Genomic DNA, 113,014 nt, shown 5'->3' on the forward strand with positions numbered 1-113,014 from the left:
ATGCAGAGCGGCATCGAAAGGGAACTTACGGGCGACCTCCCATTTCCTGGAACTTTGATCGGAGCAAACGACATAGCGGTGTCCAGCGACGCGGAACAGAAATTCGACCGGGTCAAGACCCAGTTGAAGGCGCGCCTGGGAACCGAAGTCTATTCGAGCTGGTTTGGCCGCATGAAAGTCGCCGAGGCTTCCAAGGGCATTGTCCGCATCTCGGTGCCTACCGCCTTCCTGCGCTCATGGATCAACGGCCACTATCTCGACCTCATCTCCGAACTGTGGAAGCAGGAGGATCCCGATCTTCTCAAGATCGACATCGTCGTGCGCACGGCAACCCGTCAGGGACGCGCCCAGGCCGAGCCAGAGGTAACGCCGGCACGCAGCAAGGTGACACGGCAGACGCAGACGGCGCTTGCCGCAGGCACAGTCAGCCCCAGCCGGGTGGAGCGCGCATCGACTCCGCGTCCGGGCACACCCGTCGAGAGCGAATTCCGCCACAACGTTCTGGGGTCACCGCTCGATCCACGCTACACGTTCGGCTCTTTCATCGAGGGGCCGTCGAACCGGGTGGCCTTCGCCGCCGCCAAGGCAGTGGCGGAATCGCAATCGAGCGCGGTGCGCTTCAATCCGCTCTTCCTTCACGCAACCGTCGGGCTCGGCAAGACCCATTTGCTGCAGGCCATCGCCGCGGAATCGCTGAAGCAGAACCCCAAGTCGCGCGTCGTCTATCTCACGGCCGAGTATTTCATGTGGCGCTTTGCCACCGCGATCCGCGACAACAACGCTCTGACGCTCAAGGAGCAGCTGCGCGACATCGACCTGCTCATCATCGACGACATGCAGTTCCTGCAGGGCAAGTCGATCCAGCATGAATTCTGCCACCTGATCAACATGCTGCTCGACAGCGCCAAGCAGGTCGTCGTCGCTGCCGACCGGCCACCATCGGAACTGGAATCGCTCGAACCGCGGGTCCGTTCGCGCCTCAATGGCGGTGTCGCGCTTGAAATGTCGGCGCCCGATTTCGCCATGCGCCTCGGCATGCTCAAATTGCGCCTTGCCACGGCCAGGAGCGACGACGCATCCCTCGACATTTCGGAGGAGATCCTCAATCACGTCGCCCGCACCGTGACCGGCAGCGGACGCGAGCTGGAAGGCGCCTTCAATCAGCTTTTGTTCCGTCAATCCTTCGAGCCGCAGATCACCATCGACCGGATCGACGAAATCCTCGGCCACATCTATCGCACAGGCGAGCCGAAGCGTGTCCGTATCGAGGACATCCAGCGCATCGTGGCGCGTCACTACAATGTGTCGAAGACCGAATTGCTGTCCAACCGGCGCACGCGCACCATCGTCAAGCCGCGGCAGGTCGCCATGTACCTGTCGAAGGTGATGACGCCGCGCTCGCTACCCGAGATCGGACGGCGTTTCGGCGGCCGCGATCACACCACGGTGCTGCATGCCGTGCGCAAGATCGAGGACCTTTCCGGCAACGACAACACGCTGGCGCAGGAACTTGAGCTTCTGAGGCGGCTGATCAACGATCAGGCCTGACCCTCCGGGAGGGCCGAACCGAAACAACGCCGGAATTCAATGGCTTGCCAGTGCGGCGCCGGGCCTGCATCGGGCTCGTGGCATCGCCTGGAAGCGATCTGGATTTCGGTTTTTCGACACTGGCTCGCGGACTTCGGGCGCGTTATCCCCAGAAAGCCCGCGTAGCCGGCCTGAACCGGCGGCGCGGGCTTGCGTTTGCTGGTTTTTTCCTGTCAGTTTACGCAGATTCTGAGCCTATTCAGACCTTTCGCGGGACGCCGCTCACTGGTGACCCGTCATTCATTCAAGCGAGCCTGTTTCGTCATGCGTGTTATCCTGGAACGGTCAAATCTCCTGAAGTCGCTCAACCACGTCCATCGTGTGGTCGAGCGGCGAAACACCATACCGATCCTGTCCAACGTACTGCTCGGCGCCGAAGGCGCCAGCCTTGAAATGAAGGCAACCGATCTCGACCTCGAGGTGACCGAAGCGACGCCCGCCAAGGTGGAGCGCGGCGGGGCGACGACGGTCCCGGCACATCTGCTCTACGACATCGTGCGCAAGCTCGCCGATGGCGCCGAGGTGATGCTGAAGACGGACGAGGACGGCAACGCCATGACGGTGACGTCCGGCCGCTCGAGCTTCCGCCTTCAGTGCCTGCCGCAATCCGACTTCCCGGAGCTTTCGGCCGGATCCTTCTCGCATATCTTCCGTCTCGACTCGGTTGCCCTGAAAGGCCTGATCGAGAAGACCCAGTTCGCCATCTCCACCGAGGAGACACGCTATTACCTGAACGGCATCTACCTGCACACGCATGAGGTCGGCGGCAAGCTGAAGCTGCGCTCGGTGGCGACCGACGGCCATCGCCTGGCGCGCGCCGAGATCGACGCGCCGGCGGGTTCCGAGGGCATGCCGGGCATCATCATTCCGCGCAAGACGGTGAGCGAACTGCAGAAGCTTGTCGACGATCCGGATGTTGCGGTGACCACCGAACTGTCGGACACCAAGATCCGCTTCACCATCGGCAGCGTGGTTTTGACCTCGAAGCTGATCGACGGCACCTTCCCCGATTATCAGCGGGTCATTCCGACAGGCAACGACAAGAAGCTGATCATCGACCGCCAGAGCTTTGCCGCCGCCGTCGATCGTGTCTCGACCATCTCTTCCGAACGCGGTCGCGCGGTGAAGCTGTCGATCAGCGAGGGTCAGGTGACGCTTGCGGTCAACAATCCGGATTCAGGCAGCGCCACCGAAGAACTGTCCGCTGACTATTCATCCGATCCGATCGAGATCGGCTTCAACGCCAAGTACCTGCTCGACGTTGCCGCGCAGCTGACCGGCACGGAGGCCAAGTTCATGCTGGCGGATGCCGGTTCGCCGACGCTGATCCACGACATGGCCGACGAGACCGCACTCTATGTGCTGATGCCGATGCGCGTGTAGCGGCGCAGTGTCAGCACTTCGGTCCTGTTGTGGACCGGCGGCAAGCGCGATATTTACGGCGACTTCTATAGGCGGATAGCGGTTGCCGGCACAGAACCATATAAGTAAGCTAACACTTACTAATTTCCGCAACTATGCGGCGCTGACGATCGATCTGGCGCCAGGTGCCGTGGTTTTTTCCGGCGACAACGGCGCCGGCAAGACCAATCTCCTCGAAGCGATCTCCTTTTTGACACCGGGACGCGGCTTGCGCCGCGCGCCCTACGCCGATGTCGCGCGCGAGGGCGGCGACGGCGGCTTTGCGCTGCATGCCCGGCTCGACGGACCTGATGGCCAGGTCGAGATCGGAACAGGCATTTCCGGCGGTGACACCGCCGGCGAAGGCGGCAGGCGGGTACGCATCAACGGAGCTTCGGCGCGTTCGGCCGAGGACATGCTGGAATGGCTGCGCGTGGTTTGGCTGACGCCAGCCATGGACGCGTTATTCACCGGACCGGCCGCGGATCGCCGGCGCTTCCTCGACCGGCTGGTGCTGGCGATCGATCCCGGCCACGGGCAACGTGCGATCGACTACGAGAAGGCGATGCGCGGTCGTAACCGACTGCTTACCGAAAGCTCTCGGGACGACCGCTGGTTCGACGCTATCGAGACGCAGATGGCCGAAACCGGTGTGGCGATTGCCGCGGCGCGCGCCGAGATGGTGCGCCTGCTGGCCGCCATGATCGACAGGCTGCCCGACACGGGACCGTTTCCGCAGGCCGATATCGGCCTTTCAGGCGAGCTGGAAGCCGAGATTGCCGTGGCGCCGGCGGTCGATGTGGAGGAACGCTTCCGTCGGACGCTTGCCGAGGGCCGCGAGCGCGATCGCGCCGCCGGGCGCACGCTCGACGGCCCGCACCGTTCGGACCTGGTGGTTCGGCACCGCCCCAAGGCGATGCCGGCCGAGCTCTGCTCGACCGGCGAGCAGAAGGCGCTGCTGGTCGGCATCGTGCTGTCGCACGCGAGGCTGACCGGCGAAATGTCGGGCATGACGCCGATCCTGCTGCTCGACGAGATCGCTGCGCATCTCGACAGCGGGCGGCGCGCGGCGCTGTTTTCCATCCTGGAGGAACTGAACTGCCAGGCATTCATGACAGGAACCGATGCTGCGCTGTTTTCCAGTCTCCAGGGCCGCGCGCAATTCCTGACCGTCGACCATGGGACGGTTGGGCCAACCGAAGACCCCTGACAAGGTTTTTCCGTGCCTGTATGATCAGGCAATGACCACTGCCGCCCTGACCGCAGACGAGATCGAACGCTATGCCCGCCACATCGTGCTGCCGGAAATCGGCGGCGCCGGACAGCAGAGGCTGAAGCAGGCCCGGGTGCTGGTCATCGGCGCCGGCGGGCTGGGCGCCCCGGTGCTTGAATATCTTGCCGCCGCCGGCGTCGGCACACTCGGCGTGGTCGATGACGACACCGTTTCGCTCTCCAACCTGCAGCGTCAGGTCATTCACGGCACCGACACTGTCGGCCTGCTGAAAACCGACAGCGCCAAGGCGGCAATCGCCCGCATCAATCCCAATACCACAGTCGAACCGCATACGTTCCGGCTGACCACGGACAATGCGCCTGCCCTCGTCGCCCGCTATGACATCGTCGTCGACGGTTCCGATAATTTCGAAACGCGCTACGCCGTGGCCGATGCCTGCGCGAGCGCTGGGAAACCGCTGGTGCATGCCGCAGTCGGACGCTTCGATGGCTCGGTCACGGTGCTGAAGCCCTTCGAAGACGGCAAGGACGGCAAGCCCAACCCAGGCTATCGTGACCTGTTTCCCGAAGCGCCACCGCCGGGCCTGGTGCCGTCCTGCGCCGAAGTCGGCGTGCTTGGCGCGCTGACCGGCGTCATCGGCACGCTGCAGGCCATGGAGGCGGTCAAGCTGATCACCGGCGTGGGCGAACCGCTGGTCGGCCGGCTGCTGCTTTATGATGGGCTGGCGGCGCGCTTCGACACCATCCGTTACAAGAGAAGCTGAATTCTTGGGCCGGATCGAAGCAGTCTCCATCAGGCGGATCCCGACCGATTTCGACCGTTGGGACGATGTGCTCGCATTGATCATGCGTACCTTCGCCTCGATGGACGACGTCATCGACCCGCCCTCCTCGGCCCACCTTTTGACCGCAGACACTCTGCGGGACAAGGCAGGGCGGGAGACCGGCTTCGTGGCGCTCAGGGGCGATCGGATCGTCGGCTGCGTCTTTGCCCTTGAAAAGGTGGCAGAGTTCTATGTCGGCAAGCTCGCCGTGGCACCGGACTGCCAGGGACAAGGCATCGGCCGGCGGCTGATGCAGGCGGTCGAAGACCTTGCCCGCGGCCGCGGCAAGGCCGCCATCGAGCTTCAGACGCGGATCGAGTTGACCGCAAACCATGCGGCCTTTGCTCGCCTCGGCTTTCGCGAAACTGGACGGACGGCGCATGACGGCTATGCCAGGCCGACCTCGATCACCATGCGCAAAGCTCTCCCGTAAGTCTTATCTTACGGTTTGTGGGCCACGGATATCGCACCGCGACAGTGTCAGGTCCTGAGCGGCAGCACGCGGTCTGGTGGGCGGTGGCCGTCAACGAAGGCGCGGATGTTGATGATGACCTTTTCACCCATGTCGATACGGCCCTCGAGCGTCGCCGAGCCCATATGCGGCAAAAGCACGACCTTGTTCTTGGCCGCGAGCTTCAGCAGCTTGCCGTTCAAGGCTGGCTCGTGCTCGTAGACATCGAGGCCGGCGCCGGCGATCTTGCCGTCCTGGATCAGCTTGACCAGTGCTTCCTCGTCGATGATGTCGCCGCGCGCGGTGTTGACGACATAGGCGGTGGGCTGCAGTAGCGCCAGCCGCCGCGCCGAAAGCAGATGGAAGGTTGCCGGCGTCGAGGGACAGTTGACCGAGATGATATCCATGCGGGCCAGCATCTGGTCGAGGCTTTCCCAATAGGTCGCCTCCAGCCCGTCTTCCACGGCCGGCAGCACGCGGTGGCGGTTGTGATAGTGGATCGACAGTCCGAAGGCCTTGGCCCGCCTGGCTACGGCCGTGCCGATCCGCCCCATGCCGACAATGCCGAGCCGCTTGCCCCAGATGCGCCGGCCTAGCATCCAGGTCGGCGACCAGCCGGCCCATTTCTTGTCGCCGGTGAGCACATTGGCGCCTTCCGCGAGCCGCCGCGGCACCGCCAGCATCAGCGCCATCGTCATGTCGGCGGTGTCTTCGGTCAGGACATTCGGCGTGTTGGTGACGGTGATGCCCCTCTTGGCCGCAGCCGCGACATCGATCTTGTCGACGCCGTTGCCAAAATTGGCGATCAGCTTGAGGTTGTCGCCTGCCTGAGCGATCAGCGCCGCGTCGATATTGTCGGTAATGGTCGGCACCAGAACGTCGGCTTCCTTGACCGCCGCGACCAGTTCCGGCTGCGTCATCGGCCGGTCCTCGACATTCAGCCTTGCGTCGAACAGTTCGCGCATGCGGGTCTCGACCGGGTCGGGCAGCTTGCGCGTGATGACGACGAGAGGCCTTTTTTTGCCTGCCATTGTTTCCCTCTCGAGTATTTGCCGCAATTCCGAACGCAAAACCGCTTCACAGGTTTGCTGGAATTGCTCTAACCCGATCTCGTTGAGACCTCTTTAACCAAGACCGGCGAAACTGAAAGCCGGTCGCGGTGCCGATTACCCATGTAACAAGCGGTGCCGCCGAAGACAAAGAAAAAGGGGCGCCGAGGCAAGCGCCGAAAGGAATGAAAGTGTCTGGTTTCGCGTCGCTTCGCCTGGCCCTCAGTGCAGCATTTTTCGGCGCTCTGCTTTATTCTCCGCTTACGGCGGCACAGAGTGCGGCTGCACCTGCCCAGAGCGTCGTCACGCTCGGGCCGAGCGGCCTGCCGCTGCCGCGATTCGTCAGCCTGAAATCCGGCCGCGTCAACTCGCGCGTCGGCCCCGGCGCCAACTACTCGGTCGACTGGATGTACATGAAGGCCGGCCTGCCGATGGAGATCATCCAGGAATTCGACACATGGCGCCGCGTGCGCGATGCCGATGGTTCGGAAGGCTGGATCAACCAGTCGCTGCTTTCCGGCCGACGCACGGCAATCGTCGCACCATGGCAGCGTGGCAAGGGCACCCGGATCAACCTTCTCAACAGTCCCGACAAGGACGCAAGGGTGGTCGCGATGATCGAACCTGGCGTCATGGGTTCGATCAAATCCTGCGACGGCCAGTGGTGCGAAATGACGTTCGACGGCCACACCGGCTGGCTTGCCCAGTCGGTCGTCTGGGGCGCCTATCCCGGCGAACGGGTCAAGGACTGATTCTCTTTCGCGGTCCTGGCTTTATGCCCGATACGGCCGAGATGGGTGTCCTGGAAGCCGGTCGGCAGCTTCAGACCGTAGCCCAGCGCACGGTCGATGGCGATGTGGGCGATCCATATCAGCGCAACCGCCATCGCGGCCGTATTGCCCCACATGTGCCCGCCGAGCAGCAGCAGCACGGGCACTATCAGGATGTGCAAGGCGTTGTAGGCAAGGGCACCGACGCGCGGACCGGCCAGATAGCCCGACATCGATAGGTCAGGCGCCAGGATAAGCAAGCCGAAGAGCCACCAGGAGATGCCGGTCGAACCGTAGAAAAGTACGGCAGCCAGTGCCACGATCGCCCATTCGAGCCGGATTACGAGATCGAGGGGTTTCATCCCTGGCCGATAATTCTGGCTTGGCAGATGATTCCGGCCTCGCCAGTCATTCGCGGCGTTTGGGGCGCAGCCTCACGACGATGTCGACGTTGGCGATCTCCATCCCTTCCGGAGGCTCCGGCAGGTTGGCAACCGTCACCGGACCGCTGTCGATGTCGAATATACGGTTTTCGCCTTCGATGTAGAAATGGTGGTGGTCGGAGGTGTTGGTGTCGAAATAGGTTTTCGCGCCTTCGACGGCGAGGATGCGCAAAAGTCCCGCCTGGGTAAACTGGTGAAGGGCATTGTAGACGGTGGCCAGCGACACCGGCACGCCGGCGGCAACCGCCTCCTCGTGCAGTTCCTCGGCCGACAGATGCCGGTCGCCCTTGGCGAAAAGCAGATCGGCCAGCGCAATGCGCTGACGCGTCGGCCTCAGCCCGGCTTCACGGACCCGCTTGTCCACAGCGACATTTTCCTTCCGGCCGTCCAGGTCCATCTTCTCGTCGAACCCCACAGTTCCGCCCCAAGACACGCCCAGAATGGCAAAAAAATGAACGTCTGCCGAAACCGGACCTCTCAGGACATATATTCTGTCGTCCGAATGCGATCAATAGCGCGCATTGACCCAGGCAGACGAGCAGGCTAAGCGCAAACGCCGGTTTCCGGCCTGAAACAGATTGTGTTAGGAAACCAACGACAAGGGCACCCGATGGCCCGGAACGATATGGGATGAGATTGATGGCGGGTAAATCCAGCTACGAGTACGACGAATTGCTGGCCTGCGCCCGCGGCGAACTGTTCGGACCGGGCAACGCCCAGCTTCCCTATCCGCCAATGCTGATGTTCGACCGCATCACCGAGATCAGCGAGACCGGCGGTGCCTTCGAGAAGGGTTTTATCCGCGCGGAGTTCGACATCAAGCCGGACCTGTGGTTCTTTGCCTGCCATTTCATCGGCAATCCGATCATGCCGGGGTGCCTCGGCCTCGACGCCATGTGGCAATTGACGGGCTTCTATCTTGGCTGGCTTGGCGAACCCGGGAAGGGAATGGCGCTGTCGACCGGCGAAGTGAAATTCAAGGGCATGGTCACGCCTTCGGTGAAGAAGGTCGAATATGGCATCGACTTCAAGCGCGTGATGCGGGGCCGGCTGGTGCTCGGCATCGCCGATGGCTGGCTGAAGGCGGATGGCGAACCCATATACGCGGCAACGGATTTGAAAGTCGGTCTGTCCAAGCAGTCGGCGGTCGGCTGACCGGCACCCCTGGCCAGCCCCCTTGGCCAGCATCCCTGGAAGGAGTTGCGAATGAGACGTGTCGTAGTCACAGGCCTCGGCATCGTGTCGTCGATCGGCAACAATGCCAACGAGGTGCAAGCCTCGCTGCATGACGCCAGATCAGGCATCAGCTTCTCGGATTCCTTCGCCGAACACGGCTTCCGCTGCCAGGTCTGGGGAGCGCCGACGCTCGATCCATCGGCGATGATCGATCGCCGTGCGATGCGCTTCCTGAGCCAGGGTGCTGCATGGAACCACGTCGCCATGGACCAGGCGATCGCGGATGCGGGCCTCGGCGAGAGCGACATCACCAATGAGCGCACCGGCATCGTCATGGGATCGGGCGGACCATCCACCCGCACCATCGTCGAAGCTGCCGAAACGACGCTGAAGAACGGTAGTCCCAAGCGCATCGGTCCGTTCGCGGTGCCGAAGGCAATGTCGTCGACCGCATCGGCGACGCTTGCCACATGGTTCAAGATCCACGGCGTCAACTACTCGATCTCGTCGGCCTGTTCGACCTCGGCGCATTGCATCGGCAATGGCTATGAATTGATCCAATGGGGCAAGCAGGACATCGTCTTCGCTGGCGGCCACGAGGATCTCGACTGGACGATGTCGGACCTGTTCGACGCCATGGGCGCCATGTCGTCGAAATTCAACGACAAGGCATCGACCGCCTCTCGTGCCTATGACGCCAATCGCGACGGCTTCGTCATTGCCGGCGGCGCCGGTGTGCTGGTGCTGGAAGAGCTTGAGCATGCCAAGGCGCGCGGCGCCAAGATCTATGCCGAGATCGTCGGCTATGGCGCGACGTCGGATGGCTACGACATGGTTGCTCCTTCAGGCGAAGGCGCGGTCCGCTGCATGCGCCAGGCGCTGGCCACGGTTTCCACGCCGGTCGACTACATCAACACCCATGGCACCTCGACGCCGGTGGGAGATTCCAAGGAAATGGGCGCCATCCGCGAGGTGTTCGGCCCAGAGATGCCGTACATCACCTCGACGAAGTCGCTGACCGGCCATTCGCTGGGCGCGGCCGGCGTGCAGGAATCCATCTACTCGATCCTGATGATGCAGGGCGGTTTCATCGGCGAAAGCGCCCATATCGAGACCCTCGACCCCGAATTCGAGGGCATGCCGATCGTGCGAAAGCGCATCGACGACGCCAGGATCGACACTGTTTTGTCCAATTCGTTCGGCTTCGGTGGCACCAACGCCACGCTCGTTTTCCAGCGCTATTCCGCATAAGGATTTGCCGGCCATGGACGGATTGATGAAGGGCAAGCGCGGGCTTGTCATGGGTGTCGCCAACGATCATTCGATCGCCTGGGGCATCGCCCGGAAATTGTCCGAACACGGGGCGGAACTCGCCTTCACCTATCAGGGCGATGCCTTCGGACGCCGGGTCAAGCCGCTGGCCGACAAGCTCGGCGCCTCGCTGGTCGTGCCGTGCGACGTCGAGGACAGCGCTTCGGTCGCCGCCACGTTCGAGACCCTGGGCAACGAATGGGGCGGGCTGGATTTCATCGTCCACGCCATCGGCTTTTCCGACAAGAACGAGTTGAAAGGCCTCTACGCCGACACCAGCCGGGATAATTTCGTCCGCACCATGGTGATCTCCTGCTACTCCTTCACCGAGGTCGCCCGCCATGCGGCCACCTTGATGAAGGACGGCGGATCGATGATCACGCTGACCTATGCGGGCTCCGTCCGCGTCATGCCGAACTACAATGTCATGGGCGTCGCCAAGGCCGGACTGGAGGCCAGCGTGCGCTACCTCGCCAACGATTACGGTCCGCGCGGCATCAGGGTAAACGGCATATCGGCTGGGCCCGTGCGCACGCTCGCCGGCGCCGGCATTTCGGACGCCCGCCACATGTTCTCCTACCAGCAGCGAAACTCGCCACTGCGCCGCACGGTGACCATCGACGAGGTCGGTGGTTCGGCGCTTTATCTGTTGTCGGATCTGTCTTCCGGGGTTACCGGCGAAATCCACTATGTCGATTCCGGCTATCACATCGTTTCCATGCCGACGCTCGACGAATTGAAGCAGACCGACGGCGGGCGAGACTAACGCCTGTCGGCCAAAGGTGCGCGACGGTTTTGAAATGGCGGACATCTGAAAACACGAAGCTTAAAGCGCGCGGCTAAACCCCGTTTCAGCGCCAGTCGCATTGATCCGCTCAAGAAATACTTTCGGTCCAATAAAATTGGATTCATTCGCGGAAACTCATTTTAAGGAGATATCCGCTAGAAAGCCCCGTACTCAGGGGAACTTTCAATGCTCGCCGTCAGTAACCCGAAACGAACACCGGTGTTCCGACTGCTCACCATAGCGAGTTCGGGTCTCGGCAGTTTCGTCCTCGGGCTCTGGGGCCTGAAGCTCGGTCTCGGCGATGGCTTTGCCGGCATCTCCGCCGACATGATGGTCTCGGTGATGGCCGCTCTTTGCGCACTGGCGGCGTCGGTCGCCGCGATGTCCTTCTTCGCCGGCGTCGATGAATCGGCGGATTTCGTCTTCACGGAAACCCATTTCGACAAGCTGACCGGCCTGGTGGCACGTCCGGCGATGGTCGGCAAGATTGCCGAGGCGGCATGCGCGACCAGCCGGACCGGCGAGCCGATGTTCCTCATCGATATCGACATCGACCGGTTCAAGCAGATCAATGACGCCATCGGCTACAGCCAGGGCGACGAGCTGATCCGCGCCTTCACCAAGCGCTTGAAGATGTGCGTGCCGCCGCGCGCGCTGATCGGACGCATCGGCGCCGGTGAATTCGCGATCCTGCTCCCCGACAACCAAGTCGCAGGGTCCTTGGAAAGCACCATAGAGAGGCTCATCGACGAGATGATGGAGCCCTATGATCTCGGTACGCACCTGCAATCGGTCAGCCTGTCGGTCGGCATCGTGGCGATGCCAAAGGACGGTGTCGATCCCGTCCTCATCCTGCGCCGCTCCAATCTGGCGCTGCAGAACGCGCGCGCCAGCGGCGTCGGCAACTGGTCGGTCTTCCATGCCGAAATGGGCAGGGTCGCCGACCATCGCCAGTGGATCGAATCCGAGCTGCATACAGCCTTCGAGCGCGGTGACTTCGACCTTCATTACCAGCCGCAGCTCGATCTCCCGACCGGCCGCATCGTCGGCTACGAAGCGCTGATCCGCTGGCGGCATCCGGAACGCGGCATGATCCCGCCGATGGAGTTCATTCCGATCGCCGAGGAAACCGGCATGATCGGCCCGATCGGCGAATGGGTGCTGCGCAAAGCCTGCAGCGACGCCCGGCATCTGCCCGACGACTGCTTCGTCGCCGTCAACATCTCGCCCGTCCAGTTCATGACCAAGGACTTCGTCGGCATCGTGCGCGACACCATGACGAGCACCGGCATCAAGCCGTCACGGCTGGAACTGGAAGTGACCGAGACGGCGATGATGCAGGATCGCGACCGCGCCGCCGCCATCCTGAAGGAGCTTGCGGATATCGGCATTTCGGTCGCCGTCGATGATTTCGGCACCGGCTATTCCAATTTGAGCTACCTGATCGATTTCTCATTCGGCAAGCTGAAGATCGACCGGTCCTTCGTCAGCCGCCTCGACACGGATTCCAGCTCCGGCGCGGTCGTCTCGACCATCGTCGGGCTTTCGCGCGCGCTCGGCGTCAGCATCATTGCCGAAGGCGTCGAGACCGAAAGCCAGGCGACACTGCTCAGGGCAGCCGGCTGCGAGGTGGTGCAAGGCTACCTGTATGGCAGGCCCGCCCCCCTCAAGATCAGGGTCGGCGACGTGCATATCACCGATGAGGTCCGGCGCGTTGCCAATCTGCATTGAGTGCGACGCGATATCTGTTTTTGAGCATGATCTTTTCCGAAACCGGTATCCACTTTCGGGATCATGCTTCAACGACGAGCGGAAAGCACCTTGAACATGCCGTCACGAGCGAGTTCGGCATGGCTCGAAAAGACAGCCGCCAAGATCGGTTCGTAGGGAAGCTGACGGTTGGCGACCATGAACAGCCGCCCACCCGGCTTCAAGGCCTTGGCCGCCGCTCGGATCATGCCGGCGCCGATCTCCGGCTCGGCCGCCCGGCTGCGGTGAAAGGGCGGGTTCATGGCAATCGCGTCGTAGCGCTTCTCGACTGGTTCCTTCAGCAGATCGATCCAGAAGAAATTCCTGGCGGTCGGCTGGCTGACCGCTGCCAGATTGAGCTTCGCGGCTTCAAGCGCGGCGAAATCGGCCTCATAGAGGTCGAGCGCCTGAACGCCGGGGGAGCGGGCGGCGATCTCGGCCGCCACATAGCCCCAGCCGGCGCAGAGATCGGCAATGCTGCCACGCAGGTCATTGGGCAGGTTCTCGACCAGCAATTTCGATCCGGTATCGATCCGGTCGAACGAGAACATGCCGGGCGCGGTGTGGAACCGGCCTTCAACCAGCAGAGCGGGGTTGGCAGCGCGCAATTCTTCCGCGGCGGCCAGATCGGCGGGACGTCGCAGCCAGAAGGCAATGCCGTGATATTTGGGCAAATGGCCTTCAAGCGGCACAAGCTCGTCAACGCGCTTGCGCAGGCTGGCAATGCCATCGTCCTTGCCGCCGGCAATGACGACCAGGCCGCCCGGCGCCACGCACTCAAGCGCCTGCGCGATGCGCACTTCGTTCAAGCCGCGATGCCGGCCGGCAAGCACAAGTGCCATATCGAAGCCATCGCCTTCCACTTGCGCGGTGACGACGAAGCCGGAGGCTTGCAGCGCGCTAAAATGCGGCCGGAAACCCTGCACGAGGTGAAGTGTCGCCTCAAAGCCTTCAGGCAGGCGAAAACCCGGCTCAGCGCCGAGAAACAGGGCGCGCGTGCCCTTGGCCGGTAGAGGAACAGCCTCCGCCTCGAAGGGATAGAAAAGCGTCTTCAACGGCTCGGCGGACATTGTTCGATCTCGACTTGTCTAAGCGCTTTGAAACCCAGGCTGAAAATGAAAACGGGCGCGACATAAGCCGCGCCCGTTTCGATTCATGATCTCAGACCAATCAGGCGGCGTTTTCTTCGCCTTCGGTCTTCTTGTCGCGGGCGAGTTCCTTGCCGGTGGCCTGGTCGACGACCTTCATCGACAGGCGGACCTTGCCGCGCTCGTCGAAGCCCATCAGCTTGACCCAGACCTTGTCGCCTTCCTTGACCACGTCCGAGGTCTTGGCGACCCGGTCGTTGGCAAGCTGCGAGATGTGGACGAGGCCGTCACGCGGACCGAAGAAGTTGACGAAAGCGCCGAAGTCCGCGGTCTTGACGACCGTACCTTCGTAGATCTCGCCGACTTCCGGCTCGGCGACGATGGTGTGGATCCACTTCTTCGCCGCCTCGATCTCCTTGGCATTGGACGAAGCGATCTTGACCGTGCCGTCGTCCTCGATGTTGATCTTGGCGCCGGTCTTTTCGACGATCTCGCGGATCACCTTGCCGCCCGAGCCGATCACGTCACGGATCTTGTCGGTCGGGATGTGCATCACTTCGATGCGCGGGGCGAACTCACCGAGTTCCGAACGCGCGCCGGTCAGAGCATGCGCCATCTCGCCGAGGATGTGCTGGCGGCCATCCTTGGCCTGGTCCAGCGCGATCTTCATGATCTCCTCGGTGATGCCTTCGATCTTGATATCCATCTGCAGCGAGGTGATGCCGTTGGCGGTGCCGGCGACCTTGAAGTCCATGTCGCCGAGGTGATCCTCGTCACCGAGGATGTCGGATAGAACGGCGAAACGCTCGCCTTCCTTGATCAGGCCCATGGCGATACCGGCGACGGGCTTGGCCAGCGGCACGCCGGCATCCATAAGCGCCAGCGAGGTGCCGCAGACGGTGGCCATCGACGACGAACCGTTGGACTCGGTGATCTCCGAGACGACACGCAGCGTGTAGGGGAACTGGTCGGCGCTCGGCAGCATCGGGCGAATGGCGCGCCAGGCGAGCTTGCCATGGCCGATTTCGCGGCGACCCGGCGAACCCATGCGGCCGGTCTCGCCGACGGAATAGGGAGGGAAGTTGTAGTGAAGGAGGAACTTCTCCTTGTACATGCCGGTCAGCGAATCGACATACTGCTCGTCCTCGCCGGTGCCGAGCGTGGCAACGACCAGCGCCTGGGTCTCGCCGCGGGTGAACAGCGCCGAACCGTGGGTGCGCGGCAGGACGCCGACTTCGGAGACGATCTTGCGGACCGTCTTGAGGTCACGGCCATCGATGCGCGAACCGGTGTCGAGGATGTTCCAGCGCACGACCTTGGCCTGGAGTTCCTTGAATACCGAACCGATCTGCTCGGAAGTGTACTTGGCATCTTCGCCTTCGGCCGGGGCAAACGCTGCCTTGACCTTCGCCTTGACGGCGTCGACGGCGGCGTAACGCTTCTGCTTGTCGACGTTCTTGTAGGCATTGCTGAGTTCGTCGCCGACGATCTTCAGCATCTCGGCTTCAAGCGCGGAATAGTCCGGCGCGGTGAAGTCGCGCGGCTCCTTGGCGGCGACTTCGGCCAGCTTGATGATGGCGTCGATGACCGGCTGGAAGCCCTTGTGGCCGAACATGACGGCGCCGAGCATCAGCTCTTCGCCCAATTCCTTGGCTTCGGACTCAACCATCAGCACAGCGTCGGCGGTGCCGGCGACAACGAGGTCGAGCTTGGATTCCTGCATCTCGTCGACATGCGGGTTCAGAACGTATTCGCCGTTGATGTAGCCGACGCGGGCGCCGCCGACTGGGCCCATGAAGGGAACGCCGGAGAGCGTCAGGGCGGCCGAAGTGGCAACGATCGACAAGATGTCGGGATCGTTCTCGAGATCATGCTGGACGACGGTGACGACGATCTGGGTGTCGTTCTTGTAGCCGGAGGCGAAGAGCGGGCGGATCGGGCGGTCGATGAGGCGGGAAACCAGCGTTTCCTTCTCGCTCGGACGGCCTTCACGCTTGAAATAGCCACCCGGGATCTTGCCGGCGGCGTAGGTCTTTTCCTGGTAGTTGACGGTCAGCGGGAAGAAATCGAGGCCGGGCTTCGGCTCCTTCATCGAAACGACGGTGGCGAGGACCTTGGTCTCGCCGTAGGTGGCGAGCACCGCGCCATCAGCCTGGCGCGCGATCTTGCCGGTTTCGAGGATGAGCGGACGACCGCCCCATTCGATTTCCACTTTGTGGTGATTGAACATCTCTTGTCCTTAATATGAGGAAAGGGCCGCGCCGTTTCACGGTGCGCGGAGATGCCCTTTCCCTGGCTTCCTTTCTCGGGCAGCCACGGGCAAGACAACGGGAGGCTCGGGTGTTTCGGCGCGGTGCGCGCGAGCGTCCTGCAATCCTGCCCCATGACCGTCCATGGGCGGTTTCGAGTGCCCTCTGCACGATCGAAACCGGGTCTGGCCAGTCGATACGACTGGCAGAATGCGCGACCGGCGGGCTCTCCTTCGAAAGCCCGCCGGTCAATTCGTCAACGACGCAGACCGAGCTTCTCGATCAGCGTCTGGTAGCGCGCGTCGTCCTTGCGCTTGAGATAATCAAGCAGGCTGCGGCGCTGGGAGACGAGAGCAAGCAGACCACGGCGGGAATGGTTATCCTTCTTGTGGTCCTTGAAATGGTCGGTCAGGTTCTTGATGCGCTCGGAAAGGATGGCCACCTGGACTTCCGGAGACCCGGTATCGCCCTTGGCGGTTGCGAATTCACCCATCAATTCCTGTTTGCGCTCGGCAGTAATCGACATCGTGTTTTTCCTTATCTGTTTGAGGAAACGGGTCGCCCTCAGCCGGGATGTCGTCCAGCAGGGGCCGGTGCAAGCAAAGCGTCATAGCGCTAAGCTGCGGCGCATATAGTGCAATTCCCCGGAAAACACCAGCCCAATTCACAAGCCGGCTTTTCAGGCCAAAATGGCAGGTTTATCCCTGTCAAAGCCATTTCTTCCATTTGAAGAAGGCGATCAGCCCGAACGCGACAAGCGCCATGAACAGCAGCGACAAGGGATAGCCGTAGTAGGCCTTCAGTTCCGGCATGTTCCAGGGCGAAGACTCCGGATCGAAATTCATGCCCCAGATGCCGACCAGGAAGGTGAGCGGCATGAAGATGACCGAGACGATGGTGAGATAGCTGATAACGTCGTTGGTGCGCGCCTGGCTCAGCGACAGGTGCATCTCGATCAGGCCGGTCAGCATATCGCGCTGGGTCTCGACCAGCTCGATCAGCCTGAGCGCATGGTCGAGCGTGTCGTTGAGGAAGATCTTGGTCTCGGCCTTCACATAGGGCACATCGTTGCGGATCAGCGTCGCCAGCGCATCGCGCATCGGCCACAGCACGCCTTTCAGCACGTTGGCGTCACGCCGCAATTCATGTAGCTGCCGCATCTGGTGTTTGTGCGGCGAATGCAGCATCTGGTCCTCGATGCTGTCGACCATGTCACCGGCGGCCTCGATCGGCGGAAAATAGCTGTCGACGATGGCATCAATCAGCGCATAGGCAAGATAGTCGGCGCCGCGGGCGCGCAGCCGGTTGGGCGCCGAACTTTCGATGCGCTTGCGCACCGGATCGAATGGATCGCCTTCCCGCTCCTGGAAGGTAACGACGAAGTTGCTGCCGAAGAAGACGGCGATCTGCTCATAGCGGTGCGAGGTGACATCGTCGATCATCCTGACGACGACGAAGGCATGGTCCTCGAAGAAGTCGACCTTAGGCCGCTGGCCGGTGTTGACGACGTCCTCCAGCGCCAGCGGATGCAGGCTGAAAATGCGGCCGATCTCCTCGATCAGCGGGATGTTGGCGAGGCCGGTGCAGTCGAGCCAGAGGACCGGCCATTTGTGGCAATGGGTGTTGAGGTCGTCGATGCTGGCATTTTCGATAGTCTTGAATTTTTCGGGCGAGATCAGCGTCAGACGCAGTTCCGAGCGACGCGCCGACGGGTCGGCGATCAGCGTGCCGGGCGACGCACCGACCGGCGGCCGCCGCGTTTTCGCCGGTGCCCGCGTCTTCACGGTCTCAGTCTTTGCCATATTCCCCTCGTGCGAGTCCTCGCCTCGACATTAGACGACAGGAATCAACCGGCAAAGACCCGCTTGGGCTTGAACATGCCTTGCTCAATGGCACCGATGGCGACCAGCTTGCCGCGCGCCGTGGCGCAGGCTTCTTCGGCTTCCACCGGTGCGTCGCGGCCGCGGATGATGACCGGGTTGCCGAGGCGGATCTTGGTTGCCGCGTCATCGCTGATGGCGATCTGCGGCAGGCAATCGAGGGCAGCCGATGTGTCGACCAGAAGCGCATCGATGGCGTCGAAGTCGATTGACGCTTCCACCTTGTCGGCAGCCTCTGCCTTGTCAGCGGCTTCTGTCGTGTCCGAGCTGTCGACCTCCTCCACACCGAAACGGGCGGCTTCCAGTTCGGCGATGGTGACGAAGTCTTCCGAGGTGAACGGCTCGACCTCGACCCGGCGCAATTCGGAGATGTGACCGAAGCAGCCGATGTCGCGGCCCATGTCGCGGGCCAGCGAGCGCACATAGGTGCCCTTGCCGCACTCGACCTCGAAAACAGTATGGTCGGCGCCATGCTCGACAACGTCCAGACGGCCGATCTCGATCTCTCGCGCGGGTATGTCGACCGTCGCGCCGTCGCGGGCCAGATCATAGGCGCGCTCGCCTGCGATCTTGATCGCCGAGAATTGCGGCGGCGTCTGCATGATGACGCCGGTGTATTTCGGCAGCAGGGCGAGCACTTGGGCTTCCGACGGACGCAGGTCGGATTTTTTCGTCACCGGACCTTCGAGGTCATCGGTCGAACGCTCCTGTCCCCAGGCAACGGTGAAGCGATAGATTTTGGCGCCGTCCTGCACGTAAGGCACGGTCTTGGTAGCCTCGCCAAGCGCGATCGGCAGCATGCCGGACGCCAGCGGGTCGAGCGTGCCTGCATGGCCGGCCTTTTCCGCCTGGAACAGCCATTTGATCTTGGAGACGGCTTCGGTCGAGCCCATGCCGACCGGCTTGTCCAGGATCAGCCAGCCCGAGATCGGCCGGCCCTTCTTCTTGCCGCGACGCGCCACTATTCGGTGTCCTTGTTGTCGTCTTTGTCCTGGTCTGCGTTTTCCTGGTCCTCAGGACCCAGATCGCGCGCCACTTCCGGCGATTTCAAGAGGTCGTTGATCCTGGCAAAATTGTCGAAGGAGGTGTCGAGCTTGAAGCGGAACTCCGGCATGAACTTCATCTGCCGCAGCGCGCCGGAGACACGGCCACGGACGAATTTCGCATGCTTGTTCAGCGCCTCGACCACCGCATCGGTATCCTTGGCGCCGAGCGGCGAGACGAAAGCGGTAGCGACCTTCAAATCGGGCGACATGCGCACTTCCGAGACCGACACCACGGTGTTCTCGATCAGCGGATCGATGATCTCGCCGCGCTGCAGGGTTTCGGATAGCGCATGGCGCACCTGTTCGGCGACGCGCAGCATGCGCTGGGATGGGCTGGATGCGGTTGGACGGGGCATTTTTCTCAATCCTGAAAGCGTGAGGCGCGGGATGGAACCGTGCCGCATGTCTCATATGGGCATTCTCAATAGACTTGGGGCGGCGGCCTTTCGACCACCGCCCGGTATGGACAAGTCACTCGAACTCAGAGTGTCCGGGTCACCATCTCGACGCGGAAGCACTCGATGACGTCGCCGACGCGCATGTCCTCGTAGTTCTGGAAGGCCATGCCGCACTCCTGGCCGCCGGGGACTTCCGAAACTTCGTCCTTGAAGCGCTTCAGCGTCTTCAGCGTGCCTTCGTGGATGACGACGTTGTCGCGGATCAGGCGCACGCCCGCACCACGCTCGACCTTGCCTTCGGTGACACGGCAGCCGGCGATCTTGCCGACCTTGGTGATGTCGAAGATTTCGAGGATCTGCGCATTGCCGATGAAAGTCTCGCGACGCTCCGGCGACAACAGGCCCGACAGAGCCGCCTTCACGTCATCCACAAGGTTGTAGATGATCGAGTAGTAGCGGATCTCGATGCCAGCCGCCGCAGCAGCGGCACGTGCCTGGACGTTGGCGCGGACGTTGAAGCCGATGATCGCGGCACCCGAAGTCTCGGCCAGCGACACGTCGCTTTCGGTGATGGCGCCGGCACCGGCATGGACGATGCGTGCACGAACCTCGTCGGTGCCGAGCTTATCGAGTGCGGCATTGATCGCCTCGATCGAGCCCTGCACGTCGCCCTTGATGACCAACGGGAATTCCTTCAGCCCGCTTGTCTGCAATTGCGACATCATCTGCTCGAGCGAACCGCGCTGGCCGGCATGCTTGGCAACCGCCTTCTCGCGCGCCAGACGCTGGCGGTATTCGGTGATCTCGCGGGCACGGGCCTCGTTGTTGACCACGGCGAAGCGATCGCCGGCCTGCGGGGTGCCCTGCAAGCCAAGCACTTCCACCGGCATCGCCGGCGGCGCTTCCTTGATCTGCACGCCACGATCGTTGACCAGCGCACGCACCCGGCCCCATTCATTGCCGGCAACGAGGATGTCGCCCGGCATCAGCGTGCCGGTCTGCACCAGCACGGTGGCAACGGGACCACGGCCCTTGTCGAGCTGGGCCTCGATGACGACGCCTTCGGCGGTACGGTCCGGATTGGCTTTCAGGTCCAGAATTTCGGCCTGCAGCAGGATCGCCTCAAGCAGTTTGTCGAGATTGGTGCCCTTGGTCGCCGATACTTCGACGTCCAGAACTTCACCGCCCATGGATTCGACGAAAACCTCGTGGCGCAGCAGTTCGGAGCGCACCTTCTGCGGATCGGCATCATGCTTGTCGATCTTGTTGATCGCCACGATGATCGGAACGCCGGCCGCCTTGGCATGGCTGATCGATTCGATCGTCTGCGGCATGACGCTGTCATCGGCCGCAACCACCAGGATGGCAATATCGGTCGCCTGGGCGCCACGAGCACGCATCGCCGTGAAGGCGGCGTGGCCGGGCGTGTCGATGAAGGTGATCTTGTGACCATTCTTCTCGACCTGGTAGGCGCCGATATGCTGGGTGATGCCGCCGGCTTCGCCGGAGACGACATTGGCGTTGCGGATCGCGTCGAGCAGCGAGGTCTTGCCATGATCGACGTGACCCATGATCGTCACGACCGGCGGACGCGAAACCAGGTCCTCGGCATTGTCGGCGATGTTGAACAGGCCTTCCTCGATGTCGGACTCGGCGACGCGGCGGACCGTGTGGCCGAATTCGGTGGCGACCAGCTCGGCCGTGTCGGCGTCGATAACGTCGCCCGGCTTCAGGATCTGGCCCTGCTTCATGAAGAACTTGACCAGGTCGACCGCGCGCTCGGACATCCGTTGCGCCAGTTCCTGGATGGTGATGGTCTCTGGCAGGATCACTTCGCGCATGACTTTCTCGCGCGGCTCATTGTGCATCGCGCGCTTGAATTTTTCCTGGCGACGACGCATCGACGACAGCGAACGGGCTCGCGCATCTTCGTCGGACAATGCCGAATTCAGCGTCAGCTTGCCACGGCGGCGATCTTCCTCGCTCTTGGTCGGCTTGGCCGGACGCGCCACTTCAGGCGTGACCGGACGGCGCACCGGTGCGCCGGCGCCAACCCGCTTCGGCTTGGCCACTTCCTCGTCATCGACTGTTGCCAGTTCGGCAGCCAATGGCGCGCGGCGACGCGCCTCTTCCTCAGCCCGACGGCGGGATTCGGCCTCGGTCTGCAACCGTGCTTCTTCCTCGGCCTGGCGGCGTGCGGATTCATCGCGTTCGCGCTTGCGGCGCTCTTCGTCCTCGGCGCGACGCTTGGCATCCTCGGCGGCGCGCTGGCGGTCCTCGACCTCGCGAACCTTCGAGCCCTCGAGCGCCCTGCGGCGTGCTTCCATTTCACTGCGCGACAGTTCGTTCAGCACCATGCCGCTGCGCTCGACCGGGGCCGGTGGCGGCGGGGGTGGCGGCGCCTTCAGTGCTTCCGGCACGACGACGGGTGCGGCCACGACCGCCGGCTTCGGTGTGAAGACGGGGGCGGCAACAGGCTCCGGCTTGTCGCCGGGCATCGAGAACTTGCGCTTCTTGGTTTCGACGACGACCTGCTTGGTGCGGCCGTGCGAGAAGTTCTGGCGCACAGTGCCCTGTTCCATACCGGGGCGCTTCAGCGTCAAGGTCTTCTTCGGCGTCACACTCAGCGTATTGTCGTCACCCGATTTCGTATCGCTCATTCCATATCCTCTGCGGCATCATCTTCGTCAGCAACAGCCGCAAGCATTGCCAGATCGTCCGGGGAACCGCCCCGATACCGGTCGAGCGCAACCATGCGCTTCTGGACCGCCCTGCCCGCGTCTCCCGCGAGAACGGCAGCATGTATCACATTTGTACCCCCCAATGCCAAGCTCAACTCGGCCTCGGAGAAAAGTTTGTAGGCAAGGATAGCGGGCCCACCAAGATGGACCGTCGCCCGTCGCGCCTGGCTGATCTTGCGCACGCCGTCATCGGACGCCTCGGAAGCATGCAGCACGAAAAGCGCCAATCCGCCGCGCACCGCGCTCTCGACCTTGGTAGCACCAAGCGAAATTGCGCCTGCCTTGCGGGCAAGACCAAGCATGCCCAGAGCGTGCCTGGAAAGCAGCCCGTCGACCATGCCGCCAAGATCGGGCGGCACGACCACCTGTGCCTTGAAGGCGCGGGCAAAGAGGTTCTTCGCCGCAGCCTTGTCGATATGTAGGCGGTCGGCGCTCACCCAGCAACCGCGGCCGGGCAGATTTCTCTTGATGTCGGGAACGACGGCCGAATCCGGGCCGACGACGAACCGGATCAGATCATCCGGTTCGGCTTGTTTGCGCGTAACGATGCAGGTGCGATCGTTCATCTCGTCCAAGGGCGGGTTCGGTGCGATGCGGCTTCACCTCACGCACCAACGGCTTCGTCAGCCGAGACTTCTTCGGCTGCAAGCTCGTCTTCGGTGATCCAGCCGGCCTTGAGGCGGGCGGCCAGAACCATCTGTTCGGCGTCTGCGCGGGTCACGCCATGATTGGCCAGCACGCCCGGATAGACTTTTGTCTCGCCGTCCTTGCGTTCCTTCCAGCCGGTCAGGTCGTCGGCGGCATAGCCGGCGAAATCCTCGATCGTCTTCACGCCGTCCTCGCCAAGCGTCACCATCATGGCGGTGGTGACGCCGGGGATTTCGCGCAATTCGTCCGAAACGCCGAGCGCCTTGCGCTTGTCGTCGTGCTCGGCCTCGATCTTCTCCAGATATTCGCGGGCGCGGGTCTGGATTTCGGAAGCGGTGTCCTCGTCGAAACCGTCGATAGAGGCGATCTCGCCGGAATCGACATAAGCGACTTCCTCAACGCTGGTGAAGCCTTCGGAGGCCAGCACCTGGCCGACCATCTCGTCGACGTCGAGGGCTTCCATGAACAGCGACGAACGCTCGACGAATTCCTTCTGGCGGCGTTCGGATTCTTCGGCTTCGGTCAGGATGTCGATATCCCAACCGGTCAGCTGCGAAGCCAGACGCACATTCTGGCCGCGGCGACCGATGGCCAGCGACAGCTGGTCGTCGGGAACCACGACTTCGATGCGTTCGGCATCCTCGTCGAGCACGACCTTGGCGACTTCCGCCGGCTGCAGCGCATTGACGATGAAGGACGCCGCAGAAGGCGACCACGGAATGATGTCGATCTTCTCACCCTGCAATTCGCCGACGACGGCCTGGACGCGGCTGCCGCGCATGCCGACGCAGGCGCCGACCGGATCGATCGAAGAGTCCCGCGAGATGACGGCGATCTTGGCGCGCGAACCTGGGTCGCGGGCGACCGACTTGATCTCGATGATGCCGTCATAGATTTCCGGCACTTCCATGGTGAACAGCTTGGCCATGAACTGCGGATGGGTGCGCGACAGGAAGATCTGCGGGCCGCGCTGCTCGCGGCGCACATCGTAGACATAGGCGCGGACGCGGTCGCCATATTTGTAGTTCTCGCGCGGGATCAGCTCATCGCGACGGATGATCGCTTCGCCGCGGCCGAGATCGACGATGACATTGCCGTATTCGACGCGCTTGACGGTACCGTTGACGATCTCGCCGATGCGGTCCTTGTACTCGTCATACTGGCGGTCGCGTTCGGCCTCGCGGACCTTCTGGACGATGACCTGCTTGGCCGACTGGGCGGCGATGCGGCCGAAATCCATGGGCGGCAGCTGTTCGGCGATGAAGTCGCCGAGCTGGGCGTCGGGATTGCGCTCGCGAGCCGAGGAAATGGCGATCTGCGTGGCGTAGTCATCGACCTTCTCGACCACTTCCATCAGCCGCTGCAGTTTCATCTCACCGGTGTTCGGGTTGATGTCGGCGCGGATGTTGGTCTCCTGACCGTAACGCGAGCGCGCCGCCTTCTGGATCGCATCGGCCATGGCGGCGATGACGATCGACTTGTCGATCGACTTTTCACGCGCGACCGCGTCGGCGATCTGCAGCAATTCAAGTCTGTTGGCGCTTACAACCATCGTTTTTCTCCCGAGCTTGTTTGCCGGACCTTTGCGCCCGGCAGCTCAATCATAGTTCCTGTTCGTGTTCTTCCGTGGCGTCCGCTTCCGCACCCGACTCGTCGTCGTCCGGTTCGCCACGGCGCTTCTTGGCTTCCTTGCGCGCCCTGTTGTCCTTCGACAGGGCATCGCGGATGAGATCGTCGGTCAGGATCAGGCGCACATCGGCAATCGCGTCATAGGGGACGCGCACCGTCGGCTCCTCGCCATAGGCTGCCTTGTCGCGCTCGATCAGCACATCGTCTTCGCCGGCTTCGGCGATCTTGCCCTTGAAGCGCTTGCGGTCGGCGACGACGATCGATGTTTCCATTTTCACCAGATGACCCGTCCAGGTCGTGAAATCCGATTTGCGGACCAGCGGCCGGTCGATGCCGGGCGACGAGACTTCAAGATGGTAGGCCTTTTCGATCGGATCATCGACATCGAGCGCCGGCGACACCGCGCGGCTGACCTCTTCGCAATCCTCGACGGTCATGGTGCCGTCCTCGCGTTCGGCCATGATCTGCAGCGTCAGCCCGTTCTGGCCCGACAGATGCACCCGCACGAGGCGGAAGCCGATGCCGCGCAGAACCGGCTGGACGATCAGCGCGATGCGCGCATCGATGCCGCTTTCGCGGATGATGCGATCGTCGCCCTCGCTTGCCGTTGCAGTCATTGAAGCCCTGTCGTTCTCTACCAAGTTATCGGCAGGTAATAAAAAAGAGCGGGACCGGGTGGACCCACTCTTCGTCATACCGACCAAGAATTTGAGGCTGATATAGACGATCGCGGCCTGTGTTTCAAGCCCGCTATGCTGGTCGGGCAACGCTGCCATCGAGGTGGCCCCCGCCAGCGTTGCATGGAGCGCATGGCGCCCATGCGGCGGCCCCCATGGGATTGGCGCTGAAACGCACCTACTTACGCTGCGCTGCACAAAGGTGGCCGTGCGCCACACGTGCGCGAAAGGACATGATCATGAGCAATCGCAAGATATTTTCTGCAATAGGCGACTTCTTCACCGTATTCGGCAGCGCCGTGGCCGCTTCACGGGCCGTGGAAGCCGGTCGCAGGCCGCGCGCCGACGACCTGCGCAACCTCGGCGTCGAGCCTGCCGCCTTCGATCGCATCGGCCGCCGCTTCTAGCTTTGACGCAATTCCGGACGGAAAACCGTTTCACACTTTTTCTGGAATTGCTCTAAGACAGCGAGCCTATTTCCGAATGAAGGTAAGATAGGCCGGCCGCCGGCCTTCACGAATGGCCTTGGCCTCGTAACGGGTGCCCGGCCAACCATCATAGGGCCGGTGCCAGTCCGCCGCCTCGCAAGCCTGCCATGCGAACGCGCCATGCGCGCGGCAATGCAGCAAGGTCCAGTTGACATAGGTGTCGATGTCGGAGGCGAAGCGGAATTTTGAACCAGGCTTCAGCACGCGCGCGAACCGCTCGAGATTGACCGGGCTTACGAAACGTCGCTTCCAGTGTTTCTTCTTCGGCCAGGGGTCGGGATAGAGCAGATCGATGCCGCCGAGCGAGGCCTGCGGCAGCCAGTCGAGCAGCCTTGTGGCGTCGTCGTCATAAACCCGCAGATTGGCGAGCGGTTTCTCGCGCACCGCCATCATCATCTTGGCCATGCCGTTGACGAAGGGCTCGACGCCGATAAAGCCGATCGAAGGCGCCTCGGTCGCGCGGTGCAGGAGATGTTCGCCACCGCCGAAGCCAATCTCCAGGCGAACCGCGCTGACATCGGCTTGAAACAGAGTTTGCAGACCGGCCGGCGGCTCGGCCGCCAGGTCGAGCCGATATGCACCGAAGCCGCTTTCCAGCGCGGCCGCCTGTTGCGGACGCATGGTCTTGCCGCGCCGGCGACCGAAAAAGGCTTCGGTCGCGCGGCTTGGTCTGTCCTTCGGATCCATGGCGGGACTTCCGGCGCCGCTGTCAGGCGGCGACCGCGTCCTTGAGCGCCTTGGCGAGATCGGTCTTTTCCCAGGAGAAAGACCCATCACGGCCGGCCTTGCGGCCGAAATGGCCGTAGGACGACGTCTTGGCGTAGATCGGTTTGTTGAGATCGAGGTGACGGCGGATGCCCGACGGCGACAGATCCATCACCGTGCGCAGCGCGTCCTCGAGCTTTGCCTCGTCGACCTTGCCGGTACCGTGCAAGTCGACATAGACCGACAGCGGCTGGGCGACGCCGATGGCGTAGGAAAGCTGGATGGTGCAGCGGTCGGCGAGTTTCGCCGCCACCACGTTCTTGGCCAGGTAGCGCGCCGCATAGGCTGCCGAACGATCCACCTTGGTGGTGTCCTTGCCGGAGAAGGCGCCGCCGCCATGGGGTGCGGCACCACCGTAGGTGTCGACGATGATCTTGCGGCCGGTCAGGCCGGCGTCGCCGTCCGGCCCGCCGATGACGAACTTGCCGGTCGGATTGATGTACCACATGCAATCGTCGGCGATCTTGAGGTCGCCCAGCGCCTCGCGGATATAGGGTTCGACGACCTTGCGGACCTTCTTTGAATCCCAGCTCGCATCGAGATGCTGCGTGGACAGCACGATCTGCGTCGCCTCGGCGGCCTTGCCGTCGACATAGCGAACGGTGACCTGGCTCTTGGCATCCGGCCCGAGCCTGCCGGCTTCACCGCTGCCTTCGTGGCGGGCAGCAGCCAGCAGTTCGAGGATCTTGTGGCTGTAGTAGATCGGCGCCGGCATCAAATCCGGCGTCTCGCGGCAGGCATAACCGAACATGATGCCCTGGTCGCCGGCACCCTCTTCGCCCTGACGGTCGGCAGCGTTGTCGACGCCCTGGCCGATGTCAGGCGACTGGCCGTGCAGCAGAACCTCGATCTTCGCCGTTTTCCAGTGGAAGCCGGCCTGCTCGTAGCCGATTTCGCGGATCGCCTTGCGGGCGACCGATTTGAACTTGGCCGGATTGACGACCGGATGGCCGGCGGCATCCTTGAGGATGTTGCCTGCCTTGTCCTTCTTCAGCAGCGTTTCCGGGACGCGCACTTCGCCGGCGATGACGACACGGTTGGTGGTGGCCAGCGTCTCGCAGGCGACACGGACTTTCCACGGGTCCATGCCGGTCTTCTTGGCTTCGCGATAGACCAGATCGACGATCTCGTCGGAAATCCGGTCACAGACTTTGTCGGGATGGCCCTCGGCAACGGATTCCGAGGTAAAGAAGTAGTTCTGCCGCGTCACGGGTGTCCCCTCTTGAAAAACGATCGGCAGGCTGCCGATTTTGGCGCGCCACGTGTTAGCGGGGCGAAGCGCCGCTCGTCAAGCGGTGCTTCGGCTCTGGCATGAATGTCGATGCCGTTATCTTGTGCCACCGGCGGCGGGGCGCCGCCGGTCCTGGCGTGATTGAGGATCAGTCGGGATCGTCGGCGGAGAGGGACTTGACCAGGTCTATGATCCTGCGGCGCACCTTGGCGTCGGCGATCTTGACAAAGGCCCGGTTGAGCTGAAGGCCTTCAGGGCTGCCGCAGAATTCGACAGCGAAAGCCATCGAAGCGTCCTCGGCAAATCCACGGCCCGCCACAGGCTCCTGGCCGGGCGCATCCTCAAAAAAGAAAGCGACAGGCACGCCGAGTATGGACGCGATCGCCTGCAGACGGCTGGCGCCGACGCGGTTGGTGCCCTTTTCATATTTCTGAATCTGTTGAAATGTGATGCCGAGGTTTTCTCCCAGCTTTTCCTGGCTCATTCCAAGCATGTTGCGGCGAAGCCGAATGCGACTGCCAACATGGATGTCGATCGGATTCGGTTTCTTCTTGTTATCTTCTGTCATTTTTTCCTCGCCGAATTTTTTCGGCTTTCTCTATTTTTTTCCTGCCCAAACAAAGCCGGAGGCAACTGCCCCAACAGAACGATCCACCGGCTTCGAGAAATTTTCAGGCACTTACAGTATGAGTTTCTAATGTGTTGGCTGTCAATTCACCCGTAGCCTTTGCCTTACGTTCAACAGCGCTGCCCCAACGGCAAACAGCAACATGATCAGCATTCCGTTAATGCGCCGTTGGCCGGGAGATATGAGCGCCTGTCCGGAAGTCGGTATGTGGGCATCGATGGCGCCGCGCGCGTCGATAGCAAGCGCATCGACGATGCGCCCGCGCGGATCGACGACGGCCGAGATGCCGTTGTTGGCGGCACGCACCAATGGCAATCCATTTTCCACCGCACGGATCTGGGCCTGCCTGAAATGCTGATACGGACCCGGCGTGTCGCCGAACCACGCATCATTGGTAACGTTCACAATAAGCTGCGCTGACGCAGCGTCAACTGCCACAAGATCGGGAAAGATCACCTCATAACAGATAAATGGCAGCGCACGGATGCCGTCGGGCAGCGTAATGGCGTGCCGCTCATTGCCGGCCGCGAAACTCATCGGCCCGGCAACCAGTTGCTCGATGCCGAAACGCTGGAGCAGATCGGCGAAAGGCAGGTATTCGCCGAACGGCACCAGGTGAACCTTGTCGACGGCGTCGGTGATTTCACCCTTGTCGTCGATCGCCACCACGGAGTTGTAGTAGCGGCTGTCGGCATTTGCGGCCGAGCCGCCTTCCTCGCGGACGACGCCGGCAATCAGCATCTGGCCGGGTCCGAGCATATCCCCCAGCGCCGTCAATGCGTCCGGACGCTCGGTGAAGAGGAACGGCACCGAGGTTTCGGGCCACAGGATCAGTTGCGGCTTTTGATGGCCTGGATCCGGCGCCTTGCCCGAGAGCCCCATCAGGACCGCGAAGATGCGGTCGCGCACCGAGGCATCCCATTTTTCCGACAGGTCCACGGCCGGCTGGACAATGCGGACATCCAGGCTGCGTGAAGCTGGCGATTCGGGAGCGGCAAGCCTGATATAGCCGAAGCCGACATGGGCAGCGACGAGCACGACAAACAGTGCCGCGCCGAGGCGCAGGTGCCGACGTGCCGCCAGCAGTGCCGGCAGTGCGAAGACGAACACCGCGAGCGCGTTCATGCCGATCATGCCCGTCACCGAGACGCTCTGCATCAGCAGCGGCACGGGCATGGCCGCGTAGCCGACGGCATTCCAGGGAAAACCGGTGAACAGGAAATCGCGCAGCCATTCCGCCAGGCCGAAGCCGAAGGCAAGGGCGGCGATGCGGCCAATGTCGTTGCTCCACAGCAGCCGAGCAACGATTGCCGCAAAGCCGTAGAAAAAGGCGAGCATGAAAGGAATGCCGACCACCGCGAAGGGAAGCGCCCAGGCAAAGCTGTCGGCCTCGACCAGCAGCGCCGAGCCGATCCACCAGAGGCCGGCGAGGAAATAGCCGAAACCGAACCACCAACCGACGGCGAAAGCCGGCCGCATACGCCGGAACAGACTGCCTGAAGCTTCGCCGGTGGCGCCGTCGAGCAGCCAGACCAGCAGCGGGAACGAGACGAAACAGGCGGCGAAGAAGTCGTAAGGCGCCTGCCCAAGCACCGCGAGGGCGCCTGCGAGAAACGCCACGAGCGCACGCCGCCAACCCCAAAGCAGAATTATCCGGCCGGTGAGGCGCTCCATGCATACTTCCGAGTCGCGAATCAGGACACAAGATTTAACAGGCTGCGCTCCGCGCTCCAAACGGCGCATGGGCTAGCTGAGATGCACAGCTCCGGCCCTGCCTACCGGTGCCAACCCTCGATCTGAACGCCCCCCAGCCGCTCGGCCTCCTCGCGCTGAACCGAACGGATGGTCTGCGTGAAGGTCCAGACATGGCCCTCGGGGTCGCGTGCACGATACTGGCGCTCACCGTAGAACTGATCCGCCGGCTCCTGGATTATATCAGCGTCGAGCGCCCGCGCCTGCTCGCAATGCGCATCCAGGCCACCCTTCAGCCTGACATAGATCGACTGCGTGTTCTTGCCCGAGAGCGAAGCCGGGCTGGCGACGTAATCGCTCCATTCGGAATCGACGATGATGTAGCTGTCGCCGAACCGCATCTCTGCATGGATGAGCTTTCCCTCGGCATCGCTGACCACCATGCTGCGCTCGAAGCCGAAAGCCGCCTCGAGCCAGTCCAGCGCGGCATGCGGATCCTTGTAGAAAACACCAGAGCCCAGACTTGGATGCTTGAACGGGTCGTCGATAGTCATCGTGCGAGCGAAACGCTCACGCCTGTTCGGTGCGCGCCGTGGCACGCCGGCGACGCTCACCCTTCTGGCTCTGCACGATGCGCACGCGCTTGACGCGGCGCGGATCAGCGTCGAGGACGTGAAATTCGAAACCGGGTATGGCCTGCACCACCTCGCCGCGGGCCGGAACACGGCCAAGCGTGTTGAAAATCATGCCGCCGATGGTGTCGACATATTCGCCATGTTCACCGGCGGCGAAATCCCCGCCGATCATCTTGGCGACGTCGTCGATCTCGGCCTTGCCATCGACGATGAACACGCCGTCGCCGCTCTGGGTGATCATCGGCTCGTCGTCGTCATGCTCGTCCTCGATGTCGCCGACCACCATCTCGACGATGTCTTCCAGCGAGGCAAGGCCGTCGGTGCCGCCATATTCATCGATGACCAGCGCCATTTGCGTGCGCGTCGTCTGCATGCGAGCCATCAGGTCGGAGGCGAGCATCGACGGCGGCACGAACAGCACCGGGCGGATCAGATTGAGGTCGCCAATGGTGCGTGCGAGATCGACCTGGGCGAGATCGAGAACCGTGGCGACGGGTGTTTTCCTGGTCGAGCGGCCCTTCTTGACGCGCGCGATCTTGGTGATGTGGGCCAGCACATCACGGATATGGACCATGCCGCGCGGATCATCGAGGGTCTCTGAATAGACCGGCATGCGGGAATGGCCGGATTGCTCGAAGGTGCCCAGCAGATCGCCGAGCGTCGTCGTGATTTCGACCCCTTGAATGTCGGCGCGCGGTACCATGACGTCCTCGACGCGCACTTCGCGCAGCCGCAGGATGTTGTTGAGCATGGCGCGTTCGCCGGGCGAGAAGGCGCCGGCATCGCTCGTTGTCTCGGCAAGCGCGCCGGCGATTTCCTCCCGCAGGCTGGTTCCGTTGCGTTGCCTGAACAGGCCAAGAACGCGGTCGAACAGGGAGGGACCGGCAGGCGATGTCTCGCTGGCAGCGCTGCCGATGCTGGCAGCACCAGAGGTGCCGGCAGCAGCAGAGGTACTGCTAGCACCAGAGGTAACGGTACTCGGACTTGATCCCTCTTCCGACGTATCGGAAGCCTTGGTTGCACTGCCGGCGTCGGGGCGGGCGGCAGTCTCTGGTTTGTCGTTCATCGTCGTCCGGTCAATTGGTCAGATGTAGTTACGCGTAGGGGTCGGGAATGGCAAGCCTTGCAAGCGCCGCGCGTTCGACGGCTTCCATCGCCTCGGCCTCGGCCTCGGTCTCGTGATCGTAGCCCAGCAGATGCAGCAGGCCGTGGATGACGAGATGGGTGATATGGTTCTCGACAGGCTTGTCTTCCAGTACCGCTTCATGGGCGACCGTTTCGGCGGCCAGCACGATGTCGCCCAGCATCGGCGGCAACGGACCGCCCTGCGCAAACGGAAAAGCCGGGAAAGACAAGACGTTGGTCGGTTTGTCCTTGCCGCGCCAGCCGGCGTTGAGAACCTGGATATGGGCGTCGTCGGAAAAAACGAGACTGAGTTCGGAACGGCCCGCCACGCCGGTTTCGGCAAAAGCCGCCTTAACGGCCCGATCGACCAGCCGCGTCAGGCTTGCCTCGTCGGGCCAGTTGCCCGCCTCAACCGCTATGTCGATGTCGACGGGAATATTCCCGTCGCCGGATATTATGTCCTCAGGCATGAAGCCGCATCGCCAACATCAATTCTCGGCGCCGAGGCCACGCGCCAGCTTGGCGTCCCGGTCGTAGGCCCTGACGATTTCCGCCACCAGCGGATGGCGGACCACGTCGCCGTCGTTGAAGCGCACGGTGACCGCGCCCGCCACGCCGTCCAGCACCCGCAAGGCTTCGACCAGGCCCGATTTGGTGTTCGAGGGAAGGTCGATCTGGGTCGGATCGCCGGTGACGATCATGCGCGAGTTTTCGCCCAGACGCGTCAGGAACATCTTCATCTGCATCGGCGTGGTGTTCTGCGCCTCGTCGAGGATGACGGCGGCATGCGCCAGCGTGCGGCCGCGCATGAAGGCAAGCGGCGCGATTTCGATCACTTCGGCGGCAATGGCGCGCTCGACCTTGTCGGCCGGCATCATGTCGTAGAGCGCGTCATAGAGCGGCCGCAGATAGGGATCGACCTTCTCCTTCATGTCGCCGGGCAGGAAGCCCAGCCGCTCGCCGGCCTCGACCGCCGGCCGCGAGAGAATGATGCGCTCGACCATGCCGCGCTCGAGCAGCATCGCCGCGTGCGCCACCGCCAGGTAGGTCTTGCCGGTGCCGGCCGGGCCGATGCCGAACACCAGTTCCGACCGTTCCAGCGCCCGCATATAGGCGTCCTGGTTGAGCGAACGGGCATAGATCGTCTTCTTGCGGGTGGCGATCTGGGCGGCGGAGACCTTGCCCTTGCGTTCCAGCGTTGGCAGGGTCAACTGATCGTCGGCGGCAATCGCCATGCGCACGGCGCCGTCAACGTCGGACTGGCCGATATCGACGCCTTTCTGGAGAATGCCGTAAAGATTGTCCAGGGCGCGGCGCGCCTGCTCGGCGGCAGAAGCGGACCCTTTGATGGTCAGCTGGTTGCCGCGTGAGCGGATGTCGACGCCAAGCTTCTGCTCGAGCCGGGCGAGGTTTTCGTCGAACTGACCATAAAGGGCGCTGGCAAGCTTGTTGTTGTCGAAAGTCAGAACGATGTGCGCCATGTCAGAAGCCCCAGATGCCGGTACCGGGGGCAGGTTCTTCAGCTCTGCTGCGCTCAACCGTCTCTCCTCATCTGCCGAGACCCTCAGGCCAATTCGGCGAACAGGCTGTTGTAGCCCGTCTTCGTGATTCGCACTTGGATAATGTCACCGATTTCGCCGGCCTTTTCATCAACAATAACCGGCTGCAGCCAAGGTGAGCGGCCAACCTTCTGGCCGGCCTGGCGGCCGGGCTTCTCGATCAGCGTGTCGATGGTGCTGCCGACGAGGCTCAAGCCGAAGTCCTGCTGCTGCTTCACAAGCAGAGGCTGCAGCCGCTGCAGGCGCTCGTCCTTGACCGCTTCCGGCACATGATCGGCCATTTCGGCGCCTGGCGTGCCGGGACGCGGCGAATATTTGAAGGAGAAGGCCGAGGCGTAATTCACCTGACGCACCAGCTCCATGGTCGCCTCGAAATCCGCCTCGGTCTCGCCGGGGAAGCCGACGATGAAGTCGCCGGAAAGCGCGATGTCAGGCCGGGCAGTGCGGATACGGTCGAGCAGCGCCAGATAATCCCTCGCCGTGTGCCGGCGATTCATCGCCTTGAGGATGCGGTCGGAGCCTGATTGCACCGGCAGATGCAGATAGGGCATCAACGACGGCAGATCGCGATGGGCCGCTATCAGCTCGTCATCCATGTCGCGCGGGTGGCTGGTGGTGTAGCGCAGACGCGCCAGCCCGGGGATTTCGGCCAGCCTGAACAGCAGGCGGCCAAGGCCCCACTCGTGGCCGTTCTCGCCCTGGCCATGCCAGGCATTGACGTTCTGGCCAAGCAGCGTCACTTCGCGCACCCCGGCTTCAGCCAGGCGCTCAGCCTCCGCGACAATCTGCGCCACCGGCCGGGAAACTTCGGAGCCTCTGGTATAGGGCACGACGCAGAAGGTGCAGAACTTGTCGCAGCCTTCCTGCACGGTGAGGAAGGCGGTGACGCCGCGCTTGATGACCTCGGCGCGCTTGGACTGCGGCAGATGCTCGAACTTGTCCTCGATGGCGTAGTCGGTCTCGACGATCTTTTCGCCGCCGCGCACCCGCGCCAGCACGTCGGGGAGCCGGTGATAAGTCTGCGGGCCGATGACCAGGTCGACGGCCGGCGAACGGCGGATGATCTCGGCGCCTTCGGCCTGCGCCACGCAGCCGGCGACGCCGACCAGCATCTCGCGGCCGGCCAGGGCACGCTCGGCTTTCATGTCGCGGATACGGCCGAGCTCGGAATAGACCTTTTCGGCCGCCTTCTCCCTGATATGACAGGTGTTCAGCAGCACCAGGTCCGCCTCGCCAATGGCATCGGTCGCGGAATAGCCGTCGGCAGCCAGCGCATCGGCCATACGCTGCGAATCATAGACGTTCATCTGGCAGCCATAGGTCTTGATGAAGACTTTTTTCGCTGCCGTGGAAAGCACTGCCGGCTGTCCAGCCATAGTGCCGATGTCGTCGCTTTCTATCGTGTTCAAGTCCATAAGGCGGCTTCTAACGCCTTTCCGTGACAAAAAACAGACGATTCTCGGCCCGCGCCAGCAAGGGCATGCCGGGGCTAGCGGCTCGGCCGCGGGTCGGCAAGCGCCGCCTGCATCATCTCACGCACCTGGCTTTCCATCAGTTTCGACGTCTCCTTGCGGTTCGAACCCTTGGAAAAGGCGATTGCCTCGCCGAAATGCACCTCGACGTCGAGCGCGCCCTCCGCCAGCAATACCTTGAGATGCGGCATCAAATCCTCATCGCCGATCCAGGCGGCAAGCGGGCGATGCCGGCGGCCGAGCGGCACGCCGTGCAGACGCGTATAGGCGATCGCCACCGGCTGGATGAACACCTGTTCCGCCGCGCCTTCCGAAATCGCCATCGAGGCGGCGCCGAACAGCGTGCTCTTGAACGGCAGGACCATATTGCCGTCGCCGGTCGAGCCCTCGGCAAACAGCACCATCGCATCGCCCTTGGCCATGCGGCTGGCAATCTCGCTTGCCTGGTCGCCCGACGAACGCTTGCGCTCGCGCTCGATGAACACGGTACGCTGCAGCTTCGAAAGCATGCCGATCAGCGGCCAGCCTTCCATATCAGCCCTGGCGATGAATTTTACGTCGGCAAAAGAGCCGAGCACCATGATGTCGGTCCAGGAGATGTGATTGGACGCAACCAGCAGCGGGCGCTTGTCGGACAGCGTCCCCTTGACATGGATGCGCATGCCGAGCGCCCTGATGATCAGCCTGTGCCAGATCTTGAGGATGAAGGTTTCCGGCCACCAGCCGGTCTTCATCGACAGTATCTGTAACGGCACGAGGACCAGCGAACCGGCGACAACGAGGCCCAGCGCCAGGAAAATCCTGATTTTCTTGATCATCGCCCCATCCCGGCCGTCTCGCTAGCGAAGATCGCGGCGCATGACAAGCGCGCCGGTCGGTCCGTGTTCGGCCGACCTGTAGTAATTCGGCCGCTTGCCGACCTCGCGGAAGCCCAGCCGGCGATAAAGCGCGATCGCCGCGACATTGGTCTCGTCGACCTCGAGGAACAGCGCTTCGGCGCGCTGCGCGTGCAGTTCGCGCAACACCGCGTCCATCAATTGCCAGCCCAACCCCTGCCGGCGATGCGATCGCGCCACCGCGACGGTCAGGATCTCGCCCTCGCCTGCCGCAAGCCGCGCCAGCACGAAGCCGACGGGCGGCTTGGAGCCCTGTCCGGTTTCGCGCGCGGCATAGCCGAACACGGTGTCCTGTTCGAGCAAGGCGGCAAATTCGCCATCGGTCCAGGGGCGGACAAAGTCCTCGCGATGCAGCAGCGAGACCGCCGGACTGTCGGCGATCCTCAGCGGCTCGAGCGCATAGTCCCGGCGGCGTGGTTGGAGAAAAGGTATGCGCATCTAATCTTTGTTTTCTTGTTTGACCATGATCTCCGGACAAACGGGAACCGTTGTCCGTGAAAACCGGCTTCCACTTTTCGGGATCATGGTCTGATCCTTGAAAGAATGAACCCGGCCTGCGGCTTGGCGTCGGCGCCGCGCAGATAGAGTGGTTTCGGCCGTTCGCCCGCGCCCTTGGCGGCAGCCAGGCGGGCGTAGGTGACAATGTCGGCGGTGGCCGTCCGAGGGCCGACATCGAATTCGCGCCCGGCCGATGCGCTGATGAGCGCTGCAGCGGTGCCGGCAAGCACCGGAGACGTTGCCATCGCCATTGCCACCACGTCGGCCAGCGTGGCCACGGCCGGACCGTAAGTCAATACTAACCTTTCGTCGTAAAAGGCCGCGTGGATCTCCTCACGGCCGGCATCCAGCGCCGCCAGCACGGCGCGACCGGGAAATGCCGTCGCTGCTTCGGCAGCCAGCGCCTCCAGTGTCGTCACTCCGATTGCCGGTATCTTCAGCGCCAGCGCCAGGCCACGCGCGGTCGAGACGCCGACCCGCAGACCGGTGAAGGAACCGGGGCCGACAGACACGGCAATGGCGCCAAGACCTGCATAGTCGGTTGCGCCTGCCTCCAGCGCTTCGGCGATGACCGCCATCAGCTGCTCGGCATGGCCCTTGCCGAGATCGAGCACCGAGCGGCCGAGCTCCCGCTTCGCCGTCGCGTCATAGACGCTAGCAGCGCAGAGGTTGGCGGCACAGTCGATGGCAAGCAATTTCATGAAGCAACCGGTTCGAAAACAATTCCCTGTGCCCGCCACGGCCCGCCACCGCAAGGGGATAGTGCATAATTCGTTAAGCGGCTTCGCTTGTGGCCTATGCGGCCTGCTCGATGCGCAGCATGTGGTTGTCCCAGACATAGTCCGGTTCGGAGCGTGTCGCACCACTGCCCTCGACGATCTCGCCAGCGCCGGTGGTGGCCATGAAGCCGGTTCCGTCAGGTGCCACGCCGCAGACCTCGACCAGCGCGCTGTTCGCGACGACCCGGCCGCTGGCCGAATCGAGCACGACAAGCGAGTTGCCTTCCGGCGAGGAGACCGCGACCGTGCCGGCAGCCGGATTGGCGGCGACCGAGCCTATGTAGTTGCGGAAGCCGGACAAAACGTCCTGCGGCATGTCGAGCAGTTGCAGATCCTTGCCGCGCGTGGCGCGACCGACCAGCAACGGACGATCGGTGCCCGGCCCCCGGTACTGGCAGCCGAACCAGACGGTTCCGGATGGATCTGTGTCCATGTGGCGGATAGACAGCTGATGCAGTGCGGCCGGCAATTCGTGCTTCTCGATAAGGTCGCCGGTGGCGCGGTCTATCAGCACGTAGGACGGCTTCATGGTCGCAATGTTGAGCTCGGCGCGGCCGTAATCCGGATGGGTCTCGATGCCGCCATTTGCTACCGCAATCGTCCTGCCATCGCCCAGGAGCAGAAGCTCGTGCGGACCCATTCCATAGGTCGGGAACTCGCCGACACGGCTGAATTTCGCCCGCGCATCGTAGACGCCGACGACGCCAGCGGCGTTGTCGAAGTCGTTTTCGGTGGCATAGAGCAGCGCACCGTCGGCCGAAAACACGCCATGGCCGAAGAAATGCCGGCCGGCGATGCTGGCGATGGTCAGCGGCGCATCACGGCCCGAATGGTCGAAAACCACGGCAAAGGTGCCGGGTTGCCGCGCGAAGACCACCGAGCGTTTCGATATGGGATCGAAGGTGACATCGTGGCCGCGATCGGGCAGATCGATCGCATGCAGGACTTTGCCGGCCTCGGACAGGACGGCAGCGCCAAAGCTGCCGTCGCGTTTGACGAAAGCGGTGGCGAAGACGGCGTCGGCCGAAAGCGTCGTTGCCCAGGCCGATGGCGCCATCGCGGCCATGAAGCCAACGCCTGCAGCTCTCAGGAAATCGCGGCGATCTATCAGCGGGGTTTTCAATTCAGTCCCCATCCAGCGAGGAGAAGCCTGCGGTCAGGCCGAATTCAGCGGTCAACCTGGTCCCGATCAGGGTCGACAGGCTGGAGGTGATCAGCGCGAAATGATCGAGCTTGTCGCGCAATGCCGGATCGGCAAGCGCCTTGTCGATTGGACCGCTGACGGCCTTGGCGGTGGCGACACCGTTGACCAGCTGGATGTGTATCGATTCGGCCATCCAGCGCGCATCGGCCGGCAGGGCGTCGCCAAGTTTCGAGGCCTGGAACAGCGTATCGATGCCGGAGAGATTGCCGGCCAGTGACGCGGTGGTGTTTTGCGAGCGCCAATAGATCGCTTGTTTCGGCTTGTCCGCGTCCGGCTTGCCGCCGAAAAATCCTTTCAGGCGCACGTCACGCACCATTTCCAGCTCGTTGATGAAGACGCCGACCAGTTCGGTCACCGCTTCATTGCCGTCGCGGTAGAGCGGGTTCTGCGGCCCCGGATTGGCCCAAAGCGCTGCAAAGCCGTCCGGTTTGTTCCAGGCGGCGCTGACCTCGCCGGCCATGGTTTCGATGTTGCCGGCAACAGCAGTGCCATAGGCGCAGCGGTAGGAATCATCCTTGCCGGCCAGTGCATCGGCGCCGTCGCCGTAAAGCACGAACTCCAGCGCGCCCAGCCCCTGCATGGCGACGCTCTTGCCGGCCAGCTGTGCCGGATCTGTTGCGGTTGGATCCTTCGCCGACAGCGCCGCCTGCACCTGCTTCAGGCCAATGCTCTTGCGATCCGGCCAGAACAGCATGCGTTCCAGCCGGTTGTTCTCCTTGATCGGCCCGAAGCCGATGATTTCGGCTGACGACCAGGCATAGACGGTGGCGGAGAATTCGGCGCGTGCGGCATCGAGTTCTCCTTGCGAGGGCGTGACGCACAGCTTGCGCATGGATCCGGTCAAGGCTTCCGCATGCTCGTGCAGGCCGGCATAGGCCGGGCGGACGAAGCCATCGATCGCCCGCTGGATGATGTCGGAGGCTTTGACCGCCGCCGACGCAGGGACAACGCCCAGCAGGGCCAGCGGAAGAGCGAAAAACAATGCAGAACGCTTGAACATCACAGTGACTCCAGGAATTTGAGCAATGCGTCACGCTCGGTCGCGTTAGCGGCGGCAAAACGGTCGCGCGCTTTCTGCGCCTCGCCGCCATGCCACAGGATCGCCTCAGCCAGGCTGCGCGCGCGCCCGTCATGCAGAAAGAAGGAATTGCCGTTGACTGTCTCGGTCAGGCCGATGCCCCACAGCGGCGGCGTGCGCCACTCATTGCCCGTCGCATCGCCCACGGCCTGGCCATCGGCCAGATCAGGCCCCATGTCGTGCAGCAGGAAGTCGGAATAGGGCCAGATCAACTGGAAGGCCTGCGCCTTATTGGGCGTATCGCGGCGCGTGACGAATTTCGGCGTATGGCAGGCAATGCAGCCGATCTCGTAGAATGTCTTTTTGCCCGCGAGCACGTCCGGCCGGTCGAGGTCCCGGCGCGACGGCACGGCCAGGTTCTGCGAATAGAAGGTGACGAGATCCATCACCGGCGGCGGCGCCTCGACCGGGCCAAGACGCTGCTGCACGCCGTTCGGCATGGCGAGGCATTTTGCCTCCGCAGCAGTGCAATCGCCCCAATGCCTCGGCTCTTCGAGCGTCGAGATGCCGATGTCGCCGGCAAAGGCATCCGCCGCCTGCTGGCGGATCGACGCGGTCTGCGCCTTCCAGCCGAAGCGGCCGAGCGTCAGTTCCCCGTTCAGGCTATCGCGCACGATGTTCGGCCTGCCGGAAATGCCGTCGCCGTCCCTGTCGTCCGGATCGGCTTGGGCGAGAATATCAGACGGCGCGATCTGTTCGATCAGGCCCAGGCCGATCATCGGCGGTGTGAGCCGCGGCGACAGCGTGGTGCGCGGGTCAAGCGGCCCGTAGCCAAGGCCGTCAACCGAATAGCTCGGTTTGCGCAAGGAGATCACCGAGCCGTCCGTCAGCTCCACCTTACGTTCCTGGTAATCGATATGCATCCTGCCTTCACCAGGCAGGCCGGGTACGGCGAGCTCCTGCAATTGCCTGCCGTAGACCGGGTCGGGGAAGTTGAGCACCTCATGGTCGGCAAGCGCCGCCTTCTCTTCCACGCTGCTGGCGTCGCGGGCCAGCCGCAGGAACATCGACGTGGTGCCGGGGTCGCCTTGCGGCGGGCGGCCGCGGCCATCCTTCAGATGACAGTTCTGGCAGGCACGTTCGTTGAACAGCGGGCCGAGCCCGTCCGACGCTTGCGTCGAGGATGGCGACGAGACCCAGTTCTTGCGGAAAAGGGCATTGCCGAGCTTGAAGTCGCCCTCTTCCTCGAAGGTGATGTTGGCCGAGGATTGCGAGAAGGAATCGCGGCTGACGTCCTTTCGGGACGTGCCGGCGCCACCTTGCATCAATTCGAACGGCTCTGGCCTGGAAAAATCCGTGGTCGGCCTGGTGACGGCAATGACGCGCGCCTGATCCTTCGCATTGAGGTCGGTGCGCGTGGTGGCGAAGCCGGCCGGCTGAAGATCACCCGCCATCGCCGAAGAGGTAAGCGCCAACACGAGCATGACACAGCGCCGACGCGCCAATCCGGCTGGCGTCTTCTCAGGGGGCGGCGAGCCATTGGCCCGCCGCGAGCGGCGCACGAATTCTAGCAGGCGCCGCATTCCCGCATGCCCTTACTCCGCCTCGTCTGCCGATGCGGCGTTGAGCTGGCCGTATTTCTCCTCGCCGATCGAGGCAAGCAGGTCGAGCTGCGTCTCAAGAAAGTCGATGTGACCCTCCTCGTCGGCCAGCAATTCCTCGAACAGCTTCATCGTCACGTAGTCGCCGGCGTCGTTGCAGATTTCGCGCGAACGCTTGTAGGCGGTACGTGCGTCATATTCTCCGGCAAGGTCGGATTCGAGCACTTCCTTGACGTTCTGCCCGATGCGCAGCGGCGCCACGGACTGCAGGTTCGGATGGCCTTCGAGGAAGATGATGCGGGCGACGAGCTTGTCGGCATGGTGCATCTCCTCGATCGATTCCGCCCGCTCCTTCTTTGCCAGCTTGGCGTATCCCCAGTCCTCAAGCAGACGGAAATGCACCCAGTACTGATTGACGGCGCCAAGCTCCAGAAAAAGGGCCTCGTTAAGCCGCTCGATGATCTGCGGATCGCCTTTCATGAATTCTGCTCCCGTATTGGATGCGCAGGCCTCTGACGCGATCCAGGTGTGAAACGACATCCACGCCGCTCGCCTCCGAGCGAGCGTGGTAGTTTTCGGTGACCCGAATGATCGTTTCCACCACATTTGGGAAGCAGCCGCAACAGCGACCGCGCTTTTGCATTGCATGATAGATTTTCGCCGGCACGATCAACTGCCAGGGATCCTGGTCCAGCAGCCCGACGATCGTCTGCTCGATCTCCTTCTCGGTGATGATGTTGCAATGACAAATCAGCATTGGCTTGCTCGGCTGGCTGACGGCGTCTCCCGCGCCGTGTGGCTTGATCTTCTGGCGGAGGCCGTTGCAAAGCCGGTTGTCCGGCTCCGGGCCAGTCTCCGTCGTTTACCCCTTACTTGAACACCTTGTCCGGCGCGTCGAGGCTGTCGGACCCTTCGAAGGCGATGGTGCTGAGCTTCAGGGAGCCGACGGCGCGCTCAATCGACTTGGTCTGATCGATCAGCGCATCGATCGCCGCCTGGACGGTGGCATTGCCCTCGATGTTGCCCTCGGCGATCTGCTGGTCATAGGCCTCGCCGGCCAGTGCACGCGCCTTGATCGCCTCCATCTTGGCGACCGAAACATCGAGCTTGTCAGACAGTTCCTTGTCGATCGCCGGGTCGGCCGCCTTCACCATATCGGCCACCGAAGGACCCGAAACGATGGTGCCGTCGAGACGCGTGTAGCTCGCATGATAGGCCGCGCGAATGCCGATGGCGTCGTAGAGATGCGAATTGTAGGTGTTGTCGGAGAAGCAATCGTGCTCCTCTTCCGGATCATGCAGCAGTAGGCCGAGCTTCATGCGCTCGCCGGCCAGTTCGCCGTAGGACAGCGAGCCCATGCCGGTGAAGATCGTCGAGATCGCCGTGCTCGGCTCGCCATCGACAAGAGCCTTGCGGGCGGCGCCGTCTTCCTTCCAGTTGCCGACCATCTCCTGAAGATCCGAAACCAGAAGGTCGCTGGCCGATTTCAGATACTCGGCGCGGCGGTCGCAATTACCGCCGGTGCAGTTTTTGAGGTCGTAGTCGGTGTAGGGGCGCTCGCCGGCACCCGGGCCGGTGCCATGCAGGTCCTGGCCCCAGAGCAGGAATTCGATGGCGTGATAGCCGGTGGCGACATTGGCCTCGATGCCGCCGGCTCCCTGCAGCGTGCCGGAGAGGAATTCCGGCGAAAGCTTCGATGCATCGACCTTCTTGCCGTTGATCTCGATCTCCTTGTTGGCGATCACATTGGCCGTGTAGAGCGCGTTCGCGTCCGATTCGGTGCCGTAGCTCTTGGCGACATAGTCGATCAACCCTTCATCCAGCGGCCAGGAATTCACCTTGCCTTCCCAGTCGTCGACGATCTTGTTGCCGAAGCGGTAGACTTCGGTCTGCTGGTAGGGAACGCGCGATGCCTTCCAGGCGTCACGGGCAGCGTTGAGGGTTTCCACCGATGGCGTGGCGAGCAGCGCGTCGACCGCCTTGTCGAGCGCTTGCGCGGTGGTCAGCGAATCCTCGTATTTCGCGAGCGCGATGTCGGAATAGGTCTTGATGACCGCCTTTACATCTGTTTCCGCCTTTGCCGGCAACACGAATACCGCCGCCGTCAGCAGGGCAGTGGCGCCGATCGCCGCAAGCCTGCTGCCATATCGTGCTGTCATGATCACTCTCCAGTTTCTCGGAAATTCTGTAAACGGCGCGCGCAGCAACCGGCGCCAGGCCATCTGCGGGCCATTGGGCGCAAGAGATGCCGCGCCATCGCGCGGTTCGCGGAAGAAAGACACCAAAATGCCTCCAATCGAAAGGGTTCAAGGCCCAAACATTAAAGGGATGCGCTGACGCGCGAACTTCCATAAAGCTGCGACACCGTCGGATGTCAATGACAATCCGCAAGAAAAGTCAATCGAAACAACAGTTTAGAATTATTCTAAACTGCAACTGTCAACTTTATGCGTTTTCCTGCACCGGTCTTGCCGCTGAACTGTGCGATTGACAGCCGCCATCCCGGATGCGACCCGCAAAAGCTCGCTTGCAGCGGTGCCAGACAATTGCCATCTGGCGGAATATCCTAGGGTAGAATCGGGATTGAGTGCGATGAAGAACGGTGTGGTCATTGTCGGCGCGGGTCATGCGGGCGTGCAAGCGGCCGCAAGTCTGCGCGAGGACGGTTATGACGGACCGGTAATCCTCGTCGGAGATGAGGACGAACTGCCCTACCACAAGCCGCCGCTGTCGAAGACCTTCATCAAGGATGCCGAGGCCAAGCCACAACCCTTGCGCGGCGAGGCCTTTTACACCGGCAGCGCCATCGACTACCGGCCTGGCGTCAGGATCGATCGCATCGATGCCGGACGCCGCAGTTTGGATATTGCCGGCGGTGGTGCGCTTGCCTTCGACCACCTGATCCTGGCGACAGGCTCGCGCCCGCGCACGCTGCCGCTGCCCGGTGCCGATCTGTCCGGGGTGCTGTCGCTGCGCTCGCTGGCCGATGCGCGGCTGATCCGCGACCTCAGCGCGCAAACCGACGAAGTCGTCATCCTCGGCGGCGGTTTCATCGGGCTGGAGATCGCAGCCACGTTGAGGGCCGCCGGCCGCACGGTGACAGTGGTCGAGGCGGTGGACCGGCTGCTCGGCCGCGCCGTGGCGCCGGTGGTGGCGAGCCACGTCCGGCAACGGCTGGAAGCGACGGGCGTGCGCATCCTCACCGGCACCTCGATCGCAGGGCTCGAAGGCGAAAACGGTCATGTCGTGGCCGCGATCACCTCGTCAGGCGAAAGACTGCCGGCTCGCATGGTCATTGTCGGCATTGGTGCCGTGCCGAATGTCGAACTGGCACAGGAAGCTGGCCTCGGCATCGCCAACGGCATCCGCGTCGATCACCAGATGCGGACTTCGGTGCCGGAGATTCTCGCTATTGGCGATGCTGCCTCTTACCGTCACTGGTTCACCGGCGGCGACGTGCGCCTGGAATCGGTGCAGAATGCCACCGACCAGGCGCGGCTTGCCGCGCGCACGATATCAGGCCATGCCGACGCCTATTCTGCGGTGCCATGGTTCTGGTCCGACATCGGCGACATGAAGCTGCAGATGGTCGGCCTGACCGCCGGCGGCGACAGCCATGTCGTGCTGGGCGACCTGCCCGACAACAAATTCTCGATCTACCACTACGCCGGCGAGCGGCTGCTCGGCATCGAATCGGTCAACCGTCCGGGCGACCATATGCTTGGCCGCAAGATGTTGGGCGCCGGCTTCTCGCCGACGCCGCAGACGGTGGCCGCTGGCCCCGAGAGGCTGAAAGCGGCACTGGCCGCTTTCCTCGAGAATGAGCCCGCCAGAGCGGCGGGATAATTCCGTCCCTCAGGCGCGGCACCTTACTGATCAGGCGGCGCAGACTTCGCGGATCGAGCTTTCCAGAATGTCGAGTGCTTCGTTCATGACTTCGTCCTGGATGGTGATCGGCGCCAGGAAGCGGATGACGTTGCCGTAGACGCCGCAGGTCAACAGGATCAGGCCCTTGTCGAGCGCCTTCAACCGGATCGCATTGGCGATCTCGGCCGAGGGCAGGCCCTTCTTGACGTCGTTGAACTCGACCGCATTCATGAAGCCGAGACCTCTGATGTCGACGATCTCGGGCACGTCGTCGCGGATCGACTGCAGCCGCTGTTTCAGTCTTGCGCCCAGCGTATTAGCGCGGTCGCACAGCTTTTCATCCTCGATCACGTCGAGCACGGCGTGCGCCGCGGCAACGCCGATCGGGCTGCCGCCATAGGTGCCGCCGAGCCCACCGGGACCGGGCGCATCCATGATTTCGGCGCGGCCGGTGACCGCCGCCAGAGGAAAGCCGCCGGCCAGGCTCTTGGCCATGGTGGTGATGTCGGCGGCCACCTCATGGTGATCCATCGCAAACATCTTGCCGGTGCGGGCAAAGCCGGTCTGCACTTCGTCGGCGATCAGCAGCATGCCGTGCTGGTCGCAAAGCTTGCGCAGCGCAACCAGGAAATCCCGCGGCGCGTCGTAGAAGCCGCCCTCGCCCTGAACCGGCTCGATGATGATGGCGGCGACGCGGGCCGGATCCACATCGGCCTTGAACAACCGGTCGAGCGCCGTCAGCGAGTCGGCGACCGAGACACCGTGCAGCGGCACAGGGAACGGCGCATGATAGACATCTCCCGGCATTGCACCGAAGCCGACCTTGTAGGGCACGACCTTGCCGGTCAGTGCCATGCCCATGAAGGTGCGGCCATGGAAACCGCCGGCGAAGGCGATGACCGCCTGACGGCCGGTGGCATTGCGGGCGATCTTGATGGCGTTCTCGACAGCCTCGGCCCCGGTGGTGACGAAGATCGTCTTCTTCTCGAACTTGCCGGGCAGCATGCCGTTCAGCCGTTCGGCCAGGCGCACATAGCTCTCATAGGGCACCACCTGGTGGCAGGTGTGGGTGAAGCGGTCGAGCTGTGCCTTGACCGCCTCGATCACCCTGGGATGGCGATGCCCGGTGTTGACGACGGCGATGCCCGACGAGAAATCGATATAGCGACGCCCCTCGACATCCCAGATTTCCGAATTTTCAGCCCGGTCGGCATAAATCTGCGTGGTCATGCCGACGCCGCGGGAAATCGATTGGTTCTTGCGTTCGGAAATGGCTGAATTCTTCATCGTATCCCTCACCGGGCCGGCGCCCGTCCTGTTTGATGCCGTTGAGATGTCTTCTGACCTTATTTCACGTTTTCCTCAAGTCGGCACCACCGGCAGGCGATTGGGCCTGCGGTGGGCAGATCCCGGCGCTTAGCCAGTCGGGCGATACACGTACGAGACCGGTTTCCTTTTCCCAGGGATCGACTATCCTCTGGATGGCCGCGAGGCACCGCGATCAGCGAGCGGCCCGCGGTCGGGAGAGCCCATGAGCAGGAACGTGACTTCGCCCGTCTCGCAGCCATCGGTCAAAGCTCCCGGTCTTTTGTCTTTTCCAGCCGCCCCGGCGCTTTTCGCCTGCACGGCGGCGCTGCTTCTGGCCGGCTGTCAGAAGCAGGAAGCGGCGGACAAGAAACTGCAGATCATGGTGCGCACCGAAACGGTGGCGATGGCCGACTATGCGCCAAGGACTTCGCTGACCGGGGTGATCGCGGCGCGTACGCTGAACAATCTGTCGTTCCGGGTCGGCGGTCGCGTCGCCGAACGGTTTGTCGATGTCGGCCAGCATGTCGATCAAGGCACGGTGCTCGCCCGCATCGACCCGCAGGAGCAGGAATCCGACCTGCGCTCGGCGCAGGCCGATCTTGATGCAGCCAAGGCGCAACTGACCCAGTCCGTTGCCGCCTTCGAGCGGCAGAAGACGCTGCTGGCGCAGGGCTTCACCACAAGGCGCGACTATGACGCCGCGGACCAGGCCCTGAAGGTGGCACAAGGCAGCGTCGAAGCCGCGCAGAGCGCTTTCTCCAACGCCCAGCAAAACCTGTCCTTCACCGAGCTCAAGGCCGGTGCCGCCGGCGTGATCACCGCCCGCCAAGTCGAAACCGGCCAAGTGGTGCAAGCCGCGCAAACCGTCTTCACCGTCGCCGAGGACGGCGACCGCGACGCGGTGTTCAACGTGCAGGAGACACTGATCGCCAAGACACCGGCATCGCCTGCGGTGACGATCACGCTGTTGTCCGATCCGCAGGTCAGGGCAACGGGCAAGGTCCGCGAAATCTCGCCTGCGGTCGACCCGGCTTCGGGCTCGATCCGGGTCAAGGTCGCCATTCCCGACACGCCCGCCGGCATGCCGCTGGGAGCAGCCGTCATCGGCTCGGTAAGCGCCAAGCCAGCGAAGGCGATCCTGCTGCCGTGGCAGGCGCTGACGTCCAGCGCCGGCAAGCCGGCGGTCTGGATCGTCGATCCGTCGACCAAGGCGGTGACGATGGCGCCGGTCGAAGTGCTGGCGTTCAATTCGGGCACGGTCGTGATCGCCAGGGGGCTGGACGAAGGCCAAAGCGTCGTCACCGCTGGAGGACAGCTGCTCAGCCCTGGACAGACGATCGAGATATCGGGAGCGGGCCAATGAGCCGGACGCCGCGCATCCTGCTCGGCGTGCTCATGCTCGGCGCGCTGGCATCCTGCTCCAGGTCGGAGGAAAAGCCGCCCGAGATCATCCGGCCGGTGCTGTCGATGGTGATCGAGCCGCGCACCACGCAAGTCTTCGGTTTTGCCGGATCCGTCGAACCGCAGGTCAGCGCCGACCTGGCCTTCCGCCTGCTTGGCCGGGTCGTCTCGCGCGACGTCCAGGTCGGCGACATCGTCAGCAAGGGCACGACGATAGCGGCACTCGATCCGACCGCGCTGGAGTTGTCGCTCCAGGCGGCCAAGGCGGAACTGTCCAATGCCGAGGCGCAGTTCGCCAACGCCGCCGCCAGCGAGGAACGGCAGCGCCAGTTACTCGCCTCAGCCAACGCCACGCAAGCTGTCTTCGACGCCGCGCAGCAGGCGCGCAAAGCTGCGGAGGCAGGTGTCGAGCGGGCCAAGGCCTCGCTTGCCAAATCGCAGGAACAGCTCGGCTATGCCAGGCTGTTCTCTGATTTCGACGGTGTCGTCACCGCTGTCGGCGCCGAAGTTGGCCAGACGGTCTCGCCCGGCCAGACCGTCGTCACCGTGGCGCGCTCGGACCTGCGCGAGGCGGTGGTCGACATTCCCGACCAATTGACCGGTGATCTCGCGGCCGGCACGCCCTTCCAGGTCATCCTGCAGTCGCTGCCGACGATCCAGACCGGGGCTAAGCTGCGCGAGATCGCACCGCAATCCGAGGGCTCGACCCGCACCCGGCGCGTCAGGCTGACGCTCACGGATCCGCCACAGGCCTTCCGGCTCGGCTCGACGGTGACGGCGACCCGCGTGACCAAGGTGGCACCGACGATCGAACTGCCCATGTCGGCGCTGTTCGAAAAGAACGGTTCCGCGAAAGTGTGGATCGTCGACCCGCAGACATCGAGCGTGAACGCACGCGACATAAAGGTCGCGTCGAAGAATGGCGGCACCTTCACGGTGACCGAGGGGCTGGAGGCCGGCATGCGTGTTGTCACGGCGGGCGTCCACAGCCTGAGCGAAGGCCAGAAGGTGACAGTGCCCGAGGGAGGGGCCTCATGAAAGGCTTCAATCTCTCCGACTGGGCGCTCAACCACCGCTCCATGGTCTGGTATTTCATGCTGGTCTTCGTCGTGGCTGGCGTGTTCTCCTACCTCAATCTCGGCCGTGAAGAAGATCCCAACTTCACCATCAAGACGATGATCATCCAGGCCAACTGGCCGGGCGCCTCGGTCAAGGAAACCGTGCAGCAGGTGACCGACCGGATCGAGAAGAAACTCGAGGAACTCGATAGCCTCGACTACACCAAGTCCGTCACCACGGCCGGCCAGACCGTCATCTTCGTCAACCTGAAGGACACCACCAAGGCACGCGATGTCGTGCCGAACTGGATTCAGGTGCGCAACATGGTCAATGACATCGGGGCACAGTTTCCGCAGGGTGTGCAGGGCCCGTTCTTCAACGACCGCTTCGGCGACGTCTATGGCAACATCTACGCCTTCACATCGGACGGGCTGACGCCGCGCCAGTTGCGCGACTATGTCGAGGATGCCAGAACAAAGATCCTGACCGTGCCCAACGCCGGCAAGGTCGACCTGGTCGGCGCCCAGGACGAAGCGATCTATCTCGAATTCTCAACCCGCCAGATCGCCGCCCTCGGCCTCAACCAGCAAGCGATCGTCGCCAGCCTGCAGGCGCAGAACGCGATCACGCCGTCCGGCGTCATCCAGTCCGGGCCGGAGCGCATCAGCGTGCGTGTCGGCGGGCAGTTCACCTCCGAGGAAAGCCTGCGCGCCATCAATCTGCGCGTCAACGACCGCTTCTTCCGCCTGAGCGACGTAGCGACGATCACACGCGGCTATGTCGATCCGCCGACGGCACTGTTCCGTTTCAACGGCCAGGACGCGATCGGGCTCGCCATCGGCATGAAACCCAACGCTAACCTGCTCGAATTCGGCGAGGCCCTGCACAAGGAGATGGACAAGGTGCTGGCCGACCTGCCGGTCGGCGTCGGCGTGCATCTGGTGGCCGACCAGCCGGTCATCGTCGAGGAGGCCGTCTCGGGCTTTACGCGTGCGCTGTTCGAGGCGGTCGCCATCGTGCTCGCCGTGTCGTTCATCAGTCTCGGCATGCGCGCCGGCTTCGTCGTGGCGCTGTCGATCCCGCTGGTGCTGGCCATCACCTTCACCGTCATGGCCTATCTCGGCATTTCGCTGCAGCGTATTTCCCTGGGTGCGCTGATCATCGCGCTCGGCCTTCTGGTCGACGACGCGATGATCGCGGTCGAGATGATGGTGGCGCGGCTGGAGGTCGGCGACAATCTGCGCAAGGCAGCGACCTATGTCTACACATCGACCGCCTTTCCGATGCTGACCGGTACGCTGGTGACGGTCGCCGGCTTCATCCCGATCGGCCTCAACAACAGCGCCGCCGGCGAATATACCTTCACCCTGTTCGTGGTCATCGCCGTTTCGCTGCTGGTGTCATGGATCGTGGCGGTGCTGTTTGCGCCCCTGCTCGGCGTCACCATCCTGCCGGCGACGATGAAAACCAAGCATCACGACCAGCCGGGCCGCTTCACCTCGCTGTTCCGGCGCGTGCTTGTCGGCTCGGTGCGCCATCACTGGCTGACCATCATCGCCACCGTGTTGTTGTTTGCCGGCTCGATCGCCGGCTTCGGCCTGGTGCAGCAGCAGTTCTTCCCGCCATCGGACCGGCCGGAGCTGATCGTCGACTGGAACCTGCCGCAGAATTCTTCGATCGCCGACACGCGCGACCAGATGGAGCGGTTCGAGCAGCGGGCACTGGTCGGCAATCCCGACATCGACCATTTCTCGTCCTATATCGGCCAGGGCGCGGTGCGTTTCGTGCTCGCCTATGACGTGCAGCCGGCCAACCCCTATTTCGGCCAGACCGTCATCGTCACCAAGAGCATCGAGGCCCGCAACCGGGTCAAGCCGGCGCTGGAAAAGCTGCTGCGCGAGGAGTTCGTCGGCACCGACGCCTTCGTCAAGCCGCTCGAACTCGGACCGCCGGTCGGCCGCCCCGTGCAATACCGCGTCGGCGGTCCCGACATCCAGACGGTGCGCGAACTGGCGCAGCAATTCGCCGGTGTCATCTCCGCCAATCCAAAGCTCGCCGCGCCGACCTTCGACTGGAACGAGCCGCAGCGCGTGCTGAGGGTCGACGTGCTGCAGGACAAGGCACGCCAGCTCGGCATCACCTCCTCCGACATCGCCAGCGCGCTGAACAGTACGGTCGGCGGCGCCACCATCACGCAGGTGCGCGACGCCACTTACCTGATCAATGTCGTGGCCCGCTCCCGCGGGGCCGAACGCGGCTCGATCGAGACGTTGCAGAACATGCAGTTGCCGACCAGCACCGGCGAGGCGATCCCGCTCGCGGCGGTCGCCAACTTCCGCTACGATCTGGAGCAACCGACGGTGTGGCGACGCGATCGCATCCCGACCATCACCGTGCGCGCCGGGCTGGTCGGCGACGTGCTGCCGGCCACGGTCGTCAACGAACTGAAGCCATCGGTCGATGCCTTCACCGCCAAGCTGCCGCCGGGCTATTCGATCGCCACCGCCGGCTCGGTCGAGGAGAGCGCCAAAAGTCAGGGACCGATCGCCGCCGTCGTGCCGTTGATGCTGTTCGTCATGGCAACGATCCTGATGGTGCAGTTGCAGAGCTTCCAGCGCCTGTTCCTGGTCGTGGCGGTGGCGCCGCTCGGCCTGATCGGCGTGGTGGCGGCCCTGGTGCCGAGCGGAGCGCCGCTGGGCTTCGTCGCCATCCTCGGCGTGCTGGCGCTGATCGGCATCCTCATCCGCAATTCGGTCATCCTGATCGTGCAGATCGAGGATCTGGTGCGCGAGGGCAAGGATCGCTGGGCGGCGGTCATCGAAGCGACCGAACACCGGATGCGCCCTATCGCACTGACGGCGGCGGCCGCCAGCCTGGCGCTGATCCCGATCGCGCGTGAAGTGTTCTGGGGTCCGATGGCCTATGCGATGATGGGCGGCATCATCGCGGGTACCGCAATCACGCTGCTGTTCCTGCCGGCGCTTTATGTGACGTGGTTCAGGATCAAGGAGCCGAAGGGCCGGGAAGAGCCACCCGTTCTGGAGAACGGCGAACTGGCGCAAGGCTCAGCCTAAGGCTTTGCCTGATCATTCGTTGTCGTTGGAGGGCACAGGGCGCGACCTGGCGCGTTGCCATGGCGACGATTTCGAGGTGCGCCAAGCGTGCCAGCCTTCTGGCAAGTCCGCCAACGCCTGGATGCTTTCGTCCCGCTGCACAACGTTTTGCAAGCTGACGATCATGATATCGCCTTCGTCAACAGGTCCGGTTTCGCTGTTGTGGAATTGCCAACTGCCGTCGTCATCGTCATGTGAGACGTATGCAATCCAATCGCCGCGGGTAACGACTGCCCTATCCACAAACACCGCGACATTGGGCGGATCCGCAAACTTCCATTCCTCCATGGGAATTCCCCAAGATGGTTGTTCGGCGCAAAAGAGAAAACGAATTCAAGCGGTTCTCACAAACCCGTCGCTGGCCCGCAACAGATTGCGCGTATAGTCCTTGGTCACACGGCGTTCGACAAGATCCGCCGCCGCCAGATTCTCCACCGCCTCGCCGCTTTGCATCACCATCAGCCGCTCGCACATATGGGTGATGATGGCGAGGTCGTGACTGACCATCAGGAAGGTCAGCTTGCGCCGCTTGCGTACCTCTTCCAGCAGGTTGAGCACTTCCGCCTGCACCGAGGCATCGAGCGCCGAGGTCGGCTCGTCGAGCAGCAGGATCGACGGTTCGAGAATGAGCGCACGGGCGATCGCCACGCGCTGGCGTTGGCCGCCGGACAGTTGGTGCGAATAGCGGAAGCGGAAACCGTTGCCGAGGCCGACCTCGTCCAGCGCCCGCTGGATGCGCTTTTCGCCGTCGGCAAAGCCATGGATGGCAAGCGGCTCCTGCAGCAGACGGTCGACGGTCTGGCGCGGGTGCAGCGACCCGTACGGATCCTGGAAGACCATCTGCACTTCACGGTAGAAGGCTTTGTCGCGGCGCGCGCCGAGCGTCTTGCCGTTGACGACGATGCCGCCCGATGCAACCGGCGCAAGGCCGGCGATGGCCCGCAGCAGCGTCGATTTGCCGGAGCCGGATTCGCCGACCAGGCCGAAGGATTGGCCCGGCTGCACGTCGAGGCTGACGCCCTTCAGTGCGCGAAAACGGTCGAAGATCACTTCCAGCCTGTCGACGGCAATCGCAGAAGTCATGCCGCCCACTCCGGCTTGCGGTCGAGCACCGGCAGCGGGTGGCGGTCGGCACCGATCTTGGGCATGCAATTGAGCAGGCCGCGCGTGTAGGGATGCTGGGCCTGGCCGAGTTCGGACGCCTTGAGCTGCTCGACCACCTTGCCGGCATACATGACGATGACGCGGTCGCAGAAGGACGAGACCAGGCGCAGATCGTGCGAGATGAAGATCAGCCCCATGCCGCGCTCACTGACCAGCCGGTCGAGGATGCCGAGCACATCGAGCTGCACGGTGACGTCGAGCGCCGAGGTCGGCTCGTCGGCGATCATCATTTCCGGACCGGCGATCAGCATCATGGCGATCATGGCGCGCTGGCCCATGCCGCCCGAAACTTCATGCGGATGCAAATTGAAGACGCGAGAGGGATCACGGATCTGCACCGCCTCCAGCATGGCCAATGCACGGTCGCGTGCCTCCGCCTTGCCGACCTTTTCATGGGTGCGCAGCGTCTCGACGATCTGGCGACCGATGCTCATCACCGGGTCGAGCGAATATTTCGGATCCTGCAGGATCATGGCGATGCGCTTGCCGCGCAGCGCCCGGCGTTCGCGTGGCGAGACGGTGAGCAGGTCGATGCCGTCGAAGGCGAGCTTGTTGGCCGATATCCGCGCCTGCGGTGGCGTCAGGCCCATGATGGCGCGGCCGGTCTGCGATTTTCCCGAGCCGGATTCGCCGACGATGCCGAGCCGTTCGCGGCCGAGCGAAAAGGAAACGCCGCGCACCGCCTCGATCAGCCCGGTGCGGGTCGGGAAGGTGACGCGCAGGTCGTCTACGTCGAAAAGCGTCTTCGTCTCCCCGCTCATTGGTCGCCACTCCGCGGATCGAGCGCGTCGCGCAGGCCGTCGCCAAGCAGGTTGAAGCCGAGGCTGACGATGAGAATGGCGAAGCCCGGCGCACCGGCCACCCACCATTGATCGAGCACGAAGCGGCGGCCGGAGGCGATCATCGTGCCCCATTCGGGCAGCGGCGGCTGCGCGCCGAGGCCGAGGAAACCGAGCCCGGCGGCGGTCAGGATGATGCCGGCCATGTCGAGCGTCACCCTGACGATCAGGGACGAAATGCAAAGCGGCATGATATGGCGCAGCACGATGCGGAAGGGCGAAGCGCCCATCAGTTGCACCGCCTTGATGTAGTCGGAATTGCGCACCGTCAGCGTCTCTGCCCGCGCGATGCGGGCGTAGGGCGGCCATGAGGTGATGGCGATGGCCAGCACTGCATTCTCGATGCCGGGGCCCAGTGCTGCGACGAAGGCCAGCGCCAGGATCAGCTTGGGAAAGGCGAGGAAGATGTCGGTGATGCGCATCAGGATGGCATCGGTCCAGCCGCCGGCATAGCCGGCCACCGTGCCGACCAGGAGGCCGATGGGGGCGGCGATGATGGCGACCAGGATGACCACATAAAGCGTCCAGCGCGAGCCGTAGAGGATGCGCGACAGGATATCGCGGCCGAGATCGTCGGTGCCGAACCAGTGCTCAGAGCTCGGCGCCAGCAGGCGCGCGTTCTTCAGGTCGCCGAACGTTGGCGAATAAGGTGCCAGCACGCCGGCAAGGGCGGCAACGACCAGCAGGGCAATGATGATGAGCAGGCCCAGAAACGCCAACCGGTTGGCGGAAAAGCGCCGCCACGCCACATAGGCGCGGCCGAGCCTTGCCTGCATGCGCGAGGCCGGCCGCTCGCTGAGCAGCCAGTCGCGACGGCTCTGGATGGTGTCGACGCTCATGCGGACTTCGTCCTCGGATCGAGCACACGATACAGCAGGTCGGACAGAAGGTTGATGGCGATGAACACCGAGCCGATGACGATGGTGCCGCCAAGCACCGCATTCATGTCGGCGTTCTGCAGCGAATTGGTGATGTAAAGGCCGATGCCCGGCCATGAGAAGACGGTCTCGGTCAGCACCGAACCTTCCAGCAGTCCGGCATAGGACAGCGCGATCACCGTCACCATCGGCACCGCCGCGTTGCGCAGCGCGTGGCCCCAGATGATGCGGGTTTCCGACAGGCCCTTGGCGCGCGCCGCGACGATATATTCCTGCGACAATTCGTTGAGCATGAACGAGCGCGTCATGCGGCTGATATAGGCGAGCGAGAAATAGCCGAGCAGCGAGGCCGGCAGGATGATGTGGCGGAAGGCGTCGTAAAAAACGTCCCACTGCCCCTGCATTGCGGAGTCGAGGAGATAGAAGCCGGTGATCGGCGTAAAGGTGTATTCGTAGACGACGTCGAGCCTCGCCGGGAAGGCAACCCATTGCAGCTTGGCGTAAAACAGCACCAGCCCAAGCAGCCCCAGCCAGAAGATCGGCACGGAATAACCGATCAGGCCGATGACGCGCACGATCTGGTCGATGAGGCTGCCGCGCCTGACCGCGGCCAGCACACCGAGCGGCACGCCGAACAACGCGCCGATCAGCGTTCCGAGGGTCGCCAGTTCCGTCGTGGCCGGAAGCGCCCGGCGAATGTCGGTCATGACCGGATTGGTGGTCAGCACGGAGACGCCGAAATTGCCGTTCAGCGCATTCTTCACATAGATGTAGAACTGCTCGATCAACGGCAAATCGAGACCCATCTCGCGGCGCGTGCGCTCAACCACATTGGCCGGCGCCCGGTCGCCGAGCACCGCCAGCACCGGGTCGATCGGAATGACGCGGCCGATGAAGAAGGTGACCGCTAGCAGACCAAGATAGGTCGTGATCGCAATGACCAGGAAACGGCCAAGCGATGATGCAATAGCGACGGCGCGGGCGCTGCCGCGCCCCGCCGCCACTTCTTTTTCAACCGCGCTCATGCGGCGTGTCCGCGAGCACTATTCCTTGGACACCGGGCCGACGAAGTTGGTGTCGAAGCTCGGGCCGAGCGCAAAGCCCTTGAGGTTCTTGCGCAGGCCGGCCACTTCCAGCTGCTGGTGGATGACGACGAAGGGGCTGGTGTCGAGGATCTTCTTCTCGAGATCCTTGTATATGTCGGCGCGCTTGCCGGCATCCTTCTCGAGCAGTGCCGCTTCCGTCTGCTTGGTCAGGTCCGGAATGTCCCAGGCGTTGCGCCAGGCCAGCGTCTTGGTCTTGGCCGCATCCGAATTGTCCGGGTTCGAGGCAAAGGTCTGGGCGTTGGAGTTCGGGTCGAAATAATCCTGGCCCCACTGGCCGATATAGATGTCGTGGTTGCGGGCGCGGTATTTGGTGAGCGTCTGCTTGCCGTCGCCCGGGATGATCTCGAGCTTGATGCCGGCCTGTCCGAGCGTCTGCTGGATCGATTCCGCCATGCCGGTCGTCGGCTGGCCGGTGCGTACGTCCATGGTTACGCTGAAGCCGTCGGGCAGACCGGCCTTGGCCAGCAATTCCTTGGCCTTGGCGACATCGAGCTTGAACGGATTCTCATCCAATTCGCCGAGCACGCCCTTGGGCAGGAAGGTCTGATGGATTTCGCCGATGCCCTTGAGGATGGTCGAGCTCAAGGCATCATAGTCGACCAGATACTTGAACGCCTGGCGCACCTCCGGCTTGGCGAGGTTGGCGTTCTTCTGGTTGAGGCTGATGTAATAGACCGTGCCCTTGGGCGCGCTGGTGGTGGTGAGGTCGGCGTTCTTGGCGATCGCGTCGAGGTCGTTCGGTTCGAGATTGCGGGCAACGTCGATGTCGCCAGCCTCGAGCGCCAGGCGCTGGCCCGAGCTTTCCTTCATGTTGCGATAAATGACGCGGGCAAGCTTGGCTTTTTCGCCGTAGTAATTGTCGTTGCGCTCGAGAACGACGGCTTCGTTGGCCCGCCATTCGCGCAGCTTGAAGACGCCGGAGCCGGCATAGCCGGTCTTCAGCCAGGCGTTGCCGAAGTCATTGTCCCATTTGTAGTCGGCGCTCGGCGTGACCGAAGCGACATGTTCCTTGACCAGCTTGGCGTCGACCACCGAAGCCACCGTTGCCGACAGGCAGTTCAGCACGAAACTCGGCGCATAGGCCTTGTCGACGGTGAACTGGAAGGTGCCGTCGTCGACAGCCTTGGCCTTTTCGGTGACGTTGTCACCGCTGATGCCAAACTGGCCGATGATGAAGGCCGGGCTCTTGTCGAGCTTGATGACGCGCTCGAACGACCAGGCGACATCGGACGCCGTGATCGGATTGCCGGAAGCGAATTTCAGGCCGGGCTTGAGCTTGAACGTGTAGGTCAGGCCGTCATCGGAGACGGTCCAGCTTTCGGCAAGGTCGCCCTTGACCTTGGAGGTGTCGCTGAGGTCGAGACGGACAAGCAGATCATAGGTGTTGCCGGTGACCTCGGCGGTCGACAGCTCGAACGCCTCGCCCGGATCCATAGAGATGATGTCGTCGATCGCGAAACCTTCGACCAGCGTGTCGGCGGGCGTGACCGCACCGGCGGGCGCGCCGGCCAGAAGCAGCGCCGACATGGCGGCACCCGCGAGCAGGAAGCGAGAGCGTAGAGCAAACTTTTCCATCATCATTGTGATTGTTCCCTGTTTTGTTGTTTGTTGACCTGAGTTCCCGGCTCAGGGTTGCGGAATTTTTTCGGGGCCTGGAGACGGCCCCTCTGCCCACTTACCGTCGTGGTTTTTGTCCAGTTGGTCAACACCATACCCGGCGGCCCCGTGGCGGGCAACGAGCATTTATACGACGGCTCATTGGGCCAGAAAGGCCGGTGGGGTGTCGACGCATAGGCCAGCCAATCGAGGCTGCCGATCGAGAAAAATCTGCTAATTTCGGAGCTATTTCAGCACTGCGACCAGGTCGGCGTCAGGAAAGCAGGTGGCGGCGCGGCCGTTCTTGGCTTGCCATATGCCGATCGAGCGGCGGGTCTTGAAGCCGGGCAGGCCATCGGCGCTGCCGACATCATAGCCCTTGGCCTCCAGCGCCCGCTGCAGGGCGGCGATGTCCGAACGGTGCAGCCCGCCGACCGCGCCCCAGCTGCCGGCGAAGTTCTGATCGCCATGGGCGATGCGATCGGCGCCATGGCCGATGAACAGCGCGTACAGGTCGCTGGTGTTGTATTGCTTCAGCACGTAGAAATTGGGCGTGGCGACAAAGGCCGGGCCGCTGCGCCCTGCCGGCATCAGCAGAAAGCCTTCGGCCTTCAGCTCACTCACTGGAAACGGTTTGCCGCCGACGCGCTTGATGCCCATATCAGCCCATTGCGAGATTTTCTTGCCCTGGTCCGGGCCTTCCAGCGAACAGGAAACGCTTTCCGGCACCGTCACCTCGAATCCCCAGCCACGACCCTTTACCCAGCCATAGTGGACGAGATAATTGGCGATCGAGGCCAACACGTCCGGCGTCGAGTTCCAGATGTCGACGCGGCCGTCGCCGTCGAAATCGACGGCATGTTTCAGGAACGAGGTCGGCATGAATTGCGGCTGGCCGAGCGCGCCGGCCCAGGACGATTTCATCGCGCCGACCGGAGCCAGCCCGCGCTCGACGATCTCGAGTGCGGCAAGCAGTTCGGTGCGGAAGAAGTCCTTCCTGGTCGACATGAATGCCTTGGTGCCCAACACTTCGAAGGCGTCATAAGGCATCTTCGCCGCGCCGAATCCGGTCTCGCGGCCCCAGATCGCCAGCAGCACTTCGCCCGGCACGCCATAGCGCTTTTCGATGGCCGCAAGTGTCCTGGCATTGGCGGCTTCGCGCGCGCGCCCGCCCGCCGTCACCGCGCGAACCGTCTTCTCGGCGAAATAGGCGCCGGGTGAGCCGAATTCGGCCTGGTGCTGCTTCTGCGGCGTGGCCGCCTTCTCGCCCGGCTTGACCAGGTCCGGCAGCTTCAGATTGGGCTTGATGCCGTCGAAGGCGGCGTCGAAGGTGGTTTTGGAAATGCCTTTCGCCTTGGCCTGCGGCCAGAGGTCGTTCTGCAGCCAGGCGCGGAACTGGTCGTCGATCTTTGCGGCGGAGGCGGGGGTGGAAAAGACCGAGAGAAGAACTGCAAAAAAGGAAAACAGAGCCAATCTGAGAGGTTTGCGTTCCTTCGCACCCCCCTCTGTCCTGCCGAGGGGGGGGCTTGGCACCAGCCTTGGTGGACACGCAAAAATCATGCTCCGCATCCTCTGCCGCAACTTTGTCAAAACGCCGTCCGCGAACGCAGCGCCGCGGCCAGCGTGCCCTCGTCGAGATAGTCGAGTTCGCCGCCGACCGGCACGCCATGCGCAAGGCGCGTCACCTTGATGTCGAAGCCGGACAACTGGTCGGTGAGGTAATGCGCGGTCGTCTGGCCCTCGACCGTCGCGTTGACGGCAAGGATGATCTCCTTGACCTCGCCGCCGGCGACGCGATCAACCAGCGAGCGCATGTTGAGCTGCTCGGGGCCGATGCCGTCGAGCGGCGACAGCGTGCCGCCGAGCACGTGGTAGCGCACATTCATCGCCGCCGCGCGCTCCAGCGCCCACAGGTCGGAGACGTCCTCGACGACGATGATGGTGCCGGCATCACGGCGCGGATCGGTGCAGATCATGCAAGGGTCCGATGTATCGACATTGCCGCAGGTCGAGCAGATGCGCACCTTGTCGGCCGCCTCGGCCATGGCGGCGGCAAGGGGCGACAAAAGCTGCTCTTTCTTCTTGATCAGATGAAGGGCGGCACGCCTGGCCGAACGGGGTCCCAGCCCCGGCACCTTGGCCAGGAGCTGGATCAGACGTTCGATCTCGGGACCGGCGATTCGCTTCGACATCGCTCTGATCTAGAGCAATTCCAGGAAAAGTGCGAAGCGGTTTTCCGTCCGGAATTGCGTCAAAACGAAAAGCTGGAGCGGTTCACCGTTTCCGCGAAACGGTGAACCGCTCCAGGATTTTTCAGAGCGCTTTGGAACATCTGCATCCGCATGACCGCCATATTGGGCCTTGGCGGACCGCGGGGCGCAGATCAGTTGGTCTCGAGCGGCCGGCCCTGGCTGACAATCATCGCGCCAATGGCGTCTGTGTTCTCAGGCGTCGACTGGAACCCCATCGACGCCTCTTGCGGCGCGTCTTGAACCGACGAGATGACCCTTGTGTTCAAGCTTCCGCCAAAACGCGCGGCATCCGGCTCTTCCATCGGCTCCTGCATCGCCACCACCGTCGGCTCTTGCGAGACACGCGCGGATTTCGCGGCCGGCGCGGCGGCGGCGGTCACATAGGTCTGCTGGGCGGGAGCGGATCGAACGGTTGCCGTCCTGGCTGGACGCACCGGCTCGGCGGACGCGACCATCGTCACCGGCGCGGCTGACTTGTCGGGCGCCGCCGAGGCAATAGCGACCTGCGGCTCATCCGGCAGCGGCTGCCAGTTGCGGCCGCGCTTCTCGTAGAAGGCATTGCCGCCGGCAACCATGGTGTAGTGCATGTTCTTGTAGGGGAAGCGGAGGCCGGCTGTGTGGAAGAACATGGTGTTCTTGAGCTTGGACTTGCGCTCGCCCTTCAGCACCGCGTCGGCGGCTTCCTCGACATCGGGCATTGCGCGTGAATTCATCGGCCTTGTCATGACACCAGGCGCGAACTGCCCGGGCTCGCCCACCACTTGGCAGATGGTGCTGCCATGGTTGCCGGAGCGCAGCCGGTTCATCACCACCGTGCCGACCGCGATCATGCCGTCGCGGCTCGAGCGGTTGGACTCGAAGAACATCGCCCGTTCCAGGCATTCCTTGTCCTTCGGCGTGTGGCTGTAGGCCCCTGAACTCAGGAAACCCGGCGTGACGGCGTCGGTCAGGCTGGCGACGGACATGCCGTGTGAAGTGGTCTGGCTGCAGGCAGCCAAAAACAGGGGTGAAATGACGGCGCCGAGCAACAGCGGCGTCTTCCATCGCGTGGAAATCAACAGGTAACCCTCTCACTTCGTGCCCGCCCCCAGGCTGCGGCAAGAATGAGACACTTTCGGGCAAAATGATGGCCAAAACGTTATTAACAACGTACTGTTGCCAAATTGGCACAATTTCGTGGCTTTCCAGATAGATCGAGCCGTCATTTCACAAAAGCGATGACCGCTCTCTCTTTGTTTCGCCGCAATTGCCCCAAGGGAAAGCACCACGCGGTTTTCCTGAAGCGATCTACCGCCCGGCCGCTATCGCGGCCGGCTGGCCAGGCTCAAGCTCCTCGACCTTCTCCGAAAACAGGCCGCGCCGGAGGAACAGCGTCCGCGCCTCCCTGGCCGTCGGCGCGATCTTTCCCGGCCAGCCGCTGTCTATGAACTCAGCCTTGGTGAAGTCCGGATTTGTCTCGCTTGCCGCCTCGAGGAATTCGGCGATCTCCAGCACGATCGCGCGCTCGTCCTTCGAAAGCGCCGATGTGCCGGCTTCGATCGATGGGCGATGGAGGAAATCCTCGAACAGATAGAAATAACCCTTGATGCCGACGAGATCCACGCCGTCGTCACAATCGGCCAGGATTTCCAGGATCTCGTAGATCCTGTTGCGGATACGCTGCTCGATCAGTCTTTCGGACGGCTCTTCGGCCATGGCCGCACCGAAGGCTAGAAGGGCAGTTTCATTCCCGGCGGGATCGGCAGGCCCGCGGTCAGCGCCTTGGTCTTTTCCTGCATGATCTGCTCGACCTTGGTCTTGGCGTCGTTGTGAGCGGCCAGCACCAGGTCTTCCAGGATCTCGACATCGTCTTCCTTGAACAGAGACGGATCGATCTTCAACGACTTCATCTCGAATTTTCCGGTCAGCGTCACATTGACCAGGCCGCCGCCGGCCTGGCCGGACGCTTCCAGCGTGGCGATCTCGTCCTGCATGGCCTGGAACTTGGCCTGCATTTCCTTCGCCTTGCCCATCAGGCCGAGAAGATCTTTCATGGTCGGGTCCTTTGCGGATTCGTGGCTGGATCAGGGTTCATCGTCGTCAGCCGGCGGCTCGACCGGCACTTCGGCCTCTACCGTTTCGGCTTCCGGCGCGTCCGGAATGCGCACGTCGATGATCTTGGCACCGGGAAAGCGCGCCAGGATGGCGGCCACTGTCGGGTCGCTCTTGGCATCGAGAAAAGCCGTCTCGCGTTTGGCCGATTCCATTTCGGCGAGCGTCTGGCCGCCCTCTTCCTTCGACAGCGAGACAAGCCAGCTGCGACCGGTCCAGGCGCGCAATTTCGTCGTCAGGTCGTTGAGCAGCATCTTGGGCGCATCGCTGGTCAGGCCAACGTCGATGCGGCCGGGCTCGATGCGCACAAACCGGATGCAGCTTTTGACCAGCACCTTGAAGGCGATGTCGCGCTGCGCGTCTGCCAGGGCAATGATGTCGGCCAGCGATTTCAGCGGCGCCGATTGCGCCTCCGTGACCGGCTCCGGCGGAGCGACGTAGGCAACGGGCGCAGGCGAGGCTTCGACCAGCCGCATGGTCTGCGCACCGCCCGGGCCAGACGGCATGCGCGTCTGCGCCACCGCGCTGACGCCGTTGCCGTTGCCTCCTCCCCCTGCGGGCGCCCCATTTGGGCGCAGCGCGCCATTCTGCACCGGCGCGGCGCCTTCAAGCGATCTCAACGCCTCGTCCAGCGTCGGCAGGTCGGCGGCATGCGCCAGCCGGATCAGCACCATTTCGGCGGCACTGACCGGCCGGTTGGAGGACTGCACCTCTGGAATGCCCTTGAGCAGCATCTGCCACGTCCGCGACAGCACCCTGACCGACAGCGTCCTGGCGAAATCGGCGCCGCGCTGCCGCTCGTCCTCGGATAGCGAGGCATCCTCGATGGCCGTCGGCACGAAACGCAGCCGGGTGACGAGGTGGTTGAATTCGGCAAGGTCGGTCAGCACGGCGGCCGGATCGGCGCCGGTATCGTACTGCGCACGGAATTCGCCAAGGGCTGCCGCCACATCGCCTTTCATCACATGTTCGAACAGGTCGACGATGCGGGCGCGGTCGGCGAGCCCCAGCATCGCGCGAACCGCATCGGCGCCGACAGAGCCGGCACCATGGGCAATCGCCTGGTCGAGGATGGAGAGCGAATCACGGGCCGAGCCCTCGGCGGCGCGCGCGATCATCGCCAGCGCGTCGTCGTCGACCGAAATGCCCTCCTTGGCCGAGATCGAGGCGAGATGCCCGACCAGCGCGCCGGCGTCGATGCGCCTCAAGTCGAAGCGCTGGCAGCGCGACAGGACGGTGATCGGGACCTTGCGGATCTCGGTGGTGGCGAAGATGAATTTGACGTGCGGCGGCGGCTCTTCCAGCGTCTTCAGAAGGGCGTTGAAGGCCTGCGTCGACAGCATGTGCACTTCGTCGATGATATAGACCTTGTAGCGGGCCGAGACCGGCGCGTAGCGCACGCGCTCGATGATGTCCCTGATGTCGTCGATGCCGGTGTGCGAGGCGGCGTCCATCTCGATGACGTCGACATGGCGGCCTTCCATGATCGCCTGGCAATGTTCGCCGAGGACGGCAAGGTCGACCGACGGCTGGTCGATATCAGCGGTTTTATAGTTCAGGGCGCGCGCGAGGATGCGCGCCGTCGTGGTCTTGCCGACGCCGCGCACGCCGGTCAGCATCCAGGCCTGGGCGATACGGCCGGTGGCAAAGGCGTTGGTGAGGGTGCGCACCATCGGCTCCTGGCCGACCAGCTCGGAGAAGTTCGAAGGACGGTACTTGCGTGCCAGCACGCGATAGGCGGCGGCCTTGCCTATCTCCAGGCTTTTTGGTCCCGAATTTCCGGCTTCGCTCATACGCCCGTAAAGCTCCAAATGGCCGCGCCCGAAGGCGGCCGATTCCTGCGCATAGTCTCGCCCGCGCTGCAATGCGTCGTCAATGTCGCGAGAGGGGCCGATGAGGTGGGAGGCTGGAACAATGACCCGTTCCGGGCTCGTTAGGGCTGCTTCCTTCCGGACCTGACCCGGTTGGCGAGTGGATCGTCCACCACCAACCTCCCGCTTTCCATATCGGCAATTGCGCGACGAAATGCAAGTGCGCCGCAGAAATCGCAAAAATATGGAATTGGCGCACCAAAGCGTGAGGGGCGCAATGATTCGCTTGCAGCCCCCCTGCCGCCGCTCTAGCGTTCCTGCGTTTGAGGAAAACAAGAAAAGCAAGGGAAACGCCGATGCTGCCGGGCCTGAAGGCCGGATTCACGCTGGACGCACGGCTGGAGGCGGACAGCGAGCAATTGATGTGGCTTGGGCTGTGCGAGCTGCGGGTGATGAACGACCGCCGCTGGCCCTGGTTGCTGCTGGTGCCGCAGCGCCCCGGCGCGGAGGAAATCCACGACATGACGCCGCTTGACCAGGCGATGCTGACCTTCGAGACCAATATGGTGGCGCAGGCGCTGAAGAAAGCGACCGGCTGCACCAAGATCAACACCGGCGCGCTCGGCAACATCGTGCGCCAGTTGCACATCCATGTCATCGCGCGTTCTGAAGGCGATCCCGGCTGGCCAGGTCCTGTGTGGGGACATGGCCTGCGAGAACCCTATCAGCGTTCCGACTTGCGACGGTTTGCCGAAACGATCAAGGCGGCGCTATAAGCGTTCCCCGTGTCCATCCCTCAACATATTCCAGAGTCCCCATGAGCTTCCGCCTGTTTGACGCGCCTTTGCGCGAGCCGAGCCAGTTCGTCGGCTTCGCCGGCAACACGATCGACCGGCAGTCCGAGAACCGCGCCGACGATTCGGTCGACAAGGCGCTGGCCGATCCGGCGACGCGGCTGCTTCTGATGCATGGCGGCCGGCTCTATCTGAAGCTCGGCGATGGCGGCGCTCTCGATCCCTGGTTCGGTGCGACCGAGAGCGAGCCCTTCAAGGTTTCCCTGGCGCAAGGCATCCTGCTCGGTTTTTCCGAACGAGGACCGGTGCTGGCCGTGCCCGCCGGCGTCGAACCCGAACAGCTTCCGGAAACAGTCAAGGCCATCGACTACCGCTCGGTCTACATGCAAGGGCTGATCGACGAGGCGGCGGCCGGCGCGATGGCGCAAGGGGCGGCTTTGCTCGCCTGGCATGCCAGCCATCGCTTCTGCAGCAAATGCGGCACGGAATCGCAGATGCGGGCCGGCGGCTACAAGCGGCATTGCCCGAATTGCGGCACCGAACATTTTCCGCGCACCGACCCGGTGGCGATCATGCTGACGGCGACGCGGGAGAAGTGCCTGCTCGGGCGCGGCCGGCATTTCGCGCCGGGCATGTATTCGGCCCTCGCCGGCTTCATCGAGCCTGGCGAGACGATCGAGGCGGCGGTGCGCCGCGAGACGCTGGAGGAGGCCGGCATCCGGCTTGGCCGCGTCGTCTACCACGCCAGCCAGCCCTGGCCGTTTCCCTATTCGCTGATGATCGGCTGCTTCGGCGAGCCGCTCAATGACGATATCCAGGCCGACCTCAACGAGCTTGAGGACTGCCGCTGGTTTTTTCGCGACGAGGTGCGCCGGATGCTGGAAAGGACGCACCAGGGCAATCTGATCACGCCGCCGAAAGGCGCCATTGCGCATCACCTCATCCGCGCCTGGGTCGATTCAGAATGATGGCAGCGAACACCTAAAGACATTGCAGGAGCAGGACATGATCCGTCACACCGTCGTTTTCACGCTGAAGCATCCGCCGCATTCGCTGGAGGAAAAGCGGTTCCTGGTCGACGCCAAGAGGATCCTCACCGCGATCAGGGGCGTCACGCATTTCGAGCAATTGCGGCAGATCAGCCCCAAGAACGACTATCGTTTCGGCTTCTCGATGGAGTTCGCCGACCAGGCCGCCTACACCAGGTACAACGACCATCCAGACCATGTCGCCTTCGTGCGCGACCGCTGGGTGCCGGAGGTCGAGACCTTCATGGAGATCGACTATGTGCCGCTGGGCGCGGTGATCTAGTCCGCAACCTTCCACTGCTCACGCGACTCGCTGGCCGGATAGACGCCGAGAATGCGCACTTCGCGCGAGAAGAAACGCAGCTCGTCCAGCGCCAGCTTGACCAGCGGATCGTCGGGATGGCCCTCGATGTCGGCGTAAAACAGCGTCGCCGTGAAAGCGCCCAGCTGGTAGCTCTCCAGCTTGGTCATGTTGATGCCGTTGGTGGCAAACCCGCCCATCGCCTTGTAGAGCGCGGCCGGCACGTTGCGGACGCGGAAGATGAAGGTCGTCATCATCTTGACGTCGGGCGAAGGACGCTCGGCCCATTGCTTGTTCTTGGTCAGGACGACAAAGCGGGTGACGTTTGAGTCGGTGTCCTCGACGTTTTGCTCGATGATATCGAGCCCGTAGAGGGTCGCGGCCAGGGCCGGCGACAGCGCCGCCATGCTGCGGTCCTTGACCTCGGAGACCATTTTGGCGGCGCCGGCCGTGTCGCCGGCGACGATCGCCTTCCAACCGTTCTTGCGAACGTATTTGCGGCACTGGCCAAGCGCATGGATGTGGCTGTGCACCGTCTTGATCTCGTCGCGCTTGACGCCTGGCAGCACCATCAGCTGGAAATGGATCGGCAGGAAATATTCGCCGACGATGTGCAGCTTCGATTCCGGCAGGAGATGATGGATATCGGCGACGCGCCCGGCAATGGTGTTCTCGATCGGGATCATGGCGAGGTCGGCCTTGTTGGTCTCGACCGCGTTGAAGGCATCCTCGAAGGTCGGGCAGGGCAACGGCTCCATCGAAGGAAACATGTTGCGGCTGGCGGTGTCGGAATTGGCGCCCGGTTCGCCCTGGAAGGATATTCTGTTGGTCTTTTCAGGCATGCCGATATCTCAGGTTGAAAGGATTGTTCTGGCGCGTTCGAGGTCTTCAGGCGTGTCGACGCCGAGCGGCAGCGACTGGACGATCTCGGCGTCGATGCGCATGCCGGCTTCCAGCGCCCGCAACTGTTCCAGCCGCTCGCGCCGTTCGAGCGGCGACGGCTTGAGCGCGACGAAACGCTCGAGTGCTTCGCGGCGATAGGCGTAGAGGCCGACATGATGGTAGAGCGGCCCCTCGCCCCAAGGCGCTGTGGCACGGGTGAAATAGAGCGCCCTCAGCCTGCTGCCGGAAAGCGGCGAGCCGACGATCTTGACGACATTGGGATTGGTCTTTTCCTCATCGCGGACGATCTCGACGCCGAGCGTGGCGATGTCCACCGCACTGTCCTCGAAAGGCCTGAGCGACGCGGCGATGATCCGGGGATCGATGGTCGGCAGGTCGCCCTGCACATTGACGATGGTTTCGACCTTGCGCCCGGGGTCGAGCGCGACCAGCGCCTCGTGGATGCGGTCGGAGCCGGATTCGTGATCCATGCGCGTCATCACGGCCTCGAAACCGTGCGCGCGCACCGCTTGCGCCACGCTTTGCGTGTCGGTCGCCACCACCACCCGGCCAAGGCCGGCTTCGGCGGCGCGGCGGGCGACATGGACGATCATCGGGGCGCCGGCGATGTCGGCCAGCGGCTTGCCCGGCAGGCGGGTCGAAGCCATGCGGGCCGGGATCAGGATCAGCGTGGACATTTCGGGTGCAAGGCGTCTCGAAAGAGGACAGGGAAAGTGGCAAAAGGTCTCACTGGAAGCGCCCTTATAGGTGTTGCAACACCGCAGCAAAAGACCTAGTTTCCGCCCGATTTGACCGCCCTGGCAGGACGGTCACGATACCGACGGACGGAGTGGACGGTTCTGTCCGCCGGAAAAGGGAGCAAGGGGCGTATGGATTCCAACGAAGTCAACAAACTGCTCGCCGGATTGCTCGGAACCGTTTTCGTCGTCTTCTCGGTCGGCATTGTGTCCGATGCGCTGTTTGCGTCGCCGGCGCCGGAAAAGCCCGGCTTCGCCATCGAGGCCGCCGAGCCCGCCGAAGGCGGTCCGGCCGCGCCTGCCGCGGCGGCCAAGCCGATCGCCGATCTGCTGGCGACCGCCAATGTCGAGCAGGGTGCTGCCGTCTTCAAGAAGTGCCAGGCCTGCCATTCCGGCGAAAAGGGCGGCCCCAACAAGGTCGGCCCGGACCTGTGGGACCTCGTCGACCGTCCGGTCGCCGAGCATGAAGGCTTTGCCTATTCGGCCGGCATGAAGGAATTCTCCAAGGGCGGCACCGAGAAGTGGACCTACGACAACATCAACCACTTCATCACCTCGCCGAAGAAATTCGTGAAGGGCACCGCCATGGGCTTCGCCGGCCTGCCCAAGGACGAGGACCGCGCCAACGTCATCGCCTATCTGCGCACGCTGTCCGACAATCCCAAGCCGCTGCCGGCACCGGGGGCTGCCGCCGATGCAGGCGCCAAGCCTGCCGATGCAGCCGCTCCGGCAAAGCCGGCTGAGGGTGCCGCGCCGGCCGCTCCCGCCGCCCCGGCTCCGGCCGCACCGGCACCGGCGCCTGCCCAATAATTTCGATATCATCTCAACGACCTTGAAAAAGCCGGGTTCAGCCCGGCTTTTTTATTGGGAAAACCGCATAGGCGGCGACAAAGCCGCGCATGACGGTTTTCACGAGCGCCAAATCATCTAGATTGCCCATGAACGGGCATCGCGAAGAGGATAGTGCATGACGGTTGGCCGAACGCTTCTCAAGTCGTTGCTGGCGGCAGCCCTTCTGGCGGCGGGATTGCAGGCTGCCCGCGCCGACGAATGGCGCACCACCTCATCGCTGATCGGCGAGTCCAAATACGGCGCCAATTTCCAGCACTACGACTACGTCAATCCGAACGCGCCCAAGGGCGGCACGCTGAATTCGGTGGTGCCAGGCACATTCGACAGTTTCAATCCCTATGTCGTCCAGGGATCACCGGCCGCCGGCCTGGTCGGGTTCGGCGGCGGCCTGCTCTACGACACGCTGATGGAGCAGGCGACCGATGAAGGCAGCACCAGCCATCCGCTGATCGCCGATGCCTACAAATATCCTGATGACTATTCCTCCGCGACTTACCGGCTCGATCCGCGCGCCAAATGGCATGACGGCCAGCCGATCACCGTCGATGACGTGATCTGGTCGTTCCAGGTGCTCAAGGCCAACAGCCCGCAATACAGCCGCTATTTCGAGAATGTCACCGATGCGGTGGCGATTTCGGACCGCGAGGTGGAGTTCCATTTCAACCAGAAGGGCAATCGCGAACTGCCCAAGATCATCGGCGACCTCGCAGTGCTGCCGAAACATTGGTGGGGAGGCACCGATGCCAACGGCAAGAAACGCGACGTGACCAAGCCGACCCTGGAAATCCCGCTCGGTTCGGCGGCCTACAAGATCGCCAGCTTCAAGCCGGGCTCGGAGATCATCTGGCAGCGTGTGCCGGACTACTGGGCGGCCAAGCTGCCGGTGAAGATCGGCCGCGAGAACTTCGACACCCGACGCTACACCTATATCCTCGACGACAATGCTGCCTGGCTCGCCTTCACCAAAGGCGGACTGGAAGACATCAACCGCGAATACAGTTCGCGTAAGTGGGCGACGGCTTACAATTTCCCGGCATTCCAGGCCGGCGATGTCATCAAGAAGGATTTCCAGACCCAGGCGCCGCAACCGATGCAGGGTTTCGTCCTCAACCAGCGGCGGCCGCTGTTCCAGGACCGGCTGGTGCGTGAGGCGCTGACCATCCCATTCGATTTCGAGAGCATGAACCGCACCCTGTTCTTCGGCTTCAACACCCGTACATCGAGCTATTTCCAGGGCACAGAACTGGCGTCGAGCGGACTGCCGCAAGGCAAGGAACTGGAGATCCTGGAAAAATACCGCGACAAGCTGCCGCCCGAACTTTTCACCCAGGAATTCAAGCTGCCGGTCTACGATTCGCCGCAGGCGGAACGGAAGTACCTGAAACAGGCAGTCGATCTCTTCGCCAAGGCGGGCTGGGTGATCAAGGGCGGCAAGATGGTCAATGCCAAGACCGGCGCGCCGTTCAAGTTCGAGATCCTCGGCTGGAACGACACTGACCAGGTGATCGCCAGTCCCTACATCGCCAATCTGCGCAAGATCGGTGTCGATGCCACTTTGCGCATCATCGACCAGACGCAGTACATCAACCGCGTCAACAATTTTGATTTCGATGTCGTCACAGGCATCCTCCAGCAGTCGGAATCGCCGGGCAACGAGCAACGCGACTTCTGGAGCTCGAAAGCTGCTGACTCGCCCGGTTCGCGCAATCTGATGGGCATCAAGGATCCGACCGTCGACGCGCTGGTCGATCGCATCATCTTCGCCACCGATCGCGACGATCTCGTCGCCGCCACCCATGCGCTCGACCGCATCCTGCTGTGGAACTTCTACGTCTTGCCGCAATATCACCGGTCGGCGGTGTGGCTGGCCTATTGGGACAAGTTCAAATTCCCCGACAAGCAGCCCGCCTATGTCGGTGCCGACATCGATTCCTGGTGGATCGACCCGGACAAGGAGAAGGCGCTGGCGGCCAAATACAAGGGCGGCAATTGATGGCGGCCCTGCCCCGCCGCGACTTTCTCGCCCTGGGCAGTGCCGCGGCAGCCGCTGCCCTGTTGCCCGGCCGGGCCTTCGCCGACATTGCGACTGGCATCAAGCTGCATGGCCTGTCGGCCTTCGGCGACCTCAAATACAAGCCCGATTTCGCGCATTTCGACTACGTCAATCCGGACGCGCCCAAGGGCGGCCAGATGAATTTCGCGCCGCCGAACGCAACCCTCAATCAGAGCTTCCTGACCTTCAACACGTTGAATTTCCTGGTGTTGAAGGGGGAGGCGCCGCCGCGCGCCGAACTCTGTTTCGATTCGCTGATGACAAGCGCGCTCGATGAGCCGGATGCAGTCTATGGCCTGCTTGCCGAAACCGTTACCCTGTCGCCAGACCGCAACGGTTTCCGCTTCGTGCTGCGACCGCAAGCGCGTTTCCACGACGGCTCGCCGCTGACCGCGCAAGACGTTGTCTTTGCGCTGAAGCTCTATAAGGACAAGGGCCATCCGAACCTTTCCCAGGCGTTGCGGTACATGACCGACGTGGTTGCGGTCGATCCCACCACCGTCGATCTCACCCTCAACGGCAAGCAGTCGGCGCAAAACGTCCTTGCGATCGTGGGGATGCCGATCGTCTCCAAGGCCTTTTACACGGCCAATGATTTCGATGCTTCGACCATGACGCCGCCGCTTGGCTCGGGACCCTACAAGATTGGACGCGTGGCGGCCGGACAGACGGTCGAATATGACCGCGTCGCCGATTATTGGGGCCGCGATCTCCCGGTGAACCGCGGCCTCTACAATTTCGACCGCATCCGCATCGACTTCTATCTTGACCGGCAGGCGGCTTTCGAGGCCTTCAAGAAAGGCGACACGCATTTTCGCGAGGAATTCACCTCACGGGTATGGGCGACCGGATACGACTTTCCGGCGCTGAAGGACGGCAAGGTCCTCAAACGGGAATTTCCCGGCGAGAAGACGCCAGACATGCAGAGCGTCGCGCTGAACCAGCGTCGTCCGCAATTCCGCGATGAGAGGGTGCGGCGGGCGATCGCCAGATGTTTCGATTTCGAATGGATGAAGCGGGCCTTGTTTTACGGCTCCTACGAGCGTTCTCAATCGAACTTCGAACGATCGGATTACAAGGCCGAAGGCCTGCCCTCGCCTGACGAATTGGCCCTGCTGGAGCCATTCCGGGCCGAGTTGCCGCCAGAGGTTTTCGGTGAAGCGGTAACACAGCCCCTGTCCGACGGTTCGGGCCATGACCGCAAGCTGCTGGGCGAGGCTTCGAGATTGCTTGCGCAAGCCGGCTGGAAGCGCGACGGCAGTTTCGTCGTCAATGACAAGGGTGAGCGGCTGCGGGTCGAAATGCTGGCGGAGGACGATGGCATCGTTCGTATCTACACCCCGTGGTCGGAGAATATGAAGGCGATCGGAATCGACGCATCGATCCGGCAAATCGATTCGGCGCAGTATGAGCAGCGGCACAGCAATTACGACTTCGATCTTGCCTTGCTGCATTGGTCGATCGGGGCGACGCCGACTGACGACAGCCTGCAGATGCTCTATGATTCCCGCATGGCGAAAATCCCGGGGCAACGCAACTATCCGGGCACCGAAAGCAAGGCCATCGACGCCCTGATCGCGGCAGCAGCCAAGGCGAAAGACCGTATAGAACTCGTCACGGCGCTCAGAGCGCTCGACCGGGTCTTGCGCGCGCGGCTGGACTGGATTCCAACATACTATCTGGCGAATCACCGCGTCGCCTATTGGGACATGTTCGGCTTTGTCGAACAGAAGCCCGATTTCGGCTTTCCGGTCGAGACGCTGTGGTGGTTCGATAAGGGCAAGGCGGCAAGAATTGGCAAAGGCTGAGATGTTCGCTCAACGAGGGCAGAAGGCCTGATGGGCGCCTATATCCTGCGCCGCATCCTGTTGATGATCCCGACGCTGTTCGGCATCATGGCGATATCCTTCGCCGTCATCCAGTTCGCCCCCGGCGGTCCGGTCGAACAGGTCATCGCCCGGCTGACCAATCAGGGCGGCAGCGACCGCCTCGGCGGTGGTGGCGGCGACGCGGGTGCCGGCGGCAATTTCGATGCCGCCGGTGACGTCAGCTCGAAATATCGCGGTGCGCAGGGGCTCGATCCGGAATTCATCAAGAAGCTGGAAAAGCAGTTCGGCTTCGACAAGCCGCCGCTCGAGCGCTTCGGCATGATGCTGTGGAACTATGCCCGCTTCGATTTCGGCGACAGCTATTTCCGCGACATTTCGGTGCTCGACCTGATCCTGGAAAAAATGCCGGTGTCGATCTCGATCGGGCTGTGGATCACGCTGTTGTCCTACCTGATCTCGATCCCGCTCGGCATCCGCAAGGCGGTCAAGGACGGCACTCCCTTCGACGTCTGGACCAGCGGCGTCGTCATTGTCGGCTATGCCATTCCGGGCTTCCTGTTCGGCATCATGCTGATGGTGCTGTTTGCCGGCGGGTCTTTCTGGGACTGGTTTCCGTTGCGCGGCCTCACCTCGGACAATTGGGATCAATTGTCGTGGTGGGGAAAGATCGTCGACTATTTCTGGCACATGACATTGCCGCTGACCGCGCTGGTGCTGTCGGCCTTCGCCACCACGACGCTGCTGACCAAGAACTCGTTCCTCGAAGAAATCCGCAAACAGTATGTGGTGACGGCGCGAGCCAAGGGTCTGTCGGAACGGCAGGTGCTCTACGGCCACGTCTTCCGCAACGCCATGCTGATCGTCATCGCCGGTTTTCCCGGCGCCTTCATCTCGGCCTTCTTCACCGGCTCGCTGCTGATCGAGAACATCTTCTCCCTCGATGGCCTCGGTCTGCTCGGCTTCCGGTCGGTGGTCGAGCGCGACTATCCGGTGGTGTTCGCCAATCTCTACATCTTCTCGCTGCTCGGGCTGTTCGTCGGGCTCTTGTCCGACCTGCTCTACACCTGGGTCGATCCGCGCATCGATTTCGAGCGGAGAGACGTCTGATGTCGGAGGCTACAGTCCCCGTCGACGCGGCACCCGCGCGGATCAAGCGGCCGTTTCTGTCGCCGCTCAACAAGCGCCGCCTGCAGAACTTCAAAGCCAACCGCCGCGGCTACTGGTCGCTGTGGATCTTCCTCGTCCTGTTCGTGCTGTCGCTGTTTTCCGAGTTCATCGCCAACGACAAGCCGATCATCGCTTCCTACAAGGGCGAAATCCTGTTTCCGGTGTTGGTCGCCTACCCCGAGGAAAAATTCGGCGGCTTCTATGCCGTCACCGACTATCGCGATCCGGTCATCCAGGACGAGATCAACGCCAATGGCTGGATGATCTGGCCGCCGGTGCGCTACTCCTATCAGACGGTCAACAACGCTATTCCCGAAGCAGCACCGGCCAGGCCGTCGTGGCAGTATGACGCCAAGACACGCTGCAACCAGTATCCGCAGGGTGCTGCCGACCCCGCCTGCATCGTCGGCAACTGGAATTGGCTCGGCACCGACGACCAGGCGCGCGACGTGCTGGCGCGCGTCATCTACGGCTTCCGCATTTCGGTGCTGTTCGGCCTGATCCTGACCGCCGGCTCGGCCTTGATCGGCGTCGCGGCCGGCGCCGTGCAAGGCTATTTCGGCGGCTGGACGGATCTCTTGTTCCAGCGTTTCATCGAGATCTGGTCCGCCATCCCGGTGCTCTATCTCCTGCTCATCGTCGCCGCCATCCTGCCGCCGGGCTTCTTCATCCTGCTCGGCCTGATGCTGCTGTTTTCCTGGGTGGCGCTGGTCGGCGTGGTGCGGGCCGAGTTCCTGCGCGCCCGCAATTTCGAATATGTCAACGCGGCCCGGGCGCTCGGCGTGCCCAACCGCACCATCATGTTCCGGCACCTGTTGCCCAACGCCATGGTGGCGACACTGACCTTCATGCCCTTCCTGCTCTCGGGCTCGATCTCGACGCTGACCTCGCTCGACTATCTCGGTTTTGGCCTGCCGCCCGGCTCCGCCTCGCTTGGCGAGCTGCTGAAGCAGGCGCAGCGCAACCTCAATGCGCCGTGGCTCGGCATTTCCGGCTTCGTCGTCATCTCGCTGATGCTGTCCCTGCTGGTCTTCGTCGGCGAGGCGACGCGCGACGCCTTCGATCCGCGCAAGACGTTCCGATGAGCGAAGCCCCCTTGCTCAGCGTACAGGACCTCAGCGTCGCCTTCAGCCAGGGCGGCGGCCAGTCGACGGCTGTCGACCACATCTCGTTCGACATCGCCAAGGGCGAGACGGTGGCGCTGGTCGGCGAATCCGGCTCCGGCAAATCGGTCTCGGCGCTTTCGGTGCTGAAGCTTTTGCTCTATCCAAGCGCCAGCCACCCCTCGGGAAAGATCGTGTTCCAGGGCAACGACCTGCTGGCGATGAGCGAGAAGCAGTTGCGGCAGGTGCGCGGCAACAAGATCACCATGATCTTCCAGGAGCCGATGACCTCGCTCAATCCGCTGCACACGATCGAGCATCAAATCGTCGAGATCCTGAAGCTGCACCAAGGCATGGCCGACCGCCCCGCCAAGGAGCGCACCCTGGCCCTGCTCAACGAGGTTGGCATCCGCGATCCGCACAAGCGCCTCGATGCCTATCCACACCAGTTGTCCGGGGGCCAGCGCCAGCGCGTGATGATCGCCATGGCGCTGGCCAACGAGCCCGAACTTCTGATCGCCGACGAGCCGACGACGGCGCTCGACGTCACCGTTCAGGCGCAGATCCTCGAACTGCTGGCCGGCTTGAAGAGCCGCAAGGGCATGTCGATGCTGTTCATCACCCATGATCTCGGCATCGTGCGCAAGATTGCCGACCGCGTCTGCGTGATGACCAAGGGCAAGATCGTCGAGACCGGCCCGACCAAGGAGATCTTCGCCAATCCGCAGCATGCCTACACAAGGCATCTGCTGGCGGCCGAGCCGAAGGGCAAGCCGCCGGCCGCCAATGCCGACGCCAAGCCGGTCATGACCGGCAAGGACATAAAGGTCTGGTTCCCGATCAAGCAGGGCTTCTTCCGCCGCACCGTCGACAATGTGAAGGCAGTGGACGGCATCGATGTCACCGTGCGCGCCGGCCAGACGCTCGGCGTGGTCGGCGAATCCGGCTCCGGCAAGACGACGCTCGGCTTGGCGCTGGCGCGCATGATCTCGTCGACCGGCATGATCCAGTTCAACGGTCGCGACATCAACCAGCTGTCCTTCAATGCAATGCGGCCGCTCAGGCGCGAATTGCAGATCGTCTTCCAGGATCCGTTCGGCTCGCTCAGCCCGCGCATGTCGATCGCCGAGATCATCGAGGAAGGCCTCAAGATCCACGAGCCGAAGCTGTCGCCCGACGAGCGCGACGACAAGGTGGCCGCCGTGCTGAAGGAGGTTGGGCTCGATCCGGCGACCCGCAACCGCTACCCGCACGAGTTTTCCGGTGGCCAGCGCCAGCGCGTTGCCATCGCACGCGCCATGGTGCTCAACCCGCGCTTCGTCATGCTGGACGAGCCGACATCGGCACTCGACATGAGCGTGCAGGCGCAGGTCGTCGACCTGCTGCGCAGCCTGCAGGCCAAGCACGACCTCGCCTATCTCTTCATCAGCCATGATTTGAAAGTCATCCGCGCGCTCGCCAACGACGTCATCGTCATGCGCAATGGCAGGATCGTCGAAGCCGGCCCTTCCCAGCAGATTTTTGAAAATCCGCAAACCGACTATACTCGGGCGCTGATCTCGGCCGCCTTCAAGATCGAGACGGCGCCGGTCGGCATCGTCAGCGAGTGATTTGCGTAGAGAGGGACTAAAAGACCGCAATGGAAAAAGGCCGCATCCTGCTTGCCGTCACCGGCTTTCATCCGCAGCGCTGGCGCGACCTGCTGTCGGCCGAACGCGAGGTGGTGCTGGAGCCGGACGGCGCCAGCGACCCGTCGATCACCTATGCCGTGGTGTGGAAGCAGAAGCCGAACATCCTGGCGTCGCTGCCCAATCTGCGCGCCATCTTCTCGATCGGCGCCGGCGTCGACCATATCTTCGCCGATCCCGGCTTGCCCGACGTGCCGATCGTCAAAATCGTTGCCGACAACCTCACCCAGTACATGACCGAATATGTCGTCTGGCGGGTGCTCGACCATCACCGCCAGGGCCTGCTCTACCGGTCGCAGCAGTCGAAGAAGATCTGGCATGAGCCGCAGCAGAGGCCTGCCGGTGACATTTCGGTCGGCATCATGGGCCTCGGCAGTCTCGGCCGCGCCGCGGCCTCGGTGCTTTTATCGCTCGGCTTTGCCGTCAACGGCTGGTCGCGCAACGAGCGGCCCATGGCAGGCGTCTCCAGCTATTCCGGCGAGGCCGGGCTTATCCCCTTCCTCAAGGCGACCGACATACTGGTCGTGCTTTTGCCGCTGACGCCGGAGACCAAGGGCATCGTCAACTATGGCGTGCTGAAGGAATTGCGCAAGCGCAACGGCCTCGGCGGCTCGGTGCTGATCAATGCCGGGCGCGGCCGCCTGCAGAAGGATGCCGACATTTTGCGGGCGCTGGATGACGGCACGTTGAAGGAGGCAAGCCTCGACGTGTTCGAGGTCGAACCGCTGCCGAAGACCAGTCCGCTGTGGGGGCATCCGAAAGTGTTCGTGACGCCACATGCGGCGGCGACCTCCGATCCGGTGCATCTGGCGCCGATCATGCTGCGCCAGATGGACGCCTTCGAACGCGGCGAAAAGCTCGACAATCTGGTGGACCGCAAGGCGGGGTACTAGCTAGCCGGGCAGAGCAAGCTTCTTCTGCTTGTTTGGCTGGCCGCAGTCGCGTCGATCGATCGACCGGTTCATGGCATCGATCTCACCGCTCGCCTTGTCGGTATCGCGCTTGGCCTTCGAGCGCATGTCCGGCGTGAACGGGCCGAAGCCCATCGCCGGATTGGAGAAGGTCGGCTTGGCCTTCGTCGGCAGGTTGTATTGCTGCGCCAACCCGTTGCGCTGCGCCAGCAACTGGTCGCACGGCACGGTGTCGTATTGCAGGGAGGACTGGACGTTCGCATCCTGCTGTTCCGACATCGACGTGCCGCCGACACAGCCGGCGGTCAGCAGGCAAGAGGCCAAGATCATCATGTTCCAGCGCATCGGCTATGCTCCTCCTGATATCCCGCCCTGACGCGAGCAGATCGCAAATATCAGTCGCGCATGCAAATCGGACTTTTTCACAGCAGGAATGTTTGCGAGGCGGCGAGACTGCCCCTCCGCAGGCGCGCGGCTGACGGAGCATCAAACAAAAAACCCGCCTGTGCGGCGGGTCACTGGCGCAAATCAGCACCATGGGCGAAAATGTACCATAGCTGAGGGCAGGGTGTCAAGAAAAAATTCCTATCGCACCCGACGAAAAGCTGCCGACACCGCCGACCGGCTGTCGTCAGGTCTTTTGTTCAGCTGAGTTCGGAGCCCTGGCCACAACGACCAACCCGTTGACGTGTTCCCCGCGATCCTGCCGGATCGCGGTTGGTTCCAGTGACAGGACCGAAAGCCCGTTGGCGGCCAGCACGTCGAGCACATAGCGTTGCGCATGCGCATAGCGGCGTGACGGCAGCAGCGCGAAATCGCCATCGCCAGCCAGCGTCTCGACGGAAAACGCGAACAGGCCATCCGTGGCCAGCAGGCCGGCAATCGTCTTCACCACGCCGCCCAGCGCACCGACATAGATGAAAACATCGGCCACCGTCACCAGATCGGCTTTCGGACCGGCATAGGGAAAATCCCGCAGATCGGCCTTGTCGAGGAAATCGTAGACGCCCTTGGCCCGCGCCTTTCTCAGCATTTTGGCCGAAATGTCATACCCCTCCAGCCGGTCGGCGATCGGCCGCAGCCTCTGCCCCATCAGGCCTGTGCCGCAGCCGAGATCGAGCGCCAGCGCGAAGCGGCCCGGCCTTGCCGCTCGAATGGCCTGGTCGAGCATCCCAGGCAGGCGGTAACCCAGCCTGCCGACCAGGGACTCGTCGAAGCTCTCGGCATAATGGTCGAACAAGGTCTCGACGAAGGCGCTGGGGAGCGCATCGACCGCCGGCGCCTTGCCGATCAATTGCAGGTTCAGTGCAGCGCCTTGACGATCCGATGGATCGAGTTGCAGCGACATCGTCCACGCCTGCGCGGCCAGATCCGCCGCGCCCGCCGCCTGCTGCATCTCGCCGAGGCGAAACCAGCCCATCGCCCATTGCGGCGTTATTTCCAGCGCACCGAGCAGCAATTCCGCCGCCGCCGCATGATCGCCATCAGCGTGCAGCATCTCGGCATAGTCGGCGCGGCGATCGGCGTTCAAGTCGCCGGACGAAGCCTGAAGCGGTTTCATGGCGATGGGTCCTGCCGGCGGATCGAGCCGGCGGTGCTCTATGCGGGAGTCAGCAGTGACTTACAACAGGCTTCCCGCCGCGGAATTATATCCTATCTTGGAGACCATGCGCACCAGTGTTCTGCTTCACCCCCGGCCCGAGGGCCTCTATTGCCCGCCGGGCGATTTCTTCATCGACCCGGTGCGGCCGGTCAACCGCGCACTGATCACGCATGGCCATTCCGACCACGCGCGTTCCGGCCACCGCTCGGTGCTGGCGACGCAGCAGACGCTCGACATTATGGGGCTGCGCTACGGCGAGGATTTCGCTGGCACGACGCAAGCGGCACAACTGGGTGAGACGATTGCCCTCGATGGCGTCAGCGTCAGCTTCCATCCGGCCGGCCATGTGCTGGGCTCGGCGCAGATAGCGGTCGAGCATCAGGGCACGCGCATCGTCGCTTCCGGCGACTACAAGCGGCAGAGGGACGCGACCTGCGCGCCATTCGAGCCGATCCCGTGCGATGTGTTCATCACCGAAGCGACGTTCGGCCTGCCGGTGTTTCGCCATCCCCCGGACACCGAAGAAATCGCCCGCCTGCTGAAATCGGCCGCGCAGTTCCCTGAACGCTCGCATCTGGTCGGCGCCTATGCGCTGGGCAAGGCGCAACGGGTGATGCGGCTGTTGCGCGACGCCGGCTACGACAGGCCGCTCTACATCCATGGCGCGCTGGCCAAACTCAGTGAGTACTACCAGAGCCAAGGCATCGATCTCGGCACCCTCGAACCGGCGACCGTCGAAAGCGGCGGCAAGGATGATTTTGCCGGCGCCATCGTCGTCGGCCCGCCTTCGGCCTTCGCGGATCGCTGGGCGCGGCGGTTTCCCGATCCGATCTCGTGCTTTGCGTCAGGCTGGATGCGCATCCGCCAGCGCGCCAAGCAGGGCGGCGTCGAACTGCCGCTGATCATCTCGGACCATGCCGACTGGGATGAGCTGACCGCCACCATCAAGGAGACCGGAGCCGAAGAGGTCTGGGTGACGCATGGCCGCGAGGAGGCGCTGGTCCGCTGGTGCGAGCTCAAAGGCATCGCGGCGCGGCCGCTGCACCTGGTGGGCTACGAGGACGAGGGCGATTGAAGCCATGAACCGCTTCGCCGAACTTCTCGACCGTCTGGTGCTGACGCCGTCGCGCAACGGCAAGCTGACCTTGCTGACCGACTATTTCCGCAGCGTCGAGGATCCCGATCGCGGCCTGGCGCTGGCTGCCATCACTGGCGATCTCCACATCGCCGCGGTCAAGCCGGCGATGCTGCGCATGCTCGTCACCGAGCGCATGGATCCGGTGCTGTTCGGCTATTCCTACGACTATGTCGGCGATCTCGCCGAAACGGTGTCGCTGGTCTGGCCGCAAACGCCCGGAAACATCCCGAACCGCGAGCCGACGCTTGGCGAGGTTGTCGCCAAGCTGCAGGCGGCAAGCCGCTCCGACGGACCGAAGGTGCTGGCAGGGCTGCTCGACAGCGCCGGCATCTCGGCACGCTTTGCCATCATCAAGCTGGTCACCGGCGGCCTGCGCATCGGCGTGTCGGCGCGTCTGGCCAAACAGGCGCTGGCGGATTTCGGCAAGGTCGAGGTCGCCGAGATCGAGGAGCTCTGGCACGGGCTGTCACCGCCTTACACAGCGCTGTTCGCCTGGCTGGAAGGCAAGGCCGAAAAGCCCAGGAGCACGGCGTTGGCATTGTTTCGCCCGGTGATGCTGTCGAATCCGGTCGGCGACGGCGATCTCGAAAAGCTCGATCCGGCCGATTATGCCGCCGAATGGAAATGGGACGGCATCCGTGTCCAGGCGGTGGCGGAGGGCGGCATCCGCCGGCTCTATTCGCGCACCGGCGATGACGTTTCGGGCGCCTTTCCGGACCTCGCCGAGGCCATGCATTTTTCCGCGACGCTGGACGGCGAACTGCTTGTCGGCGATCCCCGGGAGGCGACGGGAACCTTCTCCGATCTGCAGCAACGGCTGAATCGCAAGACGGTGGCACCGAAGATGCAGCAGCAATACCCGGCCTTCATGCGCTGCTACGATCTGCTCCAGGTCGGCGGCGAGGATTTGCGCGCGCTGCCGTTTCGCGAACGGCGCGGCCGGCTGGAAAGCTTTGTCGCGACACTCGACCCGAGCCGTTTCGATCTGTCGCCATTCGTGGACTTCACGGACTGGCAAACGCTGGAGGAACTGCGCCGGGCGCCGCCGCATCCGATCATCGAAGGCGTCATGCTGAAGCGCTGGGACTCAGCCTATGTCGCCGGCCGGCCGAAAGGTCCGTGGTTCAAGTGGAAACGCGATCCGCACACAGTGGACGCGGTGCTGATGTATGCGCAGCGCGGCCACGGCAAACGGTCGAGCTTCTATTCCGACTATACGTTCGGTGTCTGGACAGGTGCCGAAGGCGAAGAAGAACTGGTACCGGTCGGCAAGGCCTATTTCGGCTTCACCGACGAGGAGTTGAAGCAGATCGACAAATATGTCCGCGACAACACGATCGAGCGTTTCGGGCCGGTGCGCTCGGTGCGGGCCGACCGCGACAACGGCCTGGTGCTGGAAGTCGCCTTCGAAGGACTGAACCGCTCGACCCGGCACAAATCCGGCGTCGCCATGCGCTTTCCCCGCATTTCGCGATTGCGCTGGGACAAGCCGGCCAACGAGGCCGACCGCATCGAAACGCTGCAGGCGCTGCTCGACCGCTAATTTCGCGCGTGCAGGGTTCGCTACGGCTCGATCGAAACGCGGATTTCGTAGATGTCGGCGGCCTTGCCCTGCTTGTCGAAGTCGGAATTGATGGCAATGGTGCCGGCCGAGCCCGGATGCTTGTCGGGAAACTGCACGTCGAACAGATATTCGTTCTGCTGCTGGCCGACCGCATAGCGCTTGCGGCCGCAGTCGCCGAGTTCGCCGAAATTGCAGTCGACCGAAATCTGCGTCTCCTTGCCTTCTTCGGAGCGGGCAATGATGTCGAACACGGCATGTTTGCCGGCCAGTTTCTCCAGCACGCCTTGTCCAACGTCGAAGCTGATCGCCGAACCGGACGCGCCGGAACGGATGCGCAGGAACGAACCGGTATCGTCCTTCATCACCTCGGCCCTGGCGTCCGATGGCGCACTGACATGCGATGCATCGGCCGGCGAAAACACATTGATCCAGTCGCGCGACTGGTCGGCGGCGCCGGGTTTTGCCGGACCGCCGTCGGCCGGTGTGAAATCGTCGTCCTCGACGGTCGGCGGCGCTTCAGGCGGTGCGGTGTCGAGTTGGGCCGACGTCTTGAACACGCCGGTCTGCACGGCGAAGAACAGGCCGATGCCAACTGCTGCCAGCAGTGTCACGGTCAGGAAGATGGCGGTCAGCGGCAGGCGACGCCCTCTTATGCGTCGTTCATCGCGGTCGGGCGCCACTTCCGTGGTCGCGCCGGCCGAGGCCGGAACCGACATGTCGATGGCCGGAGCATCGGGAAGCGTGGCGTCCGGCATGATGTCGGGAACGACGGGCAGGACGCGCGAGCGCGGCGCATCGGCAGCGGATTGCACGGGGCCGTCGACGACGACATCGGGGGACGATGCCTGTCGGCCGGTTTCGACCGCGGACGCCGAGTCCGCTCCGAGTTCGACCGCCGGTGCATCGCCCTGCGGGCCGACATCCGGCACCGCCGGCAGGAACTCGGATTCGATTTCGGTGATTTTCGCCTGGATTGCCTTGCGGCGCTTGATGGCGACCTCAACGGTCACACCGGGATTGGCCTGGAGCGCGCGATCAAGCGCGGCAAAAGCCGAGCGATAGACCCTCTCGCGGAACGCGCGGTCCTCGGCATTGCCTTTCTCCAAGGCGTTCCGGATCGCTTTTTCGATCGCGTCCAAGCGGGTCCCTCTGTCTTTGCCAACCTTGCCGTGATCGTTAGCCGCAGGCGACCAATCAATCAACGGGCGAGCGGCGCATTCTGCCTCGCAGAGGTATGCAAAGTCCATTCCGGCGCTGTTCCGGCAACAAAATCAGCATGTTTCACCGATCTTCACGCGCGGGGAGCGCACGCACCGTGCGCCGCATCCCCTTGACGATTGATTGGCGGACAAGGCGGCGGCCGGCTTTCGAGGGTGCCATGACGCCGCCGCAGGAATTGCCAAGTCGCATCTTGAATTCGCGCCCGGTTGCGTCTATCACCGCCGCATCTTGGAGGCGTTGGCTTCCCGGGCCGCTTTAGCTCAGTTGGTAGAGCACCGCATTCGTAATGCGGGGGTCGCGTGTTCGAGTCACGCAAGCGGCACCATTTACTTGTTCACAGCCGTCCATTCGTTTGGGGCCGCCCCCCAACATCTCACGACTTAGATGGGACGGCTGACGTGCCTCGGGACTGCTTGAAGTCGGTGGGAGTAAGGCCAGTTTGGCGCTTGAAGGCGCGGCTGAAGTGTCCCGCATTGCTGAAGCCACAGCGGAATCCAATCTCGCCCATGTTTAGGTCGCTAACCTCGAGGAGCGTCTTTGCGTAGTGCACGCGTATCGCGAGATATGCCGACAGTGGGCTCCTACCGATTTCAGCAAAAAACAACCGTTCAAGCTGTCGTCTCGAAACGCTGAGCGACCCTGCAATGTCGCTGACAGCCAACGTTTCTTGGACGTTGCTCTCCATGAGAAGGAGGGCACGCCTCAGTTGTCTACTTTCGGCGTTTGGGAAAAGATCTCCCACGGGCTGGACGTCGCGGGTCGTCCTGACCCGATCAAGAATAAGGATCTTGGCAGCTTTCTCGCTGGCTTTCTTACCAATGGACTCTGCCACAAAATGACCAGCCAGGTCGGCCGCTCCGACACCGCCAGCGCAGGTTGCGCGGCTTCTGTCGACGGAGAACAGGCTATCCGCATGTGCCAAGACTTGCGGGAACATGGTACGGAAATCTTTGACGTGGAGCCAGCTCACGGACACGTTGTAGCCGTCCAGCAATCCATATCGAGCGAGTACGAAACTGGCTGTGCAGAGCGCCGTCAATCGAACTCCGCGCGATGCGGCCTTTAGCAGGAAGGCTTCCTTCTGGCTTCCAAGAGTATCGCCCGTGTTCAGAAGCCCCCCAACGACAACGATATCGTCGTATTCCTCCGGGTGCTGGAGTTCTCTCGTCGGCATCACTTCGATGCCGCAACTTGCGCGGATAGGCAAACCACGCTCGCCAACCACTTGCCAGTCGAACTCTACTCTTCGACTCCGATCATCCTCGTCGCCCGCAAGCCGCAGCGTGTCGACGAAAAGCGCAAACGGCGAAAGCGTAAAATGGCGCGTCAGCAGAAACGCAAACTTTCTGGCCATCTCTCGTCATCACCGGTTAGATCGGAGAACTACTGCAGCGTATCGAAAAGTGCCGCGACGATCATTTCAGGCGCATCTTCCTGGACGAGATGACCTGCTTGAGGCACGGCCGTCATCACCCCGTTGGTGAGCTTCTCGGACAATTTCTGTCCTTGCGCGATTGGGATCCACTCGTCTTCACGACCCCATAGAATTCGAACGGGAAAATTCATCGGCCTATAAAGCTTTTCGACTTCGTCGGTGAATTTTTGATCCATTTGGGCGATCTGTCGATAGAAGGCCGGCTTGCCTACGGGCCCAAGCCAAGGCTGCATGTAGAGGTCCAGAGCTTCGCTGCGAAGGGTCTGGAACGCCGCGCCTTGCAGGTACGCTCGCAAGATCGATTCGTGAATGTAATCCGGGGCGCCGGCAAACGCGGCTTCGTGCTTTCGCACATGCTGCACCAATGCGGAGCCCCAAGGGGCGACCGCCACAGGGTCGACCAACAACAGGCTACGATACCGCACATCGTTAAGATAGTGGGTGCGAAGTGCAGTCGAGCCGCCAAAATCATGACAAAGGACGTCAGGCTCCTTCACGCCCCACTCCTTCAACAGTGAGGCAAAAAGTTTGTTCTGCACGCCTAGCGACACATCCTGACCATCCGCCTTTGCGGATTGACCATATCCGAGGAGATCGAAGAAATAGACCGTCCGGCGTGAAGCTATGAGAGGCGCTATGCGGCGCCATACTTGTGACGAAAACGGCGTTCCATGAAGCATCACCAAGGGAGCGCCCTCCCCGATCCGGCCCCACGCAACGTCCTGGCCTTCAAAACGAAACGACTGATCTAGCTTCAGCATCGGTGCCTCTTGATAACCTCTATGATGATGATTGCGGAAATCGTCCCAAGGCGGAACGATCCCGAGCGACGCCTATCGTTCTGCGCGGTTCCCTGGGTTCGCCGGCTGATTGGCAGAGTACAACACCGGTCGAAATGAACTGGTGCCCCCACCGTTTTCGCTACCCCACAGTCCGCCGTATCCAATCATGGCCGCCATGATCTGGTCCTTTGTCACTCGACCCAACGGTTTGCCGTGTCCGTCGACGACGACGCTCTCGTGCCCGCCATGCTGGCACATCAGCTTTGCAGCCGCATTCAGGGTGGTGTCAGCTGAGAGAAGAGATTTCGGCAAAGCGCTCGCCGGATTTGACGGCGTCATAATCGCGTCAACTCGTATTATACGTCCTCTGTTGACGTCCTTTACAAACGAGGCCACGTAGTCATCTGCCGGCCGAAGAACGATGTCCTGGCTCGAACCTTGTTGAACTATCTGGCCGTTGCGAAGGATGGCAATCTGGTCTCCCAGTCTCAACGCCTCATCAAGATCGTGCGTGATGAACACGATCGTTTTTTTCACCTCCTGCTGAATATTCCGCAGCATCTCCTGCATGTCTGATCGAATGAGGGGATCGAGGGCAGAAAACGCCTCGTCCATCAGCAGGATTGGCGAGTCGCTTGCCAAAGCCCGAGCCAACCCGACACGTTGCTGCATGCCGCCCGAAAGCTGGTTCGGATACCGGTTTTCAAATCCGTTCAACCCAACGCGTGAAATCCAGCGCATCGCCTTTTCACGATGCCTATAGCGATCGCCGCCTTGGATCTCCAGGCCGTACAGGGTGTTCTCCAGAACGTTGCGATGCGGAAGCAAAGCAAATTTTTGAAACACCATCGCCGTGGTGTTGCGACGAAAGGCCCGCAAAGCATGCTCATCCAATTTGAGAACGTCTTGGCCGCCAACGATGATCTGGCCAGCCGTCGGCTCAACCAGCCGGTTAATGTGCCGTATCAAGGTGGATTTCCCGGATCCCGAAAGGCCCATTATGACGTGGACCTGGCCAGCAGCCATATTGATGCTAACGTCGTTCAGTCCAAGGACAAGCCCGTGGCGTTCGTTCAACTCATCTTTCGTCATGCCTCTCGCCAATGCATTCAGGTGGTTGTTGGCATTGGCTCCGAAGAGCTTGAACAGATGTGAGATAACGATTCCGACTTGTTTTTCTTCACGATCAGGCATGCATCAACTCCAGGTGTCGCTGCAGCCGCTTGCCATAAGCTTGGCTGATACGGTCAAAAATGATGGCGATACCAACAATGGCTAGTCCATTGAACAAACCCAGCGTGAAATACTGATTGTTGATCGCTTTGAGGACGGGTTGACCCAAACCCTGCACCCCGATCATCGAGGCAATGACGACCATGGCTAATGCCATCATGATGGTCTGATTGACGCCAGCCATGATGGTCGGCAGCGCCAGGGGAATCTGGACGTCTCGCAGCTTTTGCCAATTGGACGAACCGAAGGCATCGGCCGCCTCTAGTACGTCCTTGTCCACGAGGCGGATGCCCAGATTTGTCAGCCTGATCATGGGAGGGATCGCATAGATTACGACGGCTATCACACCAGGAACCTTGCCGATTCCCAGCAGCATCACCACCGGGATCAGATAAACGAAGCTTGGCATGGTTTGCATGACATCGAGTACCGGATTGATGACCCTCTGGATGCGCTCCGATCTCGACATCGCAATTCCAACCGGCGCACCGAGCACGATGGCTATGATCGTCGAGACAAGGATCATGGACACCGTCTTCATCGTATCGTCCCACATGTTCAGGAACCCGATTGCAACGAGGGTGACGACGGTTCCAGCCACGGTTGTCAAGTTTCGGGATGCAAGCCATGCCAGCCCAGCCGCCAGCGAAATGATCAGCGGCCAGGGCGTGTCGGTTAGAAAGTGCTCGCACTTGATCAGAAGGTACTGCAACGGCGCGAAAACGCCCTCAATTGAATCGCCGTATGTTCGGGTGAAGGTTCGAAAAGCGTCATCCAGCCCCTTTTTGACAAGCCGCAAGGCCTCGTCATTGAGATGGGGAAAATTTGTCAGCCAATCCATGAGGAGTTCTCGGTCGGTCAGCCCAGTGAGGGCAATGGCGGTCGCAATGATGGCCGCTCTAAAGGCCACCACCGCGACACGTTGATTAAAGTGCCGCTTTGATTTTTCCGGCGACGCCGACCGGGACCCACTTGGCCCAGATATCCTCGCGTGTCTTGAGGAAATACTTTGCCGCATCGTCACCAGTGGCCTGGTTGTCGGTCATCCAGGTCAAGAGACCGTTCACCGTATCGTTGGACCACGACCGGGTTTGCAGGTACTCCATCACTGCGGGATCAGTACGATCCGAAAAGCCTTTCGTGACGATCGTCTTTACTCGATCTTGCGGCCAAACGTTTGGCTTTGGATCGGCACAATCCGCCACTGTATTGCAACGCTTCCATTCAGCCTGATTGTAAGGAACCCCGAAGTCGAGCTTCACCATTTCATACTTTCCCAGAATCGACGTCGGAGCCCAATAGAATCCGAGCCAGCCTTGGTGGCGCTCATATGACTTTGCTATCGATCCATCCAAGCCGGCTGCCGATCCGGTGTCGATCAAGGTGAAGCCGGCTTTTTCAGCGCCGTAGGCTTTGAAGAGCTGCGTTGTAACAACCGTCGCGCCCCAGCCCTGAGGCCCATTGAAGACCGCCCCTTTCGATGAATCTTCAGGTGCTGGAAAGAGCTCCGGATGTTTGAGCGCATCCGCAATGGTTTTGATATCCGGGTGTGCTTCGGACACATACTTTGGAATCCACCACCCGTTGACGCCACCATCTTTGAGGGCCGCGCCAGTTTCAACAAGCTTGCCTAGCTTGATGCCGGTAGCGACAACATCTGGCAGCAGATCGACCCAGATCTCGGGAGCAACATCGGGCTTTCCCTTTTCGATCATGGAGGTGACCGTCGGCACGGTGTCCCCTTCGAGAATTTCCGCATCACATCCGAACCCAGCTTTAAGAATGAACTTGTCCAGGCTTGCCAGCACTTCAGCGCTCTGCCAATTCATGCTGGAGATTGTCAGCTCACCGCAGCTTGATGCAGCATTCGCAGGGAGTGACTCCAGTACAAGAATTGTCAGGCATGCCGCCGCCAGTGGGAGATTTTTCACGTCGTTTCCCCTTTCATTTGCCTATGTGTTACTGAGTAGCGCGCTTGATCGGAGCCGGTCTGTCCGGCGACCGTGATGACGGAACAGACACGCAACGCATCAAAGAGCGCAGCATGGATGTTCCTCGAAGAGACCGCGTCACCAATCCGGAACAACACGAAATCACCGGCCGGATTCACCGTTCGGTACTCGGCTTTGCCGTCCAATAGAGATGCTACTTCTATTTGGCCGTTGTTGACTGAATGACTTTGAAGATCGAAGTACAATTCAGCGTTTTCTTCCGTCCCGACTTCATAGAAGACATGATCGGCCTGGAATTTTTCTTCCAGGTCGGTGAGGACGTTTCGCACGGTGACGGTCAAACGGTTGCCGTCAGGGCTCAAGGCAACGATCTCACGGTCGGTGAGGAAGTTCACCCCGCGCTGATACAGGTTGCGCATGCCGACGCCGTAGTTCGTCGGCCCGAGATTATGAAGAGGTGTGCGATCCGGCGTTAAGAGAGTGACGCAAGCACCGGATTGGGTTGCTACCTCCGCCGCCACCAGCGAGTGATGGTCGCCTCGATCGTCGAAAATGATGACCTCTCCAACAGGAGGCTGTCCGGTGAACACGTCCCAAATCGGCCGGGCAAGATGCGCGCCGCCAATGTTCAGCGAGCGCGGCAGTGCGCCTGTCGCGATCACCACCAACACAGGTTTCTCACGCAGGATGTCCTCGGCTTCCGCCAGCATGTTGTAGCGAACATCAACGCCGAGATGCTCGAGTTCATTGACCAGCCAATCGATGACCCCGCGCATCTGGCGCCTGGTGGAACCTGCGGCCGCCATGTTAATCTGCCCACCCAGCTGGTTGGACGCTTCGAACAGGGTCACCCTGTAGCCCCGCTCGGCGAGAACACGGGACGCCTCCAGTCCTCCTGGCCCTCCACCAACAACGACAGCGCGCAAACCCGCTATTTCATGGCGGCGAAAGCGATGCGGGAAGAAACGCTCGCGACCGGTCGCGGCATTCTGGCCGCATAAAGCGTCTTTGCCTTGATTAACCCGGTCTGCGCAGTAGTTCATTCCGACGCAGGTGCGGATACGATCTTCCTGCCCGGTTTGCAGCTTTGAGACCAGGTAGGGATCGGCGATGTGAGCCCTGGTCATTCCCACCATATCGACAATGCCGTCGCGCAGGGCATGGCGAGCAGTTGCGATATCGGCAATGCCTCCTGCATAGAATATAGGTAGTGAAACGGCCTCACGTATGTCTTTGGCAACTCCAAGGAAACGGGCTGCGGGAGTGCCCATAGGAGGCATCCATTGAGCCAAGCCCAGATCGTCGTATGGCGCTCCCGCAAGCACGTTGAGGAAGTCGACCAGGCCGCACTGCTCAAGCCGCTGGGCGATCTCGATGCAGTCCTCGCGGCTGAGCCCACCTTTGAGGAAATCGTTACCGGTGATCCTCAGTCCTATGATGAACTCGTCGCCCACAGCATCGCGGACGCCGTTCAGGACGTCGAAGGTGAGTCGAAGCCGGTTCTCCAGGGAGCCGCCATAATCGTCCTGTCTGAAATTGATCAGAGGGGATAGGAATTGTCCCAGCAAGTGCGAGTGCGACAGGATTTCGATTCCGTCAAAACCGCCCTTTTTGCATCGTACAGCCGCGGCCGCAAAGTCCTTGGTGACGCGTACTATGTCAGCCCTTTCCATACTCTTTGGATAGGCTCGGTGCGCCCGTTCTCGCGTGTTAGATGGTCCTATTACTGGCAGCCATTCCCCTACGTCGCTGGATGTACGCCTCCCCATATGTGTCAGCTGACACATAATCGCGGCGCCATGGGAATGAACGCCCCCGGTAAGCAGTTCAAACCAAGGCAGGATGCTGTCATCGCCGGCATAAAGTTGCCCAAACGCGGACGGGCTGTCCGACGAAACGTTGGTCGATCCCCCCACCACCGTTAGAGCAAGCCCTCCCTTGGCCTTCTCCTCATGATAGAGCCGGTAGCGCTCCGTAGGCCAACCGTTCTCTACATAAGCCGGCGCATGAGCGGTGCTCATAATCCTGTTTCGAAGTTGCAGAGACCTGAGCTGGAATGAATCGAGCAACGGGTCCTTTTGTCGATGGCTATCGTGAGATGGCACTCTTGGCTTCCTCAGCGTATTATGGCTGGGACTATGATTACGGGGTGCTTTTCGGATAGTCAGCGTAAGATCGATCACGCCTGAGGTAAATCAGATTGACGTCTCGTCCGCCTTTGAGATTGCCGCCACTACACAGTCTGGTCGCGTTCGAAGCGGCGGGAAGCCACATGAATTTTACCGCTGCGGCTCATGAGTTGAATGTCACCAGGGAAGCGGTAAGCATGCAGGTCAGGCTCCTGGAATCCAGGCTTGGCGCCAAATTGTTCGAGCGGGGGCAACGAGGCGTGGCACTTACAGAATATGGGCGCCAATTTCACAATACAGTTTCAGAAAGCTTATGGCTGATCTCAAGGGAGTTTAACGAGAAAGTCGCTGACATTCCGGCAAATGTAACAGTTAGTACAACCGTTGCATTTGGAAGTTGCTGGCTGATGCCGAGGTTGGCTGATTTTCGAATTCGCAATCCCGGGATCAATATAAAACTGGTTGAAACCGATGAATGCTTGGATATGAGCAAATTCGGGATAGACATTTCGATTAGATATGGTCGCGGTGACTGGAATAGATTGAAGTCCGAGAAAGTGTTTAGTGAGGAGTTTTTTCCGATTTGCAGTCCAGGATATGTAAATGCTGTCGGCGCCGAAAACCTCCGCAAGTTTCAAAACGTGACGCTGCTGCATCTAGATGGGCGGGCTCACGAATGGGAGAATTGGGACAAGTGGCTTGAATTCGCGAAGCTAACTTCTTTACGCCCTCAGCAAGGAATCTGGTTTCAGAATTACGACAATCTGCTGCGGGCCACCCTCGAAGGGCAAGGGTTGGCGTTGGGATGGACACGCCTTGTTGAGGAGAAGCTGTCAAATGGGAGTCTCGTACGCCCTTTTGACCTCACCCTCACGACCGGCAATGGCTACTACATTCTTGAAGCTCCAGCGAATGCTCCAAATCGTGCCAGCAAGATCTTTAGGAACTGGATACGCGACAAAATGCGCATCTAGTCCCGTCGCCGTCGGGCGCTCATGGCAACCATGCAAGGATTTTTTCGTGTGTAACAGCGCCGTTACCCGCTGAAGGCCGCACACAGTAGTGTTCTTGTACATCGCGGATTTATACTGATTCGTAACTGGCTAGCTTTCCAGTTGAGTTCATGGACTACGCGCCCTCACTTGCGTCGGGTGGGATGGCCGATCCCATGCTGATTCAAGGCGCGGGCAAGGACGTTACGGGACGATGTCTAGGGAACTCGTTGCGACCCGCTTGGCATTTGATCGGCTGGCGGTCTTCGGCGCCGGTGGCCCCTGGGCTCGACGGTCAACGATTACTCGATCAGCATGAGCCGGCAATTGGCTGCCCGCAAGCGCACCATCCCCCCTCCTTTTCGTCGTCTACCCCTTCGCATCTGGTGCAAAGGATTGCGGCGCCGGCCTGGCAGATCTGCCATTGTCGAGACCCCGGTTTGGTGTGAAACTCATGGCCTCAGCATGGGAGGTCAAAAAATGCCCAACAATTTCAAGACCGGAGACGTGGTCAAGCTGAAATCCGGAGGCCCCAGGATGACGGTCAGCGATGGCGCAGCCTCGGGCATGTATCTGTGCCACTGGTTCAATCGCGAGGGCGAGGTGTGGACCCCGCAGCATGCCGGGTTCAAGCCCGAACAACTGATTGCGGCCGACCAGTCGGACTAGAGCTCCTTCCATCCCGATCGACGGGATGCGCACCCGAGCACGAACGGATCAGCACGCGCGACCGACGGATTTTCCGGGTCGCGGCGTTTAACGGTTGAAGCGCGATGACGGCACAAGCCGTCTGCGTCGCGCCAAGCTGGAGACGCACAACATGATCAGCCGTTCGATATTAGTCGTTGCCTTGAGTTTGCAGACCGTTGCGGCTCTTGCCCAGGCAACGACCCCGCCTGCACCGCAGACCGCCGCGCCACTTGCCGCGCCAGGCGCGTCGGGGACCAGGTCCGACATCACGCTGGCCAAATTCCAGAAGCGGCGCGAAAAGGCGATCATGGCGGCCGACACGGATGGCGACGGCAAGATCAGCCTGCTGGAATGGGAGGCCTTTCAGGCGAAGCGCAACGTCAAGAGCGACGCCGCCAAATCCTTCCCGCGGATCGATTCCAACCATGACGGCTTCATCGATCGCGCCGAACTCGATGCCTTCTTCGCCAAGCGCTTCGCCCGGCTGGACAAGAATGCCGACGGCATTTTGACGGCCGACGAACTGCCGGGCCACAAAACCGCTCCCAAGCAAGAGCAATGACCAAGAGGCAATGACGCGCGATGAACATCGGGAGTGCGCCGACTGATGGCTGCGGATCCGGACGAGGAGCTGGTTCGCCGTGTCGGCGCCGGCGAGCCGGCAGCCGTGCAAACGCTCGTCGCGCGCAAGCTGCCGCGTATCCTGGCGCTTGCCGTGCGCATGCTCGGCGATGCGGCGGAGGCCGAGGATGTCGCGCAGGAAACCTTCGTGCGGATCTGGCGCCATGCCGCGAGCTGGCGGCGCGGCAATGCGCGCTTCGACAGCTGGATCCACCGGGTGACGCTCAACATTTGCTACGACCGGCTGCGTCGCAGGCGCGAGTGGGTGACCGGCGACCTGCCGGACGTCGCCGATCCTGCGCCGCTTCCCGATGCTCATTCCGAGGAAGAAGCCCATCGGGTCGAACGGGCGCTGCAAGCCATAGCGCCGCGCCAGCGCGAAGCGATCGTTCTGGTCTACTATCAGGAGATGTCCAATATCGAGGCGGCAGCGACACTGCAGATCAGCGTCGATGCCCTGGAAAGCCTGCTCGCGCGCGGCCGGCGGTCGCTGCAAGCGATCCTGGCGGAGGATGGCGCCGATGAGTAAACGCCGGGCAAGCAGCAACGCAGCACGGCCATTGCGCCTTGCTGGTGCCGCCTGGCGCTCGGCGCCGACGGGCAAGGGGGAGACACATGGCTGAAGGGTCCAGGAACGAACCCGCAATGGATGCCAGGCGCTTTGCCGCCTTGGCGCAGGCCTATGGCGGCGACTTGCGGCGATGGCCCGAGGCCGAGCGAATGGCCGGCACGGTCTTTGCCGCAAGCGACGCGGGCGAGGCCATCTTGAGGCAGGCCGGGACACTTGACGCGCTGCTCGACAGCTACCGCGTCGACGCCCCGGACAAGGCACTGCACAGCAGCATTCTGCAGGCTGCCGGCCGGCACATCGTCCAGCGCCGGCGTCAGTGGTTCTGGTGGCTGGGACTTGGACTTGCCGGCATTGGTCTGGCCGGTGCCGTGGCAGGACTGGCCCTGGTGACCATCGTCACGCCGGAGGTCCAGCCGGACCACTATGTGCTCGATGCCGATGTAACGGCGTTTGGCGATGCCGGCCCGGATGCCGAGAACGGTGAGGAAAACCTATGAGCCCGCGCTGGATCCGTGGTCTGGTCATTGCTTCCGTGGTGCTGAACGTCTTTCTGGCCAGCGCATTTGTCGGTGGCGCGGTCTGGCTGAGAAATGCCAAATCGGGCTTCTCCCTGGAATCGGCCGGCCGACAGCTGCCCGACCAGGACCGCAAGGCGTTCCGCGAGGCGCTGCGCCAGGTTCGCGTGCAGTCCCGTCAGATCATTCTCGATGGCCAGCAGGCGAGGCAGGAGGCAGCGGACCTGTTGCAGCAGCCTGTCATGGACAAGGCCGCCTTGTCCGCCGCCCTGGAACGGGCACGCAATGCCGATGTGACGGTGCGCAGCCGGCTTGAACAGGCCATTGTCGACTTCGCGGCGAGCACATCGCCTGAAAACCGGAGCGTGCTGGCACAGGCGTTGCTGCGCCATATGGAACGCCGCGCCACCGTTACGCCAAAAAAATCGCCATGACGACCGACGGAAAAGGCCGGAGACGCCGTTTAACGATGCGAAGGGACAAGCCTGCCCTGTGCACCATACAGGACGGCCATCTTCATCGTCGAAAGCACTCGGAGTCCAATTATGAGTCGCCTGAAAAACTATGCAGCAACCGCTATCCTGGCCATCGGTGGAACTGTCGCGACAGCCTCCGCGTCCAGCGCAATGCCCATCGTGTCCGTTGCCAAGCCAGCCACCCCGGCACTGGTCGAGCATGTCCGCTGGGGCTGCGGCATCGGCTGGCACCCTAACAGATGGGGCCGCTGCGTGCCGAACGGCGTCGTCGTCGTGCGCCCGCGCTACCACTACTGGCACGGTCCGGCCTACGTCTGGCATCCGCATCATCACTGGCGCCACTGGCACCATTACTGATCAAAGCACCGCGGGGCCAGGCACCTTCGGGGCGGCCCCGCGCGAGCGCTGGCGCGCACCGGACAATCCCGACCAGCCGAGTTAAGGTTAAATTCACTATACATTTGTTCTTAGCCCGCAAATAATCGAAGAATTTCCCGAAACTATGCTCAGGCATCTTCGTGGGAAAATCTGTGGTTCAGCTTCAAGGTCTTGGACGGGTGCTCTGCCATCCGCTGACGCTGGCCGTGGTCAGCCTTGCAGGCGTCTTCGCCGCCGGACGGGCCGAGCACGAATGGCTGTCGGTGCCGTTCTCGCTGGCGCTGGTGGCTGCCCTTGCCGGACTTCTGTTCCTGGCTTCGGGGCGCCTTGCCTTTTCCGTCTATCTCGCCTGGATGGGCATTGCCTTCGTCACCGTGGTTTCGGCGATCAAGTTCAGGCTGAAGGGGTTTTCGCTGCACTTCTACGACACGGTCTTCGTGTCGAGGGATCCGGAAGTGTATCGTTTCCTGCTCGGCTCCTACCTCCATCTGATCGCGCCGGTCGTCATTGCCCTGGGGCTCGGCATTACGGCGGCGGTGCTTCTGTTCCGGATCGATCGGAAAATCGGCTGGCCGGTGTCGGCACGCGTCCTGGTCATGGCGGCGCTCGTCGTTCTGGTGCCGCTGACCTTTCCGGCCGAGGCCTCGAAGGACCGCTATTTCTACTACATGCAGGGCCGGCACATGTCGGCCTTCTTCGTCTCGCTGCTGGATTTGCACAACCTGGTTGTAGAATCGGGCTTCGAAAAGCGGCTGCAAGCCGTGGCGCCGCAGCCGCCTTTTGCCGACACGGTCGATTGCGGCGACCGGGCTGATCTTCCCGACGTCTTTTTCGTGCTCAGCGAAAGCCAGTCCGATCCCGGCTATTTTCCGCAGGTCGGCAACGGCGCGGGATTCCTGCAGAGATTCGCACCGGGGGCCGGCACGCCGCACCAGATGCAGGTCGAGACGTTTGGCGGCGGCACTTGGATCACCAATCTGTCGCTGATGACCGGCCTGTCGGCCACCGATTTCGGCTGGCGAAGCCCCTATCTGACCATCACCCTGCAGGACAAGGTCGCCGGAGCCTTGCCGGAGGTGCTGGCGCGTTGCGGATATCGGACTGTCGTGATGACGCCGATGGACTTTTCGTTCGTCAATGAAGGGCCGTTCCTGAAATCGATCGGTTTCGAGACCGTGCTCGACATCAAGGACATCGCCGCGCCCTTCTATCACCTGCGCGACAACTTTTATTACCAGGCGGCCGAGGCATTCATCGCCAGGCACCATAGGGAAGACGGCCGGCCGCTGTTCCTCGAAATCCAGACCATGTTTCCGCACTCACCCTATGAGGGGCGGATGGAGCCCGGGCTGAAGGTCGAGGGCGAGCCTTTCTCGGGCGATTTCCAGGCCAATGAGTATCTGCGCCGGATGGCGGTAGCGCGCGGCGATTTCCAGGATTTCCTCGACAAGAGGCAAGCGGATGCCGGTGAACGCGGCGCCGTGGTGCTCGAATTCGGCGATCACCAGTCGTCGGCGACCAAGCCGTTCGTCGAGGCGATCGCCGGGGACGACGCCTTGGCGACCCCTGGCTCGCTTGCCTATCGCACTTTCTACACGCTCACCACCTTCAACCATCCTTTGCGCCATCCGATGCCTGACCTGGCCCCGCTCGACGTCGGCTTCCTCAGCGCAAGCCTGCTCGACGCCGCCGGCCTGCCGATGTCGCCTGTCATGGCCGATCTCGTGCGCCTGCGCGACCGTTGCGGCGGCAGGTTTCATGGTTGTCAGGATCGGGCGGAGGTCGATGCGCATCTGCGTAGGCGCGTCGATTCAGGGCTGCTGTATCTGTTCGCCGAAGCGGCGCCGCTGCATGGGCTGGCGCCGCTCCAATCTGTGGATGCCCGTTAAATCAGCCTATTTTATCCGGCCCCAGCGTCGCCACGGTCTTCAGCGCACCATCCAGCATGTGGCCCTTCTCGTCCTTCAGCGCCATCTCGCGCAGGCGGCGGATCCAGTCGGCGGCGTCGGTGCGGCCCTTGACCAAGTCGAGCGCCGAGAGCACGCGGTCGAATTTCGATTGCGCCCGGACATGGGTGTCGCTGTAGCCCTTGATCAGCCGGCGGCAGTTGAGGATTTCGACGGCCAGTGCGTAATCCTGGGGCACATGGTCGAGCGCCAGCGCGTACCAGCGGTCGAGATGCGCGACCTCGACCTTGTGGCGCAGCAGGTTGCGGCGCCAGCGACGCAGGCCGCCGATGAACCACAGAGCGGCAAAGCCGGCAAAACTGTCGGTGCGGATGCGGCGGCCATGATTGATGCGACGATCGAGAAAGGCGGCGAGCTTCGGCCGGTTTTCGATGTAGCTGCCCAGACCCGCCGGCAGCGTGCCGCAGAACTCCTCGATGCGCGGATGGAAATATTCGGTCACCTGCAGGATCGAGCCATCCTTGACGCCGACCTCGCGGCGCACGCGTTTGTCGCGCGTCGAACGTGTCTTGAGATCGGCGACGCGGATCATGTCGTCGTAGCACAGCGCGTTGGCCAGATGCTTGGCGGCAGCGATGGACAAGCCATAGCCCTGAATCGGCCCGTCCAGCGCGACGGCCTTGTCCAACCGGTCGAGATAGTCGCGCCCATAGGCGATGTCCTGATAGTCGACGACCTTTCTCAAGCCTCGAAGCGCCATATCGCGCACGGCCACCGGCAACAGATCGATGCGGGCAGCCAAGGCCTGCCAGCCTTGCAGCAGGTTTCGCGGGCCACTCACCTGTCCGGCGCCCAGGGCAGATTCGACAATCGCGGGCTCGGCCGGCTTTGGCACCGGCGCTGCCGTGCCGCGCGCACGGTCAAACGCGGCACCGAAGGCGGCGAGGCTGGCCTTGACGCCCCGGCCGCCGGCACCGATCGCCTGTTCGTAGCTCTCGCGCGTGAACGGCAGGGCGTCGGACCCCGCCAGCGCGCCAAGCAGGCTGGCCGAGATCATCGAGCCATTGTCGGCGGCGATCTTTTCCATGTCGAAAGCGATGAAGCGCTTCGATGCGGCTTCCGCCGTTGCATGCACCTTGGAGGACGAAGCCCGGCCGTCGCCCGGTTCGATCTTTTCCGACACGGCGGCGATGCGGTGCGACGAGGCGATCAGCGTGGTGCGCTCGGGCGTGACGAAGCCGCGAATGATGGCGCGGCCGGCTTCCATCAACTCCGCCGCGATCAGTATGTCGACATCGCCCTGCGAGGGCGACAGCGCAAAGACCGGCAGCCGGCCGGTGTCGCGGGCCATCTCGACATAGTAGATGGTGGCGCCGGTACGCTGGGCGACGCCGGCGACCGAGGTCGACTGCGCGACATAGCCGTTGCGCTCGGCGACATCGGTAATCCAGTCGGCGAGCACGCCGCCGCCCTGGCCGCCGACCGCCAGCACGGCGAGCTTGATGACACGCTCACCATCTTGAGCGCTGGCGTGGGCGCGAAGTGGGGGGACGGCGTCAAGCATCGGCGAAAGTCAGGCGCCGGCTTTCGCGGCGACGCTGCAACAGGCTGATGGTGGCGCGGCGCGCCGCTTCCAGGAAGCGATCCCAGCGGCTTGGATTGTGGACGACGTCGGCGCGATAGAAGGACGGGCAGAGCACCGCCGCATCGGCGACCTCGCCGCAATTGCCGCAGCCGACGCAACTCTGGTCGATATGCGCGACCGGATCGTCGCGCAAAGGATCGTCGAGCGACTTGACCGACAGCGATGGGCAGCCGGACAGCCGCATGCAGGCATGGTCACCGGTGCAGATGTCCTCATCGACGCCGAACTTCGGTTTCACGACACGGGTCCCGCCCTTGATCGCCTTGTCGACCAGCGGCTTTTCGCGGCGCTGGCGGTTGAGCATGCATTCGGACGAGGCGACGATGACTTTCGGCCCCTTCTCCTCCGTCGTCAGCGCCTCGCGCAGCGTGTCCTGCATCTTGGTCACGTCATAGGTGCGGTCGACATGGCGCAGCCATTTGACGCCCATGCCTTTGACCGCCTCGGTGATCGGATGCTTCGTCGACTTGGTCTTGTTGCCGGCGCGGGATGAGAGGATGTCCTGGCCGCCGGTGGCGGCCGAGTAAAAATTATCGACGATGACGATGACGCCGTCGTTCTTGTTGAACACCGCGTTGCCAATTGAGGAGGTCAGGCCGTTGTGCCAGAAGCCGCCGTCGCCGACGAAGGAGATGGAACGCCGCTTGGCATCAGGCGAATTGAAGGCTGAGGCGGAGGCCGGGCCCAGCCCGTAGCCCATGGTGGTGGCGCCGAGCTCGAAAGGCGGCATGATCGAGAACAGATGGCAGCCGATGTCGGAGGCGATGTGATGCTTGCCTAGCTCCTGCTCGACCAGTTTTGTCGCGGCAAAGATCGGCCGTTCCGGGCAGCCGATGCAGAAGCCCGGCGGACGGCCCGGCACGACATTGATGAGGTCAGCGGCATCAACGCCGTCGCCGACCTTGTTGGGCGCGCGCACCTCGCCCGGCAAAAGATGCGGCGCCTCGGCGCGCAGGAAGGCGCCGATGCCGTCGAGCATGACCTGGCCGGTGTATTCGCCGGCCATCGGCAGATGCTCCTTGCCGACCAGCCTGGTGCCTCGACCGGCCTTGTGCAGCATCGAAGCAAAGGCCTGTTCGATGTAGTTGGGCTGGCCTTCCTCGACGACCAGCACCGACTGCTTGCCCTCGCAGAACGACAGGAACTCGTCGTCGATCAAGGGATAGACGGCATTGAGCACATAGAGCGGCACGTCGGTGTCGCCATAGGTGTCGGCAAGGCCGAGCCGCTGCAGCGCGCGGATGACCGAATTGTACATGCCGCCCTGCATGACGATGCCGACCGAGCCATGGTCCGAGCCGAAGAACTCGTTGATCTTGTTCTTGGCGATGAAGTCGACCGCCGCCGGCCAGCGTTTCTGCACCTTCTCCTTCTCATGCAGGAAGGAGGCGGGCGGCAGCACGATGCGGCCGGTGTCGCGGCGCGGCGCGTCGAGGGCATCGGCGACCGTCATCGGCGGCCGCTTGTTGTCCTTGGCGATGAAATGGCCATGCACGTGGCAGCAGCGGATGCGCACCTGCAGCATGACCGGCGTGTTGGAAATCTCCGACAGCTCGAAACCATCCTCCACCGCCTTGACGATCGATGGCAGATTGGGTCGCGGGTCGAGCAGCCACACCTGGCTTTTCATGGCGAAGGCATGGCTGCGCTCCTGCATGATCGAGGAGCCCTCGCCATAGTCTTCGCCGACGATGATCAGCGCGCCGCCGGTGACGCCGCCGGAGGCGAGATTGGCGAGCGCGTCTGAGGCGACGTTGGTGCCGACCGTCGACTTGAAGGTCGCCGCACCGCGAATGGGATAATGCACTGACGCCGCCAGCATGGCGGTGGCAGTGGCTTCCGAGGCGCTGGCTTCGAAATGCACGCCGAGCTCGCCCAGAATGTCCTGCGCGTCGGCCAGCACGTCCATCAGGTGGCTGATCGGCGCGCCCTGATAGCCGCCGACATAGCCGACGCCGCATTGCAGCAGCGCCTTGGTGATGGCGAGAATGCCTTCGCCGACAAACTCCTCGCCGGCACCGAGCCTGAGTTTTTCGACTTCCCTGGCAAAAGACCGTTCGGCCATTCTTTTTCTCCCTTCCGTTACCGCCAGCGCTGGCGGCGCGTAGGTCTAGATGTCGTGCTTGCGAATGTTCTTCAGCATCTTCAAAAGCGTGGCGATGAGTGCGGAATATTCGGCATCGTCGATGTCGTCGAACATCGCTTCGAACGCGTCGTGCATGGCCGGCCAGGCGCGGGTGAACTCGGCGCGGCCCTCGTCGGTCAGGAACACATGGCGGATTCGGCTGTCGGTGACACCCTGCTCGCGTCGCACCAGACCCTGGCCCTCCAGCGTATCGAGGGTCCGGCTCAAGGTCGATTGCTCGATGACCGTATAGACCGAGAGGTCGTTGACGGTGATGCCGTCGGTGACCGACAGCACGGCGAGCGTGCGCACCTGCGGAATGGTCAGGCCCTGCTTGCGGAAATCGTCGCGCAAGGTGGCGTTGTAGCGGCCCATGATGCGGTTCATCAGATAGGGCGCGAATTGCTGCAGCCCGATCTGCCCCAGGGTCGAAATGCGCTGGCGCTTTTCCGCGACCTTCTCTTCCATCACAGCCTCCCCGCCAGGAGAAATCCGGAACCGCCGCCGAGACCCGCGCCCGGGTGGGTCGAGGCGCCGATATGGTAGAGACCCTTGATGCCGGTCTGATGGTTGCGGCTGGTCTTGAACGGCCGCCACAGGAAAGACTGGTCGATGGTCGAGGAACCGCCATAGGGGTCACCGCCGACCAGGTTGATGTTCATCGCTTCGAGATCGGCCGGCGAATAGGCGCGGCGCGCGATGATGCTGTCCTTGAAGCCGTCGATATGGCTGGCGAGGATCGCCTCCGTGCGATCGGCATAGGCCTCGCGCAACGCGTCGGTCCATTGCCCGTCGGCCGGGGCCTGCAGTTTGCCTGCGGCGTCGCCCTTGATAAAGCGAGGCGCCTCTGGCAGTTGCAGCCACAGGATCGCCTTGCCCTCCGGGCAGCGCGATGGGTCAAGCGCATGCGGCTGGCCGACACAGATGGTCGGCACCTCCGGCAGCATGCCGCGCGCCGCCTCGTTGCAAGCTTTCGAGACGCCATCCAGGCCGGGCGTGAGGTGCAGCAACGCCACCTTATCCAAGCCTTCGCCCGGCCATGCGGGCGGTTTGTCCAAGGCGTAGTGGATCTGGAAATTGCCTTTGCCGTAGCGGTACTTTTGCGTCGCCTCGACATCGGCTTTGGGTGCATCCGCGCCAAGCAGCCTGCCATAGAGCTGCGTTGGCGTAACCGAGCAGATGACGCTCTTGTCGGCATTGATTGTCTCGCCCGAGGCCAGCCGCACGGCGGTTGCCCGGCCATTGTTTTGAACGATCGAAGCGACATCGGCGCCGGTGCGGATATCGCCGCCGCGTTCCCGAATCAAAGCCTCGAAGGCCGCCAGCAGGTTTTTTGCCCCACCCTTGACGATCGGTGCTCCGGCCGCCTCAAGTGCGAAGGCGATCACCTTGGCGATCTGGCCGGAGAAGGCGTCCTCGGGTCCAAGCCCGGCATGCAGTACCCAGGGTGCCCACAGCGCGCGGATGGTTTCGGACCGGTAGGTGTTGTCGAGCCAGCCGCGCGCCGGCACCAGAGCTTCGCCGAGGAAGGCGGCAAGGCCGCGCGGGCCACGCCGCCAGCCATCACCGGCAAGCAGCTTCGCTGTCGGGTAGGACCACAGGTTGCCGCCGAGCAAGCCAAATAGCAGGCCGGCATTGCGTTCGATGCCGCCGACATCATCCGCGTGCCGGTCACCGTCGCCTGCCGCGATTGCGTTGAGGGCGGCGATGTTGGCGGCACGGTCGGTGCTGAGCACGGCATGGCTGCCATCCGGCCGCAGCACGCCCGTCGGCGTGCCCGTGTGGCAGAACTCCAGCCCGTGGCGCGCGAGATCGGCGCCCAGTGCCGCAAAGGCCGGCGAGGTGATGAACAGCACGAAGGTCGTCGCCATCACATCATGGATGAAGCCGGGTGCGGTGATCTCCTCGGTGCGCAAGCAACCGCCAATGCGGTCGTTGCGCTCCAGGACGAGCACACGCGCCCCTTTGCCGCCGAGCATCGCCGCGCAGACCAGCGCGTTGATGCCGCTGCCGACGATGATGTGATCGGGGGCGGTCATTGGCGGTTGCTCTTTGCTTGCGGGCAGTGGAGTTCAATCGCGTGGAATTGCGCTCTACGGCGCCCCCCTCTGGCCTGCCGGCCATCTCCCCCTCTTGGGGGGAGATTGGCAGCTTCGGCGCCCCACTCAATCCTGCAACGTCGCAGATTGGCGAAAACCATTGTGAAGGCCAATCTCCCCCCTTGAGGGGGAGATGTCCGGCAGGACAGAGGGGGGCGCCGTAGGGCGCTAGCGCTACAAGCCTGCCACCCTCTACCTGCCATCAACCCGGTTTCGCCTTCTCGCATGATCTTCTCCCGAAGACCCACCTCGCTTTATTGCTTCGACACCAGTGCCAGCGCGCGAATCGGGCTGCCGGTGCCGTGCTCGATCTTGAGCGGCGCCGCGATCAGGATGGCGCCCTTCGGCGGCAGTTGATCGAGGTTGCAAAGGCTGGCGAGACCGTAGCGGTTGGCCTTGTGCATCAGCGTGTGCGCCGGGAATGGCGGCTCCATGCCACCGGCCTTGCCGGCATCGGTGCCGATCGTCTCCGAGCCCCAGCCCTTGATGTCCTTGCTGATCAGGAACTGGATGGCTTCGGCCGTCGGGCCGGGCGTGTGCGGGCCGGTCTCGTTGGCATTGAGGAACTCGGCTTCCGAGCCGTTGCGCTTGTACCAGTCGGTGCGCATCACCACCCATTCGCCGGCATTGATCGCACCGTGCTCGGCTTCCCAGGCCTTGATGTGGTCGACGGTGAGCAGGAAATCGGGGTCGGCGGCGGCTTCCTTCGAACAATCGATGACATTGACGGGGCCGACGAAATTCTGCGCCGGAATGGTGTCGGTGGCGCCGTCCGGATAATCCTTGCCGCTGATCCAGTGCTGCGGCGCGTCGAAATGCGTGCCCGAATGTTCGCCGAGCTTCAGCCAGTTCCAGGCCCACCACGGACCGTTCTTGTCGTAACGGGAGATGTTGTGGATCTCGACCTTCGGCGTGTCGACGGCGAGTTCCGGCGGCAGCTTGATCAACGGCGTATCCGGCCCGAGCGGCGCCGACAGGTCGACCACCTTGATGGCGCCTGAAAGAAGCTGGCCGGCGACTTCGCCGAGGAGTTTTTGCGTGTCCATGGTTTGAAGTTCCCTCTTTCGTGTGATGATCAAGGCTCGTCTCGGCCCTTAATATCCTACTAGACGAAAACATATGCATCTGCAATTATCTTTAAGCATAAAGGAAATGGGGACGGGGCGTGAGCGAGTTCGACGCCATCTTTGTCGGGGCGGGCCACAACAGTCTGGCATGCGCCGCGCATTTGGCGCTCAAAGGCTGGAAAACAGGGGTTTTCGAGCGCGGCGCGACAATCGGCGGCGCCGTCCAGACGCGCGAATTCACCCTTCCCGGCTTCCGCCACGATTTCGGCGCGATGAATCTCAGCCTCTTCGCCGGCTCGGCCTTCCACCGGAAATATGCAAATGAATTGAAAGCGCAGGGGCTGGAGTTCGCCCCGGTCGCCGACTGTTTTGCCAGCGCATTCCCTGACGGGCGCTGGTTCGGCGTCAGCAACGATCTGGAAAAGACCGCCGCGCGCATCGCCGCCTTCTCAGCCGCCGACGCCGCCACATGGCGCAGGCTGGTTGCCGCCTTCCCGACGGAGGCCGAACACCTGTTCCGGCTGCTGGGTTCGCCGATGAGTGCCCGCGCGCTTGCCGGCACGGCGTGGAACCTGTGGCGCAAGAAGGGCATCGCCGGTTCGCTCGATACGGGCCGCCTGCTGCTGTCCTCACCCCGCGCCTGGCTGGAGGAAACTTTCGAGTCGCCGCATATCAGGGCAACGCTCGCCACTTGGGGCATGCATCTCGATTTCGCCCCGGATGTCGCCGGCGGTGCGGTTTTCCCCTATCTGGAATCGATGGCCAACCAGAGTTTCGGCATGGTGCTGGGCAAGGGCGGCGCCGACACCATCATCCGTGCCCTCTCTGGCATGGTGACCTCCGCCGGCGGCAAGATCGTCACCGGCGCCGAAGTCGCCGAGATCACCGTTTCGGCCGGCAAGGCGACCGGCGTGCGGCTTGCTTCGGGCGAGACGCATACCGCCACCAGGGCAGTCATTGCCGGCGTCGCGCCTAAGGCGCTGACGGGCAGATTGCTGCCCAATGGTTCGGGCGACGCCGGCTTCGACACGGCGATGCAGAAATTCCGCCATGCGCCAGGCACGATGATGATCCACCTAGCGCTGGACGATTTGCCGGATTGGCGTGCCGGAGCGGAGCTTCGGCAGTTCGCCTATGTGCATCTGTCGCCGTCGCTCGACGCCATGTCGCGCACCTATCAGCAGGCGATGGCGGGCATGCTGCCGGACGAGCCTGTGCTGGTGGTCGGCCAGCCGACGGCGATCGACCCGTCGCGGGCGCCTCAGGGAAAGCATGTGCTGTGGGTGCAAGTGCGCATGCTGCCGGCCGAAATCCTGGGCGATGCCGCCGGCAAGATCGCACCGAACCATTGGGACAAGGTGAAGGAGGCCTACGCCGAGCGTGTCCTCGACATCATCGAGACCTATGCGCCCGGCCTGCGCAACAAGATCCTCGGCCGCGCCGTCTTCTCGCCCATCGACCTCGAGCGTGAGAACCCGAATCTCGTCGGTGGCGACCAGGTCTGCGGCAGCCATCATCTGGCGCAGAACTTTTTATTCCGCCCGGCGCGCAACTATGCCGGCTGGAACACGCCGGTGGCGCATCTGCACCTCACTGGAGCCGCGACATGGCCGGGCGCCGGCACCGGTGCGGCGTCGGGCTTCATGCTCGCACAACAGCTTGGCGGGAGGTAGGAGCCGGAGATTTCCTTGAGGCTACGAGGGGCAAGGCGCTGCTGCCCAAGAAGCCTGAACCGATGACATGAAGACGCCGCGCAGAAACAAAACCAACAAGGGGAACGACCATGATAATCAACAGACGTGAATTGCTGGGATACAGCGCCGCGGCACTCGGGGTGGCCGCCGTCGGCCTGCCGCAGATCGCTAGGGCGGCTGCCGGCGAACTGACCATCGCCTACAATGTCAACCTGCCATCCTGGGATCCGACCACCGGACCTTCGGCCGTCAACCCGACGATCCAGGGGCTTTACCAGTCGGTATTCGACCAGTTCATCCCGCAGAAGCCCGATTTGTCCTTCGCGCCGGGCCTGCTCACCGAATGGGGCTGGAACGACGACCGCACGAAGATCATGATGACGGTGCGCGAAGGCGTGACCTGGCATGACGGCTCGCCGTTCACGGCCGAGGACGTCGTCTGGTCGCTACAGCGGGCAGGCGACGAAAAGACCGGCAACCCGATCCAGTTCGTCTGGAAGAACGTCAACAACTTCAAGATCGACGGCAACAAGATCACCGGCGACGTCGTGCAGTTCGACCCGGTCTATTTCAAATGGATGTCGTTCCTGACCGGCTACATCATGCCGAAGACCTATTACGAGAAGGTCGGCGCCGAAGGCTTCGAGAAGGCGCCGATCGGCACCGGCCCCTACATGGTGGAAAAGTTCGAGCGCAACGCTTTCCTGCGGCTCAAGGCAAACCCGAACTACTGGGGCGGCAAGCCGGCCTTCGAGAATGTGACGATCAAGTTCGTCGCCGACGCGGCAAGCCGCGTCGCCGAGATCGAATCCGGCTCCTCGCAAGTGACGCTCGAAATCCCCTACGAGGAGTATGACCGGCTGATCGCCAAGGACGGGCTGGCCGGCTCGTGCAAGAACGTTTCCGACATCGGCATGATCTTCTTCAACGACATCGAGGCGATGCTGGACAAGAACGTCCGTCAGGCCGCCATGATGGCCGTCGACAAGAAGCTGCTGGTCGATCGCCTGCTGCGCGGCTACGGACAGCCGATCGATACGCTGGAAACGCCGGAATACGCATCCTACGACGCGTCGATCAAGGTCGAGCACAATCCGGAAAAGGCCAAGGAATTGCTGGCTGCCTCCGGCTATTCGCCGGAAAAGCCGGTCAAGTTCACCATCCAGACGACCAAGGGCTTCAAGCCCAAGGACTATGAGATGATCCAGGCGATCGTCGGCATGTGGCGCAAGGTCGGCATCGAGGCGACGATCGAGGTCTACGAGATCGCAAAGCACTACGAACTGCGCGCCGCCGATAAGCTGGCGCCGGCCGCCTTCTACAACTGGGGCAACGCCATCGGCGATCCGACCACCTCGACCGGCTTTGCCATGTACGGCCCGAGCCCGCATTCGGTGTGGGACAGCCAGGATTTGATCGACATGATCAACCCGTTGTGGGGCGAGAAGGACGAGGCCAAGCGCATCGCCGGCTGGAAGGCTGTCGACAAATACATCGCCGAGCAGGCCTATGTGCTGCCGCTGATGCAGTATGCGCAGCCCATCGTCCATGCCAAGGGCGTCAATGTGGTTCAGCATGTGTCGGGCGCGCTGCTGCCGGCCCTGATGACCCCGGCCTGAGAGAGTCGAGAAAGGCGCGCTGTCGCAAAGCCGACATGCCTTCTCCCAACTTGCGCAGGCCCCCTCATCCGGCCCTTCGGGCCACCTTCTCCCCGCTGGAGAGAAGAGACCGGCTCAGCCGTCAGCGGCCGGATGAGGGTCTTCGTTCCATCAGTCACTGAAACGCATTAGGCCTACGCCAGAATGCTCCTGCAAAGATTCCTGATCCGTCTGCTGACGATGCTGATCACGCTGTTCGGCGTGGCCATCGTCGTCTTTGTCGTGATCCGCGTCGCGCCCGGCGATCCGATCGCCATGATGCTGCCGCCTGGTGCTACGGATGCCGACATTGCCCGGCTGCGAGCGCTCTACGGCCTCGACAAGACCATCGTGCAGCAATTCTTCATCTGGCTGTCAGGCGTCGCCAGGGGCGATTTCGGCACCTCGATTTCGCTCAGGCAGGATGTGCTGGGTCTCGTCTTCAACCGGCTGCCAGCGACGCTGGAGCTTGCCATCGTCGCGCTTGTGATGGCGGTGGCGCTCGGCGGCACGACGGCAATCATCGGCGCGCGCGAACGCGGCACGGCGGTCGAGGCCGGCATCGACATCGCCAGCGGCGCGGCGCTTTCCATTCCCGACTTCCTGTGGGGCCTGGTGCTGATCCTGCTGTTCGGCGTGCTGGTGCCGATCTTCGACATTTCCGGCCGGGTGTCGCCGCAACTCGACCTACCCTTCGTCACCCAGTTTTATCTGTTCGAGAGCTTGCTTCGTCTGCGCCTCGACCTGACCTGGGATCTCCTGAAACACATGCTGATGCCGGCCGTGGCGCTGGCGCTGCCGCTGGCGGCGATCATCTCGCAGCTGCTGAAACAGTCGCTGAAGGAAGTGCTCGACCTCGACTACGTCGTGCTGGCGCGGGTCAAGGGATTCTCGGAAACACAGGTCATCCTGCGCGAAGCGCTGAAGAATGCCGCGCTGCCGACGCTGACGCTGGTCGGCGTGCAGTTCACCTTCCTCATCGGCGGCACCGTCATCGTCGAACGGCTGTTTTCCTATGAAGGCCTCGGCAACATGGCGATCGACGCCGTCATCAACCGCGACCTGCCGCTGATCCAGGGCATCGTTCTGGTCTTCGCGCTGCTGTTCGTGCTGATCAACCTCAGCGTCGACATGATGTACGCACTGCTCAATCCAAGGCTGCGCCATGGATGAGGGCCGCGCTCAAAGACGAGCTGTGTCGCCGCGTCTGTGGCTGGCCGGCGGCTGGCTGCTGCTGGCGCTTCTGGCGGCAATCTTCGCGCCGCTGGTCGCGCCGCAGGATCCGCTGGCGCAGGATTTGATGCTGGAACGGTTGCCGCCGTTCTGGATGGCCGGCGCCGAACCCGGCTATTGGCTCGGCACCGACAGCCTCGGCCGCGATCTGTTGTCCCGGCTGATCTTCGGCGGCCGCATCGCCTTCATCGTCGCTTTCGCCGCGGCCATCGCCGCCTGCCTGGTCGGCTCGATGCTGGGGCTCATAGCCGGCTATTTCGGCGGCTGGGCCGACCGCATCATCTCGCGCATCGTCGATGTCTGGATGGCATTTCCGCCGGTGCTGTTCGCCATCCTTTTGGTTGCGGTGCTCGGCACAGGCTTGAGTTCCGTCATCCTGGCCATCGCCATCATCGACTGGACGCGTTTCTGCCGGGTGATCCGTGCCGAGACGATGGGCCAGTCGCGCATGGACTATGTCGAGAATGCCCGCATCGCCGGCTATGGCCGCATCGGCATCATGCTTCGCGAAGTGCTGCCCAATGTGGTGCCGTCAATCGTGGCGCTGCTGTCGCTGGAGATGGGCATCGCCGTCATCGTCGAGGCGATCCTGTCCTTCGTCAATCTGTCGATCTCGACCGACGATCCGACCTGGGGCGGCATCATCGCCGAGGGCCGGCTGTCGATCCATCAGGCGTGGTGGGTGCTCGTATTTCCGCTGATCACGCTGATCCTCACCGTGCTGTCGTTCAGCCAGTTCGGCGAGGCGCTGAAGACGCGCTTCGACCCGGTGCTGCGATGAGCGCGGTCTGCCTTGACATCGCCAATCTGAGCGCCGTGCTGCCCAACGGCCAGCGCGTGCTGCGTTCGGTGTCGCTCTCCGTCCAACCCGGCGAGGTCCGCGCGTTGGTCGGCGAAAGCGGCGCCGGCAAGACGATGATCGGCAAGGCTGTGCTTGGTGTGCTGCCGTCGAGCGTGCGCATCGTCGAAGGCGATATGTTGCTTGAGGGCGAAGACCTCGGCAAGTTGCCGCCCAAGGCACGGCGCACGCTGATCGGGGCATGCACGGCGCTGATCCCGCAGGACCCGCTGACCGCTCTCAACCCGTCACGCCGCATCGGCTCGCAGATGACCGACCGGCTGGTGCGCATCCTCGGCTGGAGTGGCGAGAAGGCCGATACCCGCATTCGCCAGTTGCTGGACGAGGTGCAGATCCGCGACCCCGACCGCGTGCTCAAAAGCTATCCGCACGAACTGTCCGGCGGCATGCGCCAGCGCGTGCTGATCGCCGCCGCCTTCGCCGCGGAGCCAAGGCTGATCGTCGCCGACGAGCCGACCACGGCGCTCGACGTCACCGTGCAGAAGCAGATCCTGCGGCTGATCGCTGCGTTGCAGCGCGAGCATGGCACGGCGATCCTGTTCGTCACCCATGATCTCGGCGTCGTCGCCAAGATCAGCCAGAGGGTCTCGGTGCTCTATGCCGGCAAGGTGGTGGAGGAGGCCGAGACCGCAGCGCTCTTCGCCGCGCCGCAGCACCCCTACACACGGGCGCTGATCGCGGCGACGCCACGCTACACCGATCCTTTCGCCTCGCTAAGACCGGTGGACGAGGCGGTGCTGGCCGGACTTGCTTCGGAGATCGCTGCCGCCGACCAAGCCTGGAGGCGGCCGCATGGTTGAACCGTTGTTCTCCGTGCGCGGGCTGAAGGTCGCGCTGCCCGACATGACGCGCAAGCCACTGATCGGCCGCGCGCCATTGGCCGAAATCCTGAAGGGCCTGGACTTCGACCTGCCGCGGGGCTCGGTGACCGGCATTGTCGGCGAATCCGGTTCGGGCAAGTCGACGCTCGGCCGCGCTTTGGTGCGCCTGCTGGAGCCAAGCGCCGGCAGCATCCGCTTCGACGGCCGCGACATCACCAATCTGCCGGAAGCGGAGCTGCGGCCGCTGCGGCGCAATCTGCAGATGATTTTTCAAGATCCGATGTCGTCGCTCAACCCGCGCCGCACCATTGCCAGCATTATCGCCGCGCCTTTGAAGCAGAATGGTCTTGGCGACAACCTGAAGGCGCGCGTCGCCGAGGCGCTGCAGCGTGTCGGCCTGCCGCAAAGTTTCGCCAGCCGCTATCGGCACGAACTGTCGGGCGGCCAGCGCCAGCGCGTCGGCATTGCGCGCGCTCTGGCACTGTCGCCAAAATTCGTGCTCGCCGACGAGATCGTCTCCGGACTCGACGTGTCGACGCAGGCGCAGATCCTGACCCTGCTGGAGGAGCTTGCCGCGGAGATGGGGCTGACCGTCGCTTTCATCAGCCACGATCTGTCTGTCATCCGGCGGCTGTGCCGGCAAGTGATCGTCATGCGCGAAGGCGCGATCGTCGAAGCGAGCGCCACCGACGCCTTGTTCGAGAAGCCGCAGCGGGCCTACACGCGCGATCTCATCGCAGCCATTCCGCTGCCCGAAATCGATGCGAGCTGGCTGGACATTCCTTCCGCCGCCAAGGCGCCGACATGAATGCATACGCACGCCGACTAGCGGGCCTCGGACGTGCGACCACAAAGACCCAAGTCCCGCCAAATGGAGAGGACTGACATGAAGACCACAATCGCAATTGCAACGCTCGCCGCCGCAATGCTCGGCAGCGCCGGCATGGCCTCGGCGGATTCGATCCCGGGCATGCGCGGCCACGACCACACCGGGATCACGGTTCCCGACATGAAGCAGGCGGTCGACTTCTTCACAGAAGTGGTCGGCTGCAAGAAGGCGATGTCGTTCGGCCCGTTCGCCGACGACAAGGGCACGTTCATGCAGGATCTTCTGGGCGTCGATCCGAAGGCGGTGATCGAAGAGGTCACCATGGTGCGTTGTGGCTACGGCTCGAACATCGAGCTGTTCAAATACACAGCACCGGACCAGAAGGACCTGACTCCGAAGAACAGCGACATTGGCGGCTTCCACATCGCCTTCTATGTCGACGATGTCGCTGCTGCCAAAGCCTATCTCGAAGGCAAGGGCGTCAAGACGCGGATGGGGCCGCTGCCGGTCAAGGAAGGGCCGGCCGCCGGCCAGACCATCCTCTATTTCCAGGCGCCGTGGGGGCTGCAACTGGAAGCGATCAGCTATCCCGATGGGATGGCCTATGAGAAGGGCGCCGAGACGGTGTTGTGGAGCCCGAAGAGCCCGGAAAAGTGATCCGGCAGCGCGCTTGCGCGATGACACGCAGGCGCGCTTTCGCCATGTCAGGACGATCGTTCTGATATGAAACTTTAAGCTTGAAATATCTTGTCGCCGGCGCGATACTGAACTCCAGCAAGCGAAGAGGAGATCGCACAGATGAAGGTTGCGGTTCTCGGCGGCGGACCAGCCGGCCTCTACTTTGCCATTTCGATGAAACTGAGGGACGCCGCCCACGATGTGACGGTGTTCGAGCGCAACCGCGCCGACGACACGTTCGGCTGGGGCGTCGTGCTGTCGGCCGAAACGCTCGACAATCTGTCGAAAAACGATCCGGTCAGCGCCGTCTGGATCAAGAAGCACTTTGCCTACTGGGACGACATCGCCGTCATTCATGACGGCGTGCGCACGGTCTCGTCAGGGCACGGTTTCTGCGGCATCGGCCGCAAGCGGCTGCTGGTCCTGCTGCAGCGCCGGGCGCGTGAACTCGGCGTCAAGCTGATGTTCGAGACCGACATTGCAGATCCCAAGCCCTACATGGCGACGCATGATCTGGTCGTCGCTGCCGACGGCCTGAACTCAAGGGCGCGCAACAGCTTCGTCGACATCTTCAAGCCCGACATCGACACCCGCAAATGCAAGTTCGTCTGGCTCGGCACCAACCAGAAATTCGACGACGCCTTCACCTTCATCTTCGAGAAAACCGAGCATGGCTGGGTGTGGGCCCACGCCTACCAGTTCGACAGCGACACCGCGACCTTCATCGTCGAGTGCAGCGAGCAGACCTGGGCTGCCTTCGGCTTCGGTGCGATGTCGCAGCAGGAATCGATCGCCGTTTGTGAGCGGATCTTCGAAAAACATCTCGGCGGCCACGCCTTGATGACGAATGCCAACCATATCCGCGGTTCGGCCTGGATCAATTTCCCGCGCGTGCTGTGCGAGCGCTGGTCTTACAAGAATCTCGCGCTGATGGGCGATGCAGCGGCATCGGCGCATTTCTCGATCGGCTCCGGCACCAAGCTGGCACTGGAAAGTGCTGTGGCGCTGGCCGAATATGTCGAAACCGAGCCGGACTTGGATGCCGCCTTCCGCAGATATGAGGATGCCCGCCGCACCGAGGTGCTCAAGCTGCAATCGGCGGCGCGCAATTCGCTGGAATGGTTCGAGGAGGTCGAGCGCTATCTCGGCCTCGATCCGGTGCAGTTCAACTATTCGCTTTTGACCCGCTCGCAGCGTATCAGCCACGAGAATCTGCGACTGCGCGATGCCGAATGGCTTGAAAGCGCGGAAGAATGGTTCCAGCGCCAGGCGGGCGCCGGCGGCAACAGCCTGCGCCGCGCGCCGATGTTCGCGCCGTTCAAGCTGCGCGACATGAGGCTGCAGAACCGCGTCGTCGTTTCGCCGATGGCGCAGTACAAGGCTGTCGACGGCTGTCCGACCGACTGGCATTTCACCCACTACGCCGAGCGCGCCAAGGGCGGCGCCGGCCTCATCTACATCGAGATGACCTGCGTCAGCCCGGAAGGGCGCATCACGCCCGGCTGTCCCGGCTTCTACGCGCCCGAGCATGAGGTGGCGTGGAAGCGGCTGGTCGATTTCGTCCACACCGAGACCGAGGCCAAGATCTGCGCCCAGATCGGCCACTCCGGCGCCAAGGGCTCGACCCGGCTCGGCTGGGAGGGCACTGACGTGCCGTTGGTCTCAGGCAACTGGCCGGTGATGGCGGCTTCGGCCGTTGCGTGGTCGCCGCAGAATCAGGTTCCGAAGGCGATGAACCGCGCCGACATGGACCGCGTGCGCGACGAATTCGTGGCGTCCACCGAGATGGCCGATCGTTGCGGCTTCGACATGCTCGAAATCCACGCCGCGCATGGCTATCTCTTGTCGTCCTTCATCACGCCGGTCACCAACCGGCGCACGGATGAATATGGCGGTTCGCTGGACAATCGCATGCGCTATCCCCTCGAAATCTTCCGCGCGGTGCGCGCCGCCTGGCCGGCGGAGAAGCCGATCTCGATGCGCATTTCCGCCAATGACTGGGTCGGCATCGAGGGCGTGACGCCGGCCGACGCGGTCGAGATCGCGCGGCTGCTGCATGAGGCCGGCGTCGACATCTGCGATGTCTCGGCAGGCCAGACCTCGGCACTGGCCAAGCCTGTCTATGGCCGCATGTTCCAGACGCCGTTTTCCGACCGCATCCGCAACGAGGTCGGCATGGCGACGATGGCGGTCGGCAACATCTACGAGCCGGACCATGTCAATTCGATCCTGATGGCCGGCCGCGCCGACCTGGTGGCGCTGGCACGCCCGCATCTTGCCGATCCCTACTGGACGCTGCATGCCGCCGTCACGCTCGGCGACCGCGGTGTCAAATGGCCTGATCCCTATCTGCCCGGACGCGACCAGCTCTACCGTCTGGCCGAGCGCGACGCCGCAGCGGGGCTGAAAGTATGACGGCCGCCGCGACGATACCCGGCAAGCATGCGCTGGTCACTGGCGGCGGCTCCGGCGTCGGGCGGGCCATCGCGCTGGCGCTGGCTGCTGCCGGCATCGGCGTCACCATCTGCGGCCGCCGGGAAG

General features: G+C 62.8%; 103 protein-coding genes, 1 tRNA gene, 1 other RNA gene and 2 pseudogenes (1 of these 107 cut by a window edge). 45 read left to right on the plus strand and 62 right to left on the minus strand.

Annotation, left to right across the window (positions count from 1 at the left end; genetic code table 11):
- The 5 genes from dnaA to AC0NIL_RS00025 all read left to right on the plus strand — a co-directional run bounded on the left by dnaA (position 1) and on the right by AC0NIL_RS00025 (position 5,478).
- Positions 1 to 1,548, plus strand: a complete 1,548-nt coding sequence (dnaA, locus tag AC0NIL_RS00005; protein ID WP_473573243.1) for a chromosomal replication initiator protein DnaA — start codon at positions 1 to 3, stop codon at positions 1,546 to 1,548.
- Positions 1,549 to 1,851: 303 nt separating this feature from the next.
- Positions 1,852 to 2,970 (plus strand): DNA polymerase III subunit beta, encoded by a 1,119-nt coding sequence (gene dnaN / locus AC0NIL_RS00010; protein ID WP_013527877.1) that lies wholly within the window; start codon positions 1,852 to 1,854, stop codon positions 2,968 to 2,970.
- An 82-nt stretch (positions 2,971 to 3,052) separates the two neighbouring features.
- The gene (gene recF, locus AC0NIL_RS00015; RefSeq protein ID WP_013527878.1) at positions 3,053 to 4,198 is read left to right on the plus strand and encodes a DNA replication/repair protein RecF; all 1,146 of its coding nucleotides are present in this window, start codon (positions 3,053 to 3,055) and stop codon (positions 4,196 to 4,198) included.
- Between the two features lie 31 nt (positions 4,199 to 4,229).
- Positions 4,230 to 4,985, plus strand: coding sequence for a molybdopterin-synthase adenylyltransferase MoeB (locus AC0NIL_RS00020; RefSeq protein WP_013527879.1), 756 nt, complete (start codon positions 4,230 to 4,232; stop codon positions 4,983 to 4,985).
- A gap of 4 nt (positions 4,986 to 4,989) precedes the next feature.
- Positions 4,990 to 5,478, plus strand: coding sequence for a GNAT family N-acetyltransferase (locus AC0NIL_RS00025; protein ID WP_224618573.1), 489 nt, complete (start codon positions 4,990 to 4,992; stop codon positions 5,476 to 5,478).
- Between the two features lie 47 nt (positions 5,479 to 5,525).
- On the opposite strand, the gene AC0NIL_RS00030 is transcribed toward AC0NIL_RS00025, so the two are convergent.
- Positions 5,526 to 6,527: a 2-hydroxyacid dehydrogenase gene (locus tag AC0NIL_RS00030; RefSeq protein ID WP_013527881.1), complete on the minus strand. Its 1,002-nt coding sequence runs from the start codon at positions 6,525 to 6,527 to the stop codon at positions 5,526 to 5,528.
- A 209-nt stretch (positions 6,528 to 6,736) separates the two neighbouring features.
- Between AC0NIL_RS00030 and AC0NIL_RS00035 the strand changes: the two genes are divergently transcribed.
- Positions 6,737 to 7,297, plus strand: coding sequence for an SH3 domain-containing protein (locus AC0NIL_RS00035; RefSeq protein ID WP_224618571.1), 561 nt, complete (start codon positions 6,737 to 6,739; stop codon positions 7,295 to 7,297).
- On the opposite strand, the gene AC0NIL_RS00040 is transcribed toward AC0NIL_RS00035, so the two are convergent.
- Positions 7,270 to 7,677, minus strand: coding sequence for a DUF4260 domain-containing protein (locus AC0NIL_RS00040; protein WP_224618570.1), 408 nt, complete (start codon positions 7,675 to 7,677; stop codon positions 7,270 to 7,272). The two genes, AC0NIL_RS00035 and AC0NIL_RS00040, sit on opposite strands and share 28 nt — an antisense overlap.
- Positions 7,678 to 7,723: 46 nt before the next feature.
- Complete coding sequence (irrA, locus tag AC0NIL_RS00045) at positions 7,724 to 8,155, minus strand: iron response transcriptional regulator IrrA (protein WP_024503471.1); 432 nt, start codon at positions 8,153 to 8,155, stop codon at positions 7,724 to 7,726.
- A gap of 242 nt (positions 8,156 to 8,397) precedes the next feature.
- On the opposite strand from irrA, the gene fabA reads away from it, so the two are divergent.
- The 4 genes from fabA to AC0NIL_RS00065 all read left to right on the plus strand — a co-directional run bounded on the left by fabA (position 8,398) and on the right by AC0NIL_RS00065 (position 12,763).
- Entirely contained in the window at positions 8,398 to 8,913 is a 516-nt protein-coding gene (gene fabA, locus AC0NIL_RS00050) for a 3-hydroxyacyl-[acyl-carrier-protein] dehydratase FabA (protein WP_013527885.1), read from the plus strand.
- Between the two features lie 51 nt (positions 8,914 to 8,964).
- On the plus strand, positions 8,965 to 10,185 hold the full coding sequence (gene fabB / locus AC0NIL_RS00055) for a beta-ketoacyl-ACP synthase I (protein ID WP_013527886.1): 1,221 nt from the start codon (positions 8,965 to 8,967) through the stop codon (positions 10,183 to 10,185).
- A 13-nt stretch (positions 10,186 to 10,198) separates the two neighbouring features.
- Entirely contained in the window at positions 10,199 to 11,011 is an 813-nt protein-coding gene (gene fabI / locus AC0NIL_RS00060; RefSeq protein WP_013527887.1) for an enoyl-ACP reductase FabI, read from the plus strand.
- Positions 11,012 to 11,218: 207 nt separating this feature from the next.
- Positions 11,219 to 12,763 (plus strand): putative bifunctional diguanylate cyclase/phosphodiesterase, encoded by a 1,545-nt coding sequence (locus AC0NIL_RS00065; protein ID WP_024503468.1) that lies wholly within the window; start codon positions 11,219 to 11,221, stop codon positions 12,761 to 12,763.
- Between the two features lie 68 nt (positions 12,764 to 12,831).
- Here the strand turns inward: AC0NIL_RS00065 and AC0NIL_RS00070 are convergent, their stop codons facing one another.
- The 11 genes and pseudogenes from AC0NIL_RS00070 to rimP form a co-directional block, all read right to left on the minus strand.
- Positions 12,832 to 13,851 (minus strand): class I SAM-dependent methyltransferase, encoded by a 1,020-nt coding sequence (locus tag AC0NIL_RS00070; RefSeq protein WP_275954069.1) that lies wholly within the window; start codon positions 13,849 to 13,851, stop codon positions 12,832 to 12,834.
- 100 nt (positions 13,852 to 13,951) lie between these two features.
- A complete protein-coding gene (gene pnp / locus AC0NIL_RS00075) occupies positions 13,952 to 16,099 on the minus strand; it encodes a polyribonucleotide nucleotidyltransferase (protein ID WP_013527890.1) in 2,148 nt (715 codons plus the stop codon).
- Between the two features lie 275 nt (positions 16,100 to 16,374).
- Positions 16,375 to 16,686, minus strand: coding sequence for a 30S ribosomal protein S15 (gene rpsO, locus AC0NIL_RS00080; protein ID WP_269470859.1), 312 nt, complete (start codon positions 16,684 to 16,686; stop codon positions 16,375 to 16,377).
- A 139-nt stretch (positions 16,687 to 16,825) separates the two neighbouring features.
- A complete protein-coding gene (gene corA / locus AC0NIL_RS00085) occupies positions 16,826 to 17,920 on the minus strand; it encodes a magnesium/cobalt transporter CorA (RefSeq protein WP_275954070.1) in 1,095 nt (364 codons plus the stop codon).
- A gap of 44 nt (positions 17,921 to 17,964) precedes the next feature.
- A pseudogene (truB, locus tag AC0NIL_RS00090) lies at positions 17,965 to 18,204 on the minus strand (tRNA pseudouridine(55) synthase TruB); the annotation flags it as partial.
- Between the two features lie 87 nt (positions 18,205 to 18,291).
- Positions 18,292 to 18,960: pseudogene (truB, locus tag AC0NIL_RS00095) on the minus strand (tRNA pseudouridine(55) synthase TruB); the annotation flags it as partial.
- The gene (gene rbfA, locus AC0NIL_RS00100; RefSeq protein WP_013527893.1) at positions 18,960 to 19,400 is read right to left on the minus strand and encodes a 30S ribosome-binding factor RbfA; all 441 of its coding nucleotides are present in this window, start codon (positions 19,398 to 19,400) and stop codon (positions 18,960 to 18,962) included. The gene rbfA and the pseudogene truB (AC0NIL_RS00095), both read right to left, overlap by 1 nt.
- 125 nt (positions 19,401 to 19,525) lie before the next feature.
- Complete coding sequence (gene infB / locus AC0NIL_RS00105; RefSeq protein WP_473573246.1) at positions 19,526 to 22,102, minus strand: translation initiation factor IF-2; 2,577 nt, start codon at positions 22,100 to 22,102, stop codon at positions 19,526 to 19,528.
- Entirely contained in the window at positions 22,099 to 22,749 is a 651-nt protein-coding gene (locus tag AC0NIL_RS00110; protein WP_024503463.1) for an RNA-binding protein, read from the minus strand. The genes infB and AC0NIL_RS00110 overlap by 4 nt, the downstream gene beginning before the upstream one ends.
- A 38-nt stretch (positions 22,750 to 22,787) precedes the next feature.
- On the minus strand, positions 22,788 to 24,383 hold the full coding sequence (nusA, locus tag AC0NIL_RS00115; RefSeq protein WP_013527896.1) for a transcription termination factor NusA: 1,596 nt from the start codon (positions 24,381 to 24,383) through the stop codon (positions 22,788 to 22,790).
- A 49-nt stretch (positions 24,384 to 24,432) separates the two neighbouring features.
- The gene (gene rimP / locus AC0NIL_RS00120; protein ID WP_013527897.1) at positions 24,433 to 25,077 is read right to left on the minus strand and encodes a ribosome maturation factor RimP; all 645 of its coding nucleotides are present in this window, start codon (positions 25,075 to 25,077) and stop codon (positions 24,433 to 24,435) included.
- Positions 25,078 to 25,376: 299 nt separating this feature from the next.
- Here rimP and AC0NIL_RS00125 point away from each other — a divergent pair, with 299 nt between their 5' ends.
- A complete protein-coding gene (locus tag AC0NIL_RS00125) occupies positions 25,377 to 25,544 on the plus strand; it encodes a hypothetical protein (protein WP_013527898.1) in 168 nt (55 codons plus the stop codon).
- A 66-nt stretch (positions 25,545 to 25,610) separates the two neighbouring features.
- On the opposite strand, the gene trmB is transcribed toward AC0NIL_RS00125, so the two are convergent.
- The 18 genes from trmB to AC0NIL_RS00215 all read right to left on the minus strand — a co-directional run bounded on the left by trmB (position 25,611) and on the right by AC0NIL_RS00215 (position 42,887).
- Positions 25,611 to 26,312: a tRNA (guanine(46)-N(7))-methyltransferase TrmB gene (gene trmB, locus AC0NIL_RS00130; protein WP_275954071.1), complete on the minus strand. Its 702-nt coding sequence runs from the start codon at positions 26,310 to 26,312 to the stop codon at positions 25,611 to 25,613.
- A 22-nt stretch (positions 26,313 to 26,334) separates the two neighbouring features.
- Positions 26,335 to 27,600: a methionine adenosyltransferase gene (metK, locus tag AC0NIL_RS00135; RefSeq protein WP_024503461.1), complete on the minus strand. Its 1,266-nt coding sequence runs from the start codon at positions 27,598 to 27,600 to the stop codon at positions 26,335 to 26,337.
- A gap of 169 nt (positions 27,601 to 27,769) precedes the next feature.
- Positions 27,770 to 28,189, minus strand: a complete 420-nt coding sequence (locus AC0NIL_RS00140) for a helix-turn-helix domain-containing protein (protein WP_013527901.1) — start codon at positions 28,187 to 28,189, stop codon at positions 27,770 to 27,772.
- Between the two features lie 141 nt (positions 28,190 to 28,330).
- Positions 28,331 to 29,923 (minus strand): apolipoprotein N-acyltransferase, encoded by a 1,593-nt coding sequence (lnt, locus tag AC0NIL_RS00145; RefSeq protein WP_473573248.1) that lies wholly within the window; start codon positions 29,921 to 29,923, stop codon positions 28,331 to 28,333.
- 101 nt (positions 29,924 to 30,024) lie between these two features.
- Positions 30,025 to 30,495, minus strand: a complete 471-nt coding sequence (locus AC0NIL_RS00150) for a VOC family protein (RefSeq protein ID WP_013527903.1) — start codon at positions 30,493 to 30,495, stop codon at positions 30,025 to 30,027.
- Positions 30,496 to 30,511: 16 nt separating this feature from the next.
- Complete coding sequence (locus AC0NIL_RS00155; RefSeq protein WP_063171169.1) at positions 30,512 to 31,642, minus strand: hemolysin family protein; 1,131 nt, start codon at positions 31,640 to 31,642, stop codon at positions 30,512 to 30,514.
- Positions 31,643 to 31,670: 28 nt separating this feature from the next.
- Positions 31,671 to 32,171 (minus strand): rRNA maturation RNase YbeY, encoded by a 501-nt coding sequence (gene ybeY / locus AC0NIL_RS00160; RefSeq protein ID WP_013527905.1) that lies wholly within the window; start codon positions 32,169 to 32,171, stop codon positions 31,671 to 31,673.
- Positions 32,172 to 32,189: 18 nt separating this feature from the next.
- Positions 32,190 to 33,182: a PhoH family protein gene (locus AC0NIL_RS00165; RefSeq protein WP_023758127.1), complete on the minus strand. Its 993-nt coding sequence runs from the start codon at positions 33,180 to 33,182 to the stop codon at positions 32,190 to 32,192.
- Positions 33,183 to 33,265: 83 nt separating this feature from the next.
- The gene (gene miaB / locus AC0NIL_RS00170; RefSeq protein WP_473573296.1) at positions 33,266 to 34,636 is read right to left on the minus strand and encodes a tRNA (N6-isopentenyl adenosine(37)-C2)-methylthiotransferase MiaB; all 1,371 of its coding nucleotides are present in this window, start codon (positions 34,634 to 34,636) and stop codon (positions 33,266 to 33,268) included.
- A gap of 113 nt (positions 34,637 to 34,749) precedes the next feature.
- Positions 34,750 to 35,550: a lyso-ornithine lipid O-acyltransferase gene (olsA, locus tag AC0NIL_RS00175; protein WP_063169990.1), complete on the minus strand. Its 801-nt coding sequence runs from the start codon at positions 35,548 to 35,550 to the stop codon at positions 34,750 to 34,752.
- Positions 35,551 to 35,571: 21 nt separating this feature from the next.
- Positions 35,572 to 36,066, minus strand: coding sequence for a ribosomal protein S18-alanine N-acetyltransferase (gene rimI / locus AC0NIL_RS00180; protein WP_024503455.1), 495 nt, complete (start codon positions 36,064 to 36,066; stop codon positions 35,572 to 35,574).
- A gap of 83 nt (positions 36,067 to 36,149) precedes the next feature.
- A complete protein-coding gene (gene tsaB / locus AC0NIL_RS00185; RefSeq protein WP_013527910.1) occupies positions 36,150 to 36,827 on the minus strand; it encodes a tRNA (adenosine(37)-N6)-threonylcarbamoyltransferase complex dimerization subunit type 1 TsaB in 678 nt (225 codons plus the stop codon).
- Between the two features lie 94 nt (positions 36,828 to 36,921).
- The gene (locus AC0NIL_RS00190) at positions 36,922 to 38,028 is read right to left on the minus strand and encodes a DUF1513 domain-containing protein (protein WP_337122885.1); all 1,107 of its coding nucleotides are present in this window, start codon (positions 38,026 to 38,028) and stop codon (positions 36,922 to 36,924) included.
- A 1-nt stretch (position 38,029) separates the two neighbouring features.
- A complete protein-coding gene (locus AC0NIL_RS00195; protein ID WP_473573249.1) occupies positions 38,030 to 39,109 on the minus strand; it encodes an imelysin family protein in 1,080 nt (359 codons plus the stop codon).
- Positions 39,109 to 40,710, minus strand: coding sequence for a di-heme oxidoreductase family protein (locus AC0NIL_RS00200; protein WP_027161772.1), 1,602 nt, complete (start codon positions 40,708 to 40,710; stop codon positions 39,109 to 39,111). Before AC0NIL_RS00200 ends, AC0NIL_RS00195 begins: the two co-directional genes overlap by 1 nt.
- 12 nt (positions 40,711 to 40,722) lie before the next feature.
- Positions 40,723 to 41,208 carry a bacterioferritin gene (gene bfr / locus AC0NIL_RS00205; protein WP_013527914.1) on the minus strand — a complete coding sequence of 162 codons (486 nt, stop codon included), beginning with the start codon at positions 41,206 to 41,208 and terminating at the stop codon, positions 40,723 to 40,725.
- A complete protein-coding gene (locus AC0NIL_RS00210) occupies positions 41,174 to 41,485 on the minus strand; it encodes a (2Fe-2S)-binding protein (RefSeq protein ID WP_013527915.1) in 312 nt (103 codons plus the stop codon). The genes bfr and AC0NIL_RS00210 overlap by 35 nt, the downstream gene beginning before the upstream one ends.
- Positions 41,486 to 41,597: 112 nt before the next feature.
- Positions 41,598 to 42,887 (minus strand): imelysin family protein, encoded by a 1,290-nt coding sequence (locus AC0NIL_RS00215; protein WP_013527916.1) that lies wholly within the window; start codon positions 42,885 to 42,887, stop codon positions 41,598 to 41,600.
- 433 nt (positions 42,888 to 43,320) lie between these two features.
- Here AC0NIL_RS00215 and AC0NIL_RS00220 point away from each other — a divergent pair, with 433 nt between their 5' ends.
- On the plus strand, positions 43,321 to 44,574 hold the full coding sequence (locus tag AC0NIL_RS00220) for an NAD(P)/FAD-dependent oxidoreductase (protein ID WP_473573251.1): 1,254 nt from the start codon (positions 43,321 to 43,323) through the stop codon (positions 44,572 to 44,574).
- A gap of 30 nt (positions 44,575 to 44,604) precedes the next feature.
- Here AC0NIL_RS00220 and AC0NIL_RS00225 read toward each other — a convergent pair whose 3' ends face one another.
- Positions 44,605 to 45,882 (minus strand): 4-aminobutyrate--2-oxoglutarate transaminase, encoded by a 1,278-nt coding sequence (locus AC0NIL_RS00225; RefSeq protein WP_473573253.1) that lies wholly within the window; start codon positions 45,880 to 45,882, stop codon positions 44,605 to 44,607.
- Between the two features lie 244 nt (positions 45,883 to 46,126).
- Here AC0NIL_RS00225 and AC0NIL_RS00230 point away from each other — a divergent pair, with 244 nt between their 5' ends.
- The 3 genes from AC0NIL_RS00230 to AC0NIL_RS00240 are packed head-to-tail and all read left to right on the plus strand — an operon-like array spanning position 46,127 to position 51,437.
- A complete protein-coding gene (locus AC0NIL_RS00230) occupies positions 46,127 to 47,266 on the plus strand; it encodes an efflux RND transporter periplasmic adaptor subunit (protein WP_275954079.1) in 1,140 nt (379 codons plus the stop codon).
- The gene (locus AC0NIL_RS00235) at positions 47,263 to 48,342 is read left to right on the plus strand and encodes an efflux RND transporter periplasmic adaptor subunit (protein WP_024503446.1); all 1,080 of its coding nucleotides are present in this window, start codon (positions 47,263 to 47,265) and stop codon (positions 48,340 to 48,342) included. Before AC0NIL_RS00230 ends, AC0NIL_RS00235 begins: the two co-directional genes overlap by 4 nt.
- Positions 48,339 to 51,437 (plus strand): efflux RND transporter permease subunit, encoded by a 3,099-nt coding sequence (locus AC0NIL_RS00240; protein WP_127368030.1) that lies wholly within the window; start codon positions 48,339 to 48,341, stop codon positions 51,435 to 51,437. The genes AC0NIL_RS00235 and AC0NIL_RS00240 overlap by 4 nt, the downstream gene beginning before the upstream one ends.
- 12 nt (positions 51,438 to 51,449) lie before the next feature.
- Here AC0NIL_RS00240 and AC0NIL_RS00245 read toward each other — a convergent pair whose 3' ends face one another.
- From AC0NIL_RS00245 to ffs, 13 genes are all read right to left on the minus strand, one after another.
- Positions 51,450 to 51,764, minus strand: coding sequence for a hypothetical protein (locus AC0NIL_RS00245; protein WP_206519134.1), 315 nt, complete (start codon positions 51,762 to 51,764; stop codon positions 51,450 to 51,452).
- A gap of 45 nt (positions 51,765 to 51,809) precedes the next feature.
- Positions 51,810 to 52,559 (minus strand): ABC transporter ATP-binding protein, encoded by a 750-nt coding sequence (locus tag AC0NIL_RS00250; protein WP_275954080.1) that lies wholly within the window; start codon positions 52,557 to 52,559, stop codon positions 51,810 to 51,812.
- Positions 52,556 to 53,401 (minus strand): ABC transporter ATP-binding protein, encoded by an 846-nt coding sequence (locus tag AC0NIL_RS00255; RefSeq protein WP_275954081.1) that lies wholly within the window; start codon positions 53,399 to 53,401, stop codon positions 52,556 to 52,558. The genes AC0NIL_RS00250 and AC0NIL_RS00255 overlap by 4 nt, the downstream gene beginning before the upstream one ends.
- Complete coding sequence (gene nikC / locus AC0NIL_RS00260) at positions 53,398 to 54,318, minus strand: nickel transporter permease (RefSeq protein WP_024503441.1); 921 nt, start codon at positions 54,316 to 54,318, stop codon at positions 53,398 to 53,400. The genes AC0NIL_RS00255 and nikC overlap by 4 nt, the downstream gene beginning before the upstream one ends.
- On the minus strand, positions 54,315 to 55,382 hold the full coding sequence (locus tag AC0NIL_RS00265; RefSeq protein ID WP_024503440.1) for an ABC transporter permease: 1,068 nt from the start codon (positions 55,380 to 55,382) through the stop codon (positions 54,315 to 54,317). The genes nikC and AC0NIL_RS00265 overlap by 4 nt, the downstream gene beginning before the upstream one ends.
- Positions 55,383 to 55,400: 18 nt before the next feature.
- On the minus strand, positions 55,401 to 57,044 hold the full coding sequence (locus AC0NIL_RS00270; RefSeq protein WP_275954083.1) for an ABC transporter substrate-binding protein: 1,644 nt from the start codon (positions 57,042 to 57,044) through the stop codon (positions 55,401 to 55,403).
- A gap of 261 nt (positions 57,045 to 57,305) precedes the next feature.
- Positions 57,306 to 58,619 carry a lytic murein transglycosylase gene (locus tag AC0NIL_RS00275; RefSeq protein ID WP_473573255.1) on the minus strand — a complete coding sequence of 438 codons (1,314 nt, stop codon included), beginning with the start codon at positions 58,617 to 58,619 and terminating at the stop codon, positions 57,306 to 57,308.
- 26 nt (positions 58,620 to 58,645) lie between these two features.
- Complete coding sequence (gene recR, locus AC0NIL_RS00280; protein WP_013527928.1) at positions 58,646 to 59,251, minus strand: recombination mediator RecR; 606 nt, start codon at positions 59,249 to 59,251, stop codon at positions 58,646 to 58,648.
- A gap of 191 nt (positions 59,252 to 59,442) precedes the next feature.
- A complete protein-coding gene (locus AC0NIL_RS00285; protein WP_473573256.1) occupies positions 59,443 to 60,369 on the minus strand; it encodes a cell wall hydrolase in 927 nt (308 codons plus the stop codon).
- 229 nt (positions 60,370 to 60,598) lie between these two features.
- Positions 60,599 to 61,006 carry a hypothetical protein gene (locus tag AC0NIL_RS00290; protein ID WP_027161783.1) on the minus strand — a complete coding sequence of 136 codons (408 nt, stop codon included), beginning with the start codon at positions 61,004 to 61,006 and terminating at the stop codon, positions 60,599 to 60,601.
- A 14-nt stretch (positions 61,007 to 61,020) separates the two neighbouring features.
- The gene (locus AC0NIL_RS00295) at positions 61,021 to 61,344 is read right to left on the minus strand and encodes a YbaB/EbfC family nucleoid-associated protein (protein WP_013527931.1); all 324 of its coding nucleotides are present in this window, start codon (positions 61,342 to 61,344) and stop codon (positions 61,021 to 61,023) included.
- A gap of 30 nt (positions 61,345 to 61,374) precedes the next feature.
- The gene (locus AC0NIL_RS00300; RefSeq protein WP_473573257.1) at positions 61,375 to 63,195 is read right to left on the minus strand and encodes a DNA polymerase III subunit gamma/tau; all 1,821 of its coding nucleotides are present in this window, start codon (positions 63,193 to 63,195) and stop codon (positions 61,375 to 61,377) included.
- Positions 63,196 to 63,300: 105 nt separating this feature from the next.
- Positions 63,301 to 63,397, minus strand: an RNA gene (gene ffs, locus AC0NIL_RS00305) — signal recognition particle sRNA small type.
- A 172-nt stretch (positions 63,398 to 63,569) separates the two neighbouring features.
- On the opposite strand from ffs, the gene AC0NIL_RS00310 reads away from it, so the two are divergent.
- The 3 genes from AC0NIL_RS00310 to AC0NIL_RS00320 are packed head-to-tail and all read left to right on the plus strand — an operon-like array spanning position 63,570 to position 65,318.
- The gene (locus AC0NIL_RS00310) at positions 63,570 to 63,989 is read left to right on the plus strand and encodes an HIT domain-containing protein (protein WP_013527933.1); all 420 of its coding nucleotides are present in this window, start codon (positions 63,570 to 63,572) and stop codon (positions 63,987 to 63,989) included.
- A 41-nt stretch (positions 63,990 to 64,030) separates the two neighbouring features.
- Positions 64,031 to 64,975: an NAD(+) diphosphatase gene (gene nudC, locus AC0NIL_RS00315; protein WP_473573258.1), complete on the plus strand. Its 945-nt coding sequence runs from the start codon at positions 64,031 to 64,033 to the stop codon at positions 64,973 to 64,975.
- 37 nt (positions 64,976 to 65,012) lie between these two features.
- Positions 65,013 to 65,318, plus strand: a complete 306-nt coding sequence (locus AC0NIL_RS00320; protein ID WP_027161785.1) for a Dabb family protein — start codon at positions 65,013 to 65,015, stop codon at positions 65,316 to 65,318.
- On the opposite strand, the gene AC0NIL_RS00325 is transcribed toward AC0NIL_RS00320, so the two are convergent.
- Both AC0NIL_RS00325 and AC0NIL_RS00330 read right to left on the minus strand, forming a co-directional pair.
- Positions 65,315 to 66,178: a prephenate dehydratase gene (locus AC0NIL_RS00325; protein WP_013527936.1), complete on the minus strand. Its 864-nt coding sequence runs from the start codon at positions 66,176 to 66,178 to the stop codon at positions 65,315 to 65,317. The two genes, AC0NIL_RS00320 and AC0NIL_RS00325, sit on opposite strands and share 4 nt — an antisense overlap.
- A gap of 9 nt (positions 66,179 to 66,187) precedes the next feature.
- The gene (locus AC0NIL_RS00330; RefSeq protein WP_027161787.1) at positions 66,188 to 66,916 is read right to left on the minus strand and encodes a 3-deoxy-manno-octulosonate cytidylyltransferase; all 729 of its coding nucleotides are present in this window, start codon (positions 66,914 to 66,916) and stop codon (positions 66,188 to 66,190) included.
- A 192-nt stretch (positions 66,917 to 67,108) separates the two neighbouring features.
- Here AC0NIL_RS00330 and AC0NIL_RS00335 point away from each other — a divergent pair, with 192 nt between their 5' ends.
- The 7 genes from AC0NIL_RS00335 (at position 67,109) to AC0NIL_RS00365 (ending at position 76,561) form a co-directional block, all read left to right on the plus strand.
- On the plus strand, positions 67,109 to 67,786 hold the full coding sequence (locus tag AC0NIL_RS00335; RefSeq protein ID WP_013527938.1) for a c-type cytochrome: 678 nt from the start codon (positions 67,109 to 67,111) through the stop codon (positions 67,784 to 67,786).
- Positions 67,787 to 67,943: 157 nt separating this feature from the next.
- Positions 67,944 to 69,821, plus strand: a complete 1,878-nt coding sequence (locus AC0NIL_RS00340; protein ID WP_473573260.1) for an extracellular solute-binding protein — start codon at positions 67,944 to 67,946, stop codon at positions 69,819 to 69,821.
- Entirely contained in the window at positions 69,821 to 71,689 is a 1,869-nt protein-coding gene (locus AC0NIL_RS00345; RefSeq protein WP_063169975.1) for an extracellular solute-binding protein, read from the plus strand. Before AC0NIL_RS00340 ends, AC0NIL_RS00345 begins: the two co-directional genes overlap by 1 nt.
- A gap of 30 nt (positions 71,690 to 71,719) precedes the next feature.
- Positions 71,720 to 72,817 (plus strand): microcin C ABC transporter permease YejB, encoded by a 1,098-nt coding sequence (locus AC0NIL_RS00350; protein WP_013527941.1) that lies wholly within the window; start codon positions 71,720 to 71,722, stop codon positions 72,815 to 72,817.
- Positions 72,817 to 73,962 (plus strand): ABC transporter permease, encoded by a 1,146-nt coding sequence (locus tag AC0NIL_RS00355; protein ID WP_013527942.1) that lies wholly within the window; start codon positions 72,817 to 72,819, stop codon positions 73,960 to 73,962. Before AC0NIL_RS00350 ends, AC0NIL_RS00355 begins: the two co-directional genes overlap by 1 nt.
- Entirely contained in the window at positions 73,959 to 75,590 is a 1,632-nt protein-coding gene (locus AC0NIL_RS00360) for an ABC transporter ATP-binding protein (protein ID WP_473573263.1), read from the plus strand. Before AC0NIL_RS00355 ends, AC0NIL_RS00360 begins: the two co-directional genes overlap by 4 nt.
- Before the next feature lie 29 nt (positions 75,591 to 75,619).
- Complete coding sequence (locus tag AC0NIL_RS00365) at positions 75,620 to 76,561, plus strand: 2-hydroxyacid dehydrogenase (RefSeq protein ID WP_275954090.1); 942 nt, start codon at positions 75,620 to 75,622, stop codon at positions 76,559 to 76,561.
- Here the strand turns inward: AC0NIL_RS00365 and AC0NIL_RS00370 are convergent, their stop codons facing one another.
- Positions 76,562 to 76,924, minus strand: coding sequence for a hypothetical protein (locus AC0NIL_RS00370; protein ID WP_275954091.1), 363 nt, complete (start codon positions 76,922 to 76,924; stop codon positions 76,562 to 76,564).
- A gap of 286 nt (positions 76,925 to 77,210) precedes the next feature.
- Positions 77,211 to 78,140, minus strand: coding sequence for a class I SAM-dependent DNA methyltransferase (locus AC0NIL_RS00375; protein WP_063169969.1), 930 nt, complete (start codon positions 78,138 to 78,140; stop codon positions 77,211 to 77,213).
- A 106-nt stretch (positions 78,141 to 78,246) separates the two neighbouring features.
- Between AC0NIL_RS00375 and AC0NIL_RS00380 the strand changes: the two genes are divergently transcribed.
- Both AC0NIL_RS00380 and AC0NIL_RS00385 read left to right on the plus strand, forming a co-directional pair.
- On the plus strand, positions 78,247 to 79,257 hold the full coding sequence (locus AC0NIL_RS00380) for a ligase-associated DNA damage response exonuclease (protein WP_275954092.1): 1,011 nt from the start codon (positions 78,247 to 78,249) through the stop codon (positions 79,255 to 79,257).
- A gap of 4 nt (positions 79,258 to 79,261) precedes the next feature.
- Positions 79,262 to 80,863, plus strand: coding sequence for a cisplatin damage response ATP-dependent DNA ligase (locus tag AC0NIL_RS00385; protein ID WP_275954093.1), 1,602 nt, complete (start codon positions 79,262 to 79,264; stop codon positions 80,861 to 80,863).
- 20 nt (positions 80,864 to 80,883) lie between these two features.
- On the opposite strand, the gene AC0NIL_RS00390 is transcribed toward AC0NIL_RS00385, so the two are convergent.
- The gene (locus AC0NIL_RS00390; RefSeq protein ID WP_275954094.1) at positions 80,884 to 82,023 is read right to left on the minus strand and encodes a hypothetical protein; all 1,140 of its coding nucleotides are present in this window, start codon (positions 82,021 to 82,023) and stop codon (positions 80,884 to 80,886) included.
- A gap of 331 nt (positions 82,024 to 82,354) precedes the next feature.
- Between AC0NIL_RS00390 and AC0NIL_RS00395 the strand changes: the two genes are divergently transcribed.
- Positions 82,355 to 82,430, plus strand: a tRNA-Thr gene (locus tag AC0NIL_RS00395).
- A gap of 48 nt (positions 82,431 to 82,478) precedes the next feature.
- On the opposite strand, the gene AC0NIL_RS00400 is transcribed toward AC0NIL_RS00395, so the two are convergent.
- From AC0NIL_RS00400 to AC0NIL_RS00425, 6 genes are all read right to left on the minus strand, one after another.
- The gene (locus AC0NIL_RS00400) at positions 82,479 to 83,459 is read right to left on the minus strand and encodes a GlxA family transcriptional regulator (protein ID WP_275954095.1); all 981 of its coding nucleotides are present in this window, start codon (positions 83,457 to 83,459) and stop codon (positions 82,479 to 82,481) included.
- Positions 83,460 to 83,488: 29 nt separating this feature from the next.
- The gene (locus AC0NIL_RS00405) at positions 83,489 to 84,301 is read right to left on the minus strand and encodes an alpha/beta fold hydrolase (RefSeq protein ID WP_013527951.1); all 813 of its coding nucleotides are present in this window, start codon (positions 84,299 to 84,301) and stop codon (positions 83,489 to 83,491) included.
- 72 nt (positions 84,302 to 84,373) lie between these two features.
- Positions 84,374 to 85,516, minus strand: coding sequence for a quaternary amine ABC transporter ATP-binding protein (locus tag AC0NIL_RS00410; protein ID WP_275954096.1), 1,143 nt, complete (start codon positions 85,514 to 85,516; stop codon positions 84,374 to 84,376).
- A complete protein-coding gene (locus AC0NIL_RS00415) occupies positions 85,509 to 86,396 on the minus strand; it encodes an ABC transporter permease (protein WP_275954097.1) in 888 nt (295 codons plus the stop codon). The genes AC0NIL_RS00410 and AC0NIL_RS00415 overlap by 8 nt, the downstream gene beginning before the upstream one ends.
- A gap of 85 nt (positions 86,397 to 86,481) precedes the next feature.
- Positions 86,482 to 87,486: an ABC transporter substrate-binding protein gene (locus AC0NIL_RS00420; RefSeq protein WP_024503416.1), complete on the minus strand. Its 1,005-nt coding sequence runs from the start codon at positions 87,484 to 87,486 to the stop codon at positions 86,482 to 86,484.
- Positions 87,483 to 89,528: an oxidoreductase gene (locus AC0NIL_RS00425; RefSeq protein WP_474048348.1), complete on the minus strand. Its 2,046-nt coding sequence runs from the start codon at positions 89,526 to 89,528 to the stop codon at positions 87,483 to 87,485. The genes AC0NIL_RS00420 and AC0NIL_RS00425 overlap by 4 nt, the downstream gene beginning before the upstream one ends.
- Before the next feature lie 251 nt (positions 89,529 to 89,779).
- Between AC0NIL_RS00425 and AC0NIL_RS00430 the strand changes: the two genes are divergently transcribed.
- The 8 genes from AC0NIL_RS00430 to AC0NIL_RS00465 all read left to right on the plus strand — a co-directional run bounded on the left by AC0NIL_RS00430 (position 89,780) and on the right by AC0NIL_RS00465 (position 95,768).
- Positions 89,780 to 90,610 (plus strand): LysR substrate-binding domain-containing protein, encoded by an 831-nt coding sequence (locus tag AC0NIL_RS00430; protein ID WP_474048350.1) that lies wholly within the window; start codon positions 89,780 to 89,782, stop codon positions 90,608 to 90,610.
- Positions 90,611 to 91,108: 498 nt separating this feature from the next.
- A complete protein-coding gene (locus AC0NIL_RS00435; protein WP_013527958.1) occupies positions 91,109 to 91,297 on the plus strand; it encodes a YodC family protein in 189 nt (62 codons plus the stop codon).
- Positions 91,298 to 91,448: 151 nt separating this feature from the next.
- Positions 91,449 to 91,880, plus strand: a complete 432-nt coding sequence (locus tag AC0NIL_RS00440; protein ID WP_275954099.1) for an EF-hand domain-containing protein — start codon at positions 91,449 to 91,451, stop codon at positions 91,878 to 91,880.
- A 45-nt stretch (positions 91,881 to 91,925) separates the two neighbouring features.
- Entirely contained in the window at positions 91,926 to 92,468 is a 543-nt protein-coding gene (locus AC0NIL_RS00445; protein WP_275954100.1) for an RNA polymerase sigma factor, read from the plus strand.
- An 86-nt stretch (positions 92,469 to 92,554) separates the two neighbouring features.
- Complete coding sequence (locus AC0NIL_RS00450) at positions 92,555 to 93,007, plus strand: hypothetical protein (protein ID WP_275954101.1); 453 nt, start codon at positions 92,555 to 92,557, stop codon at positions 93,005 to 93,007.
- The gene (locus tag AC0NIL_RS00455; protein ID WP_473573268.1) at positions 93,004 to 93,459 is read left to right on the plus strand and encodes a periplasmic heavy metal sensor; all 456 of its coding nucleotides are present in this window, start codon (positions 93,004 to 93,006) and stop codon (positions 93,457 to 93,459) included. Before AC0NIL_RS00450 ends, AC0NIL_RS00455 begins: the two co-directional genes overlap by 4 nt.
- 111 nt (positions 93,460 to 93,570) lie before the next feature.
- Positions 93,571 to 93,858 carry a GCG_CRPN prefix-to-repeats domain-containing protein gene (locus AC0NIL_RS00460; protein ID WP_013527963.1) on the plus strand — a complete coding sequence of 96 codons (288 nt, stop codon included), beginning with the start codon at positions 93,571 to 93,573 and terminating at the stop codon, positions 93,856 to 93,858.
- Between the two features lie 173 nt (positions 93,859 to 94,031).
- On the plus strand, positions 94,032 to 95,768 hold the full coding sequence (locus AC0NIL_RS00465; protein WP_473573270.1) for a sulfatase-like hydrolase/transferase: 1,737 nt from the start codon (positions 94,032 to 94,034) through the stop codon (positions 95,766 to 95,768).
- A 1-nt stretch (position 95,769) separates the two neighbouring features.
- Here AC0NIL_RS00465 and AC0NIL_RS00470 read toward each other — a convergent pair whose 3' ends face one another.
- The 5 genes from AC0NIL_RS00470 to AC0NIL_RS00490 all read right to left on the minus strand — a co-directional run bounded on the left by AC0NIL_RS00470 (position 95,770) and on the right by AC0NIL_RS00490 (position 102,701).
- Complete coding sequence (locus tag AC0NIL_RS00470) at positions 95,770 to 97,350, minus strand: indolepyruvate oxidoreductase subunit beta family protein (RefSeq protein WP_473573271.1); 1,581 nt, start codon at positions 97,348 to 97,350, stop codon at positions 95,770 to 95,772.
- Positions 97,343 to 99,496 (minus strand): indolepyruvate ferredoxin oxidoreductase subunit alpha, encoded by a 2,154-nt coding sequence (locus AC0NIL_RS00475; RefSeq protein WP_275954106.1) that lies wholly within the window; start codon positions 99,494 to 99,496, stop codon positions 97,343 to 97,345. Before AC0NIL_RS00475 ends, AC0NIL_RS00470 begins: the two co-directional genes overlap by 8 nt.
- Before the next feature lie 45 nt (positions 99,497 to 99,541).
- Entirely contained in the window at positions 99,542 to 100,024 is a 483-nt protein-coding gene (locus AC0NIL_RS00480) for a MarR family winged helix-turn-helix transcriptional regulator (protein WP_013527967.1), read from the minus strand.
- Entirely contained in the window at positions 100,024 to 101,595 is a 1,572-nt protein-coding gene (locus AC0NIL_RS00485) for a phytoene desaturase family protein (protein WP_275954107.1), read from the minus strand. The genes AC0NIL_RS00480 and AC0NIL_RS00485 overlap by 1 nt, the downstream gene beginning before the upstream one ends.
- A gap of 314 nt (positions 101,596 to 101,909) precedes the next feature.
- Positions 101,910 to 102,701, minus strand: a complete 792-nt coding sequence (locus tag AC0NIL_RS00490; RefSeq protein WP_024503404.1) for a cyclase family protein — start codon at positions 102,699 to 102,701, stop codon at positions 101,910 to 101,912.
- Between the two features lie 119 nt (positions 102,702 to 102,820).
- Here AC0NIL_RS00490 and AC0NIL_RS00495 point away from each other — a divergent pair, with 119 nt between their 5' ends.
- The 9 genes from AC0NIL_RS00495 to AC0NIL_RS00535 all read left to right on the plus strand — a co-directional run.
- Positions 102,821 to 104,395, plus strand: a complete 1,575-nt coding sequence (locus AC0NIL_RS00495; RefSeq protein ID WP_473573273.1) for a phytoene desaturase family protein — start codon at positions 102,821 to 102,823, stop codon at positions 104,393 to 104,395.
- Positions 104,396 to 104,505: 110 nt separating this feature from the next.
- Entirely contained in the window at positions 104,506 to 106,035 is a 1,530-nt protein-coding gene (locus AC0NIL_RS00500; RefSeq protein ID WP_473573275.1) for an ABC transporter substrate-binding protein, read from the plus strand.
- 183 nt (positions 106,036 to 106,218) lie between these two features.
- Positions 106,219 to 107,226, plus strand: coding sequence for an ABC transporter permease (locus AC0NIL_RS00505; RefSeq protein ID WP_127366625.1), 1,008 nt, complete (start codon positions 106,219 to 106,221; stop codon positions 107,224 to 107,226).
- A complete protein-coding gene (locus AC0NIL_RS00510) occupies positions 107,219 to 108,067 on the plus strand; it encodes an ABC transporter permease (protein WP_013527973.1) in 849 nt (282 codons plus the stop codon). Before AC0NIL_RS00505 ends, AC0NIL_RS00510 begins: the two co-directional genes overlap by 8 nt.
- Entirely contained in the window at positions 108,064 to 108,945 is an 882-nt protein-coding gene (locus AC0NIL_RS00515) for an ABC transporter ATP-binding protein (RefSeq protein ID WP_013527974.1), read from the plus strand. The genes AC0NIL_RS00510 and AC0NIL_RS00515 overlap by 4 nt, the downstream gene beginning before the upstream one ends.
- Positions 108,938 to 109,774: an ATP-binding cassette domain-containing protein gene (locus tag AC0NIL_RS00520; RefSeq protein WP_275954110.1), complete on the plus strand. Its 837-nt coding sequence runs from the start codon at positions 108,938 to 108,940 to the stop codon at positions 109,772 to 109,774. Before AC0NIL_RS00515 ends, AC0NIL_RS00520 begins: the two co-directional genes overlap by 8 nt.
- Positions 109,775 to 109,852: 78 nt before the next feature.
- On the plus strand, positions 109,853 to 110,452 hold the full coding sequence (locus tag AC0NIL_RS00525; RefSeq protein WP_275954111.1) for a VOC family protein: 600 nt from the start codon (positions 109,853 to 109,855) through the stop codon (positions 110,450 to 110,452).
- A gap of 141 nt (positions 110,453 to 110,593) precedes the next feature.
- The gene (locus AC0NIL_RS00530; RefSeq protein WP_024503398.1) at positions 110,594 to 112,888 is read left to right on the plus strand and encodes a bifunctional salicylyl-CoA 5-hydroxylase/oxidoreductase; all 2,295 of its coding nucleotides are present in this window, start codon (positions 110,594 to 110,596) and stop codon (positions 112,886 to 112,888) included.
- Positions 112,885 to 113,014 carry the beginning of an SDR family NAD(P)-dependent oxidoreductase gene (locus AC0NIL_RS00535; RefSeq protein ID WP_275954112.1) on the plus strand. It continues 644 nt past the right edge of the window, so the window shows 130 of its 774 coding nt (coding positions 1-130); it begins with the start codon at positions 112,885 to 112,887; its stop codon lies beyond the right edge, outside the window. The genes AC0NIL_RS00530 and AC0NIL_RS00535 overlap by 4 nt, the downstream gene beginning before the upstream one ends.

The organism is Mesorhizobium sp. WSM1343 (assembly GCF_055901535.1).

What these genes read in the sequence shown, in the direction of transcription:
- dnaA (WP_473573243.1), top strand. Translation starts at nt 1, where the DNA reads ATGCAGAGCGGCATCGAAAGGGAACTTACGGGCGACCTCCCATTTCCT.
- dnaN (WP_013527877.1), top strand. Translation starts at nt 1,852, where the DNA reads ATGCGTGTTATCCTGGAACGGTCAAATCTCCTGAAGTCGCTCAACCAC.
- AC0NIL_RS00020 (WP_013527879.1), top strand. Translation starts at nt 4,230, where the DNA reads ATGACCACTGCCGCCCTGACCGCAGACGAGATCGAACGCTATGCCCGC.
- AC0NIL_RS00030 (WP_013527881.1), bottom strand. Translation starts at nt 6,527, where the DNA reads ATGGCAGGCAAAAAAAGGCCTCTCGTCGTCATCACGCGCAAGCTGCCC.
- AC0NIL_RS00040 (WP_224618570.1), bottom strand. Translation starts at nt 7,677, where the DNA reads ATGAAACCCCTCGATCTCGTAATCCGGCTCGAATGGGCGATCGTGGCA.
- irrA (WP_024503471.1), bottom strand. Translation starts at nt 8,155, where the DNA reads ATGGACCTGGACGGCCGGAAGGAAAATGTCGCTGTGGACAAGCGGGTC.
- fabA (WP_013527885.1), top strand. Translation starts at nt 8,398, where the DNA reads ATGGCGGGTAAATCCAGCTACGAGTACGACGAATTGCTGGCCTGCGCC.
- fabB (WP_013527886.1), top strand. Translation starts at nt 8,965, where the DNA reads ATGAGACGTGTCGTAGTCACAGGCCTCGGCATCGTGTCGTCGATCGGC.
- fabI (WP_013527887.1), top strand. Translation starts at nt 10,199, where the DNA reads ATGGACGGATTGATGAAGGGCAAGCGCGGGCTTGTCATGGGTGTCGCC.
- AC0NIL_RS00065 (WP_024503468.1), top strand. Translation starts at nt 11,219, where the DNA reads ATGCTCGCCGTCAGTAACCCGAAACGAACACCGGTGTTCCGACTGCTC.
- AC0NIL_RS00070 (WP_275954069.1), bottom strand. Translation starts at nt 13,851, where the DNA reads ATGTCCGCCGAGCCGTTGAAGACGCTTTTCTATCCCTTCGAGGCGGAG.
- pnp (WP_013527890.1), bottom strand. Translation starts at nt 16,099, where the DNA reads ATGTTCAATCACCACAAAGTGGAAATCGAATGGGGCGGTCGTCCGCTC.
- corA (WP_275954070.1), bottom strand. Translation starts at nt 17,920, where the DNA reads ATGGCAAAGACTGAGACCGTGAAGACGCGGGCACCGGCGAAAACGCGG.
- rbfA (WP_013527893.1), bottom strand. Translation starts at nt 19,400, where the DNA reads ATGCCCCGTCCAACCGCATCCAGCCCATCCCAGCGCATGCTGCGCGTC.
- infB (WP_473573246.1), bottom strand. Translation starts at nt 22,102, where the DNA reads ATGAGCGATACGAAATCGGGTGACGACAATACGCTGAGTGTGACGCCG.
- AC0NIL_RS00110 (WP_024503463.1), bottom strand. Translation starts at nt 22,749, where the DNA reads ATGAACGATCGCACCTGCATCGTTACGCGCAAACAAGCCGAACCGGAT.
- nusA (WP_013527896.1), bottom strand. Translation starts at nt 24,383, where the DNA reads ATGGTTGTAAGCGCCAACAGACTTGAATTGCTGCAGATCGCCGACGCG.
- rimP (WP_013527897.1), bottom strand. Translation starts at nt 25,077, where the DNA reads ATGACTGCAACGGCAAGCGAGGGCGACGATCGCATCATCCGCGAAAGC.
- AC0NIL_RS00125 (WP_013527898.1), top strand. Translation starts at nt 25,377, where the DNA reads ATGAGCAATCGCAAGATATTTTCTGCAATAGGCGACTTCTTCACCGTA.
- trmB (WP_275954071.1), bottom strand. Translation starts at nt 26,312, where the DNA reads ATGGATCCGAAGGACAGACCAAGCCGCGCGACCGAAGCCTTTTTCGGT.
- AC0NIL_RS00140 (WP_013527901.1), bottom strand. Translation starts at nt 28,189, where the DNA reads ATGACAGAAGATAACAAGAAGAAACCGAATCCGATCGACATCCATGTT.
- lnt (WP_473573248.1), bottom strand. Translation starts at nt 29,923, where the DNA reads ATGGAGCGCCTCACCGGCCGGATAATTCTGCTTTGGGGTTGGCGGCGT.
- AC0NIL_RS00150 (WP_013527903.1), bottom strand. Translation starts at nt 30,495, where the DNA reads ATGACTATCGACGACCCGTTCAAGCATCCAAGTCTGGGCTCTGGTGTT.
- AC0NIL_RS00155 (WP_063171169.1), bottom strand. Translation starts at nt 31,642, where the DNA reads ATGAACGACAAACCAGAGACTGCCGCCCGCCCCGACGCCGGCAGTGCA.
- ybeY (WP_013527905.1), bottom strand. Translation starts at nt 32,171, where the DNA reads ATGCCTGAGGACATAATATCCGGCGACGGGAATATTCCCGTCGACATC.
- AC0NIL_RS00165 (WP_023758127.1), bottom strand. Translation starts at nt 33,182, where the DNA reads ATGGCGCACATCGTTCTGACTTTCGACAACAACAAGCTTGCCAGCGCC.
- miaB (WP_473573296.1), bottom strand. Translation starts at nt 34,636, where the DNA reads ATGGCTGGACAGCCGGCAGTGCTTTCCACGGCAGCGAAAAAAGTCTTC.
- olsA (WP_063169990.1), bottom strand. Translation starts at nt 35,550, where the DNA reads ATGATCAAGAAAATCAGGATTTTCCTGGCGCTGGGCCTCGTTGTCGCC.
- rimI (WP_024503455.1), bottom strand. Translation starts at nt 36,066, where the DNA reads ATGCGCATACCTTTTCTCCAACCACGCCGCCGGGACTATGCGCTCGAG.
- tsaB (WP_013527910.1), bottom strand. Translation starts at nt 36,827, where the DNA reads ATGAAATTGCTTGCCATCGACTGTGCCGCCAACCTCTGCGCTGCTAGC.
- AC0NIL_RS00195 (WP_473573249.1), bottom strand. Translation starts at nt 39,109, where the DNA reads ATGTTCAAGCGTTCTGCATTGTTTTTCGCTCTTCCGCTGGCCCTGCTG.
- AC0NIL_RS00200 (WP_027161772.1), bottom strand. Translation starts at nt 40,710, where the DNA reads ATGCGGCGCCTGCTAGAATTCGTGCGCCGCTCGCGGCGGGCCAATGGC.
- bfr (WP_013527914.1), bottom strand. Translation starts at nt 41,208, where the DNA reads ATGAAAGGCGATCCGCAGATCATCGAGCGGCTTAACGAGGCCCTTTTT.
- AC0NIL_RS00210 (WP_013527915.1), bottom strand. Translation starts at nt 41,485, where the DNA reads ATGCTGATTTGTCATTGCAACATCATCACCGAGAAGGAGATCGAGCAG.
- AC0NIL_RS00215 (WP_013527916.1), bottom strand. Translation starts at nt 42,887, where the DNA reads ATGACAGCACGATATGGCAGCAGGCTTGCGGCGATCGGCGCCACTGCC.
- AC0NIL_RS00220 (WP_473573251.1), top strand. Translation starts at nt 43,321, where the DNA reads ATGAAGAACGGTGTGGTCATTGTCGGCGCGGGTCATGCGGGCGTGCAA.
- AC0NIL_RS00225 (WP_473573253.1), bottom strand. Translation starts at nt 45,882, where the DNA reads ATGAAGAATTCAGCCATTTCCGAACGCAAGAACCAATCGATTTCCCGC.
- AC0NIL_RS00230 (WP_275954079.1), top strand. Translation starts at nt 46,127, where the DNA reads ATGAGCAGGAACGTGACTTCGCCCGTCTCGCAGCCATCGGTCAAAGCT.
- AC0NIL_RS00235 (WP_024503446.1), top strand. Translation starts at nt 47,263, where the DNA reads ATGAGCCGGACGCCGCGCATCCTGCTCGGCGTGCTCATGCTCGGCGCG.
- AC0NIL_RS00240 (WP_127368030.1), top strand. Translation starts at nt 48,339, where the DNA reads ATGAAAGGCTTCAATCTCTCCGACTGGGCGCTCAACCACCGCTCCATG.
- AC0NIL_RS00245 (WP_206519134.1), bottom strand. Translation starts at nt 51,764, where the DNA reads ATGGAGGAATGGAAGTTTGCGGATCCGCCCAATGTCGCGGTGTTTGTG.
- AC0NIL_RS00250 (WP_275954080.1), bottom strand. Translation starts at nt 52,559, where the DNA reads ATGACTTCTGCGATTGCCGTCGACAGGCTGGAAGTGATCTTCGACCGT.
- AC0NIL_RS00255 (WP_275954081.1), bottom strand. Translation starts at nt 53,401, where the DNA reads ATGAGCGGGGAGACGAAGACGCTTTTCGACGTAGACGACCTGCGCGTC.
- nikC (WP_024503441.1), bottom strand. Translation starts at nt 54,318, where the DNA reads ATGAGCGTCGACACCATCCAGAGCCGTCGCGACTGGCTGCTCAGCGAG.
- AC0NIL_RS00265 (WP_024503440.1), bottom strand. Translation starts at nt 55,382, where the DNA reads ATGAGCGCGGTTGAAAAAGAAGTGGCGGCGGGGCGCGGCAGCGCCCGC.
- AC0NIL_RS00270 (WP_275954083.1), bottom strand. Translation starts at nt 57,044, where the DNA reads ATGATGATGGAAAAGTTTGCTCTACGCTCTCGCTTCCTGCTCGCGGGT.
- AC0NIL_RS00275 (WP_473573255.1), bottom strand. Translation starts at nt 58,619, where the DNA reads ATGATTTTTGCGTGTCCACCAAGGCTGGTGCCAAGCCCCCCCCTCGGC.
- recR (WP_013527928.1), bottom strand. Translation starts at nt 59,251, where the DNA reads ATGTCGAAGCGAATCGCCGGTCCCGAGATCGAACGTCTGATCCAGCTC.
- AC0NIL_RS00290 (WP_027161783.1), bottom strand. Translation starts at nt 61,006, where the DNA reads ATGGCCGAAGAGCCGTCCGAAAGACTGATCGAGCAGCGTATCCGCAAC.
- AC0NIL_RS00295 (WP_013527931.1), bottom strand. Translation starts at nt 61,344, where the DNA reads ATGAAAGATCTTCTCGGCCTGATGGGCAAGGCGAAGGAAATGCAGGCC.
- AC0NIL_RS00300 (WP_473573257.1), bottom strand. Translation starts at nt 63,195, where the DNA reads ATGAGCGAAGCCGGAAATTCGGGACCAAAAAGCCTGGAGATAGGCAAG.
- AC0NIL_RS00310 (WP_013527933.1), top strand. Translation starts at nt 63,570, where the DNA reads ATGCTGCCGGGCCTGAAGGCCGGATTCACGCTGGACGCACGGCTGGAG.
- nudC (WP_473573258.1), top strand. Translation starts at nt 64,031, where the DNA reads ATGAGCTTCCGCCTGTTTGACGCGCCTTTGCGCGAGCCGAGCCAGTTC.
- AC0NIL_RS00320 (WP_027161785.1), top strand. Translation starts at nt 65,013, where the DNA reads ATGATCCGTCACACCGTCGTTTTCACGCTGAAGCATCCGCCGCATTCG.
- AC0NIL_RS00325 (WP_013527936.1), bottom strand. Translation starts at nt 66,178, where the DNA reads ATGCCTGAAAAGACCAACAGAATATCCTTCCAGGGCGAACCGGGCGCC.
- AC0NIL_RS00330 (WP_027161787.1), bottom strand. Translation starts at nt 66,916, where the DNA reads ATGTCCACGCTGATCCTGATCCCGGCCCGCATGGCTTCGACCCGCCTG.
- AC0NIL_RS00335 (WP_013527938.1), top strand. Translation starts at nt 67,109, where the DNA reads ATGGATTCCAACGAAGTCAACAAACTGCTCGCCGGATTGCTCGGAACC.
- AC0NIL_RS00340 (WP_473573260.1), top strand. Translation starts at nt 67,944, where the DNA reads ATGACGGTTGGCCGAACGCTTCTCAAGTCGTTGCTGGCGGCAGCCCTT.
- AC0NIL_RS00345 (WP_063169975.1), top strand. Translation starts at nt 69,821, where the DNA reads ATGGCGGCCCTGCCCCGCCGCGACTTTCTCGCCCTGGGCAGTGCCGCG.
- AC0NIL_RS00350 (WP_013527941.1), top strand. Translation starts at nt 71,720, where the DNA reads ATGGGCGCCTATATCCTGCGCCGCATCCTGTTGATGATCCCGACGCTG.
- AC0NIL_RS00355 (WP_013527942.1), top strand. Translation starts at nt 72,817, where the DNA reads ATGTCGGAGGCTACAGTCCCCGTCGACGCGGCACCCGCGCGGATCAAG.
- AC0NIL_RS00360 (WP_473573263.1), top strand. Translation starts at nt 73,959, where the DNA reads ATGAGCGAAGCCCCCTTGCTCAGCGTACAGGACCTCAGCGTCGCCTTC.
- AC0NIL_RS00365 (WP_275954090.1), top strand. Translation starts at nt 75,620, where the DNA reads ATGGAAAAAGGCCGCATCCTGCTTGCCGTCACCGGCTTTCATCCGCAG.
- AC0NIL_RS00370 (WP_275954091.1), bottom strand. Translation starts at nt 76,924, where the DNA reads ATGCGCTGGAACATGATGATCTTGGCCTCTTGCCTGCTGACCGCCGGC.
- AC0NIL_RS00375 (WP_063169969.1), bottom strand. Translation starts at nt 78,140, where the DNA reads ATGAAACCGCTTCAGGCTTCGTCCGGCGACTTGAACGCCGATCGCCGC.
- AC0NIL_RS00380 (WP_275954092.1), top strand. Translation starts at nt 78,247, where the DNA reads ATGCGCACCAGTGTTCTGCTTCACCCCCGGCCCGAGGGCCTCTATTGC.
- AC0NIL_RS00385 (WP_275954093.1), top strand. Translation starts at nt 79,262, where the DNA reads ATGAACCGCTTCGCCGAACTTCTCGACCGTCTGGTGCTGACGCCGTCG.
- AC0NIL_RS00400 (WP_275954095.1), bottom strand. Translation starts at nt 83,459, where the DNA reads ATGGCCAGAAAGTTTGCGTTTCTGCTGACGCGCCATTTTACGCTTTCG.
- AC0NIL_RS00405 (WP_013527951.1), bottom strand. Translation starts at nt 84,301, where the DNA reads ATGCTGAAGCTAGATCAGTCGTTTCGTTTTGAAGGCCAGGACGTTGCG.
- AC0NIL_RS00410 (WP_275954096.1), bottom strand. Translation starts at nt 85,516, where the DNA reads ATGCCTGATCGTGAAGAAAAACAAGTCGGAATCGTTATCTCACATCTG.
- AC0NIL_RS00415 (WP_275954097.1), bottom strand. Translation starts at nt 86,396, where the DNA reads ATGGATTGGCTGACAAATTTTCCCCATCTCAATGACGAGGCCTTGCGG.
- AC0NIL_RS00425 (WP_474048348.1), bottom strand. Translation starts at nt 89,528, where the DNA reads ATGAGCACCGCTCATGCGCCGGCTTATGTAGAGAACGGTTGGCCTACG.
- AC0NIL_RS00430 (WP_474048350.1), top strand. Translation starts at nt 89,780, where the DNA reads ATGAATTTTACCGCTGCGGCTCATGAGTTGAATGTCACCAGGGAAGCG.
- AC0NIL_RS00435 (WP_013527958.1), top strand. Translation starts at nt 91,109, where the DNA reads ATGCCCAACAATTTCAAGACCGGAGACGTGGTCAAGCTGAAATCCGGA.
- AC0NIL_RS00440 (WP_275954099.1), top strand. Translation starts at nt 91,449, where the DNA reads ATGATCAGCCGTTCGATATTAGTCGTTGCCTTGAGTTTGCAGACCGTT.
- AC0NIL_RS00445 (WP_275954100.1), top strand. Translation starts at nt 91,926, where the DNA reads ATGGCTGCGGATCCGGACGAGGAGCTGGTTCGCCGTGTCGGCGCCGGC.
- AC0NIL_RS00450 (WP_275954101.1), top strand. Translation starts at nt 92,555, where the DNA reads ATGGCTGAAGGGTCCAGGAACGAACCCGCAATGGATGCCAGGCGCTTT.
- AC0NIL_RS00455 (WP_473573268.1), top strand. Translation starts at nt 93,004, where the DNA reads ATGAGCCCGCGCTGGATCCGTGGTCTGGTCATTGCTTCCGTGGTGCTG.
- AC0NIL_RS00460 (WP_013527963.1), top strand. Translation starts at nt 93,571, where the DNA reads ATGAGTCGCCTGAAAAACTATGCAGCAACCGCTATCCTGGCCATCGGT.
- AC0NIL_RS00470 (WP_473573271.1), bottom strand. Translation starts at nt 97,350, where the DNA reads ATGCTTGACGCCGTCCCCCCACTTCGCGCCCACGCCAGCGCTCAAGAT.
- AC0NIL_RS00475 (WP_275954106.1), bottom strand. Translation starts at nt 99,496, where the DNA reads ATGGCCGAACGGTCTTTTGCCAGGGAAGTCGAAAAACTCAGGCTCGGT.
- AC0NIL_RS00480 (WP_013527967.1), bottom strand. Translation starts at nt 100,024, where the DNA reads ATGGAAGAGAAGGTCGCGGAAAAGCGCCAGCGCATTTCGACCCTGGGG.
- AC0NIL_RS00485 (WP_275954107.1), bottom strand. Translation starts at nt 101,595, where the DNA reads ATGACCGCCCCCGATCACATCATCGTCGGCAGCGGCATCAACGCGCTG.
- AC0NIL_RS00490 (WP_024503404.1), bottom strand. Translation starts at nt 102,701, where the DNA reads ATGGACACGCAAAAACTCCTCGGCGAAGTCGCCGGCCAGCTTCTTTCA.
- AC0NIL_RS00500 (WP_473573275.1), top strand. Translation starts at nt 104,506, where the DNA reads ATGATAATCAACAGACGTGAATTGCTGGGATACAGCGCCGCGGCACTC.
- AC0NIL_RS00505 (WP_127366625.1), top strand. Translation starts at nt 106,219, where the DNA reads ATGCTCCTGCAAAGATTCCTGATCCGTCTGCTGACGATGCTGATCACG.
- AC0NIL_RS00510 (WP_013527973.1), top strand. Translation starts at nt 107,219, where the DNA reads ATGGATGAGGGCCGCGCTCAAAGACGAGCTGTGTCGCCGCGTCTGTGG.
- AC0NIL_RS00515 (WP_013527974.1), top strand. Translation starts at nt 108,064, where the DNA reads ATGAGCGCGGTCTGCCTTGACATCGCCAATCTGAGCGCCGTGCTGCCC.
- AC0NIL_RS00520 (WP_275954110.1), top strand. Translation starts at nt 108,938, where the DNA reads ATGGTTGAACCGTTGTTCTCCGTGCGCGGGCTGAAGGTCGCGCTGCCC.
- AC0NIL_RS00525 (WP_275954111.1), top strand. Translation starts at nt 109,853, where the DNA reads ATGAAGACCACAATCGCAATTGCAACGCTCGCCGCCGCAATGCTCGGC.
- AC0NIL_RS00530 (WP_024503398.1), top strand. Translation starts at nt 110,594, where the DNA reads ATGAAGGTTGCGGTTCTCGGCGGCGGACCAGCCGGCCTCTACTTTGCC.